Origin of the sequence: uncultured Tateyamaria sp. (genome assembly GCF_947503415.1) — a bacterium.
In the GTDB taxonomy this organism is placed as follows: domain Bacteria; phylum Pseudomonadota; class Alphaproteobacteria; order Rhodobacterales; family Rhodobacteraceae; genus Tateyamaria.
In genome coordinates this window covers 114,604-226,321 of record NZ_CANNDS010000004.1, presented here as the reverse complement: position 1 = coordinate 226,321, position 111,718 = coordinate 114,604, and the positions used below count along the sequence as shown (strand labels likewise).

The 111,718-nt window shown below is 60.6% G+C and carries 115 protein-coding genes, 2 tRNA genes and 1 pseudogene (2 of these 118 running past the window's edge); 69 read left to right on the top strand and 49 right to left on the bottom strand.

What is annotated here, in order from left to right; genetic code table 11:
* On the bottom strand, positions 1–460 hold the 5' portion of the coding sequence (locus Q1A32_RS20030; protein WP_299657312.1) for a tryptophan 2,3-dioxygenase. It extends 365 nt beyond the left edge of the window; the window shows 460 of its 825 coding nt (coding positions 1–460); it begins with the start codon at positions 458–460; its stop codon lies off the left edge, out of view.
* Between the two features lie 66 nt (positions 461–526).
* A tRNA-Ser gene (locus tag Q1A32_RS20025) sits at positions 527–616 on the bottom strand.
* A gap of 215 nt (positions 617–831) precedes the next feature.
* Between Q1A32_RS20025 and Q1A32_RS20020 the strand changes: the two genes are divergently transcribed.
* The 7 genes from Q1A32_RS20020 (at position 832) to Q1A32_RS19990 (ending at position 7,360) form a co-directional block, all read left to right on the top strand.
* Complete coding sequence (locus Q1A32_RS20020; protein ID WP_299657311.1) at positions 832–1,752, top strand: SPOR domain-containing protein; 921 nt, start codon at positions 832–834, stop codon at positions 1,750–1,752.
* Between the two features lie 17 nt (positions 1,753–1,769).
* Positions 1,770–2,936 carry a D-alanyl-D-alanine carboxypeptidase family protein gene (locus tag Q1A32_RS20015; protein WP_299657309.1) on the top strand — a complete coding sequence of 389 codons (1,167 nt, stop codon included), beginning with the start codon at positions 1,770–1,772 and terminating at the stop codon, positions 2,934–2,936.
* Positions 2,933–3,568 (top strand): dTMP kinase, encoded by a 636-nt coding sequence (gene tmk / locus Q1A32_RS20010; protein WP_299657307.1) that lies wholly within the window; start codon positions 2,933–2,935, stop codon positions 3,566–3,568. Before Q1A32_RS20015 ends, tmk begins: the two co-directional genes overlap by 4 nt.
* A 73-nt stretch (positions 3,569–3,641) precedes the next feature.
* The gene (locus Q1A32_RS20005) at positions 3,642–4,760 is read left to right on the top strand and encodes a DNA polymerase III subunit delta' (RefSeq protein WP_299657305.1); all 1,119 of its coding nucleotides are present in this window, start codon (positions 3,642–3,644) and stop codon (positions 4,758–4,760) included.
* On the top strand, positions 4,757–5,557 hold the full coding sequence (locus Q1A32_RS20000) for a TatD family hydrolase (protein WP_299657303.1): 801 nt from the start codon (positions 4,757–4,759) through the stop codon (positions 5,555–5,557). The genes Q1A32_RS20005 and Q1A32_RS20000 overlap by 4 nt, the downstream gene beginning before the upstream one ends.
* On the top strand, positions 5,554–6,357 hold the full coding sequence (locus Q1A32_RS19995; protein WP_299657301.1) for an MBL fold metallo-hydrolase: 804 nt from the start codon (positions 5,554–5,556) through the stop codon (positions 6,355–6,357). Before Q1A32_RS20000 ends, Q1A32_RS19995 begins: the two co-directional genes overlap by 4 nt.
* A 73-nt stretch (positions 6,358–6,430) precedes the next feature.
* Positions 6,431–7,360 carry an AEC family transporter gene (locus Q1A32_RS19990; protein ID WP_299657299.1) on the top strand — a complete coding sequence of 310 codons (930 nt, stop codon included), beginning with the start codon at positions 6,431–6,433 and terminating at the stop codon, positions 7,358–7,360.
* On the opposite strand, the gene Q1A32_RS19985 is transcribed toward Q1A32_RS19990, so the two are convergent.
* Positions 7,317–8,225, bottom strand: a complete 909-nt coding sequence (locus Q1A32_RS19985; protein WP_299657297.1) for a YihY/virulence factor BrkB family protein — start codon at positions 8,223–8,225, stop codon at positions 7,317–7,319. The genes Q1A32_RS19990 and Q1A32_RS19985 overlap by 44 nt on opposite strands.
* 190 nt (positions 8,226–8,415) lie before the next feature.
* Positions 8,416–8,500: transfer RNA gene (locus Q1A32_RS19980), tRNA-Leu, on the bottom strand.
* A gap of 127 nt (positions 8,501–8,627) precedes the next feature.
* Here Q1A32_RS19980 and Q1A32_RS19975 point away from each other — a divergent pair.
* Positions 8,628–9,131, top strand: coding sequence for a Hint domain-containing protein (locus tag Q1A32_RS19975; protein ID WP_299657295.1), 504 nt, complete (start codon positions 8,628–8,630; stop codon positions 9,129–9,131).
* Here Q1A32_RS19975 and Q1A32_RS24065 read toward each other — a convergent pair.
* Positions 9,128–9,940: pseudogene (locus tag Q1A32_RS24065) on the bottom strand (NAD(P)H-hydrate dehydratase); the annotation flags it as partial. The gene Q1A32_RS19975 and the pseudogene Q1A32_RS24065 sit on opposite strands and share 4 nt — an antisense overlap.
* Before the next feature lie 160 nt (positions 9,941–10,100).
* Complete coding sequence (locus Q1A32_RS24060) at positions 10,101–10,802, bottom strand: NAD(P)H-hydrate epimerase (RefSeq protein WP_366141246.1); 702 nt, start codon at positions 10,800–10,802, stop codon at positions 10,101–10,103.
* A gap of 173 nt (positions 10,803–10,975) precedes the next feature.
* Here Q1A32_RS24060 and Q1A32_RS19965 point away from each other — a divergent pair, with 173 nt between their 5' ends.
* The 5 genes from Q1A32_RS19965 (at position 10,976) to Q1A32_RS19945 (ending at position 15,238) form a co-directional block, all read left to right on the top strand.
* Positions 10,976–11,314 (top strand): P-II family nitrogen regulator, encoded by a 339-nt coding sequence (locus Q1A32_RS19965; RefSeq protein ID WP_299614140.1) that lies wholly within the window; start codon positions 10,976–10,978, stop codon positions 11,312–11,314.
* A gap of 32 nt (positions 11,315–11,346) precedes the next feature.
* A complete protein-coding gene (gene glnA, locus Q1A32_RS19960; RefSeq protein WP_299657293.1) occupies positions 11,347–12,750 on the top strand; it encodes a type I glutamate--ammonia ligase in 1,404 nt (467 codons plus the stop codon).
* Between the two features lie 120 nt (positions 12,751–12,870).
* Positions 12,871–13,404 (top strand): hypothetical protein, encoded by a 534-nt coding sequence (locus Q1A32_RS19955; protein ID WP_299657291.1) that lies wholly within the window; start codon positions 12,871–12,873, stop codon positions 13,402–13,404.
* 425 nt (positions 13,405–13,829) lie between these two features.
* Positions 13,830–14,588, top strand: coding sequence for a lytic transglycosylase domain-containing protein (locus tag Q1A32_RS19950; RefSeq protein WP_299657628.1), 759 nt, complete (start codon positions 13,830–13,832; stop codon positions 14,586–14,588).
* 206 nt (positions 14,589–14,794) lie between these two features.
* The gene (locus Q1A32_RS19945) at positions 14,795–15,238 is read left to right on the top strand and encodes a glyoxalase superfamily protein (RefSeq protein WP_299657289.1); all 444 of its coding nucleotides are present in this window, start codon (positions 14,795–14,797) and stop codon (positions 15,236–15,238) included.
* A 6-nt stretch (positions 15,239–15,244) separates the two neighbouring features.
* Here Q1A32_RS19945 and Q1A32_RS19940 read toward each other — a convergent pair whose 3' ends face one another.
* Both Q1A32_RS19940 and Q1A32_RS19935 read right to left on the bottom strand, forming a co-directional pair.
* Positions 15,245–16,006 carry a DUF3445 domain-containing protein gene (locus tag Q1A32_RS19940; protein WP_299657287.1) on the bottom strand — a complete coding sequence of 254 codons (762 nt, stop codon included), beginning with the start codon at positions 16,004–16,006 and terminating at the stop codon, positions 15,245–15,247.
* A 24-nt stretch (positions 16,007–16,030) separates the two neighbouring features.
* Positions 16,031–17,134 carry a S41 family peptidase gene (locus Q1A32_RS19935; RefSeq protein WP_299657285.1) on the bottom strand — a complete coding sequence of 368 codons (1,104 nt, stop codon included), beginning with the start codon at positions 17,132–17,134 and terminating at the stop codon, positions 16,031–16,033.
* Positions 17,135–17,258: 124 nt separating this feature from the next.
* Between Q1A32_RS19935 and dddP the strand changes: the two genes are divergently transcribed.
* Positions 17,259–18,602, top strand: a complete 1,344-nt coding sequence (gene dddP / locus Q1A32_RS19930; RefSeq protein ID WP_299657283.1) for a dimethylsulfonioproprionate lyase DddP — start codon at positions 17,259–17,261, stop codon at positions 18,600–18,602.
* Between the two features lie 434 nt (positions 18,603–19,036).
* Here the strand turns inward: dddP and Q1A32_RS19925 are convergent, their stop codons facing one another.
* Positions 19,037–19,702, bottom strand: coding sequence for a GntR family transcriptional regulator (locus tag Q1A32_RS19925; protein WP_299657281.1), 666 nt, complete (start codon positions 19,700–19,702; stop codon positions 19,037–19,039).
* Positions 19,703–19,756: 54 nt separating this feature from the next.
* Complete coding sequence (locus tag Q1A32_RS19920) at positions 19,757–20,143, bottom strand: YciI family protein (protein WP_299657279.1); 387 nt, start codon at positions 20,141–20,143, stop codon at positions 19,757–19,759.
* Between the two features lie 82 nt (positions 20,144–20,225).
* Here Q1A32_RS19920 and Q1A32_RS19915 point away from each other — a divergent pair, with 82 nt between their 5' ends.
* The 10 genes from Q1A32_RS19915 to Q1A32_RS19870 all read left to right on the top strand — a co-directional run bounded on the left by Q1A32_RS19915 (position 20,226) and on the right by Q1A32_RS19870 (position 30,855).
* Positions 20,226–21,110 carry a fumarylacetoacetate hydrolase family protein gene (locus Q1A32_RS19915; RefSeq protein ID WP_299657277.1) on the top strand — a complete coding sequence of 295 codons (885 nt, stop codon included), beginning with the start codon at positions 20,226–20,228 and terminating at the stop codon, positions 21,108–21,110.
* The gene (locus Q1A32_RS19910; protein ID WP_299657275.1) at positions 21,107–21,772 is read left to right on the top strand and encodes a malonic semialdehyde reductase; all 666 of its coding nucleotides are present in this window, start codon (positions 21,107–21,109) and stop codon (positions 21,770–21,772) included. Before Q1A32_RS19915 ends, Q1A32_RS19910 begins: the two co-directional genes overlap by 4 nt.
* A 10-nt stretch (positions 21,773–21,782) precedes the next feature.
* Entirely contained in the window at positions 21,783–22,241 is a 459-nt protein-coding gene (locus Q1A32_RS19905; protein ID WP_299657272.1) for an OsmC family protein, read from the top strand.
* A gap of 47 nt (positions 22,242–22,288) precedes the next feature.
* On the top strand, positions 22,289–23,362 hold the full coding sequence (locus Q1A32_RS19900) for a C4-dicarboxylate TRAP transporter substrate-binding protein (RefSeq protein ID WP_299657269.1): 1,074 nt from the start codon (positions 22,289–22,291) through the stop codon (positions 23,360–23,362).
* Positions 23,363–23,398: 36 nt separating this feature from the next.
* Entirely contained in the window at positions 23,399–23,950 is a 552-nt protein-coding gene (locus Q1A32_RS19895) for a TRAP transporter small permease subunit (RefSeq protein WP_299657266.1), read from the top strand.
* Positions 23,947–25,251 carry a TRAP transporter large permease gene (locus Q1A32_RS19890; protein WP_299657263.1) on the top strand — a complete coding sequence of 435 codons (1,305 nt, stop codon included), beginning with the start codon at positions 23,947–23,949 and terminating at the stop codon, positions 25,249–25,251. The genes Q1A32_RS19895 and Q1A32_RS19890 overlap by 4 nt, the downstream gene beginning before the upstream one ends.
* A gap of 11 nt (positions 25,252–25,262) precedes the next feature.
* The gene (locus Q1A32_RS19885) at positions 25,263–26,132 is read left to right on the top strand and encodes a dioxygenase (RefSeq protein ID WP_299657260.1); all 870 of its coding nucleotides are present in this window, start codon (positions 25,263–25,265) and stop codon (positions 26,130–26,132) included.
* 232 nt (positions 26,133–26,364) lie between these two features.
* On the top strand, positions 26,365–28,317 hold the full coding sequence (locus Q1A32_RS19880; protein WP_299657257.1) for a LodA/GoxA family CTQ-dependent oxidase: 1,953 nt from the start codon (positions 26,365–26,367) through the stop codon (positions 28,315–28,317).
* The gene (locus tag Q1A32_RS19875; protein WP_299657254.1) at positions 28,317–29,393 is read left to right on the top strand and encodes an NAD(P)/FAD-dependent oxidoreductase; all 1,077 of its coding nucleotides are present in this window, start codon (positions 28,317–28,319) and stop codon (positions 29,391–29,393) included. The genes Q1A32_RS19880 and Q1A32_RS19875 overlap by 1 nt, the downstream gene beginning before the upstream one ends.
* A 226-nt stretch (positions 29,394–29,619) precedes the next feature.
* Positions 29,620–30,855 (top strand): bifunctional alpha/beta hydrolase/OsmC family protein, encoded by a 1,236-nt coding sequence (locus tag Q1A32_RS19870; RefSeq protein WP_299657251.1) that lies wholly within the window; start codon positions 29,620–29,622, stop codon positions 30,853–30,855.
* A 93-nt stretch (positions 30,856–30,948) separates the two neighbouring features.
* Here the strand turns inward: Q1A32_RS19870 and Q1A32_RS19865 are convergent, their stop codons facing one another.
* Complete coding sequence (locus tag Q1A32_RS19865; protein ID WP_299657248.1) at positions 30,949–31,548, bottom strand: biotin transporter BioY; 600 nt, start codon at positions 31,546–31,548, stop codon at positions 30,949–30,951.
* A 147-nt stretch (positions 31,549–31,695) separates the two neighbouring features.
* Between Q1A32_RS19865 and Q1A32_RS19860 the strand changes: the two genes are divergently transcribed.
* Positions 31,696–31,953: a DUF6455 family protein gene (locus Q1A32_RS19860; RefSeq protein WP_299657245.1), complete on the top strand. Its 258-nt coding sequence runs from the start codon at positions 31,696–31,698 to the stop codon at positions 31,951–31,953.
* Here Q1A32_RS19860 and Q1A32_RS19855 read toward each other — a convergent pair.
* Entirely contained in the window at positions 31,931–32,344 is a 414-nt protein-coding gene (locus tag Q1A32_RS19855) for a DUF6314 family protein (protein WP_299657242.1), read from the bottom strand. The two genes, Q1A32_RS19860 and Q1A32_RS19855, sit on opposite strands and share 23 nt — an antisense overlap.
* Positions 32,334–32,666: a hypothetical protein gene (locus Q1A32_RS19850; RefSeq protein ID WP_299657239.1), complete on the bottom strand. Its 333-nt coding sequence runs from the start codon at positions 32,664–32,666 to the stop codon at positions 32,334–32,336. Before Q1A32_RS19850 ends, Q1A32_RS19855 begins: the two co-directional genes overlap by 11 nt.
* Positions 32,667–32,747: 81 nt before the next feature.
* Here Q1A32_RS19850 and purB point away from each other — a divergent pair, with 81 nt between their 5' ends.
* The 6 genes from purB to Q1A32_RS19820 all read left to right on the top strand — a co-directional run bounded on the left by purB (position 32,748) and on the right by Q1A32_RS19820 (position 38,198).
* Positions 32,748–34,055: an adenylosuccinate lyase gene (purB, locus tag Q1A32_RS19845; protein WP_299657236.1), complete on the top strand. Its 1,308-nt coding sequence runs from the start codon at positions 32,748–32,750 to the stop codon at positions 34,053–34,055.
* Between the two features lie 149 nt (positions 34,056–34,204).
* Entirely contained in the window at positions 34,205–34,369 is a 165-nt protein-coding gene (locus Q1A32_RS19840) for a hypothetical protein (RefSeq protein ID WP_299657233.1), read from the top strand.
* A gap of 77 nt (positions 34,370–34,446) precedes the next feature.
* A complete protein-coding gene (locus Q1A32_RS19835; RefSeq protein WP_299657230.1) occupies positions 34,447–35,052 on the top strand; it encodes a hypothetical protein in 606 nt (201 codons plus the stop codon).
* Between the two features lie 72 nt (positions 35,053–35,124).
* Positions 35,125–36,198: a flagellar motor switch protein FliG gene (locus Q1A32_RS19830; protein WP_299657226.1), complete on the top strand. Its 1,074-nt coding sequence runs from the start codon at positions 35,125–35,127 to the stop codon at positions 36,196–36,198.
* 196 nt (positions 36,199–36,394) lie between these two features.
* A complete protein-coding gene (locus Q1A32_RS19825) occupies positions 36,395–37,258 on the top strand; it encodes a DMT family transporter (RefSeq protein ID WP_299657223.1) in 864 nt (287 codons plus the stop codon).
* A gap of 46 nt (positions 37,259–37,304) precedes the next feature.
* Positions 37,305–38,198 (top strand): lysophospholipid acyltransferase family protein, encoded by an 894-nt coding sequence (locus Q1A32_RS19820; protein ID WP_299657626.1) that lies wholly within the window; start codon positions 37,305–37,307, stop codon positions 38,196–38,198.
* On the opposite strand, the gene Q1A32_RS19815 is transcribed toward Q1A32_RS19820, so the two are convergent.
* A complete protein-coding gene (locus Q1A32_RS19815; protein WP_299614090.1) occupies positions 38,191–38,883 on the bottom strand; it encodes a thioredoxin family protein in 693 nt (230 codons plus the stop codon). The genes Q1A32_RS19820 and Q1A32_RS19815 overlap by 8 nt on opposite strands.
* A gap of 255 nt (positions 38,884–39,138) precedes the next feature.
* Between Q1A32_RS19815 and acnA the strand changes: the two genes are divergently transcribed.
* Both acnA and Q1A32_RS19805 read left to right on the top strand, forming a co-directional pair.
* Positions 39,139–41,826 (top strand): aconitate hydratase AcnA, encoded by a 2,688-nt coding sequence (gene acnA, locus Q1A32_RS19810; protein ID WP_299657220.1) that lies wholly within the window; start codon positions 39,139–39,141, stop codon positions 41,824–41,826.
* A 371-nt stretch (positions 41,827–42,197) separates the two neighbouring features.
* Complete coding sequence (locus Q1A32_RS19805) at positions 42,198–42,875, top strand: VPLPA-CTERM sorting domain-containing protein (RefSeq protein ID WP_299657217.1); 678 nt, start codon at positions 42,198–42,200, stop codon at positions 42,873–42,875.
* 64 nt (positions 42,876–42,939) lie between these two features.
* Here Q1A32_RS19805 and Q1A32_RS19800 read toward each other — a convergent pair whose 3' ends face one another.
* From Q1A32_RS19800 to yajC, 10 genes are all read right to left on the bottom strand, one after another.
* Entirely contained in the window at positions 42,940–43,479 is a 540-nt protein-coding gene (locus tag Q1A32_RS19800) for a DsbE family thiol:disulfide interchange protein (RefSeq protein WP_299657214.1), read from the bottom strand.
* A complete protein-coding gene (gene ccmD, locus Q1A32_RS19795; RefSeq protein WP_299657211.1) occupies positions 43,472–43,627 on the bottom strand; it encodes a heme exporter protein CcmD in 156 nt (51 codons plus the stop codon). Before ccmD ends, Q1A32_RS19800 begins: the two co-directional genes overlap by 8 nt.
* Positions 43,620–44,351, bottom strand: coding sequence for a heme ABC transporter permease (locus tag Q1A32_RS19790; RefSeq protein WP_299657208.1), 732 nt, complete (start codon positions 44,349–44,351; stop codon positions 43,620–43,622). The genes ccmD and Q1A32_RS19790 overlap by 8 nt, the downstream gene beginning before the upstream one ends.
* A 47-nt stretch (positions 44,352–44,398) precedes the next feature.
* Positions 44,399–45,055, bottom strand: a complete 657-nt coding sequence (ccmB, locus tag Q1A32_RS19785; RefSeq protein ID WP_299657205.1) for a heme exporter protein CcmB — start codon at positions 45,053–45,055, stop codon at positions 44,399–44,401.
* Complete coding sequence (gene ccmA, locus Q1A32_RS19780) at positions 45,052–45,666, bottom strand: heme ABC exporter ATP-binding protein CcmA (protein WP_299657202.1); 615 nt, start codon at positions 45,664–45,666, stop codon at positions 45,052–45,054. Before ccmA ends, ccmB begins: the two co-directional genes overlap by 4 nt.
* A gap of 114 nt (positions 45,667–45,780) precedes the next feature.
* Positions 45,781–46,134 (bottom strand): Mth938-like domain-containing protein, encoded by a 354-nt coding sequence (locus Q1A32_RS19775; RefSeq protein ID WP_299657199.1) that lies wholly within the window; start codon positions 46,132–46,134, stop codon positions 45,781–45,783.
* On the bottom strand, positions 46,121–46,894 hold the full coding sequence (locus Q1A32_RS19770) for a TSUP family transporter (protein WP_299657196.1): 774 nt from the start codon (positions 46,892–46,894) through the stop codon (positions 46,121–46,123). The genes Q1A32_RS19775 and Q1A32_RS19770 overlap by 14 nt, the downstream gene beginning before the upstream one ends.
* A gap of 70 nt (positions 46,895–46,964) precedes the next feature.
* Complete coding sequence (secF, locus tag Q1A32_RS19765; protein ID WP_299657193.1) at positions 46,965–47,933, bottom strand: protein translocase subunit SecF; 969 nt, start codon at positions 47,931–47,933, stop codon at positions 46,965–46,967.
* 1 nt (position 47,934) lies between these two features.
* Complete coding sequence (gene secD / locus Q1A32_RS19760; protein ID WP_299657190.1) at positions 47,935–49,599, bottom strand: protein translocase subunit SecD; 1,665 nt, start codon at positions 49,597–49,599, stop codon at positions 47,935–47,937.
* The gene (gene yajC, locus Q1A32_RS19755; RefSeq protein WP_299657187.1) at positions 49,599–49,877 is read right to left on the bottom strand and encodes a preprotein translocase subunit YajC; all 279 of its coding nucleotides are present in this window, start codon (positions 49,875–49,877) and stop codon (positions 49,599–49,601) included. Before yajC ends, secD begins: the two co-directional genes overlap by 1 nt.
* 152 nt (positions 49,878–50,029) lie before the next feature.
* On the opposite strand from yajC, the gene Q1A32_RS19750 reads away from it, so the two are divergent.
* Entirely contained in the window at positions 50,030–50,809 is a 780-nt protein-coding gene (locus tag Q1A32_RS19750) for a serine protease (protein WP_299657184.1), read from the top strand.
* A gap of 152 nt (positions 50,810–50,961) precedes the next feature.
* Positions 50,962–52,254, top strand: coding sequence for a serine--tRNA ligase (gene serS, locus Q1A32_RS19745; protein ID WP_299657181.1), 1,293 nt, complete (start codon positions 50,962–50,964; stop codon positions 52,252–52,254).
* Here the strand turns inward: serS and Q1A32_RS19740 are convergent.
* The gene (locus Q1A32_RS19740) at positions 52,251–53,327 is read right to left on the bottom strand and encodes a DUF2235 domain-containing protein (RefSeq protein ID WP_299657178.1); all 1,077 of its coding nucleotides are present in this window, start codon (positions 53,325–53,327) and stop codon (positions 52,251–52,253) included. The two genes, serS and Q1A32_RS19740, sit on opposite strands and share 4 nt — an antisense overlap.
* Positions 53,328–53,417: 90 nt before the next feature.
* Here Q1A32_RS19740 and Q1A32_RS19735 point away from each other — a divergent pair, with 90 nt between their 5' ends.
* On the top strand, positions 53,418–54,113 hold the full coding sequence (locus Q1A32_RS19735) for a hypothetical protein (RefSeq protein WP_299657176.1): 696 nt from the start codon (positions 53,418–53,420) through the stop codon (positions 54,111–54,113).
* A gap of 72 nt (positions 54,114–54,185) precedes the next feature.
* On the opposite strand, the gene der is transcribed toward Q1A32_RS19735, so the two are convergent.
* The 6 genes from der to Q1A32_RS19705 form a co-directional block, all read right to left on the bottom strand.
* Positions 54,186–55,658, bottom strand: coding sequence for a ribosome biogenesis GTPase Der (gene der, locus Q1A32_RS19730; protein ID WP_299657173.1), 1,473 nt, complete (start codon positions 55,656–55,658; stop codon positions 54,186–54,188).
* A 322-nt stretch (positions 55,659–55,980) separates the two neighbouring features.
* Positions 55,981–56,250, bottom strand: coding sequence for a DUF1330 domain-containing protein (locus Q1A32_RS19725; RefSeq protein WP_299657170.1), 270 nt, complete (start codon positions 56,248–56,250; stop codon positions 55,981–55,983).
* 78 nt (positions 56,251–56,328) lie between these two features.
* Positions 56,329–56,484: a hypothetical protein gene (locus Q1A32_RS19720; protein ID WP_299657167.1), complete on the bottom strand. Its 156-nt coding sequence runs from the start codon at positions 56,482–56,484 to the stop codon at positions 56,329–56,331.
* A 131-nt stretch (positions 56,485–56,615) separates the two neighbouring features.
* Positions 56,616–57,233: a hypothetical protein gene (locus Q1A32_RS19715; protein WP_299657164.1), complete on the bottom strand. Its 618-nt coding sequence runs from the start codon at positions 57,231–57,233 to the stop codon at positions 56,616–56,618.
* A gap of 406 nt (positions 57,234–57,639) precedes the next feature.
* Complete coding sequence (locus Q1A32_RS19710) at positions 57,640–58,020, bottom strand: VOC family protein (RefSeq protein WP_299657161.1); 381 nt, start codon at positions 58,018–58,020, stop codon at positions 57,640–57,642.
* 46 nt (positions 58,021–58,066) lie between these two features.
* Entirely contained in the window at positions 58,067–58,471 is a 405-nt protein-coding gene (locus tag Q1A32_RS19705) for a nuclear transport factor 2 family protein (RefSeq protein ID WP_299657156.1), read from the bottom strand.
* A gap of 98 nt (positions 58,472–58,569) precedes the next feature.
* Here Q1A32_RS19705 and ftrA point away from each other — a divergent pair, with 98 nt between their 5' ends.
* The 7 genes from ftrA to Q1A32_RS19670 all read left to right on the top strand — a co-directional run bounded on the left by ftrA (position 58,570) and on the right by Q1A32_RS19670 (position 68,115).
* Positions 58,570–59,547: a transcriptional regulator FtrA gene (ftrA, locus tag Q1A32_RS19700; protein ID WP_299657153.1), complete on the top strand. Its 978-nt coding sequence runs from the start codon at positions 58,570–58,572 to the stop codon at positions 59,545–59,547.
* A 706-nt stretch (positions 59,548–60,253) separates the two neighbouring features.
* On the top strand, positions 60,254–62,353 hold the full coding sequence (locus Q1A32_RS19695; RefSeq protein ID WP_299657150.1) for a hydantoinase/oxoprolinase family protein: 2,100 nt from the start codon (positions 60,254–60,256) through the stop codon (positions 62,351–62,353).
* On the top strand, positions 62,350–63,999 hold the full coding sequence (locus Q1A32_RS19690; RefSeq protein ID WP_299657147.1) for a hydantoinase B/oxoprolinase family protein: 1,650 nt from the start codon (positions 62,350–62,352) through the stop codon (positions 63,997–63,999). The genes Q1A32_RS19695 and Q1A32_RS19690 overlap by 4 nt, the downstream gene beginning before the upstream one ends.
* Positions 63,996–65,078, top strand: a complete 1,083-nt coding sequence (locus Q1A32_RS19685; RefSeq protein WP_299657144.1) for a histidinol-phosphate transaminase — start codon at positions 63,996–63,998, stop codon at positions 65,076–65,078. Before Q1A32_RS19690 ends, Q1A32_RS19685 begins: the two co-directional genes overlap by 4 nt.
* On the top strand, positions 65,075–65,824 hold the full coding sequence (locus Q1A32_RS19680; RefSeq protein WP_299657141.1) for an Asp/Glu racemase: 750 nt from the start codon (positions 65,075–65,077) through the stop codon (positions 65,822–65,824). The genes Q1A32_RS19685 and Q1A32_RS19680 overlap by 4 nt, the downstream gene beginning before the upstream one ends.
* Complete coding sequence (locus Q1A32_RS19675; RefSeq protein ID WP_299657138.1) at positions 65,814–67,154, top strand: MmgE/PrpD family protein; 1,341 nt, start codon at positions 65,814–65,816, stop codon at positions 67,152–67,154. Before Q1A32_RS19680 ends, Q1A32_RS19675 begins: the two co-directional genes overlap by 11 nt.
* Positions 67,147–68,115, top strand: a complete 969-nt coding sequence (locus Q1A32_RS19670) for a D-2-hydroxyacid dehydrogenase (RefSeq protein ID WP_299657136.1) — start codon at positions 67,147–67,149, stop codon at positions 68,113–68,115. The genes Q1A32_RS19675 and Q1A32_RS19670 overlap by 8 nt, the downstream gene beginning before the upstream one ends.
* Positions 68,116–68,178: 63 nt before the next feature.
* On the opposite strand, the gene Q1A32_RS19665 is transcribed toward Q1A32_RS19670, so the two are convergent.
* Entirely contained in the window at positions 68,179–69,042 is an 864-nt protein-coding gene (locus tag Q1A32_RS19665; protein WP_299657133.1) for a LysR family transcriptional regulator, read from the bottom strand.
* Positions 69,043–69,060: 18 nt separating this feature from the next.
* Here Q1A32_RS19665 and Q1A32_RS19660 point away from each other — a divergent pair, with 18 nt between their 5' ends.
* Positions 69,061–70,008 (top strand): DMT family transporter, encoded by a 948-nt coding sequence (locus Q1A32_RS19660; RefSeq protein WP_366141245.1) that lies wholly within the window; start codon positions 69,061–69,063, stop codon positions 70,006–70,008.
* Between the two features lie 398 nt (positions 70,009–70,406).
* Here the strand turns inward: Q1A32_RS19660 and Q1A32_RS19655 are convergent, their stop codons facing one another.
* On the bottom strand, positions 70,407–71,765 hold the full coding sequence (locus Q1A32_RS19655) for a PQQ-like beta-propeller repeat protein (RefSeq protein WP_299657127.1): 1,359 nt from the start codon (positions 71,763–71,765) through the stop codon (positions 70,407–70,409).
* Positions 71,766–71,795: 30 nt separating this feature from the next.
* On the bottom strand, positions 71,796–72,467 hold the full coding sequence (locus Q1A32_RS19650; protein WP_299657124.1) for a tetratricopeptide repeat protein: 672 nt from the start codon (positions 72,465–72,467) through the stop codon (positions 71,796–71,798).
* A gap of 247 nt (positions 72,468–72,714) precedes the next feature.
* Between Q1A32_RS19650 and Q1A32_RS19645 the strand changes: the two genes are divergently transcribed.
* A complete protein-coding gene (locus Q1A32_RS19645) occupies positions 72,715–74,016 on the top strand; it encodes an efflux RND transporter periplasmic adaptor subunit (protein WP_299657121.1) in 1,302 nt (433 codons plus the stop codon).
* On the top strand, positions 74,013–77,903 hold the full coding sequence (locus tag Q1A32_RS19640) for an efflux RND transporter permease subunit (protein ID WP_299657118.1): 3,891 nt from the start codon (positions 74,013–74,015) through the stop codon (positions 77,901–77,903). Before Q1A32_RS19645 ends, Q1A32_RS19640 begins: the two co-directional genes overlap by 4 nt.
* Before the next feature lie 52 nt (positions 77,904–77,955).
* Here Q1A32_RS19640 and Q1A32_RS19635 read toward each other — a convergent pair whose 3' ends face one another.
* From Q1A32_RS19635 to Q1A32_RS19625, 3 genes are all read right to left on the bottom strand, one after another.
* Positions 77,956–78,954 carry a nitrate- and nitrite sensing domain-containing protein gene (locus Q1A32_RS19635; RefSeq protein WP_299657115.1) on the bottom strand — a complete coding sequence of 333 codons (999 nt, stop codon included), beginning with the start codon at positions 78,952–78,954 and terminating at the stop codon, positions 77,956–77,958.
* 111 nt (positions 78,955–79,065) lie between these two features.
* Positions 79,066–80,925: an ABC transporter ATP-binding protein/permease gene (locus tag Q1A32_RS19630; RefSeq protein ID WP_299657112.1), complete on the bottom strand. Its 1,860-nt coding sequence runs from the start codon at positions 80,923–80,925 to the stop codon at positions 79,066–79,068.
* Positions 80,926–80,999: 74 nt separating this feature from the next.
* Positions 81,000–82,349, bottom strand: coding sequence for a LysM peptidoglycan-binding domain-containing protein (locus tag Q1A32_RS19625; RefSeq protein WP_299657109.1), 1,350 nt, complete (start codon positions 82,347–82,349; stop codon positions 81,000–81,002).
* Positions 82,350–82,475: 126 nt separating this feature from the next.
* Here Q1A32_RS19625 and Q1A32_RS19620 point away from each other — a divergent pair, with 126 nt between their 5' ends.
* Entirely contained in the window at positions 82,476–83,027 is a 552-nt protein-coding gene (locus Q1A32_RS19620; RefSeq protein ID WP_299657106.1) for a TIGR00730 family Rossman fold protein, read from the top strand.
* A 57-nt stretch (positions 83,028–83,084) separates the two neighbouring features.
* Here Q1A32_RS19620 and Q1A32_RS19615 read toward each other — a convergent pair whose 3' ends face one another.
* From Q1A32_RS19615 to Q1A32_RS19590, 6 genes are all read right to left on the bottom strand, one after another.
* Complete coding sequence (locus tag Q1A32_RS19615) at positions 83,085–83,684, bottom strand: superoxide dismutase (RefSeq protein ID WP_299657103.1); 600 nt, start codon at positions 83,682–83,684, stop codon at positions 83,085–83,087.
* 89 nt (positions 83,685–83,773) lie between these two features.
* Positions 83,774–84,178 carry a hypothetical protein gene (locus Q1A32_RS19610; RefSeq protein ID WP_299657101.1) on the bottom strand — a complete coding sequence of 135 codons (405 nt, stop codon included), beginning with the start codon at positions 84,176–84,178 and terminating at the stop codon, positions 83,774–83,776.
* A gap of 77 nt (positions 84,179–84,255) precedes the next feature.
* Positions 84,256–84,825: a sarcosine oxidase subunit gamma gene (locus tag Q1A32_RS19605; RefSeq protein ID WP_299657098.1), complete on the bottom strand. Its 570-nt coding sequence runs from the start codon at positions 84,823–84,825 to the stop codon at positions 84,256–84,258.
* Positions 84,818–87,832 (bottom strand): sarcosine oxidase subunit alpha family protein, encoded by a 3,015-nt coding sequence (locus Q1A32_RS19600; protein WP_299657095.1) that lies wholly within the window; start codon positions 87,830–87,832, stop codon positions 84,818–84,820. The genes Q1A32_RS19605 and Q1A32_RS19600 overlap by 8 nt, the downstream gene beginning before the upstream one ends.
* Positions 87,833–87,899: 67 nt before the next feature.
* On the bottom strand, positions 87,900–88,229 hold the full coding sequence (locus Q1A32_RS19595; RefSeq protein ID WP_299657092.1) for a sarcosine oxidase subunit delta: 330 nt from the start codon (positions 88,227–88,229) through the stop codon (positions 87,900–87,902).
* 99 nt (positions 88,230–88,328) lie between these two features.
* Entirely contained in the window at positions 88,329–88,538 is a 210-nt protein-coding gene (locus tag Q1A32_RS19590; protein WP_299657089.1) for a hypothetical protein, read from the bottom strand.
* Positions 88,539–88,738: 200 nt separating this feature from the next.
* On the opposite strand from Q1A32_RS19590, the gene Q1A32_RS19585 reads away from it, so the two are divergent.
* The gene (locus tag Q1A32_RS19585; RefSeq protein WP_299657086.1) at positions 88,739–88,924 is read left to right on the top strand and encodes a hypothetical protein; all 186 of its coding nucleotides are present in this window, start codon (positions 88,739–88,741) and stop codon (positions 88,922–88,924) included.
* Positions 88,925–88,926: 2 nt separating this feature from the next.
* Here Q1A32_RS19585 and Q1A32_RS19580 read toward each other — a convergent pair whose 3' ends face one another.
* The gene (locus Q1A32_RS19580) at positions 88,927–90,171 is read right to left on the bottom strand and encodes a sarcosine oxidase subunit beta family protein (protein WP_299657083.1); all 1,245 of its coding nucleotides are present in this window, start codon (positions 90,169–90,171) and stop codon (positions 88,927–88,929) included.
* 207 nt (positions 90,172–90,378) lie between these two features.
* Here Q1A32_RS19580 and ccmI point away from each other — a divergent pair, with 207 nt between their 5' ends.
* The 3 genes from ccmI to Q1A32_RS19565 are packed head-to-tail and all read left to right on the top strand — an operon-like array spanning position 90,379 to position 92,308.
* Positions 90,379–91,596, top strand: a complete 1,218-nt coding sequence (gene ccmI / locus Q1A32_RS19575; RefSeq protein ID WP_299657080.1) for a c-type cytochrome biogenesis protein CcmI — start codon at positions 90,379–90,381, stop codon at positions 91,594–91,596.
* Positions 91,593–92,069 (top strand): Holliday junction resolvase RuvX, encoded by a 477-nt coding sequence (ruvX, locus tag Q1A32_RS19570; RefSeq protein ID WP_299657077.1) that lies wholly within the window; start codon positions 91,593–91,595, stop codon positions 92,067–92,069. The genes ccmI and ruvX overlap by 4 nt, the downstream gene beginning before the upstream one ends.
* Positions 92,066–92,308: a DUF1289 domain-containing protein gene (locus Q1A32_RS19565; RefSeq protein WP_299614012.1), complete on the top strand. Its 243-nt coding sequence runs from the start codon at positions 92,066–92,068 to the stop codon at positions 92,306–92,308. The genes ruvX and Q1A32_RS19565 overlap by 4 nt, the downstream gene beginning before the upstream one ends.
* On the opposite strand, the gene Q1A32_RS19560 is transcribed toward Q1A32_RS19565, so the two are convergent.
* The 3 genes from Q1A32_RS19560 to dusA are packed head-to-tail and all read right to left on the bottom strand — an operon-like array spanning position 92,305 to position 94,889.
* A complete protein-coding gene (locus tag Q1A32_RS19560) occupies positions 92,305–93,039 on the bottom strand; it encodes a hypothetical protein (RefSeq protein ID WP_299657074.1) in 735 nt (244 codons plus the stop codon). The genes Q1A32_RS19565 and Q1A32_RS19560 overlap by 4 nt on opposite strands.
* A complete protein-coding gene (locus tag Q1A32_RS19555) occupies positions 93,036–93,857 on the bottom strand; it encodes a sulfite exporter TauE/SafE family protein (RefSeq protein WP_299657071.1) in 822 nt (273 codons plus the stop codon). The genes Q1A32_RS19560 and Q1A32_RS19555 overlap by 4 nt, the downstream gene beginning before the upstream one ends.
* Positions 93,858–93,887: 30 nt before the next feature.
* Positions 93,888–94,889 (bottom strand): tRNA dihydrouridine(20/20a) synthase DusA, encoded by a 1,002-nt coding sequence (dusA, locus tag Q1A32_RS19550; RefSeq protein ID WP_299657068.1) that lies wholly within the window; start codon positions 94,887–94,889, stop codon positions 93,888–93,890.
* 113 nt (positions 94,890–95,002) lie between these two features.
* Here dusA and Q1A32_RS19545 point away from each other — a divergent pair, with 113 nt between their 5' ends.
* From Q1A32_RS19545 to Q1A32_RS19515, 7 genes are all read left to right on the top strand, one after another.
* Positions 95,003–96,091, top strand: coding sequence for a site-specific integrase (locus tag Q1A32_RS19545; protein WP_299657065.1), 1,089 nt, complete (start codon positions 95,003–95,005; stop codon positions 96,089–96,091).
* A gap of 89 nt (positions 96,092–96,180) precedes the next feature.
* Positions 96,181–97,374 carry a DUF932 domain-containing protein gene (locus Q1A32_RS19540; protein ID WP_299657062.1) on the top strand — a complete coding sequence of 398 codons (1,194 nt, stop codon included), beginning with the start codon at positions 96,181–96,183 and terminating at the stop codon, positions 97,372–97,374.
* A gap of 218 nt (positions 97,375–97,592) precedes the next feature.
* Entirely contained in the window at positions 97,593–99,221 is a 1,629-nt protein-coding gene (locus Q1A32_RS19535) for a hypothetical protein (protein WP_299657059.1), read from the top strand.
* A gap of 104 nt (positions 99,222–99,325) precedes the next feature.
* A complete protein-coding gene (locus tag Q1A32_RS19530; RefSeq protein ID WP_299657056.1) occupies positions 99,326–101,455 on the top strand; it encodes a ParB N-terminal domain-containing protein in 2,130 nt (709 codons plus the stop codon).
* 99 nt (positions 101,456–101,554) lie between these two features.
* The gene (locus Q1A32_RS19525; protein WP_299657053.1) at positions 101,555–102,598 is read left to right on the top strand and encodes a toprim domain-containing protein; all 1,044 of its coding nucleotides are present in this window, start codon (positions 101,555–101,557) and stop codon (positions 102,596–102,598) included.
* Between the two features lie 251 nt (positions 102,599–102,849).
* On the top strand, positions 102,850–103,776 hold the full coding sequence (locus Q1A32_RS19520; protein ID WP_299657050.1) for a DUF2493 domain-containing protein: 927 nt from the start codon (positions 102,850–102,852) through the stop codon (positions 103,774–103,776).
* Positions 103,777–103,894: 118 nt separating this feature from the next.
* Complete coding sequence (locus Q1A32_RS19515; RefSeq protein ID WP_299657048.1) at positions 103,895–104,347, top strand: hypothetical protein; 453 nt, start codon at positions 103,895–103,897, stop codon at positions 104,345–104,347.
* Positions 104,348–104,439: 92 nt separating this feature from the next.
* Here the strand turns inward: Q1A32_RS19515 and Q1A32_RS19510 are convergent, their stop codons facing one another.
* A complete protein-coding gene (locus Q1A32_RS19510; RefSeq protein ID WP_299657045.1) occupies positions 104,440–104,622 on the bottom strand; it encodes a hypothetical protein in 183 nt (60 codons plus the stop codon).
* A gap of 382 nt (positions 104,623–105,004) precedes the next feature.
* On the opposite strand from Q1A32_RS19510, the gene Q1A32_RS19505 reads away from it, so the two are divergent.
* From Q1A32_RS19505 to Q1A32_RS19490, 4 genes are all read left to right on the top strand, one after another.
* Positions 105,005–105,343 carry a DUF736 domain-containing protein gene (locus Q1A32_RS19505; RefSeq protein WP_021100681.1) on the top strand — a complete coding sequence of 113 codons (339 nt, stop codon included), beginning with the start codon at positions 105,005–105,007 and terminating at the stop codon, positions 105,341–105,343.
* Between the two features lie 373 nt (positions 105,344–105,716).
* A complete protein-coding gene (locus tag Q1A32_RS19500; RefSeq protein WP_299657042.1) occupies positions 105,717–106,508 on the top strand; it encodes a helix-turn-helix domain-containing protein in 792 nt (263 codons plus the stop codon).
* Positions 106,483–108,027, top strand: a complete 1,545-nt coding sequence (locus tag Q1A32_RS19495) for a hypothetical protein (RefSeq protein ID WP_299657039.1) — start codon at positions 106,483–106,485, stop codon at positions 108,025–108,027. Before Q1A32_RS19500 ends, Q1A32_RS19495 begins: the two co-directional genes overlap by 26 nt.
* On the top strand, positions 108,027–108,584 hold the full coding sequence (locus Q1A32_RS19490; RefSeq protein ID WP_299657036.1) for an AAA family ATPase: 558 nt from the start codon (positions 108,027–108,029) through the stop codon (positions 108,582–108,584). The genes Q1A32_RS19495 and Q1A32_RS19490 overlap by 1 nt, the downstream gene beginning before the upstream one ends.
* 95 nt (positions 108,585–108,679) lie before the next feature.
* Here Q1A32_RS19490 and Q1A32_RS19485 read toward each other — a convergent pair whose 3' ends face one another.
* The gene (locus Q1A32_RS19485; RefSeq protein WP_299657033.1) at positions 108,680–108,898 is read right to left on the bottom strand and encodes a helix-turn-helix domain-containing protein; all 219 of its coding nucleotides are present in this window, start codon (positions 108,896–108,898) and stop codon (positions 108,680–108,682) included.
* 140 nt (positions 108,899–109,038) lie between these two features.
* On the opposite strand from Q1A32_RS19485, the gene Q1A32_RS19480 reads away from it, so the two are divergent.
* The 7 genes from Q1A32_RS19480 to Q1A32_RS19450 form a co-directional block, all read left to right on the top strand.
* Positions 109,039–109,311, top strand: a complete 273-nt coding sequence (locus tag Q1A32_RS19480; RefSeq protein ID WP_299657030.1) for a DUF2285 domain-containing protein — start codon at positions 109,039–109,041, stop codon at positions 109,309–109,311.
* 131 nt (positions 109,312–109,442) lie between these two features.
* Entirely contained in the window at positions 109,443–109,613 is a 171-nt protein-coding gene (locus Q1A32_RS19475; protein WP_299657027.1) for a DUF6499 domain-containing protein, read from the top strand.
* Positions 109,614–109,686: 73 nt separating this feature from the next.
* Positions 109,687–110,187, top strand: a complete 501-nt coding sequence (locus tag Q1A32_RS19470) for a DUF2285 domain-containing protein (protein ID WP_299657024.1) — start codon at positions 109,687–109,689, stop codon at positions 110,185–110,187.
* 176 nt (positions 110,188–110,363) lie between these two features.
* On the top strand, positions 110,364–110,645 hold the full coding sequence (locus tag Q1A32_RS19465) for an AlpA family transcriptional regulator (RefSeq protein ID WP_299657021.1): 282 nt from the start codon (positions 110,364–110,366) through the stop codon (positions 110,643–110,645).
* Positions 110,646–110,649: 4 nt separating this feature from the next.
* Positions 110,650–111,108, top strand: a complete 459-nt coding sequence (locus Q1A32_RS19460; RefSeq protein WP_299657018.1) for a DUF2840 domain-containing protein — start codon at positions 110,650–110,652, stop codon at positions 111,106–111,108.
* Complete coding sequence (locus tag Q1A32_RS19455) at positions 111,105–111,632, top strand: S26 family signal peptidase (protein ID WP_299657015.1); 528 nt, start codon at positions 111,105–111,107, stop codon at positions 111,630–111,632. The genes Q1A32_RS19460 and Q1A32_RS19455 overlap by 4 nt, the downstream gene beginning before the upstream one ends.
* A protein-coding gene (locus Q1A32_RS19450; protein WP_299657012.1) for a lytic transglycosylase domain-containing protein crosses the window boundary here: on the top strand, positions 111,619–111,718 show its beginning. It continues 605 nt past the right edge of the window; the window shows 100 of its 705 coding nt (coding positions 1–100); its start codon is at positions 111,619–111,621; the stop codon falls past the right edge of the window. The genes Q1A32_RS19455 and Q1A32_RS19450 overlap by 14 nt, the downstream gene beginning before the upstream one ends.

The window sequence follows — 111,718 nt, the reverse complement described above, 5'->3', positions numbered from 1 at the left end:
ACAGGATGCCATACGCCTCCGCCCGGTGCTCATGCACTTTCGAAACGGCCAGTTGCCGGTTGCCCAGAACGTATTCGATCAGCCGGTATTGATGCGACTGAAAGCCTGACGAATTGCCCAGGCTTGGCCGGAAGGTCGTGTATTCGCTGGGTGTCATCGTGCGCAGCACATCCCACGCCCCGTTCAATTGTTCAAAGATGCGGGCCACGCGGGTCAGCATCTTGAAGGCGGGGGCCAGATCGCCGGACGCGATGGCATCGCGGGCGGAATTCAACTCGTGGATCGCCAAGCGCATCCACAGCTCCGACGTCTGATGCTGGATGATGAACAACATCTCGTCATGCGCGTCCGACAGCGGATGTTGCGACGACAGCAAGGCATCAAGGCCGAGATAGTCGCTATAGGACATGTCGCCCTTGAAATCGAGCTTGGCGCCGTGGTGTTCGTGTTCCGTGGTCATGGCCGACCTCCCCGATCCGATAATGGACGTGCGGACACCGATGTCCATATCCGGTCGTGGGATGGGTGGCGGAGACTGTGGGATTCGAACCCACGGGACGCTCTCACGCCCAACGGTTTTCAAGACCGCCGCATTCGACCACTCTGCCAAATCTCCGGTGCGCCTGCTTTAGGGGGGCCTGCGCGATTCGGCAAATGCCTACAGATACGGGGAAAATATGCCGATAAACGAATCACACGCTTTTCAGATTGCATGGTTCACGCTATTGTTGCGGCAGAACTCCGCACAAGCGGGGCAATAATCGTGTCGGACGCGGCACCAAGACGGCCCGAAAACGGGCATACAGGCAACAGCAGGCAAGGACTTGGTCCATGAGCAGATCTTCTTCCCATTTCACATTTCGCAGCACCACCGCCGCCCTTTTCGCCCTTGGCCTGTTGGCCGGATGTGACGAAACCGGCCAGTTCGTCGCAATGGATGCTTTCAAGAAACCCAATACCTCCGTCGAAGGCACAGCAGAACCAGGCGCGCCGATCAAAACGGTCGAACGAGATGTGGAAGCACCCGATGTGTTCTCCGCCACCGAAGCCGGTCTGTGGGACGGTCGCCCATCCTTGGGTGGTGTTTGGGTCGCGCACCCAGATGTGACGGAGCCGGAACGGGTGATTATCCGCAACACCGAAAATGATCAGTTCGTCGTCGGGGCCCTCTTCCGCCGCGAACGGGACATTCCCGGACCACGCCTGCAGATCAGCTCTGACGCCGCCGAAGCGCTGGGCATGCTGGCCGGAGCGCCAGCGCAATTGAATGTGACGGCACTGCGCAAGGAAGAGGTGGCAGTTGAGCCCGAGCAACTTCCCGTAGAAGCCGAGGGTGTTGCAGCGCCGGCTGATGTCACCGCGACCACGCTGGATCCAATCGAGAGCGCGGCCGCCGTGCTCGAGGCACCGGTGCCCGATCCAATCCCAGCCGCCGCAACTGCAACACCAAGCATTCAACCAGCCGCAACGCCTGAGCCGACACCTGCCGCCGTAACGACGCGGCCCACGACGTCGAAGCTGGACAGACCGTTCATCCAGATCGGTATCTTTTCGATCGAAGCCAACGCCGACCGCACCGCAAAGCAGATGCGCAATGCCGGTGTCATTCCAACTGTGAAATCCTTCGAACGCGATGGGAAGCCGTTCTGGCGCGTCGTTGTCGGCCCTGCCGCAACGTCCTCGGAACGCAGCCAGCTGCTGAAAACCATCAAAGGCGAAGGTTTCACGGACGCATACGCCGTCACCAATTGACCAGGAGCATACCGACCGTGATCCGCCCCTTTGCTGCCGCCGCCTTGCTGATCGCAACCACCGCCCTGCCCGTCACCGCGTTTGAAACGCGGGCGAGCGCGGCTTACGTGATTGATCATACGACCGGTACGGTTCTGCTGAACAAGAATGCAGACGATCCGCTACCGCCGGCATCCATGTCGAAACTGATGACGCTCTACATGGCGTTTGAAGCGATTGAACGTGGCCAGCTGTCGATGACAGATGAACTTGTCACGTCGGCCCATGCGTCCAGCTTTGGCGGATCGACCCTGTTCCTGCAGCAAAATGAGCGCGTGACCGTCGAGGATTTGATCCGCGGCATCATCGTGTTGTCTGGCAACGACGCCTGCGTGGTGATTGCCGAAGCACTCAGCCCCGACGGGACCGAGGCGGGCTTTGCCCGGTTGATGACCCGCCGGGCGCAGGAAATGGGCATGACCAATTCGACCTTTGCCAATTCCAGCGGCTGGCCTGCCGCGGGGCACCGCATGTCGATGCGCGACCTTGGCCTGCTGTCGCAACGGCTGATCACTGACTATCCCGAATACTACCCGATGTTTTCTGAAACCGAATTTCTGTTTGACGAGAACGAAAGCTCCAACCGCTTCAACCGGAACCCCCTGCTGACACTGGGTATCGGCGCGGACGGTCTTAAGACGGGCCACACGCAAGAAGCGGGTTACGGTCTGACAGGGTCGGCCAAACAGGGCGACCGGCGTGTGATCTTTGTGATCTCGGGCCTTGATACGGTGGGCGCACGCGCACAGGAATCCGAAGCCATCGTGAACTGGGCCTTCCGTCAATTCGCTGAACGCACCGTCGTAGCGGGCGGAGAACGCGTCGCGACTGCCCGCGTCTGGGAAGGGGCCGAACCCGAAGTGGGTCTGGTGCCCGAAGAAGACATCACTGTTCTGCTGCCCATTCTTGCAGGCAAGACGGTAGATGCCGAAGTGGTCTATACAGGTCCGATCCAGGCCCCGATCGCCGCTGGCACGCCGCTGGCCGAACTTGTGATCCAGCCCGAGGGCTTGCCCGAAAAGCGTATCCCGCTGGTGGCCGAGGCCGATATCGCTCACGGCGGCTTTCTGGCCAAGATTTCCACCGCTGCCCTGTCCCTGATCGACCGCTTTACCGAAGGTTCCACGACCGAAGGTGGCGTGTGACAGCCAAAGGGCACTTCATCACGTTCGAAGGTATCGACGGCTCGGGCAAATCCACGCAAGCGCGGATGCTTGCGGAGCATTTGCGCGGGCTGGGGCATGACGTGATCCTGACCCGGGAACCGGGCGGCAGCCCGGGCGCCGAGGAAATCCGCGCGCTTGTTCTTCAAGGTGATCCTGACCGCTGGTCGGCGGAGACGGAGCTCTTGCTATTCACCGCGGCGCGGCGGGATCACATGGAGCGGCTCATTCAACCCGCCATCGACAAAGGTCAGATTGTGATTTGCGATCGTTTCGCCGACAGCACCCGCATGTATCAAGGCCTGAGCCGTGGGGACCTGCGCGGCAAGGTGGACATGCTGCACAAGCTTATGATTGGTCGTGAACCGGACCTGACGATCCTGATCGACATGGACCCCGCTCAAGGCCTCGCCCGTGCCAAAGGGCGGCAAGGAATTGAAGAACGGTTCGAAGACTTCGGCACCGAATTGCAGGAAAAGATGCGGGCGGGTTTCCTGGCTCTCGCGCAGGAGTTCAGCGACCGCTTCCACATCATCGACGGCGCCCGCGCAGTGGAAACGGTCGCGCATGACGTCCAATCCTCCGTGCAGGCATATCTGTCTTCTTCGGACTGAAAATACCACGGGGGGATGTGCGGATGCGCCGGGGGGCTGGCCCCCCTCCCCGCTCCGGTGCTAGAGCAGCCCCATGGCCGATGAGACCCAAGACCCAACCCGCGTCCCTGGCGCACCACATCCTCGCGAAACCGAGACGCTGATTGGTCAGGACACGGCACAGCAGTCTTTCCTAGACGCTTTCGACACAGGCCGTCTGCATCACGCGTGGCTGCTGACCGGTCCGCGCGGTGTGGGCAAGGCCACATTGGCATGGCGTATCGCCCGTTTTCTCTTGGCCACCCCCGACCCTGATCCCAACGACATGTTTGGCGCACCGGTGCCAACGACACTCGATGTTTCCCCCGATCACCCTGTTGCGCGCCGTATCGCGGCAGGCGCCGATCCGGGCCTCAAGTCGGTGCACCGAACCGAGAACGAAAAGACCAAGCGCCTGCGCGATCAGATCACCATCGACGATGTCCGTGCGCTTGGATCGTTCTTTCAACTCAGCGCCACGGATGGCGGACGACGTGTGGTGATCATCGACGCCGCCGATGAGATGAACGTGAACGCGGCTAACGCCCTTCTGAAAATGTTGGAGGAGCCGCCAGCCCGCACAACTCTTTTGCTGATCTGCCACCAGCCAAGCCGCTTGCTGCCAACCATCCGTTCCCGCTGCCGGACGTTGCGCCTGGGAACCCTGAGCGCCACGCAAATGGAACAAGCCATGGCGCAGGCCGGCATCGATCCGGGCCCCGATACCGCAGCGCTTTCCGAACTCAGCGCCGGGTCCGTGGGTGATGCATTGCGGCTGTCGCTGCTTGACGGGCTGAAAATGTACCGGGACGTCATTCACCTGCTTGGAACACTGCCCAATCTCGACCGGGCGCGCGCCCTTGCGCTGGCCGAAGCCTCGGCAGGTCGCGGCGCAGAAGAAAAACTCGACCTGCTCTATACGCTGATCGATGTCGCGCTAAGCCGCCTTGCGCGCACCGGAGCCCTGGGCCATCCACCACAGGTCGAAGCGGCACCTGATGAAGCTGCAATACTAACCCGATTGGCGCCACATGCCGTCCAAGCGCGCGCATGGGCCAACACGGCCCAGACGGCTTTGGCGCGCGCGCGACATGGCCGTGCCGTCAACCTTGACCCTGCCGCGCTGGTTCTAGATACGCTATTCAAGCTTTCCGAGACGGCCCCCGCCCGATGACTCCAGAAATCACCGACAGCCATTGCCACCTCGACTTTCCGGATTTCGAGGGCCAGCTTCCCGACATCATCCAGAATGCCAAAGACGCAGGCGTGACCCGCATGGTCACAATCTGCACCAAGCTGCGGTTGGAGCCGCAGGTACGGGCCATTGCGGAGGCCCACGCGCCCGTGTTCTACGCCGCAGGCACGCATCCGATGAGTGCCGCCGACGAGCCGATGGCATCCACCGACGAACTCATCGCACTGGCGCAACACCCGAAGTTCGTGGGCATCGGGGAAACCGGGCTCGACTATCACTACACGTCCGACTCCGCCGATATTCAAAAACGGTCACTGCGCATCCACATTGACGCTGCACGCCAGACCGCGCTGCCACTGATCATCCACGCGCGTGCGGCCGATGATGATATGGCCCGCATCCTGACAGAGGAATACAGTCAAGGCGCTTACACCTGCGTCATGCACTGCTTTTCCTCGTCAAAGGAACTGGCGCACGCAGCGCTTGATCTGGGCTTTTACCTGTCGATGTCGGGCATCACCGCGTTCCCCAAAAGCCAGGACTTGCGAGACATCTTTGCATCGGCACCGTTGGACCGCATTCTGGTTGAAACCGACGCCCCCTACCTTGCGCCGCCACCGCATCGCGGCAAGCGCAACGAACCTGCCTATACGGCCCACACGGCGCGCAAAGGGGCAGACACGATGGGCGTTGACTACGCGGAATTCGCCGCACGCACCCAAAAGAACTTTGACCGCTTGTTCTCCAAGGCGGCGGCCTACACAGTGCCCGAATGAGCGATACGCTGACATTCACGATCTTGGGCTGTGGCTCATCCGGTGGCGTGCCACGGCTGGGCGGTCACTGGGGGGCGTGTGACCCGGAAAACCCCAAGAACAGACGTCAGCGATGTTCCTTGCTTGTCGAGCGAACCAGCGACGCTGGCACCACAACTGTCCTGATCGATACGTCGCCTGACCTGCGCAACCAGTTGCTGGACACGGGCACCGGCCGACTTGATGGCGTGATCTATACCCATGCGCACGCTGATCATGTCCACGGCATCGACGACCTGCGCATGATCGTGTTCAACATGCGCGAAAGGCTGCAGGTCTGGGCGGATGGCAACACGCAAGACGATCTGATCAGCCGCTTTGGATATGCTTTCGTGCAACCGAAGGGGTCACCCTACCCACCCATCCTCGATCTGAACACGATCGATGGGGACACCGTGATTGATGGCCCCGGCGGACCAATCACTTTCACGCCGTTCGAAGTGGAACATGGCAGCATAGATGCTTTGGGCTTCCGCATTGCCAACGTGGTCTATCTTCCGGATGTGGCAACGATTCCGGACGCCGCATGGGCGCATCTGCACGATCTCGACATATGGATCGTGGATGCTTTGCGACGCGACCCGCATCCGACGCACAGCCACCTCGCCAATACGCTCGACTGGATCGCAAAGGTCCAGCCGAAACGCGCCATTCTGACGAACATGCATATCGACCTCGATTACGACACCGTGCTGGCCGAAACCGCCGCTCATATCGAACCCGCCTATGACGGGCTTAGCGTGACAGTATCGCTGCCCTGATCCGTCTTCATTTTGCCAGATAAACCGCCGCCGGAGGCTCCCGTCCTCTGACACCGCCCGCAGAGGCCCGATCATGCAAGCCCTCCTCGACGTCATTCTGCCCGTCTTTCTGGTGATCGGGTTCGGCTATGTCGCTGTCTGGCGCGGCTTTTTCACCGCTCAGGGCGTGGACGCCCTGATGAAATTCTCGCAGAATTTCGCAATCCCGTGCCTGCTTTTTTCAGCCATCGCCAATCTCGACCTGACCACCAGCCTCGACACCCGCCTGCTGATCAGTTTCTACGCGGGCGCAGCCAGTGGGTTCGCTCTTGGAACGCTTGGCGCCTACTACATCTTCAAACGCGGCATCGAAGACAGCATTGCCATCGGCTTTTGCTGCCTGTTCTCGAACTCGGTGCTGCTTGGGCTTGCCATCAACGAACGCGCTTACGGTCCCGAAGCCCTTGCCGGGGCCTATGCCATCATCGCGTTCCACTCCCCTTTTTGCTACGGCGTCGGCATCACCGCGATGGAGATTGCGCGCAATCGCGGCGGTTCTCCTCTGACAATGATCCGCGGCGTGGCGCGCGCCATGTTCCGCAATGTGCTGGTGCTGGCCATCATCGCAGGGTTCATCGTCAATCTCGGAGGCATCACCTTGCCGGGCGTCCTGCGTGACGGTCTTGATTTGGTCATACGCGCGGCCCTACCGACGGCCTTGTTTGCCCTTGGTGGCGTGTTGATGCATTACAAGCCCGAAGGGGACGCGCGCGTGATCGCAATGATCTGCTTTATCTCGCTGCTCATCCACCCTGCGGTTACATTCACGTTTGGCACTGCTCTGTCTGTTCCATCCGACACGTTCAAGACCACCGTATTGACTGCAGCCATGGCGCCGGGCGTGAATGGATACATTTTCGCGAACATGTACGGGCGCGCCAAACGCGTTGCTGCCACGTCTGTTCTTGTGGCGACGGCGCTCACGATCCTGACGGCATGGATGTGGTTGATGGCTCTGGGATAGACAGCTTTGCCCGTCGTGCCCGGGCAAGCTCGGCGTTCAGCGCGCCCCCCAAAAGAACAAGATACGCACTGATGAATAGCCACATGAGCATCACGATCACAGCACCGATAGAGCCGTAAATCTCGTTGTAGTTTCCAAAATTCTGCAAGTAGAGCGAAAACCCCGTCGATGCCGCCACCCAGAACACAACGGCAAACGTGGCACCGGGCGAAATCAGGCGTGGGCGCTGCCCGGCAAGGTTTGGACCCAAACGATAGATCACGGCAAACCCAGCCAAAAGAACACCGATACCAACGACCCAGCGCGCAACCTCCACCCCGAAATTGGCCCATGGCCCCAGAGGCAGGAACGCAAGAATGACCGGAACGACAACGATGCAGGCCATGGCCGTCAAGACAACGCCAATCAGGCTGAACGTCAGCACGAACGCCCGCAGATAATGGGACAGGCCGCTCCGATTGGGGGCATCGTAAATCGCGTTAAGGCCCTGCATCAACGCAGCCACCCCCGCGCGCGCCGACCAAAGCGCAAATCCGAACGACAACAAGGACGCCCAGCCCAGAGTCAGCCCGTCAGTTGTTGCCAGCTTTACCAGCTGCCCGGCCAGCAGCGCATAAACGTCTGCCGGAATGAGCGCCTGAAATTCCTGTATCTGTTCAAGGGCAAGCGCCGGATCACCGACAATTCCCCAAAGCGCAATCGTGGCAGCGATACCCGGAAACACGGCGAGGATCGCATAGAATGCAACGCCAGCCGCAATCAGCCCCAGATGCTTTTCATCGTTGAGCCGTATGACATGCATGATCGCACGCCACCACAGCGCAGGGTCCTTTGGTGGTTTGGATGACGTTGGTGCGTGGTCCATCAGTTACCAAACCTATGAAAGGCTCAAAGGTTTCTCAATGCAAAGGTGAATGTCGTGCCGAAGACCGGGTACCCCAGAAAGCGACGCGATAACAAGTCCATGGACGGCGCGACCGGATCGCATCTTTTGGACGGGAGAATTGCGAACCAGAACGATTGCAAGGCGCCAACGGCGGCAGCCCGGTATCTCGTGGTGCGGGCGGGGAGACTCGAACTCCCACACCTTGCGGCGCCAGAACCTAAATCTGGTGCGTCTACCAATTCCGCCACGCCCGCAACGCCGCATCCCTTAGCAAAGCACATGCTGGGAAGCGAGACGTAATTGAAGAAAAATCACGCGACATTAAAGGCGTGTTCAGCTATTGTGATCCTAACCTAGAGGCAGGTTACAGAAAGAGACGCCATGAAGCCGAATACGGTCGGGCGCGAAATCGGCGGGCGGATGCCCCCTTTGCGCATTGATATTGCTCATGTCGGACTTGTGTCCGGCACCCTTTTGCTGACAGCAGACGGTGAAATTCCGGTCGAGTATCTCTCGCCCGGGGATCGCATCATAACCCGGAACGCAGGTTCGGTTCGACTGACTGCGATCCAGTCCTATCGCACGACGGACGAGGCGGTTAAGATCGCGGCCGGGTCCTTGGGCGACACCAAGCCTTCGCACCATGTGATCATTCCAGCCGCCCAGATGGTGCTTGTTCGCGATTGGCGTGCTCAGGCGCTCCGTGGTGCAGCACAGGCCGTCATGCCCGCAGGCTGCCTGATTGACGACGAATTCATCATATCATTGGGTTCGCGCGAGATGACGCTGGTACGCTTGGGGTTCGAGGCCCCGCACGTGGTCTACGCTGATGGTTTGGAATTGTCGGTCCCTGCGATGACCATGACCGGGGCGCAGGCGGCTTAGGCCTCCAGCCCCCGCAAAACCTGCGGCAAGAGTTCAGGCAAGTCCTCGGCAATCAAACCGGGGCCGAAAACGCGCGCGCACTCGACATGCAACCAGACCGCCGTCTCGCAGGCCGCCATCGGATCAAACTCACGCGCCAGAAGCCCGGTGATGAACCCCGCAAGAACGTCCCCCGCGCCTGCTGTGGCCAGCCACGGCGCTTCGCGGCCATAAGCTGCCGCGTGGACAGAACAGCGCCCATCCGGATGGGCGATCACAGTGTCCGGTCCTTTGAAGAGTACGACCGCACCACACCGTGCCGCCGCCTCTCGGGTCGCATCGACCTTGGAATAGGCAGGCCCTTGGTCCGGGATCGCGTTCAGCTTTTCGGCAATGTCAGGAAACAGCCGCGCAAACTCGCCCCCATGGGGCGTCAGCACACAGCGCTCATGCAACATGTCGCACAACTCCGCTGGATCATCCGCATAAGCGCTCAACGCGTCCGCATCGAGCACCACGTGGGGTGCGCGCTTGATGCGCACCGCCACCGGCACCAACGCGCGGGCCCGTTCGAACCCCAGACCGGGACCCAGGCACAGGGCGTTGATCCGCTCATCCTCCAGCACTGCGTTCAGCGCGCCGGCATCCCCCACACGCGACAGCATGAGGGCGGTGATCTGCGACGCCACCTCCATCTGCGCTGCGGGCGGCACGGCAAGCGTGACCAGGCCCGCCCCGATCCGCAGCGCCCCGCGCGCGACCAGACGGGCAGCGCCTGTACGCCCGGCACCACCTGACAGGATCAAGGCGTGACCGTGGTCGAACTTGTGGCCCGTTACCTTTGCCAAAGACGTGGGCGCTTCAACAACCCGCACCGCGTCCGAACTTAGGATCGCGCCCGACCCGAGGGTGGGCGCATCGCGCCCGCCTTGGGGGGCGGGTCGGGCGCGATCCGGGGCTGACACCCCGGAGGGCCGGTTGGTTGATGTGCTAGCCATGCAAGCCAATGTCTTTTGCGACGACTTTTCCGCATATGTCGGGATCACTGACATGCATCTTTTTTTCAGCATGAAATGTGACTGTTAAGTCAGCGACAAAAATTTCGTTTCCGGTCCCAAGTCTACCACTTTCATTTAGCCCGCTTGGAACATCTATCGAGACAAGGTGCGGCCAACCCCATTCCTTGTCCCAGAGATTCAGGTTTGGCTCAATGCATCCCAGTATGGGCTCGAGAGCGGCTAGTGATCGGCTTAGGCCGATGCCAAAGAGGGCATCAATCAAGACCTCGGTTTTGCTTTGAGCAAATGTGGCTGTTTGAAAAACAACGCCGTCTTGCTCAGCTAGACGCGGAAAACCCAAGAAATACACACTTCCCAATGTGAGCCACTGAGTGAAGTTTGACTTTGCATCCGGCGGCAAGGCCTGTTGATCTCCATAAAAGAAAACCTCAACATTCCACCCGCGCTCCTTAAGCAACCGCGCCACGACAAACCCGTCGCCGCCATTGTTCCCAGGCCCGCACAGCACTACGGCACGGTGCGCGCCCTCGCCCAATTCCGGCCATTCCTCCAAAACAGCCTCGACCACGCCCGCACCCGCGCGTTCCATCAACTCAAGGCCCGTCACCTGCCCCGACTCAATCGCGGCCTGTTCGATGGCGCGCATCTGGGCGGCGGTCAGCAGCTCGGTCATATGCATTTCCTCAAAGTTTTTATTTCGCCTATTTTTTGTGCGCATCGATTACTTTTACAGCGCGCCCTTCACAATACCGTTGCATCACATACAAACTCTACCTCATCCCATGGACGCCCCAAACCAAGAAGTGGTCCATCCCAACCAAGGCGCGACAAAGGGAGGCAAGCCCCATGAAAAAGATCGAAGCAATCATCAAGCCCTTCAAGCTTGATGAAGTCAAAGAGGCTCTGCAAGAGGTCGGCGTACAAGGGTTGTCTGTCATCGAGGTCAAAGGCTTCGGTCGCCAAAAGGGCCACACGGAACTTTACCGCGGCGCCGAATATGTGGTCGACTTCCTGCCCAAGGTGAAGGTCGAGGTCGTCCTGGATGACGATCAGGTCGATGCTGCCATCCAAGCCATCGTCGATGCCGCCAAGACCGAAAAGATCGGCGACGGCAAAATCTTTGTCACACCCATCGAACAGACAATTCGCATCCGGACCGGCGAGACCGGCTCGGACGCACTGTAATTCAATTCCAAGACAGGAAGGACCCATAGGAAATGGCCAACCCCGTTCTCGACATGATCAAGGAAGAAGGCGCCGAGTACGTCGACATCCGTTTCACAGACCCGCGTGGCAAGCTGCAGCACGTGACCGTCATGGCCGACCAGGTCGACGAAGACTTCCTCGAAGAAGGCTTTATGTTTGACGGCTCGTCCATCGCGGGCTGGAAGTCCATCGAAGCGTCGGACATGAAACTGATGCCCGACCAGGCCAGCGCCTATGTCGATCCTTTCTATGCGGAAAAGACGATCTGTGTGCACTGCTCGATCGTTGAGCCCGACACAGGCGAAGCCTATGAGCGTGACCCGCGCGGCACGGCCGAGAAAGCCGAAGCCTACCTGAAGTCCACAGGTATCGGCGACGCAGCTTATATGGGTCCAGAAGCGGAATTCTTCCTCTTTGACGATGTGCGTTATTCCAACAGCATCAACAAGGTATCCTACGAAGTGGACGCAACAGACGCGTCGTGGAACACAGACACCGAGTACGAGATGGGCAACATGGGCCACCGTCCCGGCGTCAAGGGCGGCTACTTCCCTGTGAACCCCACGGACGAAAGCCAGGACCTGCGCTCCGAAATGCTGAGCACCATGAAGCGCTTGGGCATGAAGGTCGACAAGCACCACCACGAAGTGGCGTCGTGCCAGCACGAGCTGGGCCTGATCTTTGACAGCCTGACCAAGCAAGCGGACGAACTGCAGAAGTACAAGTACGTCATTCACAACGTTGCCGCCGCCTACGGCAAATCGGCCACGTTCATGCCCAAGCCAATCGCGGGCGACAACGGTACTGGCATGCACGTGAACATGTCGATCTGGAAAGATGGCAAGCCGCTCTTTGCGGGTGACAAATATGCTGACCTCAGCGACGAAGCGTTGTTCTTCATCGGCGGCATCCTGAAGCACGCCAAGGCACTGAACGCCTTCACCAACCCATCGACCAACAGCTACAAGCGTCTGATCCCCGGCTTTGAAGCCCCCGTGCTGCGCGCCTACTCGGCCCGTAACCGCTCGGGCTGTGTCCGGATCCCATGGACCGAGTCGCCCAAAGCCAAGCGCGTCGAGGCCCGCTTCCCCGACCCAAGTGCCAACCCCTATCTGTGCTTCGCAGCGCTGCTGATGGCTGGCCTTGACGGCATCCAGAACAAGATCCATCCGGGCGAGCCGTCGGACAAGGACCTGTACGATCTGCCACCAGAAGAGCTGGCTGGTATCCCGACGGTCTGTGGTTCGCTGCGCGAAGCAATGGGTGAACTGGAAGCCGACATGGACTTCCTTCTGGCCGGTGACGTGTTCACCAAGGACCAGATCGAAGGCTACATCGCGCTGAAGATGGAAGAGATCGAAACATACGAACACACGCCCCACCCGGTCGAGTTCGGCATGTATTACAGCTGCTGATCCTTCAGACAGACGACATTCAAGGGCGCCCGTTTCGGGCGCCCTTTTCGTTTGTCCCAAAAGAGCCTGAATAATTTCCCATGTCTGCCGCAGTGCTGATGCTTCTTATCGAAGAACACGATGGCCGGGGATCACCGAATAGCGGTCTCGCAATCAACTCGTTACTTCGGGGAAAAGAGACACATGTCACAGGATTTTAAAGATCGGCTGGCTCGGCTGGAGGCAAAGAAGGCTGCCGCGGCACCACCTCCCTCTTCAGGCCCATCTGGTCACAAGCGTCCCGACAGAAACCCGCGAGGTGGCGGACTGAAACTGATCCTGCTGGGTGTTGCGGTCCTTGTTGGTCTGCCGACTGCGGCCTTTTTCGGGACCATGACGTACACCAAGAACAAACATGTCATCGACAATGTGATCTTTGGCGCAAAGGCGATGGCCGTCGCGTATGCGCCCGCCACCAATGACCCGGAACGGCGCGCAGCACGCCGCGAGAATGAAAGCGTCATGCTCCGGTTCAACATGGGCACGCTCTCCGAAGAAGAAGGGAGATACTGGGCCAGCGACGAGGGTCAGCGACGGATGGTCGAAAATCAGAAAAAAGCCATGAATATCGAAGGACTGGAAGCACTGGCTGAAAAGCACTTCGTGAAAGACTGACACCGCTGCGCCGTCTCGCGCAACGCACAACTGACCGCCCTCGAACGCTTGGTGTTCGCTGATGCGACGGGACGGCCCGCCTTCGCATGAATTTTCATCGCACCATCGGTTCCGAAAAGGCTAAATGGAAAAGGTCATATATTCCTGACTTGCATCAAATTGCGCCATCCACGATCATACCTGTATTTTAAACCAGTGTTGTTTTTGGGTGCTCGTTATGTCCGCTACACAATTTTGCTTTCGCATTTGCATCGCCGCTTCCGTCATTATGGGCCTGCATCTCATTCTCACCCACATGGCGTGAGACCATCAAAAAAGAACTTGGGCTTGCGTGGGTCAACACGTTATCCTGAAACGGTATGGTATTCGGGAGGCTGGAAATGCGCATGACTATTTGGGCGCGCGGTGCGTGCGCTGCGGTTGGTATGACCCTGGCGCAAGGCGCTTTGGCGCAGTGTGGGAATACATCCGCGGGCTTTGACACATGGAAATCATCCTTTGCCGCTGACGCCCAGCGGGCTGGCGTTCAGTCCCCCGGCTTGCAGGCCCTGGCAAATGCGCAATACGCGACGCGCACCATTGCCGCAGACCGCAACCAAAAGTCGTTTCGGTACTCTCTCGACAAATTCATGCAGATCCGCGGTGCTGATACGATTGTCGCACAAGGACGCAAGCGCAAGGCGCGTAACCCTGACTTTTATGCAGCGCTTGAACGCCAATATGGCGTCCCGTCAGGTGTGTTGATTGCCATCCACGGGATGGAGACTGCATTTGGCGGCTTCATGGGCGACAGCTCGGTTGTATCGGCCATCGTGACGCTGACATATGACTGCCGCCGCTCGGATTTCTTTAAACCGCATGCCATCGGGGCTCTGAAACTGGTGGACCAAGGGTCGATCACCGGTAGCACCAAAGGTGCTAAACATGGCGAACTGGGACACACACAGTTCCTGCCCGGCAACGCGCTGACTTATGGAATAGATGCCAATGGCGATGGCCGTGTGGACCTTTACAACCAGACGGATGCCCTTGCCTCCACGGCCAACTTCTTGCGGCAAAAAGGGTGGAAACCGGGAAGTGGGTATCAGCAGGGGCAACCGAACTTCGCTGTGATCAAACAGTGGAACGCGGCAACCGTCTACCAGCAGGCCATAGCGATCATGGGCGCACGGATCGACGGATAGCGTCCGTACGGGACAAACGGGATATTGGCCGCCGCTTGAAAAGCCTTGCCAATGCGGCCACGTCCGCCTAAAGCGCCATCAGGGTTCAGGCCCCTGCCCTCCGCACTGTGGTGAAGTCCTGACAGTCCGACCCTATTCAAGGTCGCAGGCACGGCAATGCGGAGCCCCGAACGCCCACATCACGCGACCGAAGATTGGAGACGGATATGGATATCCCCCTTCCTTCCCGCGCAGCCCTCAAGGTGCAGGCCAAGCGGTTGCGCGCAACTTTGAACGCGGCAGGCACGGCTTGCACACACGCGCAGGCGCTTGAGGCGGTCGCCCACCAGTGGGGTGCAAGAGACTGGAACACTTTGAGCGCGCGCGCTCAGGACGACCCGCATCAGGGCTATCGCCCCGGGCAACGTGTGTCTGGTCGCTATCTCGGCCATCGGTTCGCGGGCATGGTCAAATCGGCGCGCCTCATGCCCGGTGGACATCACGCGCTTACGCTCAGGTTCGATGACGCCATTGATGTTGTGACATCCTCGCACTTTTCGGCTTGGCGCAAGCAGGTGAATTGTGTGGTGGACCGCACAGGTCGCACCTTGCGGGTCACGTCGAATGGACAACCCCATGTGGTCATACATGATGCATGGGCTGGCGGGTGACAGCGTCTAGCGCAGCGCGGGGACGTCACCGCGCGCCAAAACAAATGTGTGAATGGCGAAAACCACCGCACGGGTCTGCGGCAGGCGCAAAAGCGTCTGCCGTTCGGTCCGGTAATATGGTCCTTTGGACAGTCCGGCACCAACCCGCCGGGGCTCCGATTGCGAGCGCGGTTGGAACAATTCGGGATTTTCGTACCAAAGCTGATTAAACCGCCAGAGCGGCCGTCCCACCTGTATCCCGTCGAAAAGCCGCTGCACCCGGCGCGCAACGTCTGCGGTGTACTCGCCCACCGGAACATGAATGTCGATCAACGGTCGCCCGGCCTTTTCCGACAAGCGCCATGAGGCCGGTAAGCACAGAACTGCGCCTGTCAAGACGTGTTCTACCCCGCGCTTCTCCATCAGAACAAAATCGTTCTGGCACAAGTGCCCAAGCGTGTTCAGGGGGGTGTCACGTGCCAATCTGACCAGCCGACCGTCCGGGCAAGTTACCGTATGGGGTCCGACCTCGAAGCCCAGGTCAGGCAAGGTGTTCAACACCGTGTCCAGCAACTCCAAAGCTGCGGGTCGGGCAGCTCGGTCCAGATAAAGCACATCGTACGGTTGCTTTTCCAACAATGCCTGCCGTCGCACCATCTGCGCGGCATAGGCGTCATCCACGCGAAGCCATGGGCCAGCTTCGGGCTGTATCCCGGGCAAGGCGCGGGTCAGGCGCATATCATCCGGCAAATGCCGCTGCAGGATTAAAGTCATGCCGCGTTTTGCCATGCTCTGATCCGACGGAAAAGAACCTCACCCCTTCAATACGAATGCACGGGCCACATCTTCTTGTTCTGCTTCCAAAACACGCTGAACCGGTAGGACACCAGCAGCCACCAAATGGGCTTCAATCTCCGGCGGTGTTGTGGCATCTGCTACGCCCGTTTGCCAATCGTGCCATGCGCTGGAGTATCGAAGTTTGGCACCGCTATCCGGCAATTGCAGCAGATCCCCCTCCGCCCAGAATGCCAGGTCGTCCCCCATGTCCGAGCCGATCAGCGCAGCGCGCTGTCCCAAATGGGACGCGATCAGCGCGGCAACGACCAAAGCCGCAGAGAACGTGTATCCATTCACAAGCACCGCGCACCGTATCCATTGGCCTGCATCCCGAAGCATGTGCACGAGCGGCAGTGCTGTGAGAAAACTACCCCCCGGATTCCCGCGCAAATCAACAATCACGCCGGATGGGTTCGATTGCAAAGTCCTCACAACCTGAGTGATATCGTAGGTGGTCAGCGTCTTCAGATCCGCCAAACGAACACGCCAAAATGCGCTCTCGCGCACGACCAAGGGCTGCGGATAAGCATCCGCGCCGGGCAGCAAGGCCCCCGTCTCATTCTCTGAAAAGTATCGACTGGCTGAAGTGATTTCCTTTGAAGACACCACAACCTGCGTTCCATCTGCCAACGCATAATCATAGTCCGGCCCGATCACGCCAGCTTCGGCCAAGGCGGCGGGCCAAGCCAGCATCAAGCCACTCAGCACCAATCGCCGCACAGCGGGACCGGACAACGACGCACGCCACACAGACATGATGTGCGCGATGCCGGTGCCATTCACCGTCAACACCCTGACGGCGACATCCTCGCGCACCACGCACAAGTCATTGTCCCGCAGCACAAATCGCAACGGCAGTACCGATATGGCAGCGTTTGGAATGAGCCGACTGTGCGCATTGCCAGCAACGGCCATCGTCCGCATGGCAGCCAACAGAAACGCCTCCAAATCGTTCTGCTTGGCGCGCGTCTTCATCTCATGAACAGCGTCGGATAAAACCTTCGGCGGTACATTGGCGAAGGCTGGGTCTCGGTACCGCACCACCTCCTCAATCAATGCTGCATCATGACCAAATCCCATGGCACCACCTTGACCAAGCGGCCCACCAAAACGCAACCCGTCGAAAAAACGCCGCGCGCACGTCGGAAACGGGCAATTCTGCTGAAAAATTACGCGGCAACCTGACCTAAGGGAAGGAAGCACGATGAACCAGCACTACCGCGACACCCGCAAGATCGACCCCAACAGCGGGGCGACCTTGGGCGATGGCACGCCAAATGATGCAAACCGGATCGAAATCGGCCCCACCCATCTGGCATTCACAGAATGGAAGTCCGCAGGTCTCACGCTTCCGAACCTTGCCAACATGCGTGAATATCGCTGGCGCCGCCTGACACAGCATATCGTCGATCGCGACTATGCCGGTCTGCTCATGTTTGACCCGCTCAACATCCGCTATGCGACCGACTCGACCAATATGCAGCTTTGGAACACGCACAACCCCTTCAGGGCCGTATTGATCTGCGCCGATGCTCACATGGTCATCTGGGACTACAAGAACGCCCCGTTCCTGTCGTCGTTCAACCCGCTGGTCAAAGAGGTGCGCGGTGGCGCGTCGCTGTTCTACTTCGCAGCCGGGGACAAGATCGACATCAAGGCAGACGCCTTCGCAAACGAAGTGCGGGAGCTTCTGGCAGAACATGCACCCTCAAACGCCCGCCTGGCGGTGGACAAGATCATGCTGCACGGCGCGCATGCCCTCCAAGCACAAGGCTTTGACATCAAAGACGGCGAGGAAGTCACTGAAAAGGCACGGAGTATCAAAGGCACTGATGAGATTTTGGCGATGCGCTGTGCTGTCGACGCGTGCGAAAAGTCAGTCCAGGCGATGGAGGATTTCGCCCGCGCCAATGTGGGTGACCGTCACACCTGCGAAGATGACATCTGGGCCGTGATGCACGCAGAAAACATTCGGCGCGGCGGTGAGTGGATCGAAACCCGCCTGCTCAGCTCAGGCCCACGTACCAACCCGTGGTTCCAGGAATGCGGTCCGCGGGTGTGCCAACAAAACGAGATCATCTCATTCGACACCGACTTGATCGGCAGCTACGGCATCTGCGTGGATATCTCGCGCAGCTGGTGGATTGGCGATCAGAAACCGCGGCCCGATATGATCTACGCCATGCAGCATGCGCATGAACACATCATGCAAAACATGGACATGATCAAACCGGGTGTGACGATCCCCGAATTGACCGCAAATACCCACGTTCTAGACGACAAATTCCAGGCACAGAAATACGGTTGTCTGATGCACGGCGTCGGACTGTGTGATGAGTGGCCGCTGGTCGCCTATCCGGACAAGGCCGTGCCCGGATCATTCGACTACGCGCTGGAACCCGGCATGGTCCTGTGTGTCGAGGCCGCCGTTGGTGAAGTCGGAGGCGATTTCACCATCAAGCTCGAAGATCAGGTGCTGGTCACCGAAGACGGATTCGAGAACCTGATAAGCTACGAATATGATCCTGCGCTCATGGGATTGATCTGAGCCCCTAGATAGCCTCTCAATGAATTGTTTTTCAGCGTTTTTTTCGAAAGTCAGGCTGGGCAAAACGCATAACGATCTTGCAAACTATGTCCATCGCTCTGCACGACAAAGCGTCCATCACCACGGATTTGAGTGGATGCTTGAAGCGGCGCGCTTTGCGTCGAACGTAGGCTTCGCTTTCCCCAAAACCGGCATCTTTGCCAACGCTTACCAAGGCCGAAACGACGCTCTGCCCAAAGCCGCAGGCAAGATCCAAGGACGGCGTTCTTATCTCCAGCCGGGATGTCATTGATCGTTTGGAACGACCTGTCGTACTGGGCGTATTCAGAGCGACCACAACGCCATTCGCCGGGGGTTTTGGCATACCGGTTCGGAATGTCGGCGACGCCTAATGCGCCAGGACACCGCCCTAGTGTGACCAATTGCGCTACCCGCTAATCGTCCATTTGGCGGCTTAGGTATTCCCCGGTGCGACGGTAATGGCTGATCAGCAAAGCCGTGGCGACATCTGCATCATGATCCAGTGCGGCTTCCAGAATTTCCTGATGCTCCGCCGCGATACTGCGTTTTTCATAGTTCGGCTCGCCTGCCGCCAGATTCCGATAGCGGATATTCAGATCGTAAAGTTGCGAACAATAGCGTTCCAGCATGGGCATGTGCGCGTTGTCCAACAGCGCCATATGAAAGGCTTTGTGCGCGACCTCGAAATCGGCAGCCCCCCGTTGCTTGGCTTTTTTCATATGGTGATGGCGCAGGACCAGCTGTTCTTCCCATGCCGCATCGGCATGCGCGATCGATGCGCGAAGGGCCATCTCTTCCAAAGTGCACCGCAGCGTGAGTATCTCTTCGAAGTTTGCCTTGCCTACGGGCGCCGCTCTAAATCCGCGCTGATCAATCCGCTCCACCAGCATGTCGGACGTGAGCAAGCTGAGCGCCTCGCGCACGGGGCTGGCGCCGGTAATCAGCAAGGCGCGCAATTGTTCGATCTTGAGCTTTTGGCCCGGCGGCAGCTCACCGGTCAGGATCATCTGGCGCAATTTCAGATACGAGCTGCGCGTCGCTGAGGTTTCCTTGTTCCCTGTCTCTTGCAAGATATTCATGTCGCGTGCCCCTGACGCAGGTGCGCCTATCTGCGCCGTGGTAAATATATGTCACTACCTGAACGTCACATCGCCCGTGGACAACCCCACTTGCAGCGAAATTGATCCCTCGTTGATCATCCAGCGCCGAAGCACGAAACTACGCGCGCCGCTTTTGTGCATCGGGTCGCCTTCCGCCAGCGCTTGAGCGTCCTCCAGGCTGTCGGCGCGCAGAACGAGCATGCCCATCCCCTGCATGTGCTCGCCCGTTTCATCGGACATGGGACCTGCAAAAGCCAGTTTGCCGCTCCGCTCCAACCCGGCGATGTAATCGAGGTGATCGGGCAGCACCGCCTTGATCTCTTCTGGTGATTTGGCGGGTGTGCTGTGTGCCACATACACCTCAAAGGCCAACGCGCCCCTGCTTTTGGCTTCCGCCTTGTAGTCCGCCCAAGCAACCATGCCACACTCCAAAAATATCGATATTTATTGACAGTTGCTAATATTGTAGGCAGAAATTCCGTGAACTGACAAGGATGGCATTATGAAATTTCTGGTGGGCGAAGTGCCGGGCGGCACGGCCGTCTTTGCCGTAAATGGAGATACAGCGGTGAATCTGACTGCGTTGAACCCAGCGGTCGGATCGGACCTGATGGGGGTGATATCGGCACCTGATCTGCTGACCCGGATCGCAGGCGACATAGCAGACGCACCCGCTGTGCAGGTGTCGTCAATTACACCTGCGTTGCCCGTGGCGACCCCCGGTACGATCATCTGCCTTGGCCTAAATTACGTGGAGCACATCAAGGAGGGCGGCTACGACATCCCCGACTACCCTGCCCTGTTCATGCGCGGCAGAAACTCGATCATGGCTGCGGGTCAGCCGATGGTGCGCCCCACATGTTCCGAGCAATTGGATTACGAGGCTGAACTGATGTTGATCGTCGGCAAGGGCGGTCGCCACATCTCGGAAGCCGACGCGCTGGATCATGTCTTTGGCTACACTGTTTTCAACGACGGGTCGGTGCGCAATTATCAACGCAAGACACACCAGTGGACGCCGGGCAAGAATTTTGATGCCACCGGTGCCATTGGCCCCTTCACCGTCACGCAGGATGAAGTTCCCGAAGGTGCATCCGGCCTGAAAATTGAAAGCCGCGTGGGGGATGAGATCCTGCAAAGCTCCAATACCTCGAACATGATCTGGGGTGTGCGTCAGGTCATCGCCACCATTTCCGAATACACGACGCTGGAACCGGGTGATCTGATCGCTCTGGGCACGCCGCCGGGCGTGGGTCACGCAAAAAAGCCCAACCCACGGTGGTTGAGACCCGGAGAAACGATCGAGATCGAGATTGAGGGGATCGGCATCTGCGCAAGCCCCGTCATCGACGAAAAGGACATGAGCACAAAGGTAGCTGCCGCATGAACGCCCCCACCGGAGAAGAACTGGACGCCCTGCGCGCCACGGCTCAGGCGGATCACCGTGCGTTGCGAGGCCGCCTCGCACGCCTGTCCGACGACGCAATCGATCTGATCTTGCGGGGCGCGCGCTCGCATTACGCGTGGACCGATGCGCCCGTGTCCGATGACCTTCTGCACGAGATTTACGAGATCACCATCAACGGCGCGACCAGCATGAACACGCTGCCTGCACGCTTCGTGTTCGTCAAAACCGAAGAGGGCAAAGCGCGCCTTGCGAAGTCACTGAAGCCCGCCAACGTGGCGAAGATGATGGGCGCGCCAGTGACTGCGATCATCGCGCATGACCTCGAATTCTGGAAAGAGCTGCCATTCACCTTCCCGCACGAAGACCGCCGCCATTTCTTTGAGGGCAAGGACCAGTTCATCGCCGAAACCGCCTTTCGTAACGGCACGTTGCAGGGTGCGTATTTCATGATCGCGGCCCGCGCCGTGGGGCTGGATGTCGGGGCCATGTCCGGTTTCTCGAACGCCGATGTCGATCAGGAGTTCTTTGCCGGCACATCGCTGAGATCGAATTTCCTGTGCAACATCGGCTACGCGGACGAAACGGCGCTGTTCCAGAAACTGCCTCGCTTCGGGTTCGACGAAGCCTGCGCATTCGCCTGAGGAGAGAGACATGGCCGTCAAGATGAAAACCGTCGTGACCTACCGCGCCACAGCGCAGTGTCCCACGCACGCAAGAACCGAAATTCCGGTGCGCGACTTGAATGTCGTGATTGATGAACCGGTGGAACGCGGCGGCACCAACATGGGCCCCTCGCCGACCGAAGCCGCCATGACCGCGCTGATCGCATGCACCAACGTGATCGGCCACAAGAACGCGCACCGACTGGGCATCGATCTGGGCACGATCGTCATTGACGCCAACTGCAAATTCGACCGCCGCGGCGTCTTGATGGAAGAGGAGATCGATGTCCCCTTTCCCGAGATCACCTTGACCGTGAACTGCAACGGCCCTGCCAGTCAGGCCGAATTGACCCGCGTGGGCGAGGAGACAGCCAAATACTGCGCCATCGCCAAGCTGTTTGATGCCGCTGGCACCGACCTGACGGTGAACTGGGTCAAGGCGAACTGAACATGTCAAAAGGGCCGCACAGGCCCCCACTTTCTGGGAGGAGACACATGAAACGCTGGACCAAAAAAGGCCTGATCGGTGCCGCATTCGCCACCGCAATGGCCTTGCCCGCAATGGCAGAGACCACAATCAACGCGGTTGTCATTGACGGCTATCCTGACCGCGCGCTGTGGGTGAAGGAGTTCACGAATTTCTTCATCCCCGAAGTCGACAAGCGTCTGGCCGAGGCTGGCGAATACAAGATGAACTGGCAGGAAAACTATGGCGGCTCCATCGTCAAGCCAAAGGGCGTTTTGGAAGGTGTTCAGCTGGGTTTAGGCGATATCGGGATTGTGACGACCATCTTCCATTCGTCGAAACTTCCCAGCCAGGGAATTTCCGGATCGACGCCGTTCGTGGCCTCCGACGCCCGTGCCGTGGCACAGGCAGTGGACGAGATTGCGCGCGAATTTCCAGCCATGAACAACGAGTTTGCCGCGCAGAACCAAGTCTATCTGGCCACCGGCGTTGTGCTGGACACGTATCAGGTGTTCTGCACCGACGAAGTATCTTCCGTGGCCGACCTTGAGGGCAAGAAGATCGCCGGTGCGGGTCTGAACCTGCGCTATCTTGAGGGCATCAAGGACGCCGCGGGTGTGCGTGGTGGCCTGACCGACTTCTACAACATGCTGCAAACGGGCCTCGTGGATTGCGGGATGCTGTGGCCCGAGGCCGCCAAGACCTTTAAAATCGCTGAAGTGGCCCCCTATATGCTCAAGGCTGATCTGGGTGCTGTGAATTCCAAGACGATCACGGTGAATGCGGATTACTGGGCGGGTCTGCCCGATCCGGTCAAGGACGTGCTGCAAGAGGTGGCCATCGCCTATCGTGACCATGTCGCAGGGATTGCGATGGACCGGGCCGAAGCGTCGCGCGACGCCTATGTGACTGATGGTGGCACCATTGTCGACGTGTCGGCCGAGGACCGCGCGGCCTGGGCCAATGCGATGCCGAATGTGGCACAGGAATGGGCGGCAAACCTGAACGACCGGGGCGAAGCGGGCACCGACATGCTGTCCGCCTATCTGGGCAAGCTCCAAAGCGCCGGATTCACGCCGGTACGTGACTGGACTGCCAAGTAACAGCACCTGCGACCCGCAACCAAAAGGGGCCAATCCATGCTCAAGTCCGCAGTGGCTGGCCTGTCGCGGGTCGCCAACACCCTCGCCATCGCCACCAACGCAATGGGCACGCTTGTCGTATTGGCGCTGGTGATCTTGCTGAACGCGGATGTCATTGCACGCGGTGTGTTCTCCTCCCCCATCCGTGGCACCTACGAGATGGTGCAGTTTTCGGTCGTCTTGATCGTGTTCCTGCAATTGGCGGACGTGGTGCGGGTGGACCGGCTGACGCGGTCGGATGGGTTCCTCAACCTCATGCACAGCCGCCGTCCCGGCCTGACAGCCAACATCCGGCGGATCATCAATGCGATCTCGGCAATCTTCATGGCGCTGATTGCCTACGTCACCTTCCCCGAGTTCCTGCACATGTGGGACACCAACGATTACTTCGGCGTGCCGGGCCTGTTCACCCTTCCCTGGTGGCCCGTGAAACTGGTGATTACCGTCGGCTCCGCACTGGCCTGCCTGATCTTTGTGCTGAAAGTCGTGACAGCGCAGGATCGTCCCCAGTTGATCCGTACACCTGAACACGACGAGCCCCCCACATGACCCCGATTGAGATTGGCCTGATCTCGGTCATCGCGATTGTGTTTCTGATCTATTCCGGCGTCTACATCCCCGTGGCGCTTGGCATGGTGTCGTTCGTATCCATCTGGCTGATGCGCGACAACTTCACCCTTGCGCTGAACCTGCTGAAAGTCGCCGTCGGTGACAGCGCGATGGAGTACAGCTTTGCCACCATCCCGCTGTTCACGTTCATGGGGTTGATCGTGTCCAAGGCGGGCTTGGGCAGGGATATATACGAGGTCATGACCATGCGCTTTCGCAAGGTCAAAGGCGGGATCGGCATGGCAACGGTCGGAGCCAATGCCGTCTTTGCCGCCGTGACCGGATCCTCCATCGCGTCGGCGTCAGTCTTTACCAAAGTGTCCGTGCCTCAGATGATGGCGCAGGACTACAACCCGCGCTTTGCCGTGGGCGTGGTCGCTGGCAGTTCGGTCCTGGGCATGATCATCCCGCCCTCTGCCATGTTGATCATCTATTCTTTCGTGGCCGAGCAATCGGTGGGCGACATGTTCCTGGCCGGGGTCATCCCGGGCATCCTGCTGGCCATTGCCTATGTCGGAGCCATCTGGTTCATGGGGCGCTTCACACCGGGCTTTGTCGGAGGCCGCGTGGTGCAGGACACCGAATGGATGTCCGGGCGCGAGATCGCGTCCAAGACCCTCCCCACACTGTTTCTGATTATGGTCGTACTTGGCGGCATCTACACCGGCTGGCTGACGGCAGTCGAGGCTGGGGCCGCTGGCGCTCTTGTGGCCCTGATCATCGCCCTTGTCCGCAAGTCGATGTCACCACGCGCATTCTGGGACGCTTTGCTTGAGACCGGACACATCACCGCCGCCATCCTGTTCCTGATCACGGCTGCGTCGATCTACAGCCGTATGCTGGGCCTTGCCGGTCTGCCGAACCAGTTACAAGACCTGCTGGCGGGCAATGCCGCATCCTTCTGGACAATCATGCTGCTTTACGTGCTGTTGATGCTGTTTCTGGGCACTTTGCTGGACACCGCGTCGATCATCCTGATCGTTGTGCCGCTGTTCCTGCCACTGGTCGAAGCGCTGGACATGTCGCTGATCTGGTTCGGGATCATCACCGTTGTGGGGGCGGAGATCGGGCTACTTACGCCCCCTCTTGGCATATCCTGTTTCGTCATCAAATCCACGATCAACGACGACCGCATCTCTCTCAAGGATGTGTTCATGGGCGCCCTGCCCTTTGCCTTTGTGATGCTGATCGTGCTGTTTATCCTTATCGAGTTCCCGATCCTCAGCCTTGCCCTGACCTAAGGAGATCGCAGATGCGCACCGTGACCAAAGACAACATCACCGACGTTTTCATGAACTATCTGGCCGAGGACACCGATCCGCGCATGCGCGAGATCATGGGCGCGTTGGTCAAGCATCTGCACGATTTCGCGCGCGAAACAAATCTGACCCATGACGAATGGCGGGCGGGCATCGCGTTTCTGGAAGGGTGCGCGGCGATTGAATCCGAAGACCGGCACGAATTCATTCTGGCATCTGACGTGCTGGGACTGTCGTCACTGGTCGACATGCTGCATTCGCGGCCAGAAGCGACAAGTTCTTCTGTGCTTGGTCCGTTCCACGTATCGGGCGCACCACCGCTCGCCGTGGGCGGCGATATGAAGCGAGACTATGGTGGCCCACTTCTGCTGGCGCAGGGCGTCATAAAGGACACCGACCGCAACCCGATTCCAGGGGCCGAACTGGACATCTGGCAGACAGCCCCCAACGGGCTTTATGCCAGCCAAGACGCCGATCAAGACACGTATTCCTTCCATGCCTTGATGACCGTTGGCGATGACGGGCGCTATGCCTTCACCACAGTGAAGCCTGTTGAATATACGGTGCCGTCCGATGGACCTGTGGGGGATATCCTGCGCGCCTGTGGTCGGCATCCGTGGCGCCCCTCGCACCTGCATTACATCGTGAAAGCGCCCGGGTACCGGTCGCTGGTGACCGAAATTTTCCCCGACGACGATCCCTATCTGGACGAGGACACGGTGTTTGGCGTGCGCAGCGATCTGGTGATGACCTATGTGGAACGCCCCGCAGCCGAGTTTCCTGCAGGCATGGCCCTATCGGGGACGGTGACCGAGCCGTTCCTGCATGTTGAATTTGACGTCACACTCTCGCGCGACAGCTAAATCAAGGCCCATTCTGGGACCGTGCAAGTCTGACGCCGCAAGCAGGCAACCGGCGGCTTCAGTATTCTCGCGACCAATGCGCATTACGCATACGCACCCGGGGCTTTCCTGCAAACGAGTGTTTTGACGGATTCAACTTCTCGCATAACGTGAAGTCATCTAACGATTCTGCAGCCACGCTGCCGCATTTTTTTCGCGTCATTCACACCAAAGCATTTCCGGAGGACCCCATATGAACGCCAACGATATTGAAAGCATTTCCATACACCCCGCAATTGGCGTGGCACGCGTCGGCAATGCCGAAGACGGTTATTTTCTTGCGCCCGAAGTGATTGGTGCAACGCCAAACGACACCGACGGGTTTCGTGACGAACATGGGCGCATGAAGCGTCAGGTCGCGCGGTTTCGCATCTACGCGACACTGAAATCAGGTGAGGTGCGCGAGGTCACCGCCTCCGACGCTGATATCAACTGGAGGGTCGAGATCGCGAATCTCAAGGCCGGGTGGTACGACTTTCAGCACGCAATGGACCTGCCGCCGGATCAGGTCTTTGAACCGCCGAAACGCAACGCGACCTTCAACGGTGACGACCGCGCCCGCCTGAGCATTCGGCCAACCGCACGTCATGTCAGTGGTCCGAACCAAGTGTCCGCGCCATTTGACGATGGAACGTTTTTCGACAAGCCGGTGTATCTGGGCGAACTCAGAACGGACGCAAGCGGGCGGCTTTTGTTCTTTGGTGGTCGCGGCACGTCAGAACCGCTGGTGCCGGGCACCAAACCCGTGACATTTGCCAACAACGATGGATGGCACGACGACACCAGCGACGGACCCGTGCGGGCGACGGTGACCATCGACGGCACCGCAATGGAAGCGACCCCCGCGCATGTCATTGTCGCGCCACCAAATTTCGGACCCGGCTTGTTTGGCGTTGTGACCATGGACGACGTGGTGCGCGACCTGTTTTTCCACGAAGGCATTCTGGAACGACCTGAAGGCACAAGCTTCAGCCGCGACATCTGGCCGATCTTTGACCGGATGACCGGCCATCAATGGGTGTGCGACGGCATCCTGTTGCTTGCGGGACAAGGCACACCGTTGGACGCGCGCGATCCGGACATCATCGCGCAGATGAACGACGCAACCGAAGAGGGCAGCACCTACCGTCAAGCCGTGTTCAACCTGTTCCGCGACAGCAATACCCAAGCATTGAAACCCGCCGCATTGCCCCCGTTCTACGGCGACACCTACGGCGACCGTTACCTCGACGGCCCCAAAAAGGGCGAGTTGGTAAATCCGGCGCGCGAAGATCTCTTCCTGACCAGAACGCAATATCAACACTTGCAGAACTGGGCAGATGGGCATTTCGAGCCCGATTGGGACGGCGTCCCCACTGTCCCGAACTTCGAAGACATCTGTATGGCAGATCAACCTCGGGAATTGGATCGCGCAGCATTGCACGAATGCTTGGGCGGCCCGTTCCACCCCGGGATCGAGCTGACATGGCCCATGCGATTGGCCTCAATGTGGGACCCCAAGGTGCCATACCGGTTGCGCCCACTGCCCGAAGGAGACGCGGTGCGCCAGGACTATGGCGACGTTCTGACCCGCGAACAGGCCTTGGCATGGGACGGCCCGTGGGGACCAACCGGACCCGGCAGCCTGACCCGCTGGATGGGCGTGCCCTGGCAAACGGACGAGGCATCATGCAACTCGGGCCTTGTCTACACGCCCAGCCTCTATCTCAGTTCGCCCAGCTTCTGGGGCGCGCGCGTGCCCAATCAGGTGGTGCCGATCGAATCCTACAACATCGCGACAACGCCCGATCTGGCGCCCCTGCAAGTTCAGCGTCATTTCAGCAACCGCCGTTTCTGGCTGCGTGATTTGCAAGGCAAGGGCTATGCGGAGCGGATCGACAACATGGTTCACAAGTGGTGGATGACCGGACTGGTCGAAGCGCACACGCCGCCCGAAGGATCCGGCTTGCCTGATCCCTGTTTCGTCGAAACGGGACGGTCGCCCAGCTTCACCAAAGGCGATCCCAGCCTGAAACTGGCCAAGGATGTGGTGGCGCTGCAGGGGAAGGAGCACGAGGTCGCGGCTATGGCCGTGCGGTCCGAACCCGAACCCGAGGACATTCTGGAAGAGCAAAGCTTCGAGCGGCTGGGCCGCGGCGAAGTGTAATGTTCGATGTCTTGATTGCAGGAGGTGGACCCGCCGGGCTTGCCGCCGCGACCGCTCTGGCACAGCGGGGCGTTTCCGTTGCGGTGGTGGACCCTGCCGGTGGGCTTGCCGCACCCCGTGCGGAGTTGCTTGCGCAGGGTGCTGAGCCGATTGTGCACAGGTTGGGTCTGGAACACGCGTTGGCGCGCGCGGTTAAGATCGACGCGGTGGAAAGCCATTGGGGTGCCGCGGGCTTGCAGTCTCATGGTGCGCATCCTGGGCTTGGGCTGCACGGGTGGGGCATCAACCGCAAACACTTCTCCATCGCGATGGTCCATCGAGTGTGCGACCTTGGCGTTCGCATCATCGAAGCGCGCATAACAAACGCCCAAAAGGCAGCGCGCGGGTGGCTTGTGAAAACAGGTACCGGGTCAGATACGGCAACCCTGCACGCACGCTACGTGATCGATGCCACCGGCCGCCCAGCGCATATCGCGCGGCGGCAGTCCGCAACAGTGTTGCACGGCCCTGATTTGGTGGCCGTTTTGTGGCGAACACCTCGTCCCAAAACCAATGTCATGCAGGCCGAGGCTGTCGCAGAGGGCTGGTGGTACAGCGTCCCGCTTCAGGCTGGCGGAACAGTTGCGTTCGTCACCAGTTCCGGCACCGCAAAGCAAGTGAGCGGATCGCCCTCCGCCTTTCTTGCGCGGGCGCGCGACACATTGAACCTGATCGACGTGCGGCATGCCACGGGCCCCACCCGCTTGATGGATTGCCGAAGCGCCGTACTGGATCAAGCGTCTGGATCTGGATGGCATGCGACAGGCGATGCAGCGGCTGCATTCGACCCCATTTCGTCCCAGGGCCTGTTCAATGCGTTGTCAGGTGGTTTCTTTGCTGGCCACGCCGCTGCAGACGCGCTGGCAGGTGACAAGGAAGCACCAAAGGTGTTCGAAGCACTCGCTTCGCGCACCGCCGAACGCACGCACTCCACGACCCACTTGCAATACGCCGCCTTGCCCTTTGACACTGCGTTCTGGCAGCACCGGGCGCGCGGCGGGCTGGACAAGCTGGCAAACACAGCCGTTCCTGCTTGATTAGATTATGTCGCATTTGAAAGCTGATGACGTTCAGCTCTCCTCCGACATCGCCCACTGTGAAGGAACCGATAGCCCTTTCCAGAACCATCTGAGGCAGCACAACAACTCCAAACATATTCATGTGACAGAGTATGCTACAACCAACACCTCTGCGTGAGATGTATGACACCCCCCTTCTCACTTGCGCCGCACCGCCCCATTCTCCCATCCAAGGAGACGATACATGCCCACCGAACGCATCACATTCCCCGGTCACGCCGGAACCCTCGACGCCCGCCTCGACATGCCCGAAGGCCCCCATCTGGCCACGGCTGTCTTTGCCCACTGCTTTACCTGCGGCAAAGATATTCCGGCGGCCCGTCGCGTTGCCGCCCGCCTGACGACGATGGGCATCGCAGTGCTGCGCTTCGACTTTACCGGACTGGGTCACAGCGAGGGCGAGTTTGCCAACACATCATTCACCTCGAATGTGCAGGACCTTGTGAAGGCGGTTGAGTATCTCGAAGATCGCGACCTGTCCCCGTCGCTCATGATAGGCCATTCATTGGGCGGTGCTGCTGTCCTCAAGGCCACTGCACAGCTCGATCAGATCAAGGCCGTTGCAACAATCGGCGCGCCCTTTGACCCCGAACATGTCACCCATAACTTCTCCGATGCGCTGCCCGAGATCATCGAGAAAGGCGAGGCCGAAGTAAATCTGGGCGGGCGCCCGTTCCGCATCGGCAAAGGCTTTGTCGAAGATGTCACCGACGAAGCGCTGCAGCCTGCCATTGCCCGTCTGAACGCCGCTCTTTTGGTTTTGCACGCTCCCCGAGACACGATTGTCAGCGTAGACAACGCAAGCGAGATTTTTCTGGCCGCCAAACATCCCAAAAGCTTTGTCACTCTTGATGATGCCGACCACCTTGTGACCAAGGGTGAGCATGCGGAATACGCCGCCGATATCATCGCCACATGGGCCAAAAAGTACCTGCACCTGAAACCACCCGCCCCACCCATCGGCGCGCCCGAAGGCATCGTGCGCAGTTCCGAAGCGGACCCAAACGGCTTCCTGCAGGACATCACTCACGGCACGCGCCACCACATTCTGGCGGATGAGCCGCGCGCCTATGGTGGCACCAACCAGGGCCTGTCGCCTTACGGTTTGCTGTCCGCGGGCCTTGCCGCTTGCACGTCCATGACGATCCGCATGTATGCGCGCCGCAAGGAGTGGATGCTGGATCACGTCCACGTCGATGTGAGCCATAACAAGGTGCATGCACAGGACGCAGGGACCCAGTCAGGCGACAAGATCGACGAATGGAAACGGCGGATTACACTGACCGGGCATCTGGATGACGACCAGCGTCAACGCCTGCTTGAGATCGCCGATAAATGCCCTGTTCACAGGACCTTGGAACGCACATCTAAAGTCGTGACTGAACTGGCACCTCTCGGCGCTGTGCTCGAAACCACCTGATCCGGGACGGGCTCAGGCCAGCAACACGACCCAGAATGAAACGAGGCGCGGTCCCGTCAGGGTCCGCGCCTCTCATTTGGATCAGGATGTGGATCAGCCGCGCGCGCGGCCCACCAACTTCCAGGCTGCGGGCAGGATCAGTGCCGCCAACGCCAGCTTCAGCACATCGCCGATCAGGAACGGTGTCAGACCCCATTGCAGGATCGGCTGGTCCCAACCGTAAAGCTGACCCAGCCACGCAAGGCCAGGCAAGTAAATCAGCGCATTGCCGATCAGCATCGCCAGCGCCATCCAGACCACCGACCGGTCCCAGCCGCGCTGTGCCAATGCGCCCAGCGCCACAGTGGCCAGTACATAGCCCACCAGATAACCGCCCGTGCCGCCCATCATATAGGTCACGCCATACGCCTCGGCCGACGAGCTTGCAAAGACGTCAAAGCCCAGCGCGCCAATGATCATGTAGCCCAGGATTGTCACCAGCCCCAGACGCGCGCCATAGGCGGCCCCAATGGTCAGAACGGCAAACGTGCCCATGGTGATTGGCACAGGCCACATGGGCACCTTGATCTTTGCTGCAACTGCAAGAAGCGCGATGCCCAGCACCACCAGCACAGCTTGCTTGATGCGCAGGGCCGTGCCCTCTGTCGCGCCAAGCGTGTCGCTCAGCACCTTGTTATTCCACGTCGTTTCCATGAGGCCTCACCTGTCGGGACAAAAAGAAGTGGGGATGTTGTGCCAACCACGACATCTTTCTGCAAGCGCAAAGGGATTGATGCAGGTCAATGCAGTGATCGGACCGGCCTGCGACCATCTCCGTCAACGAGTACAAGGAGAACACCGATGGGATTGGCTGATCGAATGGCCCCAAGTGCGGATCTGATGACCGGTATGATGGACCGGCTTGGCAAGACCGTTGTCGGCGCAGACGAGGCACCCACACCTGCGCGCGCACGAATGATCCGCAACATGGTGTTTCGATGCACCGCCTGCCCGGAACCCGCCGCCTGCGCCGCGTTGCAACGCACTGTCCTGCATCTGGATGCCCCCCCGCTGTTTTGTCCGAACACGGAAGCGCTCAAGGGTCTGCCCGACGCGTAAAGGTGCTGATCATCTGATAGTCTTTGCGCGGTCCGCGCACATCCCATGACACAGTGAAATCCGGCCACTCGCCAAAGTCATATGTCCCGACATATGTGTCAGGATCGCAAAAATGAGGTGTACGCCCACCGAACGCCGGTACCTTGTGAAAGAACCGGCCGTCATCGAAGTAGACCGATAGATCACGTGTCCATCGATACCGCCGTTCCGCCTGCATCGGGGGCGCACCCTCCATGTGAAGTGTACCCGTCTCGATATAGTCCAGACCATCCGCAGTGGGCGTCCACTCCGCCTTGCCCATGAACTGAGCCGCCGATCCTTGCCGCGGCACTATTGCCCGCTCAATCACCCATAGTCCGGCGAAATCCGCCAGCGTCCGTTCAGTCGGCATAGGTTGCTTCCGTGATATCGCCGCCGTCCCCCACGAACCGCAGGGCCTCGCCCTTCCGATCCATTCCATAGCACGCCCACAGGTCGTTGGGGGGCCACTGGCTGCAATACTGATCATCTTCGATGCGCCAATAGCCCCAGCTTTCGCGTCCCTTGTGGATGTAGAGTGTGCGACCAGACACGCGAAAATCCTGCGTCGTGTCCGGGTAAACCAGTGTCCGCCCCGTCAACGCCGCGCGAATCTCGCCCCCGGTCATCGGCACCCATTCCTCGGCCATTGCAGGGGATGCGCACAGCACAAGCAGCAGGGCAAAGCGTCTCATGTCGGGGCCTTCATCTTGTCGTTCTTCGGGCCGCAGTCTAAGGACGCGGCAACATATCCGACAGTCACAAAAAGGTGCCCTATGATCCCACGCTATTCCCGCCCCGACATGGTTGCGATCTGGGACCCGGCCACCAAGTTCCGCATCTGGTACGAGATCGAGGCCCATGCCTGCGACGCCATGGCCGATCTGGGCGTGATCCCCCGCGAAAACGCCGAAGCCGTGTGGAAAGCCAAGGATGTCGAATTCGACGTCGCCCGCATTGACGAGATCGAAGCCGTCACCAAGCACGACGTCATCGCCTTCCTCACGCACCTTGCCGAACATGTCGGCAGCGACGAGGCGCGTTTTGTCCATCAAGGCATGACATCGTCGGACGTGCTCGACACCTGTTTCAATGTCCAGCTCACGCGCGCCGCCGACATCCTGATCGCGGATATCGAAGCACTGCTCGCCGCCCTGAAACGCCGCGCCTATGAACACAAGGACACGCCGCGCATTGGTCGCAGCCACGGCATTCATGCCGAACCCACCACCATGGGCCTCACCTTCGCCCGCTTTTATGCCGAGATGGACCGCAACCTGTCCCGCATGCGCGACGCCCGCGCCGAAATTGCCACCGGTGCCATCAGTGGTGCTGTCGGGACTTTCGCAAATATCGACCCCGCGGTCGAAGAACATGTCTGCGATCAGCTGGGCCTTGTCCCGGAACCCATCAGCACGCAGGTGATCCCCCGCGACCGCCACGCTGCGTTCTTTGCCACCCTCGGTGTGATCGCGTCGTCGATCGAAAACGTGGCCATCGAAATCCGCCACATGCAGCGCACCGAAGTGCTGGAAGGGGCCGAGTTCTTCTCGATGGGCCAAAAGGGCTCAAGCGCGATGCCGCACAAGAAAAACCCCGTGCTGACAGAGAACCTCACCGGTCTTGCCCGCATGGTCCGCGCCGCCGTGATCCCTGCCATGGAAAACGTGGCGCTCTGGCACGAACGGGACATCAGTCATTCGTCCGTTGAACGCATGATCGGCCCCGATGCCACCATCACGCTCGACTTTGCGCTCGCGCGCCTGACGAGCGTTGTCGACAAGATGCTGATCTTCCCTGAAAACATGCTCGACAACATGAACAAATTCCCCGGCCTGATGATGAGCCAGCGGGTGTTGCTGGCCCTGACCCAAGCGGGCGTGAGCCGCGAAGACGCCTATACACTTGTGCAACGCAATGCGCTGAAAGTGTGGGAACACCGAACGGACTTCAAAGAAGAGCTTCTTGCAGATCCAGAGGTGACCGCCGCCCTCAGCCCGGAAGAGATCGAGGAAAAGTTCGACCTTGGCTACCACACCAAGCATGTCGACACGATCTTTGCCCGGGTGTTCGCCGAAGATTGACGTGCGGGGCGGAGGACACCTCCGCCTTACTATGCTTGACGAACGAACAGGCAGTAAGGCGCATCTTGATGCGCCAAGTACGTTTTCCTTTTGCAGATTGGCGCAGGTGCCCTACCCTTACGGCACGCAAAAGCAAAAGGAGACGACCGATGAAGACCAAGACCGTCATGGTGGCACTGGCCCTCACCCTCGCCCCTACCCTCACACTGGCCATGGGATGCAACTATGGCGCCAAAGACAAGCAGGCCATGTCATGTGCTGCGGGGACAACCTATGACGCCAACAGCAACAGCTGTGTGTCCACCACCGGGTAATGTTCACGAACTCGTGATCGCATAAAGCGCGGTGGCACCGGGTTGTCCTGACATCGAACGCAACACGGAGAGCTGAGATGCTGCGAACCCTGATCCTGACCACGGCTATTGCCTTGCCCTTGACCCTGCCAACCGGCGGGTTCGCAGCGGGCAGCGATGACAACGCCAAGCCCAAGAAGACCGAAACGACGCAGAACTGTCTGCAAGCCCGCCAATGGGACCCGGACAAAAATGCATATGTCCGGTTTTCACAGCCCGTGAACGGTGTGTGGGATGCGGACATCAGGAAGTGCGTGCGGCCCGACAAGACATCCTATCTGGATGCGGATGAGCTTTACAAAGCCGTGCGCGAATTGGCGTATGCGGGCCGTTACCAGGATGCGATCACCGTGCTTGATCAAATGCCTGATCAGGCCGAGGATCGCGTGCTGACATATCGCGGCTTCACCGCCCGCAAGATGGGGCAATTGGAGCTGGCGAATGTCTATTACCAGCAAGCCATTGATACGAACCCCGACAACATCCTGGCACGATCCTATATGGGCCAGGGAAAAGTGGTCGAGGGCGACAAAGTTGCCGCATTGACGCAACTGCGCGAGATCCAGAAGCGCGACGGAGCCGGCACATGGGCCGAGACAAGCCTGCGGGAAGCCATCGAAAGCGGCATCACCTTCAACTATTGATCCATTGGTCCCGGTTGAGGGATTCTCAACCTTTGCCTGCCAAGACGGTGACATATCGTTTTGAGGCAGGACATGACCGAACTGGTTCCCTTCTCCGCCGCCCCTGCCCCCGTGCAGTCAGGCGGCGGATTTTCGTCGATCCGCAGTGCCGCGGGCCTGTCCCGCAGGGCCAAAGCCGCCATTGTGGTGCGGCTGTTGTTGAACGACGGTGCGGACATCCCGCTTGAAGAACTGCCAGATGAGCTGCAGGCGCATCTGACGAAGGCCATGGGCTCCATGCGCATGGTCGACCGCGACACATTGCAATCCGTCGCTGCGGAATTTGCTGAAGAAATTGAACGCATCGGCCTCAGCCTGCCGGGCAGCATGGCTGGCGCACTGGACGTGCTGGATGGCAAGATCAGCGCGCAAACCGCCGCTCGCTTGCGCAAGGAAGCCGGCGTTAAACGCGGCGGGGATCCGTGGCAACGCATTCGCGATATGGGGCCAGGCACATTGCTTCCCGTGCTCGAAGAAGAAAGCGTCGAGATTGCCGCTGTCATGCTCTCCAAACTTGATGTCAGCAAGGCCGCAGAGCTTCTGGGCCGTCTGCCTGGGCCCCGCGCACGCTCCATTACATACGCGGTGTCCCAAACCGGGGCAGTCACACCGGAGGCCGTCGAACGGATTGGCCTGTCGCTTGCCAGTCAGATGGAAGCACAACCAATTGCGGCATTTGACAATGGCCCTGTCGAACGGGTTGGCGCAATTCTGAACTCCTCGACCTCCACCACCCGCGACGAGATGCTGGCAGGCCTAGAAGAAGAAGACGAAGGATTCGCCACAGCCGTGCGCAAGGCGATCTTCACCTTCGCAAACATTCCAACCCGTGTCGCGCCCCGCGATGTGCCGCGTATCCTGCGTATGGTCGAACAAGAGGACCTGATTGTCGCATTTTCCGGCGCACCCGCAATGGGTCTGGAGAGCTCGGTCGAGTTCATCCTGGAAAACATGTCCGCCCGCATGGCCGATCAATTGCGCGAAGAGGTGCAAGAGGCCGGGACGCCAAAAACGTCCGAAACAGACGACGCCATGAGCAACATCATCAGAGCCATTCGGGACATGGAAGCGACAGGTGAACTGATGCTGCTCACCGAGGGAGAGTAACACACGCAAGAGTGTGTCGGGATCGATGGCTGCACCCTTTCAAACCCTCGATACCTGACCCCGTTTGTCAGCCCGTCGAATTCCTTCGAACCCTCGCAACCGCTTCGCCACTGTTCCCAGTTCACACAAACCGCTGTCATCAATCCTGGTGGCGGTGTCCCTCGACACCCGCTACGGCACCGCGTAAGCGCCTCCAATGACATCAACTGCCTCCGCCCCGTCCCGTGCCATCTTGCTGGCGGTTGCTGCAATCTTCTGCTTTGGCTTGATGGACGTAACGGTCAAGGCTGTGTCACCGATCACCGGTACGCTGCCAGCACTCTGGGCCCGATATGCAGGCCAGATGCTCATTGTACTTGTTCTGGTCGCGCCGCGGTTGAAGTCCGTGGCGCACAGCAAATACCCGAAATTGCAGATCGCCCGCTCCATCCTGTTGATGCTCGCGACATTCTTTTTCTTTCAAGCCCTCGGTCGCATCGGCCTTGCCGAAGCCACCGCCGTCATGTCGCTGAACCCCGTTCTTATCACCCTCGGCGGTGCTCTGTTCCTGGGTGAAGCTCTTGGTCCGCGCCGCATCGGCGCAATTCTCGTGGCGCTTTGCGGCGCGATGATCGTGATCCAACCCGGCACCGATGTCTTTCAACCAGCAGCACTATTGCCACTGATTGCGGCATTTTGCTTTGCCAGCTACACGCTTATCACCCGCCGGGTTGGCCCGGATGAAGACGTCTGGACCTCGCTTTTCTACACCGGACTGGTCGGGTCGGTGATCCTCAGCGGCGTCGTACCGTTCTATATGCCACCACTGAGCGTGCAGGCGATCGGGCTTCTTGCCTTGATCGGTCTCTTCGGCACGATAGGTCAATTGATGTTGATCCGCGCCTTGTCGCAGGCAGAGGCAGGATTGCTCGCGCCGTTCAACTACACGGGCCTCATCTTTGCCGTGCTTTGGGGTCTGGTGCTGTTTGATGAACGACCCGACGCGGCGACCCTGATCGGCGCGCTTGTGATCGCCGGGGCCGGGATTTATGTCTGGCATCGGGAAACACGGGCTGGGTGACAGCCCAAACGAAACACGGACATCCATGCGATACGATCCCGAAGACATGCCTTGGCGCGTCAAGCTGACATATCTCGCCACGAATGCCTTTGCCCGGGCATCTATCGGCGCGGCGCTGGCGCTGCCCTATCATTTGCGGGTGCCCTTCATGGGCTGGGTCATGTCGCGCATTGTCGGGCCCGTCGCCGGATTCCAGCGGCGCGCAAAGGAACATGTGGCGTTCATCCTGCCGCACCTATCCGACGCGGAGCACCAAACCATTGCGCGCGACAGCATGAACAACACGGGCCGCACCCTCATCGAGAATTACTCGACACGCGCGCTGCTGGCCCGACAAAAAGATGCGCAGATCGATGGTCCCGGCTATGAGGCGCTGAAAGAAACTGCCGAAACCGGGCAGCCTGTCATTCTGGTCACCGGTCATTTCGGGAACTATGAAGCGGTGCGCGCCGCGCTTGTGGGGCGCGGATTCGATGTCGGCGGGCTTTATCGCGATATGGCCAACCCGTATTTCAACGCGCATTACGTCCGCACGATGCAGGCGTTCGGCGGCCCGGTCTTTCCGCAAGGACGCAAAGGCACGTCCGGCTTCGTTCGGCATCTCAAGGCCGGGGGACAACTGGTCTTACTGTTTGACCAGCACGTAAAACGCGCGCCGGTGCTTGAGTTTCTGGGTCAGCCTGCGCACACGGCCATTTCTGCCGCTGAACTCGCGCTTCGGTACAACGCATTGCTGATCCCCTTCTACGGCATTCGGCAAGATGACGGGCTGTCGTTTCAATGCGTGATGGAAGCCCCGATCCCACATAGCGACCCGGAAACCATGACGCAGGCCATGAATGACAGCATTGGCGCGCGTATCCTGTCACATCCCGATCAGTGGCTGTGGGTTGCGCGCCGCTGGCGTGCCGATAAACGCAAAGCCAAGGCGGCTATCTGAGTTGAGCTGCCGCCACGATAGGCCCGCTCAGACCCTTTTGCACCATCACCACCAACGGCTTATCACCCGGCGCATCTGCGTTGATGCTCAGATCGGTGACACCATCCCATTCCTGCAGAATTTTCCAGTCCTCGGTGACATTGGCATAGGTGATCGTGTGGCCCGCATTCTCTCCTCGGGTGATGCGTGAGGTGCGTTCCGGAGTATAACGCAGCATTTGCACCACTAGCGGCCCGTTGGCCTGACTGCTTTGCGCCACGATCCGTACACTGTCACCGCTTCGCGTGAGGTCCAGTGTGACGGGCGTCGTCTCGGCCGAATAATCAGAAATCAGCTTGGCCAGTTCCATGGGCCGTGCGCCGACGATATCAGCGCGCCCGTTGATGATCATTTGAGGTGTGTAGACAGATCGGCGACCCGCTTCGACGGCGTAGCCGCGCTGACGCTCGGCATGGGCCGGGTCCGCGAACTCGTCTTTCCAGCCGATGTAGTCCCAGTAGTCGACATGCAAAGCCAGTGCGATAACGTCATCCCGCTTGACCAGCTCATGCATCAATTCATCTGCCGGTGGGCAGGATGAACACCCCTGTGATGTGAACAATTCCACCACCACCGGGGATTGCGCCACCGCAGGTGTGACGAGGCTTGCGATTGCCGCGAAGGCAACGGGGATCAAACGGGACATCAAGACGGCGCACTACCTGTATGGTTTGGAGTTTTGCGAGTTACTCCGCTTAATTATGAAAGACTTTCGCAAACCGCCAATCAAGGTTTGTTGAGCGTATGTGACAGCCCGATCACGTGAATGCGCACGGAAACTGTATGCAAAGGTATACAAAATCGTCGCAGAGCCCCCAATTGCGGTTGATCGTAACCGGGAAATTAGGGCATGACGCTCACAATTCGTTGCCCCATCCGCTTCAGGAAAGGAAAATCACCCATGCCCATTACAGTTGGTCAAGATACCGCCAAGGCGCGCAAGACGCTGACCGTCGGCGGCCAGTCCATCGATTACTATTCCATCCCCGCCGCGACCGAAGCCGGTCTTGGGGATTTTGCCAACCTGCCCGCCGCCCTGAAGGTGGTTCTGGAGAACATGCTCCGCTTCGAGGATGGCAAGACCGTCAGCACTGACGACATCAAGGCGTTCGCCGAATGGGGGGCCAAAGGTGGCAAGAACCCTCGCGAGATCGCCTATCGCCCGGCCCGCGTGCTGATGCAGGACTTCACCGGCGTGCCTGCCGTTGTGGACCTTGCCGCCATGCGCGATGGCCTTGTGGCACTGGGTGGCGACCCGGAAAAGATCAACCCGCTGAACCCCGTTGATCTGGTCATCGACCACTCCGTCATGATCGACGAATTCGGCAACCCGCGCGCCTTCCAGATGAACGTGGACCGCGAATACGAACGCAACATGGAACGCTACACCTTCCTCAAGTGGGGCCAGTCTGCGTTTAACAACTTCCGCGTGGTACCCCCCGGCACCGGCATCTGCCACCAGGTGAACCTTGAATACCTGGCGCAAACTGTCTGGACCGACCATGACCAGAACGGCGCCGAGGTTGCCTACCCCGACACACTTGTGGGCACCGACAGCCACACCACCATGGTCAACGGCGCTGCCGTTCTGGGCTGGGGCGTCGGCGGGATCGAGGCTGAGGCGGCCATGTTGGGTCAGCCCATCTCGATGCTGATCCCCGAAGTTGTCGGGTTCGAGCTGACAGGCTCCATGATGGAAGGCACCACAGGCACCGACCTCGTTCTGAAAGTGGTCGAAATGCTGCGCGCCAAAGGTGTGGTCAGCAAGTTCGTCGAATTCTACGGCGAGGGCCTGAACCGCCTGCCGCTGGCCGACCGCGCCACAATCGCCAACATGGCCCCCGAATACGGTGCCACCTGTGGCTTCTTCCCCATCGACGACGAAACCCTGCGCTACCTGCGCAACACAGGCCGGGACGAAGACCGCATCGCGCTGGTCGAAGCCTACGCCAAGGAAAACGGCTTCTGGCGCGGCGATGACTACGCGCCGATCTACACCGACACGCTGCACCTCGACATGGGCACCATCGTGCCTGCCATTTCCGGCCCCAAACGCCCGCAGGACTACGTGGCGCTGACGGACGGCCAAAAAGCCTTCCGCAAGGAAATGGAAGAGACGTTCAAGCGCCCCATGGGCAAGGAAGTCCCCGTCGAAGGCGAAGACTACACCATGGAATCGGGCAAGGTCGTGATCGCCTCGATCACCTCCTGCACCAACACCTCAAACCCCTACGTGATGATCGGCGCGGGCCTCGTGGCACGCAAGGCCGCCGCTCTGGGTCTCGACCGCAAACCATGGGTCAAGACATCGCTCGCACCGGGTTCGCAGGTCGTGTCGGCCTATCTCGAAGCCGCGGGCCTGCAAGAAGACCTCGACAAGATCGGCTTCAACCTCGTGGGCTATGGCTGCACCACCTGCATCGGCAACTCCGGCCCCATTCAGGAGGAAATCAGCAAAGCCATCGCAGACGGCGATCTGGTCGCAACGTCGGTCCTGTCCGGCAACCGCAACTTCGAGGGTCGTATCAGCCCCGACGTGCGCGCCAACTACCTCGCTTCGCCGCCCCTCGTGGTGGCCTACGCGCTGGCCGGCACGCTCGACATCAACCTTGCCGAGGACGCGATTGGTCAGGACAAGGACGGCAACGACGTCTTCCTGAAAGACATCTGGCCCACCAGCCAGGAAGTCGCGGAACTGGTCGAAGCGACCGTGACGCGCGAAGCCTTCCAGGAGAAATACGCCGAAGTCTTCACCGGTGACGAGAAATGGCAGAGCGTGAAAACGACCGACCAGAAGACCTATGACTGGCCGCCCACCTCCACATACGTCCAGAACCCGCCCTACTTCCAGGGCATGTCGCCCGAACCGGGCGTGATCACCAACATCGAAGGGGCCAAGGTTCTGGCCCTGCTTGGTGACATGATCACAACCGACCACATCAGCCCCGCCGGTGCCTTCAAGGAAAGCACACCCGCCGGTCGCTACCTGACCGAACGTCAGGTCGCCCCGCGCGAGTTCAACTCCTACGGCTCCCGTCGTGGCAATCACGAGATCATGATGCGCGGCACGTTTGCCAACATCCGCATCAAAAACGAGATGCTGGACGGTGTCGAAGGCGGCTACACCAAGGGCCCCGATGGCGAACAAACGTCGATCTTCGACGCGGCCATGGCGCACCAAGAGGCCGGCACACCGCTGGTGATCTTCGGTGGTGAGCAATACGGCGCAGGCTCGTCCCGTGACTGGGCGGCCAAAGGCACGGCCCTGCTGGGCGTCAAGGCCGTCATCGCGGAGTCGTTCGAACGCATCCACCGCTCGAACCTCGTGGGCATGGGCGTCATCCCGTTCGAATTCACAAACGGCGACACCCGCAAATCGTTGGGGCTCACAGGCGACGAAACCGTCTCTATCTCCGGTCTCGACACGATCCAGCCCCTGCAAGAGGTGCCCTGCACCATCACAATGGGCGACGGATCGGTGAAAGAGATCATGCTGAAATGCCGGATCGATACCGCGATCGAGATCGAATACATCGAACACGGCGGCGTGCTGCACTACGTGCTGCGCAACCTGGCCTCCGCAGCCTGATTGATCGGGGCGCGGTCTTTAAACCGCGCCCCGTTTCTGTGCCTCGATGAGCAGGCACAAGTGCAGCCGCTAAATCTCCAGAAACTGCGAAATTCACAGCTGTGTCAGGCACTTCACGCAACGCAGACTGCCGATTAAAGCGACCTCACACCAAGCTAAAATCCCAATTACCCGGCCCTGACGCACGGTCATGGCTGGCCCAGACGCGACGCAACGACATGCGATTAATCCTGGGCAAACGCGTTCGACCAATCCGCGCATCTCACAGTTGTGAATTGCTTACGGCTATAATTCATTGAGAATTTTCCGGAATCTTTTTACTAATTATTAGATATTGGAAAAATTGGTACGTAATTGAACTGGGGATAATTATGAAAACGATTTTGACTGCGGCCCTTTTCTGCGTGGGTCTTGGAAGTGCCGCAACAGCGGCCACCATCAATTTCAACGACTTCGACGAAGGCGACATTCTGGGGCTGGATGCAGATCTGGGCGGTGGTGTGATTGCTGATATCGCGGCAATCGGAGGCGTCGCCGAAGCCGTTGTGTTCGACACCGACAGTGGGACGGTCAGCACCGGAAACGATCCGGACCTGACATCGCCATTCACCAATGCCGAGGACAGCAACGATCGTCGCGCATTTGGAAATGCACTGATCGTGCAGGAGAATGCGACCGGCGGGCCCGATGATGTTGTCGGAGGCTCCCTGATCTTCAGCTTTGACTCGCTGTGGTCTTTCGCCTCCGTGTTCCTGCTGGACGCCGAAGTGGGCACAAGTGCAACGCTGTTCAACGGCACGGACGAAGTGGCCTCATTCACGTTGGACAGAACCAACGAGTCCGAAACAGGTGGCAATCCGAACAACAATGAATTCACTTTGCTGGGCTTTGCCGACGCAGTCGGTGACACGCTTCGAATTGACTTCGCAGGGTCCGGTGCGCTGGGCGAATTCGAAGTCAGCGCTGTTCCGCTGCCTGCTGGCTTCCCATTGTTGATCGCTGGCCTCGGGGCCTTCGCCTGGATGCGTCGCCGTCAGCAAGCCGCGTAATTCCGCTCAAAGGCACCAATATCAAATCACCGCGACATCGTTCGCGGTGCTTATTCATGTCGGCTTACTGGCTTTGTGCGGCTTCCAGCGCAGGCAAAAACCGGTTCTCGTAGTCCGACCCGACCAGCGGCCCCTGAAAGCGGAACAGAACGGTTCCGTCCGCATCCAGAATGAAGGTCTCGGGCGGTGCCGTAACCCCCCAGTCAATCGCCGACCGCGCCGCCGGATCAAAGGCCACCGCGACAAACGGATTGCCATCGTTATCCAGGTATTGCGATGCGGGCCCTTCGGTATCGCGGAAGTTCACGCCCACAATCGGAATGCCCTCCGCCGCCATCTCCAACAGCTTTGGATGCTCCGCCCGGCACGGCGGGCACCACGACGCCCAGAAGTTGACCAGCGTCACCTCGCCCCGTGCCAGATCACCCTCGGCAACCGGCGTGTAGTCTGCCAGTTGCGCGTCGGTCAAAGGTGGCGCAGGCGCGCCAATCCGGGTCGAGGGCAACTCGTTCGGGTTGTCCCGAAACATGCCAATGGCAGCCAGCGCCACAAACCCGGCAAAGATGCCAATGGGGGCCAACATCAGGGGCGACACCTTAGCCATCCCGCCCACTCCTGCGTTCCACGTTTTCCATCTCAGCCCGCACCTTGCGGCCCCGCCACAGGCTCAGGCCCACGATGGCCACCAAAAGCACGATGGACACGGCATAGGCCGACAGAACAGCATCCGCGTATTTCCCAAGATCAGGCAAGTTTCGCCTCCCGCGCCATCAACGCCCGCGTCCGGCGCACCCGAATTTCCGTGCCCGTCCGGTACAGAACCAAAGCCAGAAACAGCAGCACAAAGCCCCCGATGCACACCAGCAGCGGGAAGTAGAATACATCTGCCACGTTCTCTTCCTTGTCCAGGGACAGCGACGCCCCCTGATGCAGCCCCTGATTCCAGAACAGCACCGCATAGCGGCTCAGCACGGCAAACACCGTGCCCACCAGACACAGGATCGAGGTCAGGTCAGCCGCCGTATCCGGATCCTCAATCGCCTCCCACAAGGCCACGTAACCGAGGTAAAACAAAAACAGGATCAGGAACGAGGTCAGCCGCGGATCCCACGCCCACCACGTCCCCCACATCGGCTGCCCCCAGATCGCGCCCGTCACCAGCGCAATCAAAGTCATCACAATGCCCACAGGGGCCGCGGCCTTGGCCGCCAGCGCCGACACATGGTGCCGCCGCACGATCCAAATCAACGAGGCGACCAGCATCATGAACCACGCATTGATCGCCATCAGGGCCGCAGGCACATGCAGGTAAATGATCTTCACGGTCGACCCTTGCCGAAAATCGTCCGGGGTAAAGAAGAACCCCCAGATCAGCCCGACCACCAGACAGACAGCCGACGACACCCACAGCCACGGCATCACCCGCTCGCTGAGCGCCAAAAACTTGACCGGATTGGCATATTCCCAAAGTGACATGACGCTTACCTATGCGCTCGCGCGCCCCTTCTCAATCGACATCCACGTTATCGCAGGTTCACCCGCAGCACGAGGCCTGCGGCAAAAGGCATCGCTGCCAATACGGCCAGCGTGATGCCCGCCAACAACAGCAGTGGCGTGGCAGGATCAAGCCCCTGCGCCGCCCGCCGCGCCGCCTCCGCCCCAAAGATCAACGTCGGCACATAAAGCGGCAGCACCAGCAGCGACAACAGCAGCCCACCGCGCTTGATCCCCACCGTCAAAGCAGCACCAAAAGCCCCAATCATCGACAGCGCAGGCGTGCCCAACGCAAGGCTCAGCACCAGCACCCCGTACCCGCCGGGGGCAAGGTTCAACAACACCCCCAACACGGGCGCTGCCAACACCAAAGGCAGGCCGGTCGTCACCCAATGCGCCGCCGCTTTCACAGCCAGAATGCCTTCCAATGGCAAGGGAGAGGTCGCCAGCAAATCCAGCGCCCCATCCTCCCAATCCACAGCCAGCAACCGGTCCAGCGACAAGAGGCACGCCAACAACGCCCCCAGCCACAGCACCCCGGGTGCAATCTGGGTCAACAATGCGGACTGAGGCCCCACACTGAACGGCACCAACACCACAACAATCAGGAAAAACGCCAAGCCCAGACCAAAGCCGCCCCCCGCCCGCAAAGCCAAGGCCAGATCACGAAAAAACAGCGCCCTCACAGAAACGCCTCATCAGCCGACGCCATCTCGGTCGCGGCTGCGCGGTAGCCGGATACATCCAGCACATCGGCCTCGATCCCCAACTCGATATGCGTCGCCATCAACGCCGCCCCACCCCGCGCCAAATGCGCGCGCACCGCATCGGCAAACAAAGCAACCGACGCCGCATCCAAAGACACCGTCGGCTCATCCAGAACCCAGACATCCCGCCCCGTCACCATCAACCGGGCCAGCCCCAACCGGCGCTTCTGTCCCGCAGACAATTGCCCCGCGCGACGATCCACCAACCCCTCCAGATCAAAGGCGGCCAAAGCAGGCGCAATGTCAGACTGCCCAAACACAGACGCCCAGAACTGCAAATTCTCCGAAACCGTTAAGGCCGCCTTCAACCCGTCCGCATGCGCGGCATATGCGATGCGGTCCTCCGCCCCCGCCACAGACCCCGCCATCGGCGCCTGCAACCCGGCCACAGTCCTGAGCAGCGTCGTCTTGCCCGACCCGTTCGGCCCCCGCAGCACCAACGCCCGCCCCGCCCCAAGGGCAAAGGACACGCCGGCAAGCACCGGCACACCGCCACGGCCCACGGCCAGATCAGTAACCTTCAATTCCATGACACATGGCTAACGGATTGAGCCGCCTGCCAAAAGCCCCCGATCCAACTTCATCTTGCCAAAGAAACTCCGGGGGACGCGCAAAGCGCGGGGGGCTGGCCCCCTTCCGCACGCTCAAACAGGCAAAGCCGCCAGCGCAATGCGCCGCCCTTCGCTCAAAAGCACGTTATAGGTGCGCGCCGCAGACGGGGACGACATCACTTCAATGCCCAATCCCGCCTCCTCAAGGCGTGCGCGCAGATCGGCCGGCATATGCGCAATCTCGGCCCCCGTGCCCAGAAACAGCACGTCGATCTGTCCTGCCAGCGCCAAAAGCGCATCGGCATCATCATACCCACCCCAGGCGCCCGTGCCCGTGGGACCCGTCAGCAAGGCTCCTTCAACCACCTCACCACCAATGCGGAAAAATCCCGGACCATAGCCCTCAACAGGCATCGCATCGGTATAGGTGATCTCATTGAGGCGCATGACCCATCTCCCAAATCGGCAGACCCAGAATAGCGGATGCCGCGATGACGATATAGGCCACAGTGCGAAAAAGTCGCTCGGCCTGCGGATCAAACAGCCACGCGCCCGCGACATTGGCGAGCATGTACAGCGGGACCAACACCAATCCGATGATCACAGCCTGCGCTTCCAGCAGATCAAAGACCACGAAGATGCCCAGCATCATCACGTCGATGCCCAGAAGATATAGCAGGAAATTGGCCCGGATCACCGCAATCGCCTTGGCCGACGCCATGTACAGCAGGATCACAGGCGGCCCCGGAATGCCTGCCAAACCGCCCAGAAACCCGCCAAATGTGCCCACACCGGCGATGGTACGCGGGCCCATCGACCCGGCATAGCGCCAGCCGGACACCAAGGCGGCCAACAACACCAGAATGGCAATGGACACACCCCAGCCAAACGCCTCCGGGTTCACGAACGACAAGGTCCAAAGCCCCACAGGCAGCCCCACGGCAACGCCAAACAACAGGTATTTCGCCTCCGCCAAATCCCCGTCGCGCAACGCCGCGCGCAGATTGGGCAACGGCCCCCACAATTCAACAACAACCAGAAACGCCAAGGCGGCAAAGGGCGACAGGACCGAACTCGCCGCCGCCATGATAATCATGCCCGACCCGAACCCGGCAAATCCGCGCACCAACCCGGCAGCGACGATGGCTGCCACCAGCCACCACAGGCCGGGCAAGGCCAGCGCGTCCACGATCCAACTCGGTATCATGGCCCACGCTCGCAGTGTTGGACCGGCCAAGCTAGGGCCAGTTGGCACACGGGATTAGACCAGTGCCACCTCAGGCGTCGATATTGGCAAACTGGTTGCCCGCATTGGCATCAGGCTTCGTCCAGTCCCGCTTGACCCCCAGCCACAGCAGGATGGTCGAGGCGACGAAGACGGAACTATACGTCCCCACAATCACACCCCAGATCATCGCAAAGACGAACCCACGGATCACATCCCCACCCAGTACATACAGCGAAATCAGCGCCAGCAATGTGGTGACAGAGGTCATGACGGTCCGGCTCAACGTCTCGTTGATGGAGATGTTCAGCACCTCGTTCAGCGGCTTTTTCTTGTACTTGCGCAGATTCTCCCGCACGCGGTCAAACACGACCACCGTGTCGTTCAGCGAATAGCCCACAATGGTCAGAAGGGCCGCGATGATGGCCAGATCGAACTTGATCTGAAGCTCTGAAAACACCCCAATGGTCAGGATCACGTCATGCACCAATGCGGCCACAGCCCCCAGTGCGAACTGCCACTCAAACCGCAACCAGATATAGATCAGAACCGCCCCGATGGCCAAAACCACGGCAATGGCCGCCGTCTGGATCAACTCGCCCGACACTTTTGGCCCAACGGATTCCACCGACAGGAACTTGATGTCCGGCACCGCCGCACTCAGCGCACCCTGCACCTCGCGAATGGTTTCGGGCGTCACCGCCTCTTGCCCTTCCTGCGCCTGAATGCGGATCATCGCCACGTTCTGATCGGCGTCAAAGGTGGGATCGAACACTTCGGTGATCGAGATATCGCCCAGCTCCAGCACCGCCATCGCATCCCGGTACACGCCGATGTCCACCGGCTGCGTGCTTTCGGTCCGAACCGTGGTGCCGCCCCGAAAGTCGATGCCAAAGTTCAGCCCCTGAATGGCAAAAGACGCAAAGCCCACCACCATCATCAGCGCCGAAATACCCAACCACAGCTTCCAGCGGCTGAAGAAATCGAAATTGGTGCCCTGTTTGACCAGCTTCAGTCGCATCTTACACCTCGATCGTTTTGGGGCGGCGGCGTTCAAACCACATCACCACCATCAGCCGCGTCACAAAGATCGCGGTAAAGACGGACGTCAGAATGCCCAGACCCAGCGTGATCGCAAAGCCGCGCACCGGGCCAGAGCCCATGGCAAACAGGATCACCGCCGTGATGAAAGTCGTGATATTGGCATCCAGAATGGCGCTCAGCGCCTTCTCATAGCCAAGCTCAATGGCCCGTGCGGGCCCCCGCGACGACTTCAGCTCTTCCCGTATCCGCTCAAACACCAGCACATTGGCGTCCACCGCCATACCGACGGTCAAGACGATCCCCGCAATCCCCGGCAAGGTCAGCGTCGCCCCGATCATACTCAGCAGGCCGAAGATCAGCCCAATGTTGATGATCAGTGCAATGTTGGCAAACAGCCCAAACAGACCATAACTCAGCCCCATGAACACCAGCACGGCAGCAAAAGCGACCATGGTCGCAACCTTGCCCGCATCAATGCTGTCCTGCCCCAGTTCCGGCCCAATGGTCCGTTCCTCAAGGAACGTCAGTTCCGCAGGCAAGGCCCCTGCCCGCAGCAGCACGGATAGGTTGGTGGACTCCTCCACATTGAAGTTGCCCGTAATAATCCCCGACCCGCCCGGAATATGGCTCTGGATCACCGGGGCACTGACCACCTCGTCATCCAGTACAATGGCAAACGGCGACCCGATGTTTTCAGCCGTGTAATCGCCGAAGCGCCGCGCACCGGTCGTGTTGAAGCGGAAGGACACGGCCGGGCTGCCGTTCTGATCAAAGCTCGGCTGCGCATCCACAAGATCCTCGCCCGTCACCACAGGCGCGCTCTCGATCACATAGAACAACCCCGGCTCGTCCAGCGACGGCACCAGCTTGTTGCCAATGCCGGGGGCCGCATTCTCGTCCGACGTGCGGTTCACAACCGGGTTAAAGGTCAACTGCGCGGTGGTCCCGATGATCTCTTTCAACTCAGCCGCCGACCCGATGCCCGGCACCTGGATCAGAATGCGCTGCGACCCCTGCCGCTGAATGGTCGGCTCCCGCGTGCCCACCTCGTCAATCCGGCGGCGCACAATCTCCAAGGACTGCTGCACGGTGCGTTCATCCGAGGCCAGCTTTTCCTCATCACTCAGGGACACAACAATCACATCCGTCCCATCGGCACGAACCACGATGTCATTGGCCCCCACCCCGGTCAGGGTCTGCACCGGCTGCGCCAAGGTGCGGACCACCTGCAAGGCACGCTGCATGCCCGCAGGCTCACCAATACGCACGCGCAACTCGTCAGGGGCGGATGGCTGCAACCGGATAGTGCCAATGGTCGCCCGCTCCGGGCGCAAAATATCGCGAATTTCAGGCCAACTCGCCTCCATGCGGCTGGCATAGACATCCTCGACCTGCACCTCGGCCAGCAAATGCGCACCCCCGCGCAAATCCAGCCCCAAGTTCACAAGACTGGACGGCATCCACTCCGGCCATTGCGACAGCATCGCCTGGTTCTCCGGCGTGTCCGCGCCCAACTCAATCGCCTGTGCGGCGTCATTGTGCTGCTCGACCCGAGTGTAAAACCCGTTCGGCAACGCCAGGATCAACCCAAGCGCACACAGCGCCCAGATCAGAACCCGTTTCCAGCTGTCGATCTGAAGCATTACTTCGCAGGCTCGGTCTTGTTCAGGACCTGCGCGATGGTCGACTTGACGACGCGGACCTTCACGCCCTCGGCCAGTTCAACCTCAACTTCGTTCTCTTCCTTGACCTTGCTGACCTTGCCGATCAGGCCCCCTTGGGTGACGATCTGATCCCCCCGGCGCAGAGCTTCCACCATGGCGGCATGCTCTTTGACCTTCTTCTGCTGAGGGCGAATGAGCAGGAAATACATGATCGCAAAGATCAGGATCAAAGGGATAAACTGGCCGATGGCTTCCATGGGAAACGTCCTTGTCTTGGGGGCGGATTCTGGCCCGCTGCAAAGTTTGGCAGAACCTATGGGCGGGGGCGGCCCTGTGCAAGGTGGAAAAGCGCTCATGCCGGGCGCTCGCACGCTTTCAAAGCCACCCCAGATATGGCACGCTGACGGCTATGGTCATTCATTGGTTTTGCATCCTCGCGCTTACCTGTCTGGCCATGTCAGCCTCGGCCGAAACGGCGGAACCGAACCTCACAGAAAATCCGGGCCTTCCCGCACTGGACGAAGCGGCGCATTCTGACTGGATTGCCGTCGGGCGCATGAACGGGGCCCAGTTTCGCACGCGCAGTGCCTGCACCGGAACCTTGATCGCGCCTGACACCGTGCTGACGGCCGCGCATTGCGTCACGGTGCAGAACGGCACCCCGCAACCCGCAGGCAACGTGCACTTCGTCGCCGGTTGGCTCAGGGGTGATTTTGTCTGGCACAGCACCGCCGCTGCCATCGACATCCATCCCGGCTACAGCGGCTCCACCGGCGCGCAGCGGGTCCTGCACGATGTGGCGGTGGTCACGCTCGCGGACAAAGCACCGGGGGACTTAGTCAAACCGCTACCCCTGATCCTCGATGCACCCACGCCTCCGCCCCGGTCCTTCGGCATCGTGGGCTATCAGGCCAGCCGATCCGCCATGCTGTCCGCACGGCTCGATTGCGCGCCGCTTGGTCAAAGCGGCACGATGATGTTTCTCGACTGCCCAGCCACCTCCGGCCTCTCGGGCAGCCCTTTCCTTGTTGCAACGGATCAGGGCTGGGCCGTCGCTGGCGTTGTCGTTGCAAGCACCGGCGGTGCAAATGCCCAAAGTTCAGTCGCGGTGTTGCCTGATGACTGGCTGCGATCACGGCTGTCCGCTGCAGTACAGGGACAGGCAAAACTGGACGCAGAGCGCCCCTAAACGTTAACAAATCCTTACCCCACCCTGACGGTGGGGGTGCACAGGGGGTGTACGGATGGTGCACGGGGGGTGACACCCTGTTTGCCCCCTTTTCCCACGCCCGCCGATAAGGCATACGACCCCCACCGAAACACGAAACCCAGAGGTCAGACATGCACGACATTCGCGCCATTCGCGAGAACCCCGCCGCCTTCGACGCCGCCCTTGCGCGCCGTGGGGACGCTGCGATGTCGTCGTCCCTGCTGGAGTTGGACGAAGCACGCCGCGCCAAGATCCTCGCCGCCGAAACCGCCCAGGCCGAACAGAACAAGGCGTCCAAGGAGGTGGGTGCTGCCAAGGGCCGTGGGGACGAGGATGAGTTCCAGCGCCTGCGCGCGCTTGTGTCTGAAAAGAAAGCAGAAATCGCGCAGATGCAGGAGGAGGCAAAAGCGCTCGACGCGCAATTGACCGACGCTTTGGCGCGCATTCCCAACCTGCCTGCGGACGACGTGCCCAATGGCGCAGACGAAGACGACAATGTCGAAGTGAAGCGCTGGGGCGATCCAAAAGCCTTTGATTTCACTCCGAAAGAGCATTTCGATCTGCCAGGCGTCGCAGCGAACATGGACTTTGAAACCGCCGCCAAAACCTCCGGCAGCCGCTTCGTCATGCTCAAGGGTTCGGTCGCCCGCATCCACCGTGCGCTGGCCCAGTTCATGATCGACACGCACGTCGATCAGAACGATTTACTGGAAGTTAACTCTCCTGTGCTAGTACGCGATGACGCGATGTACGGAACGGACAAGCTTCCGAAGTTCGGCGAAGAAAGCTACCGCACCGAAGAGGGCATGTGGCTGGTGCCGACATCCGAAGTGCCTTTGACCTACACCGTCGCTGGCGATGTGTTGGACGAAGCCGCCCTGCCCATCCGCATGACGGCGCACACCCTGTGTTTCCGCTCCGAAGCGGGCAGTGCGGGCCGTGACACATCCGGAATGCTGCGCCAGCACCAGTTCGAGAAGGTCGAGATGGTCTCGATCACCCATCCCGACGGCTCCGAAGATGAACAGAAGCGGATGCTGGACTGTGCCCAGGGCATCCTCGAAGCCCTTGAAATCCCTTACAGAACCGTCGTTCTGTGTACAGGTGACATGGGCTTTGGCGCGCGCCGCACCTTCGATATCGAAGCATGGTTGCCCGGTCAGGATACCTACCGCGAGATCAGCTCCGTCTCCACCACCGGCGACTTTCAGGCCCGCCGTATGAACGCCCGGTTTAAGCCCGCAGATGGCGGAAAACCGCAATTTGTTCATACACTTAACGGCTCTGGCCTCGCCGTGGGTCGCTGCCTGATTGCCGTGCTGGAAAACGGCCAACAGGCCGATGGATCGGTCACACTGCCGTCCGCGCTGGCGCCCTATCTGGGCGGCAAGACGACGCTGACGGCCAACGGCATCCTCGCCTAGATACGCAAGGACTTGGGGCGGTAATCGGACCGCCCCTGTCTACGTTCCTCAACGGATGGATGAATTTCCCAAGCTGCCACAGGGCCTTGGCGCCACTTCTTAAAAGGCGACCATTTGAAGACAAGGCGGGGCGCGTCAACCAGAGGGTCAGGATCACTGGGTGGAAATTTGACGCCCGGCTCAAGCGTCAACCGCCCAGCGCCCTGCACCACCCACTCCAGCGCAATCATGGACAGGGGCTGTTCCACACCCGAGCCCCCAAGCACGCTGTGATCACCCACGAACCAAAGCTGCTGATAGGCACGCAAAGGCCCGGTGTCGCCTTCATTCAGACCCTTCTCACCGTCCAGATTGTCCCATTTGGCCGGACTGTAGAACACCCGCCGTTCATCCAACGCCAGCGCATGCCGGGCAGATTGAACAAGGCTCGACAGCGCCATGTCATGGAACTTGTATTGTCGGTTCCACATGGATGCGACGGGCCCCAAAAGCGATGGCGGCACGCCACGCGCGCCGACCGTATCCCAGACACCAAGATACGAAATCGCCACCAGCTGCGACGTGTCGTTCCGCCATGCCAAGTCACTGACGGAAGTGGCAAATTTTGGCGACATCTCACGCCGCGCTTGCCGAATATGCGGCGCATCGGGGTGGTTGTGTTCGCCGCGTTTTCGATACAGTTCAAAGGCCGCATTGACCCCTTCGGTGCTGGTGTCGGTGATGATGCCGCACTTGCGGATCATGCCCGCGACCGACCGCGCCGTGAACGCGCCACGCGAAAATCCGAACAGGTAGATTTCATCGCCGGCCTGATACGCTTGCGCAAGGAACTGATAGGCCTGCTTGACCTTCGCATCGAGCCCCCAGCCAAACGCCCCGCCACCATATCGGTTGAAGAACTTCTTGATGGGCCCGTCAAAGCGATCATCCGTGCCGATGCCCGGGAAATACGCAGCCACCTGCCCCTTTGCAGGATCGTTGACCAGAGCGCGCTTCAATTTGTGCACGCTTGTCGGTTCTTGGATGTCAGGTGAGTTCCATGTTCCGTCGCAAAAAATCGCTATGCGTGTCATCTCTTTCCAAGTCCTTGAAATGCAGCCAAAAGCCTTACCTGAATATCCCGAGGTTACGCGCCCGGTCGCAATTGTAAACGGTGGAATACCATGCCTGCACTCGTCCTGATCCTTGCCCTGACATTTGCCCTGTCCCCTTTCTGGGTTCCCGGGTTCGGCGGCTTCGATGCCGATCAGTTTCCGATCCCGCAGGTAGATCCGCCGGTTCAGCCCGCGGGATATGCCTTTGTGATCTGGGGCGTGATCTATCTTTGGTTGATCGTGGGGGCCGGTTTTGGGGCACTCAGGCGATGGAATGCGCCGGACTGGGCAGAGATGCGGATGCCGCTGGCCCTGTCGTTGGCTGTGGGATCTGTGTGGCTGCCGGTGGCCGTGCGCAGCCCGGTTTGGGCGACCGTTTTGATCTGGGTCATGCTCGTGACCGCGCTGGTGGCCCTGTGGCGCAGTCCGCGGCTAGATGCGTGGGCTGCGGCGTGGCCTGTGGGGCTTTATGCGGGCTGGTTGAGTGCGGCGAGTTGTGTGGCCTTGGGGCTGTTGCTGGCGGGGTACGGGTTCACCAGCGAGCGGACGGCGGCTTGGATGATGGTGACGGCGGCGGTGGTGCTGGCATTGGTGATCCAGCGCGGGCTTGGGCGCGCGCCGACCTATGGGATCGCGGTGATCTGGGCGCTGATCGCGGTGGCCGTTCAGAACGGATTTGATCCGCGATCCGTGGGGGCACTGGCGCTGTTGGGGGCGGTTGTGATGATCCGTCCGACCGTTCGGGCATTTACCGCAAAACCCTGATGTCCCAGCGTGGGACACATGCATTTTCTTTATATTTCAATCACTTAAAATCATGAATAACGCGTTAACGCGCTATCCACGCCGCCCTTCGGTGTGTTTGCGCAGCTTGGATGGCCCCGCTTTCTTGCGCCCCTTGTAGGGGTTGGCATCGTTCTGGCCACGCATGAACAGACGGATCGGCGTGCCGGGCATATCAAAGTCCTGACGCAACCCGTTCACCAGATACCGGTTGTAGCTTGCGGGCACCTTGTCGGGGTGCGAGCACATCACCACGAAGCCCGGAGGCCGCGTCTTGGCCTGGGTCATGTAGCGCAGCTTGATCCGTTTGCCCTGCGGCGCGGGCGGCGGGTGCTGTTCGAGCATACCCGTCAGCCAGCGGTTCAACGCAGCGGTGGGCACCCGGCGGTTCCAGACGTCATAGGCGCGCATGATGGCATCATGCAGACGGTCCAGCCCCCGGCCCGTCTTGGCCGATACGGTTACAAGCGGCGCGCCTTTTAGCTGGGGCAAAAGGCGCTCAAAGCTCTCTTTCAGCTCTTTCAACTTGACCTGCTTGTCGTCTTCGATGTCCCATTTGTTGATGGCGACGACAACGGCGCGGCCCTCACGTTCGGCCAGATCGGCAATGCGCAAGTCCTGCTGTTCGAACGGAATGGCGGCATCCAGCAGAACCACTACCACCTCGGCGAATTTCACAGCGCGCAGACCATCACTGACCGACAGTTTTTCCAGCTTTTCCTGCACCTTGGCCCGCTTGCGCATGCCTGCGGTGTCAAAGATGCGCATGGGCGTGCCCACACCATCCGCCCCCGCCCAATCGGTGCGTAAGGAAATCGCATCACGGGTGATCCCGGCCTCGGGTCCTGTCAGCAAACGATCCTCGCCCACGATCTGATTGATCAGGGTGGACTTGCCCGCATTGGGACGGCCCACAACGGCGACCTGCAACGGCTTGGCATTCGTGGGCACGGGGACGTAATCGGGGTCGTCCTCATCCTCGTCCACAATCACGTCCGTTTCGGGCGCGTCCTGTGCGTTCTTTTCTTCGAGCATATCCGCAAGCGGCTGCAACTGGGCATAGAGGTCATTCAGCCCCTCGCCATGTTCGGCTGACATGCGGATGGGCTCGCCTAACCCAAGCGAGAACGCTTCGATCACCCCTGCGTCGGCGGCGGACCCTTCGCCCTTGTTGGCGGCCAGCAGCACGTGATCGGCGCGCTTGCGCAGGATGTCGGCGAACACCTCGTCCGTGGGCGTCACGCCGGTGCGCGCGTCGATCATGAACAGGCACACATCGGCCATGTCCACGGCACGTTCCGTCAGGCGGCGCATGCGCCCCTGAAGGCTGTCGTCTGTCGCCTCTTCCAGACCTGCCGTGTCGATCACGGTAAAGCGCAGGTCCGCCAGACGCCCTGCCCCTTCGCGCAGATCGCGCGTCACGCCCGGCTGGTCGTCGACCAGCGCAAGGCGCTTGCCCACAAGGCGATTGAACAGCGTCGACTTGCCCACATTGGGCCGTCCGACAATGGCGAGGGTCATGGTCATGAGGGTCGCATCCGAAAGATCAGATCGCGCACATAGACCATTCGGACGCTCACTTAAAGGGGCGGGTTCGGTGCTGGGCGTGGTTGGGGGTGTGTATAGAGCCCTGCGGCGGGATAGAGGCGAAGGTATGGGGGTTTGTCGCGGTCGGTTTGCTGGTTCGAGGCAGGTGTTTGTTCTGGAGAGTGTATGTCAGGGGCGCGGGACAAAGCGGGCTTTGGCTGCACGTTTGACCAAGGTCTGCTTATGAAAAGCAGCCATTTGACGATGTTTGTGCCACGGCTTGGCAACCCTAAAAGAACGCGAAGGCCATTCAGCGGCGCAATTACTTCAGCCTGTCCAGCAGGACGGCGTTGAAGGTCGATCCTGATTGGCGCACCTTGGTCCGTTCTTGAAAATCTTTCGAGTTCCAGACGCTCCGTGCATCTGCGCGGTCGGGAACCTCGAGGATGAAGGCCACATCTGGAAGAGGCTTGGTTCCTTCCAGACCTTCAGGATCCCCTCCTTTTGCAAGGAACTGTCCCTTGTGGTCTTCGACAACAGCGGGAATTTTCGCGAAATACCCGTCCATCCAATCCCGGTTGGGAATTTGCATTTCGGCCTATGAAGACCGCCTTCAATTGTGACCTCTCGTTTCTCAAGATGAGAGTGTCGCAGGGGGCTTTCAGTCACTCTACAGTTTGATCGCACTCATCCGAAAATAGGTCAGCGAGAAAAAGAAGCGCCCTTGCTGTGCAAGACTGATCTGTTCATCAAACCAAGCTGAAGCATCCAGCGCACTCATGTGTTCGTTTTCGACAGCATATCGCGACATCAGATGCATGAGCATGAACGCGATCCCGTCGGGTCGCAAAGTGGTGTCGCAAAAGGCGAATGGCTCCACTTCGGTGGCGGTGAACCCCGCGTCGCGCGCAAAGCGGGGCCAAAACGCGTTGGCGACCTTCGCTGGCCAGCCGAGCCTTATGCAAGTCCGACAAATGCGCCTTGTTTTTTCAATTCGTCGTCGATCCGATTGAAGGCCAATTTGGCGTCGGTGATGGATGCGTTTTTCTTCTTGGCGCAGAGCTTGACGAGTTTTTCGGTCTCCTTCCTGGCCCGCGACGGGCTTCCGATGCGGAGCCAGTTGAAGACTTCCTTCAGAATGGCCTTGCCGGAGCCCTTCAAAATCTTGATCTCGGCCGGCGTCGCGTTGAGGCATGCATAGATCTTGTCGAAATTGACCTTGCTCATGAACTGCGATTGCATGTCGGCATCGTATTCAGAGTAGAACCTTGTTTTGAAAAAGGCCTGCAATTCAGTCTCGAAGACGGCGTCATACTCATCAATCATCTTTTTGAGCAGCTTCGGGAACAGCTTGGGATTGGGCGCGCCAGCCACTTTTTCAATGGCTGCGGTGTATTTCTTGGGGATCGGGAACGCGACGCGTTGCTGGCCGCGGAAGATGGCCATGGCGTCCGTCAGTTCCGGTGGATTGAGCGTGAAGTCATAGATCCAGAGGAGTTTCTTCGAATTCAGATATTTTTTGAAATAGGTCTGCATCAACAGGTTTTTCTTCAGGATGATACGTTCTGACGCCATGGTGTTAAGGCTCCAATTCTGGCCGCAGGTTGCAATATGTCGTGCCTGTTGGTGCCTGGGCTGCGCGAAAAGGTTCATCGCTGACATCGCGGTGCCGAGGGGTGGGTCTGCGATGGTCCGGCGTTCCGCATCGAAGGGCCCTTGGTCTTGGCGGAATCCATTGAAGTCGAAACCGACTGGCGTGCTTTCGGCCTATATGGGGCATTCATCACTGGTGCCGCAGTGCGGCTTCACCAAACCGGCCATGCGCCGTGCGCGCAAAAACAAGAGCCTTTCGAACTCATGGCCCGCGGGGCAAACCGTACTCTTGCGTGGTGCGAGCGACCTGCAGTTTTGGATATGCGGCGATTGGTTTGCAAAGCGGGCAACCGTTGGGCTGCCCGCAGTGATATTGACGATCTGTGCGTTACTCCATCGAATTGAAGCCAATCATGTTTCCTTCGGTGTCCTGGCACAGCAGAACCCAGCCGAAATCGCCGATTGAGAATTTGGGCCTGACAATTGTGCCGCCAGCTTTGACCGCACGTTCTTGTTGGACGGCGCAATCTTCGACCATGAAGTACACGATTGTTCCGCCAACCCCCGGGCCCGCATGCGGAGCCTTGGTCAGCGCACCGCCCGCGCCGTAGACACTCATTTCGGCCGGAAAGCTCATCATCTGCGATTCACCGGTGGGATCACCCATTGGGTCGAGCTTGGAGCCGAGCATTGCTTCGTAAAAGGCCACGGCCCGGTCCAGATCGTCCACGTAGATGTCGAACCATCCGACAGCGTTCATTTTGGTCATTGTGTATTCCTTCGTGTCAATTTGCAGGGAGGTTTGAGAGGTGTGCTCAGGCGGCCGCGCCTTGCGTCATTTCGTCAGCGCTCAGAGTGCTTTCGAGGTGCCAGATCTTGGACACGATCTGCCAACCATCGGCCCCGAGAACAAAGCCAAGGTGATCAAGGAACACGGATTGATGCGCGCGTATCCGAATTTTGACGGTGGCACTGATCGGGGACAGAAAATCGATCATCAGAACCTCGGCCTTGCGCGGTTGACCTGTGCTGGCGGGCGAAACGCGCCCTGCGACGTCGCGGCTGAAGCTGTCAATCGGTTCGACAAACACGGTGCCATTGTCGGCATCGAACAAACTCGATTGCGGGTGGAAAACGGCATTCAGCTTGGCAGTGTCGCAATCATGGATCGCGTCGAAATACGTTTCGATTGCGGCGAGCAGGTCAGCCTGGATTGTCATCGTCATGTCTCCGTTTCAATGTGATGAAACAGGCTTGCCAGCTCTGAACAAAACGCGATACTGGCGCAATTGACAATGTACGGTCGGATTCTGCCAACGTGACAAAATTTGCCTCTTCCCCCCAAGATCACCCGCTGGTGTGCGCCATTGCCTATGATGGGTTGTGCACGTTCGAATTTGGCATTGCCGTCGAGCTTTTTGCCCTGCCCCGACCTGAATTCGACAATTGGTACACATTTGCGACCGTTAAGGCCGAACCGGGCCCCATTCGTGCTGTCGGTGGCATTACGTTGGACGCAGCAGACGACCTTGGCCTGTTGCAGGATGCCAGTCTGATCATCGTCCCCGGATGGCGCGGTGCAGATACGCCTGTTCCAGAAGAGTTATGCGAGGCCCTGCGTGCAGCTTACGCCCGTGGTGCGCGGGTTGCGTCCATCTGTTCCGGTGTCTTTGTCTTGGCAGCCGCGGGGCTGTTGAATGGCAAGGCCGCGACAACCCACTGGCGCTACACCGAAAAGCTCGCGGAGCAGTATCCAGACATCACCGTCGATCCTGATGTTTTGTTTGTTGAAGGCGAGCGGGTGTTCACCTCGGCGGGATCAGCGGCAGGGCTGGATTTGGGGCTGCATATCATCCGTCAGGATTTTGGTGCACAGGTTGCCGCATCCGTGGCGCGACGCTTGGTCCTGCCCGCCCAACGCGACGGTGGCCAGCGACAGTTTGTACCCCGCCCGGAACCAAAGGCCCGAACGGGATCTGGTTTGGCGGCGCTTCAGGATCGTATCCGAGCTTCCATAGACGAAGAATGGCCGATTGAGCGTATGGCCAGCACCGCCGCCACAAGCGGGCGCACATTGGCGCGGCGTTTTCATGAGGAAGTGGGCACAACCCCGCTGAACTGGTTAAAGGTGGAACGGGTGTCTCGCGCGGCGGAGTTGCTGGAAAACAGCACGATCCCGCTATCGGATGTCTGGGAAGTCTGCGGGTTCGGCTCAGCAGAAACCTTTCGCCGCGACTTTCGAAAGACGATGGGGGTTCCACCCGTCCGGTACCGCGAACGTCTGGGTGCGCCCTAAGATACTGGGGCGAAATGATCGCCCGAGGTGAGGCGCGGCTTTATGCCATTGGGAAATAACCTTATTCATCAGCCATCCGCGCGCCACGCGGCATCCTGCACTATGGGCGGAAATCGGACGCCTTGACCAACTGTGCAAGACCGGCCTTTGCCGCGCCGTGAAACTTGCCGCGCGGGCAAAAGCATAAGTCGCTGAATGGGTGTCGATCACCGTTTTCATCAAACCTCTGGGCTGCATGGATGTGTTTCGGTCCGGTTCATGGGTGACGTTTGGCCATGTCTTTGGGACTGATGAACTCTTGGTGCAATCCGACCCCAGCGTGCCTTGACGCAGTAGCGTTTGGTGCGGTCGTGCCACTCGGGTTTTCAGCGATCCCAAGGCACGGTCAGGTTGGGACGTGCAAGGCCTGCCCGGAGCCCATCTTGCAGGTGCGAGACGATGCCCAAAATCAGGACATAAGCCGATGCCCGGCGCAGGCGCGAAACCAATATTTATTGACAACGGGTCATCCGCTCAGGCAGCGTCATCGCATTGTGAGAGAGCAAAGGCGGCCGAATGGTGACGCGAGATGCTAGGGTGGATTTGGGGCGCCGGGCAACCGGTTGTGACCTTGTGGTCTGACCCGGAGCCAGTTGTTTGCCGTTTCGGCATTTGCAGCTTGGGCCTTCCCGGCACTTCCTGAACCTTCACTCTCCTGCAGACTTTCATGACTGATAACAGCGGCTTCCGTCTTGCGATTGATATCGGCGGCACGTTCACCGACACGGTTTTGGTGGACGGGCAAGGTCATATCCTTGCCACCACCAAGACCGCGACGACCCCCGAAAGCCCGGATATTGGGGCGGTTGAAGGGGCCAGACGGGTGCTGGCCATGGCCGATGCGAATTGGGACCAGATCGGCGGTTTCATCCATGGCACGACCTTGGCCACGAATGCCCTGATCGAGCGGCGCGGCGCGGTTGTGGCGACCGTCACGACAGACGGGTTTCGCGACATTCTGGAGATCGCGTATGAGCGTCGCTTCAGCCAGTATGACATCAATCTGGTCAAGCCCGATCTGATTGTGCCCCGGTCCCGGTCGTTCACCATCGGCGGTCGTATGGATGCGAGAGGGGCGGAAATTCATCCCCTTGATGAGGCCGCTGTTGATCGGCTGGCGGAGGAACTGGCGGCCAGTGGTGCCACGGCTGTCGCGATCTGTCTGTTGCACGCCTATGCAAACCCTGCGCATGAGCTGAAGCTGCGGGATGTGCTGCAGGCTGCGTTGCCCGATCTGGTGGTGTCGCTGTCCCACGAGGTCAGCCCCGAGGCCCGCGAGTTCGACCGGCTGTCGACCACGATTGCCAACGCCTACATCCAGCCGCAGATGGCCCAGTACCTGGCCGCGTTCGAGGCGCGGTTCACGAAAGAAGGGCTGGCCTGTCCGATCCTGATGATGACCGCGGGCGGCGGTATGACAACGGTTGAGACCGCCACCCGCCTGCCCATCCGGCTGGTGGAATCCGGCCCTGCGGGTGGCGCCATTCTGGCCGCGCGCATCGCCGCCGAGACGGGCGAGCGGGAGGTGCTGAGCTTTGATATGGGCGGGACGACGGCCAAGCTGTGCCTGATCGACGGGTATCGTCCGCAGACCGCGCGCAAGTTCGAAATCGCCCGTGCCGCACGGTTCATCAAGGGCTCTGGCATGCCCGTCCGCATACCGGTGATCGAGATGATTGAAATCGGTGCGGGTGGCGGGTCCATTGCCCAGGTGGACCGGCTGGGGCGTTTGCAGGTCGGGCCGGAAAGCGCGGGCTCGGAACCCGGGCCTGCGGCCTTTGCCAAGGGCGGGACCGATCCCACCGTGACGGATGCAGACGTGATGCAGGGTCTGATCGAGCCCAGCCGCTTTGCGGAAGGCAGGTTGGCCATCGACATAGGCGCGACCCAATTGGCGCTGGAGCGTGGCGTGGGGCAGGCTTTGGATGTGGATGCCGAACAGGCCGCTTTTGCGATCAGCGAGATCGTGGACGAGAACATGGCGAGTGCGGGTCGGATGCATGCCGTGGAATCCGGAAAGGACCTGAGCGCGCGGCTGATGATTGCGTTTGGTGGCAACGGACCCTTGCACGCGACCCGTGTGGCGCGGCGCGCCCGAGTGGACCGCATCCTGATCCCGCGTGATCCCGGCGTGGGGTCGGCGGTGGGCTTTCTGTTTGCACCGGTGTCCTTTGAGATTGTCCGGTCGCGCTATGAAACGCTCGACACGCTGGATGCGCAGGGGCTCAACGCCTTTTTCGACGCGATGATATCCGAGGCGCAATCCGTCGTGCGTGCCGGGGCGCCCGTGGGTGCGCTTGTGCAGCGGCGTCAGGGCTTCATGCGCTATCACGGCCAAGGCCACGAAATCGCAATCCCCCTGCCAGACCGCGCGTTGGAGGACAAAGATATCCCCGCGCTGCGCGACAGCTTTGAGGCGGAGTACAGCCGCCAGTTCAGCCGTGCGGTTCCGGGCATGAGTATCGAGATCCTGAACTGGGCGCTTGAGGTGTCGTCCGAGCCGCACGCATTGCAGCACCCCCCTGAGATTGCCGCGACACAGGCAGCACAGCCCGCCGGGCACCGGTCGATCCTGTGCGATGTCACAGGCGACTGGTGCGAGGCCGACATTTACGACCGCGCCGCACTCAGGCCCGGTGATCATTTGTCCGGTCCCGCGCTGATCACGGAGCCCCAGACCACCACATTCGTCAGTGCCGACTTCGCGGCCCACGTGGATGGTGGCGGAAACATCTGGCTGACCCGCACACCGGAGCGCGCGCAATGAACATCACCAACACCCGCCTGCAAGTCATGTGGAACCGGCTTCTGGCCGTGGTCGAGGAACAGGGTCAGGCCCTGATCCGCGCGGCCTTTTCGCCGATTGTGCGTGAATGCGGGGACATCTCGGCAGGCATTTTCGACCTACAGGGCCGTATGCTTGCCCAAGCCGTCACCGGCACGCCGGGGCATATAAACACCATGGCCGAAGCGGTCAAAACCCTGCGCGGGCGCTTTGTGGTGCAGGACATGAAACCCGGCGACATCTACATGACCAACGATCCGTGGATCGCCTCGGGCCATCTGAACGACTTCCTTTTGATGATGCCGGTGTTCTTCAAGGGCCATGTGGTTGGCTTCACCTCGTGCACCTCGCATCTGGTTGATCTGGGCGGTCTGGGCATGGGGCCGGAGGGCGCGGATATCTATGACGAGGGGCTGCTTATCCCCCCCTGCAAGCTGATGGATGCGGGCGTGCTGAACGCGCTGTTGATGGAGATCGTCAAGGCAAACTCGCGCGAGCCCATCGCCAATGAGGGTGACATATATGCGCTTATCGCCTGTTGCGAGACGGGGGCGGCGCGGGTTGCGGGCATGATGGATGAATTTGGCATCGACCATCTGGACGATCTGGCGACCTATATCATCGACACGTCCTACCGTGGCACCATTGAGGCCATTGCAGACCTGCCCAACGGGACCTGGCACAATGTTCTGAAGGTGGATGGCTATGAGCATGAGATCGAACTGCACGCGGCCCTGACCATTGCGGATGATCGGATTGCGCTGGATTTCAACGGCACGTCGGGCCTGTCGAACAAGGGCATCAATGTGCCGCTCAACTATGCCACCGCGTATTCGGTGTTCGCCCTGCGCTGCATCATCGGCCCTGACATTCCCAACAACGCGGGATCGCTTGCACCTTTCAGAGTGGACGGCCCGAAGGACTGCATCCTCAACGCGCAGCCCCACGCCCCGGTGGCCATGCGCCACACGTTGGGGCAGATGACCCCTGATCTGGTCTATGGCTGCCTGAGCCAGGTTCTGCCTGATCTGGTCCCGGCCGAGGGTGCGTCCTGCATGTATGACCTGCCGCTGCGCCATACGCCCGAGGCTGTGTCGCAGGGAGGCACGCAATTTGCACTGGAACTGGTGTTCAGCGGTGGCACCGGCGCGCGGCCCGGTCTGGATGGCCTGTCAGCAACCGCGTTTCCGTCAGGTGTTTGGGGATCGCAGGTGGAGACGACCGAGGCTGTGGCCCCGATCCTGATCACGCGGCGAGAGTTGAAACAAGACAGCGGCGGGCCCGGGCGGATGCGCGGCGGTTTGGGGCAGCATATTGAAGTGCAGTCCTCTCAAGACGAGGATTTCATGCTGTTTCTGTCGGTCGAACGGGTGCTGAACCCCGCGCGCGGACGTGGCGGCGGCAGTGCGGGCGCATGCGGGCGCATCCGGATCGGCCATGACGGGCCAGACCTGCCCGGCAAGGGTGAGGTCCGGGTGAAAGCGGGCGAAACGCTGGTGTTCGAGACCCCGGGTGGTGGCGGTTTCGGCGCGCCGCGAGAGCGGGAGCGTGACGACGTGCTGCGCGATCTTGAGGATGGGTTGATCAGTCCAGAGGCGGCGCGTGACATCTATGGGGTCAAGCCGTGATTGCCCCTGTCAAACATATCGCGGCGATGTCGCCCTATGCGCTGGCCAAGTTGGACGCCCCTGGCGGCAAGCGGCTAATCTCATTGTCGCAGAACGAAAGTCTGCGCCCGCCCAGCCCATGTGTGGCCGAAGCCGTCAGCAACACACTCGCCTCCGCGCATCTGTATCCAGACCCGAACTGGGGCGATGTGCGCACCGCTTTGTCAGGGCTGCACGGCATTCCCGCAGACCGTATTCTGTGCGGGAACGGATCAATGGAGCTGATTGCATGCCTGACACAGGTGTTTGCCGATGATCAGAATGCGGTTTTGGCCCCCGCGCACGCTTACCCGTTTTTCCGGACCGCCACACTGATGGCGCGGGCGCGCTACGACACTGCCCCGGAAAAGGGCGGATATGTCTGCGTTGATGCCCTTCTTGATGCGGTTCGGGCCGACACGCGCATTGTCTTTGTCGCCAATCCCGGCAATCCAACGGGCACCCGCATTCCGCGCGCCGACCTGCTTTGCCTGCGCGCAGGGCTGCGCGGTGACATCCTGTTGGTGATTGATGAAGCCTATGGCGAGTTCGCGGACGGCTTCAGGGAGCCGATGTTCGATCTGGTTGAGCGCGGCGATACGGTGATCCTGCGCACGCTGTCCAAAGCCTATGGGCTGGCCGGGCTACGGGTGGGCTGGGGTCTGTTTCCACCCCGCATCGCCAATGAGGTCCGCAAGGTGATGAACCCCAACAATGTATCGATCGTCGGACAGGCGGCGGCAGCGGCGGTGCTGCGAGATCAGCCCTATATGCTTGAGACCTGTGAGATGACTTGCCAGTTGCGCGATGGGTTCATCCAACGGCTGCGCGCGAGCGGGTTCGATGTGGCCGACAGCTTCACCAATTTCGCCCTGATCCGCTTTGGCGATGCCATGTCGGCGCAGCGGGCTGACGCCGCCCTTCGGGCCGAGGGTGTTGTTGTGCGTGCCCAAGCCGGCGTGGGATTGCCTGAGTGTTTGCGTGTCACCGTTGCGGCGGCGGAACACCTGAACCATGCAGCGGACAGTCTGGTAAGATGGGCAGAGGGGGAAAAGCCATGATGCACACCCGTGGTCGGGCGCGGTTTGGCGTTCTGGTGCCGTTCACCAATACCAATCTTGAGCCTGACATGGCGCTCTTGTGTCCTGAAGGCGTGTCGCTGCATGTGGCGCGGCTGGGTGGTTATGATCAGGACGAGATACCGGACGCCGCACAGATGCACGGGCTGGGTGCGGCTGATCTGGATGAGCCTTTGCGCCTTTTGCAGGGCGTGCGCCCGGACGTCATCCTGTATGGATGTACGTCGGCCACGCTGACGCACGGCCTTTACTTTGACCGCGCCCTTGCCGAACGGATCAAGGCGGAGAGCGGAGCCCGGACCGTGACGGCGGCGGGCGCGTTGGTGTACGCGTTGAAGGTCCTGAACGTGGACCGCATCGGCTTTGCCTCGCCCTATGTCGCCGCGATCAACGACTTGGCGACCCGGTTCCTGTCTGAGGCGGGCATTCAGACCGTGGCGCGGTCAGAAGTGGCGGGGGAACTGGACAATTACGGTCAGGGCGAACTGGACCCGGACGCTGTGTTTGAGCTGGGACTTGCCGCCGATCACGCGGACGCTCAGGCAGTGGTTTTGTCATGCACCGACATGCGCAGCGTGGAGGTCATTTCACGGTTGGAGCAGGCTTTGGGCAAGCCGGTGATCACCTCGAACCAAGCCATGATGTTTCAGGCCATGCAGCTGTGCGGCATCGAACTTGGCGTGTCGGAATACGGGCAGATCATGGAAGGGGTTGGCCATGGAGTTTGACCAGATAGCCGCGTTTGCCCTGTCGGATGGGGACTTTCCGGAAAGCGCGCTTGATATGGCGGCGACGCTGCTGATCGACACGGTGGGCGTGGCCGCAGGTGCGGCAGGTTTGGAGGTTGGCCGGATCGCGCGGGATCACGCATTTGCCTATCACGGGGCGGGCATGCCGGAGAACGCGGCCAGCATCATGTTCGACGGGCGGCGTGCGTCCATCCCGGGTGCCGCATTTGCTGCGGCCACACAGATCGACAACCTCGACGCGCATGACGGCTACAATCCGACCAAGGGGCATATCGGGTGTGCCGTGGTGCCTGCTTTGTTTGCCTTTGCCGAGAAAACGCCGGACCTGACCGCACGTGACGCCTTGATGGCGCTTGTCATGTCCTATGAGGTTGCTGCCCGTGCCGCGATCGCGCTGCACGCGTCCGTCAGCGATTATCACACGTCCGGCGCATGGAACGCACTGGGTGTCGCCGCACTGGGGTGCCGGTTGAGGGGTGCATCACCTGATCAGTTGCGCCATGCGTTTGGGATCGCCGAATATCACGGCCCACGCAGTCAGATGATGCGCGAGATTGCCAATCCGACCATGCTGCACGACGGCTCTGGCATGGGCGCATTGGTAGGGTCCATGGCCACGTTGCTGGCGATGGATGGGTTTGCCGGTGCGCCCGCGATCACTGTCGAGGACGCGCCACAGCACTGGGCCGATCTGGGCGCGGTCTGGACGGTCGAGAAGAACTACATCAAGCCCTATCCGATCTGCCGTTGGGCGCATGCGTCGCTGGATGCCTTTTCCGGTTTGATGCACGCGCATGGGTTTGGTGTAGATGACGTCGCGAAGATCGAAGTGAACACGTTCGCCGAGGCCGCAGCGCTGTTCACTGAAATGCCCAAGACCACATCACAGGCGCAGTACTCCCTGCGCTTTGCCCTTGCTGCGATGCTGGTGCATGGCCGGATTGGTCCTGCAGAGATCACAGGTGCTGCGTTGAACGACCCGAAGGTGGCCCATGCGTTGCCACGCATTTCAGTGCGCGAGACGGCCCGGCATTCCGACCGGTTCCCCGAAAGCAGATGGTCCGATGTCACGGTTGAGCTGTCGGACGGCACCCGAATTGCATCGGGCGACGTGCACGCACGCGGTGGGCCCGAGGCCCCGATGCAGATGCAGGAGGTGGAGGACAAGTTCCACATCATGGCCGCCCCCCTCTCCGAGCCGCGCCGGTCTGCCGTGTGGGCGATGCGCGAACGGCTTATGCAGCCGGGGGTGACATTCAGCGAATTGGCGCTTCTTGTTCGCGCACCTGTGGAGGACACTCATGCCTGACATTCCGCGCATCGTCCTGCACAACAATGACACCGCGCCGATGGCCCTGTGGCTGCGTGACGCGCATCCCCACGCAGAGTTTCGGGAGTGTCACAGCTATGACGCGCTGCCTGCGTTGATCGAAGATTTCCGACCTGAGGTGGTCTATTCCGTGCGCTTTGCTGGCACGCCCGGATTTCCCCGCGACGCGCTGTTTGGCCCCCGCGGCCCCCGTTGGATTGCCAATGGCGGGGCGGGCACGGATCACTATGGCATCTGGGACCCGGAGAAAACGACCGTCACAAATGCGGCCGGGGTGGCGGCCGGGATGATGGCGGAATACGTCTTTGGCGGGTTTTTGCATTTCACCCTCGATATCCCCGGTTTGAACACCGACAAGGCCGCGCGGGTCTGGACGCCCCGCATGGTCACGCCGCTTGCCGGAAAGACGCTGTTGATCGCGGGGCTGGGTCATACCGGGCAAGCGGTGGCGAAACGCGCCAAAGCCTTTGGCATGACCGTGCTCGGCACTCGGGCCAGCCCTCAGCCGATGGAGGATGTGGACGAGGTGCATGCCGCGGACGATCTGGGTGATCTGCTGCCACGCGCCGACTTCATCGCGGTTTCGACTCCGCTGACCCCTGCGACCCGTGGTCTGATCGGTGCGGGTGAAATCGCACGCATGAAACCCGGCGTGATCTTCGCCGATGTGTCACGCGGCGGTGTGGTGGATCAGACAGCCTTGCATGCCGCGCTGAAAGCTCGTCGCGTGGCCGCTGCCGTGCTGGACGTCTTCGAAATCGAGCCTTTGCCGCCAACAAGCCCCCTTTGGGCGTTGGAGAACGTGATCATCTCGCCGCATTGCTCATCCGTTTATGAGGACTGGGAGAGAGCCTCGTTCGATCTGTTCCTGAAAAACCTGGGCCACTGGATGCGCGGAGACGCGTTGGTCAATGTGGTTGATCCGAAGCGTGGGTATTGAGCGAGGGGCTCCCCTCGCCTCGCCCATGTCGCGCTGCATCCACGATTTCCTTCGAGGCCAAAGTTACACGGCCTTTTTAAGCCATCTTGCGAAGGTCTTGGCATTTGCATTCTGATGTTCGGACAGGTGCAAGGTGTAATATCCCAGCAAAACCTCCGGACTGTGTGGCAACGGGCACAAGCGACCCGATCTCACATCATCCTCAATGATGAACCTAGGGGCCAGCACCATGCCCATGCCGGAAATGGCCGCTCTAATCGCGACATCGTCCAGATCGAAGACGCCATCGAAACGCAGTACATCGTCGGGCGTCGTCGTTTCCCGCACCCAAGCCGCCCAATCCCAGTTGCTGCCGGTGGATTGCAACGCTGGGATGGCGGAGAGATCGGTTGGATCACTGATCTGCGATAGCAGCCTTGGAGCCAGATACGGACGGCATCTGTCCTCGATCAGGATATCCCCATCCGGCAAGGGATGAGGCACCGGGGTATAGGCAATACGCACATCCGCTGGCACGGTATCATCCAGACCGACACCGTCACGCGTGGCAATGTTGACCTGAATGTCAGGCCATCGGTTCCTGAAATCAGCCAAGGCAGGTATCACCCACCTGCTTGCCAATGTCGTCGGGACCTGAACGGTGATGGCTTTGCCGTCGCCCGATGCCAATTCGATGGCGCGGTGAAGGCTATGAATGCCGTGGCGCGCGTTTTGCAAAAAGGCTTTACCGGTTTCGGTCAGGTGCAATGCATTGCTGGAGCGGGTGAAAAGCTGCACACCCATCGTACCTTCCAAACTCGAAACCTGACGGCTGACCGCGCCTGCCGTCACGCCAAGGATGTCCGCCGCCTTCGTCAAGCTGCCATGTTCAGCAGCGACCACGAAGACCCGAATGGCATTGAGCGAGATCTGCGATGGGATTGGCATGAATAAACCTCATTCAGGATGAGAATTTCTCGTTTGTTTTCGGTCCATCGGCAAGCTCTATCGGCACGGACCATCACGCAGTTGGACCGGATGCCCCCTACCCAGAGTTACCTGCCCGCGATCCTTTGGGTGCTATTGAGCACTTTTATTTGGACGCTGATCTTTGCGGCCGGGAAGCTCGCCGACGGCGGCATTGGCGTGTTCCAACTCACTCTGTTTCGATACTTTGGGGCGATACTGACACTGCTTGCCCTTTTGCCGACCCAAGGAGAGGCCAGCGCGCATCGAAGCAGGCAACCTTTTGTTCATCTGGCCCGCGCTTTCAGTGGTTGCGGGGCTGCGGTGGCGATCACGTGGGCCTCTGCCAACATGCCCCTTGTTGACGCGACGGCCATCGGGATGAGCTATGGTGTGATCGCCATTCTGCTGGGAACGCTGGTTCTGAAGGAAACGGTCAGCGGCAGGCATTGGCTTGCCGTTCTGGTATCACTTGTCGGCGTCGGAACCATCATGCTCAGCAAGGGCGCATTTCAAAGTGGCGTTTCGGTTGTGCCTGCCCTTGTCGCTTTGGCGAGCGCCGCCCTTTTCGCGTTGGAGGGGCTTTTGATCAGCGTTCTGGGGCGCTCTGAACGGGCGTTCACGGTTATGATTTATGTGACGTTCTTCGGCTTTTGCTTGATGCTGCTGCCTGCCCTGATCACGTGGCAATCGGTCAGTCCAAAGACCACCGCTCTGTGTGTTTTGCTTGGTCCTTTGGGCGTCGTTGGACAATATTGCACCATTCGCGGTTATCGCTCGGCCCCGCTTTCGGTGGTGGCGCCCGTCGACTATTCGTGGCTCTTTTTCTCGGCCATTCTGGGCATTCTCGTTTTCGATGAGATGCCTGACACGGCGACATGGATCGGGTGCTTCGCGATTGTTGTTGGTGGCATTCTTTTGGCGCGGGCTGGCAGTGGGCGCTCGTGATCTTTCCGGCGGGTCCGCTGCGCAGTCTCTCAAGCAAGCAAGGTGCTGTGTCATGAGTGAACGGCGATTTTCGAGAATAGAAATGGTAGGCTCTGGAGTTGGCTATGAGGCGCGAGAACGGGGCGGCCTTGGATCGCCAGCCACACAGATGCGCTGCATTTCGAGCCTGCCGCAGGCCTGTTCGGAGCGTTCAGGGCAACTCATTGCTGCAGCTGAATTTGTCCCTTCACTTGCCCGTTGGATCCTAAAAACAACTGCGTTCGCTTTTGAACCCCTCGCCCGCTCGGTGCGTTTGAGATCGCGATCACTGGAATGTGCCGCCCGCGGCTCTCAGAACCGGACATCGGCAACGTCGCGCATGCCGGACAGTCCGTCAGCCTGCGCAGAGGGCCTAGCCGTTAGCGATAGGCCAACAATTGGCCTTTGCGGGACACCACATACAGGGTTTGACCAGCAACCACGGGGGCTGTCGATGCGCCACCGGGGATGTCCGTCAGTCCCGTCAAACCGCCAGAGACGGGATCAAAGCTGCGCAGTGCGTCGTCGGACGATGCAACCAGCAGCCGCCCCCCTGCCAGCACTGGGCCATGATGGGCGAACACTTCGGATTGGCGCTGTGGCCGCTCGCGCACGAAATTGGGCAGGCGTGTGCCCCAGATGCGGCTGCCATCTTCGCCGTTCAGGCGCACAAGTTCGTTCCGGTCCGAAACAAGGAACACGCTGCCACCGACCGGCAGCACCGTGTCGATCGCGCCTTCGCCACTGGTCCAGATCGGCGCGCCTGATCCCGCATTCACGGCAACGGTGCGGCCCGACTGGTTGCCGGCATATATCACGCCGTCCTTGGCAATCGGACGCCCTGTGACGTCATCCACCTTGGACAGGGCCCGGCCCTGACGTTCGCCCAGCACCGACGCATCCCAGCGGCGCAAGCCCCCCTGACGGAACACGGCCTGCAACTCGCCCGACCCGAACGAGAAGACGGCCAGCCCATCGGTGACGATGGGTGCGGGTCCCCCCAGCACGTTGGTGCGGGTTTCCGAACTGGTGACACGCCACGCGATACGCCCGGTGTCTTTTTCGATCGCCCAGCCGGTATCGTCCCCGGCCATGACGTAGACAAGCTCTTCAAAGGCGGTGGGACGCCCGACGCCGACGGCTTCAAGCTCTTGCGTCCAGATTGTGCCACCTGTTGCAGTGTCCAGCGCCGTGAGCGTGCCCAGACCGCTGGACACGAACAGGATGTCCCCATCAACGGCAAGGCCCCCGCCCGTTCCGTCGCCTTCGTCGGCACGCGCGGGCAGCGTATCGCGCTGCCAAAGCACCTGGCCCGAGGTCGACACGGCCGTCACCGTGGTTTCCGCGTCCAGCGTGAAGATACGGCCACCCGAGACAACGGGGTCCGCGACGATGCGGTGTTTGCGGCTGTCGCCCTTGCCGATATTGACCGACCAGATGGGCGTCAGCGATTGACCCAGCTGCGGGTGATCGGTGCGAAAGGCGGGTGTGCCAAAGCTTTGCGCCGCTTCGGTGTTGGCCACTTGCGGCGGCAGCGTAATGTCGCGCACCGCTTCGGTCACGGCCTCGGCCTCGGTTTCGGTGGTGTCGCTGGTCAGGATTGCGGAGACAGGCTCGCGCTTGCCGGGCAGGATGATCTCGCGTTCGGAGCACCCCGCAACCACAGCAAGTGCCACGGCGGCAAGGACGATCCGTCTTTGCGCCACTGGCATGGCATGTTTCTGTGCTGATCCACTCATGCCCAGATCCCCCATCGTCCGACCCATCTTTTATTCTCCGGCGGTCTCTGTGGCCTCTGGCGCGCCGCCTAGCGCCACCATTGCCTGTAGGGCACGGCGTTGCAAGCCCGGGGTCGCTTCGGCGTCATCAAGGATCATCTGGAACCGCGTGACCGCGGCGTCCGTGTCACCCGTTTCGATGTCGATGAGGGCCAGTTGTTCTTCGGCCAGCAGACGCAAGCGGACGCCCGGTACGGCCATGGCCTGAAACCCCTGGCGCCGGGTTTCGGCATCCTGCGTTTCGGACTGCAACATCAAGGACTTGAAGGTCGCGATCTGGCGATACATCAGCGGCACATCGGTCGATTGCGTGATGGGTTGCAGCGTCTCAATGGCCGCTTCGACCCGGCCCGCCTGCGATTGGGCACCCGCCGTCATGAAGGCCAGAACAGCGGCCCCTTCGGGTGTGTCGGCGGTCACCCCCGTCAGCGCATCGGCGCGCGCGTCATCCTCGTTTTCGGCCAAGGCACCGAGCATTGCGTCACCCAAGGCTTGCGCCTGCGCTTCCGCCTGAGCGTTGCGGTATTCGTTGAACCCCGCCGCCCCGACGATGCCGATGATCACGACAGCTGCAATCCAGCCATATCGCTTGAGGTAGCCATACAGGCGATCGCGGCGCACTTCTTCGGTGACTTCATCAATAAAGCTGTCGGTGTCGCTCACGCCCGCGCTCCCAATATACGTGGCGGATTTGCTCCGCCGTGCCTTTGTTTTCGGGGCTGTCTTACAGTGCTGCCGCGCCCAAGCCAAGAGCGGGCGTTTGCCCCTTTCCCTGCGGCAATTCGGCATCATTGCGATTGTGTCGCAAAAAAAGTAATCTGAACTGGTTAGTTTAGTCGTAAGACCTCTTATATCGCACCTGACGCGCCGTCATTTGGTGGGTCACAGGGTCTACAGGGAAGAACACGAGATGCGTATTGTTTCGTTGATCTTGGCCATTGCAGTTGGCGCAGGATTGTACTTTTGGGTCATTGAACGCGAGCAGACGCTGGCCTTTGTCAGCGGACAAAGCGGCGATGCCGAAACCGAAACGGCGGAAGCAGCGGATGACGCGGCCAATGTCGAAGAGCCGATCGATCCGTCAGAGACCGGCGGGTTGATCAAAGTTGTGGTGCGCAAGTCCGTGGCCCGCGAGATCGACAATGCCGTGGTTCTGCGCGGTCAGACCGAAGCCGCCCGTCAGGTCGAAGTGCGCGCCGAGACTTCCTCGACCGTGATTTCCCCGCCGTTGCGCAAGGGGTCGTTTGTCGAGGCAGGCGAACTGATGTGCCAGCTTGATCCCGGCACCCGGTCATCGGCTTTGGCCGAGGCCCGCGCCCGGCTGGCCGAAGCAATTGCCCGCAAGACCGAAGCCGAAAGCCGCGTGCCCGAATCCGAATCCCGCGTGATCGAGGCGCAGGCCCGCATTGACGAAGCCATGGTGAACCAGAACGCCGCCCGCCGTCTAAGCGAGGGCGGCTTTGCCGCAGAGACACGTGTAAAGAACGCCGAAGCCGCCGTGGCGGCCGCGAAAGCATCCTTTGAAGCGGCCAAGGCAGGTGTGATTGCCGCAACATCCGGCCTGCAAAGCGCAGATGCCAGCATCGAAAGTGCCGCAGCCTCGGTCGCGACCGCCGAAAAGGAATTGGAGCGCCTCGATATTCGCGCGCCATTCGCGGGCTTGCTGGAAAGCGATACAGCCGAGTTGGGCACCTTGCTGCAGCCCGGGTCGCTTTGTGCGACCGTCATTCAGTTGGACCCGGTCAAGCTGGTTGCCTTTGCACCGGAAACCGAGGTCGCCCGCGTCGAAGTGGGTGCGATGGCCGGTGCACGGTTGGCCGCTGGCGGGCAGGATGTGTCCGGCAAGGTCACCTTCCTGAGCCGTGCGGCGGATGAGACAACGCGCACCTTCCGCGTGGAGATTGAAGTACCCAATGCGGACCTGAAAATCCGCGACGGTCAAACGGCAGAGATTGCCATTTCCGCAGCAGGCGCCAAGGCGCATCTGTTGCCCTCGTCGGCCCTGACGCTGAACGAAACCGGTCTTCTGGGCCTTCGGACCGTGGATGATAACGGCGTTGTCGCCTTCAATCCCACAACTGTTATTCGGGACACGGCGCAGGGTATCTGGCTGACCGGCCTGGCGGATGAAGTGAATGTGATCGTGGTGGGTCAGGAGTTCGTGACCGCTGGCGTCACCGTCGCACCCACATTTCAGGAGCAAACCCAATGACCGGTATCGTCGACTGGGCCGCGTCTCGTGCGCGGATGGTTGTGGCCTTCATTCTGTTGTCGATCCTTGCGGGCGCACTGGCCTATATCGTGCTGCCCAAAGAGGGTGAGCCGGATATCGAGATCCCGACGCTTGTGATCTCGGTCCCCTTCCCCGGCATCTCGGCCGCCGATTCCGAGACGCTGATGGTTCAGCCGATGGAAACCGAACTGGCCGATCTTGATGGTCTCGACAAGATGACGACCACGGCGGCAGAAGGCTACGCCAATGTCGTGCTGGAGTTTGAGTTCGGCTGGGACAAAACCCAAGTGCTGGCCGATGTGCGCGACGCCATGGACAAGGCCGAGGCCGACTTTCCCGACGGGTTTGAACAATACACGGTCGACGAATTTAACTTTTCAGAATTCCCCATCATCATCGTAAACCTGACGGGTCCGGTGCCCGAACGCACAATTGCCCGCGTTGCCAAGGATTTGCAGGACGACATCGAAGGGTTGGACGCCGTTTTGGAAGCCAGCCTTGTTGGCAACCGCGACGAGATGGTCGAGGTCGTCATCGACCCCCTGCGCCTTGAAGCCTACAATGTCACAGCCGGTGAGTTGATCAACGTTGTCCAGAACAACAACCAGTTGATTGCAGCCGGTGAGGTCGAGACCGCGCAAGGTGCCTTTGCCGTCAAGATCCCATCCTCCTTCGACGAAGTGCGCGACATCTATGACCTGCCGGTCAAGACCAATGGCGACCGTGTGGTGACCCTTGGCGATCTGGCGCAGATCAACCTGACCTTCGAAGACCGCGAGTCCACCGCCCGTTTCAACGGCGAGGATACGGTTGCCTTGCAGGTGGTGAAGCGCAAGGGTTTCAACCTGATCGACACCGCCACCGAAGTGAAAGCACTGGTGGATGAGAAGGCTGGTGAGTGGCCCGATGGGTTGATCGCCGCCGTCGATGTGGGCACATCGAACGACCAAAGCCGCGAAGTGGCGTCCATGGTCGGGCAGTTGGAAGGGTCCGTCCTGACCGCCATCGCGCTGGTGATGATCGTATCCCTGGCCTTCCTTGGGCCCCGGGCTGCGGCGCTTGTGGGCTTCGCAATTCCAACCTCGTTCCTGCTGTGTTTCGTGTTGCTGGCCATCATGGGCATATCGGTGTCGAACATCGTGATGTTCGGTCTGATCCTCGCCGTCGGGATGTTGGTCGATGGCGCCATTGTGGTCGTCGAATACGCCGACAAGCGGCAGCAAGCCGGTGTCGGTCCCATGCAGTCTTACGTGGAGGCGGCCAAGCGCATGTTCTGGCCTGTCGTGTCGTCCACGGCGACGACGCTGTGTGCCTTCCTGCCGATGCTGTTCTGGCCCGGTGTGCCGGGTGAGTTCATGGGTATGCTGCCCGTCACCCTGATCTTTGTTCTGTCCGCCTCGCTGATCGTGGCGCTGGTGTATCTGCCGGTCATGGGGGGTGTGCTGGGCCGCTTCATTCATGTGCTGAGCAGTGCAAACGCACGTATCGCAAGCATGCCCTTGCTGGCCCATCTGGGGCTGTTCCTGATTGCTGGCCTTATGCTGATGGGCATTGCAGGTGTTCCCTTCCTTCTGGACCGTGCGAGCGGCGCGTTTGCCACGATGGACCAGCAGAATATCTGGGGCTCCGTACTGCCTGCATTCGTGGACGTCTTCATGTTTGGTCTGGGCATGCTGGTCCTTGCCGCATTTGCCTTTGTCGGGGCCATCATGGCGGTGCTGTCGGTGACCGCCATGTTCGTGCGCTTTGGCTGGGGTTTGGGTTGGGGCGTGCGCAAGATTTTTGGCACGCGGCGCGGCAAGGTGCGCGCGGGCTATCAACGCTCGGGCTTCGGCTATGTGATCCAGGGCATCGTCGGCAATCCGGTGATGCCTTTGGTGGTGCTCGGCTTTGTCTTTGTCTTTGTGGGCACAACGCTGATCTACTTCATCAACAACAACCGCGGGGTTGAGTTCTTTGTCGAGACAGAGCCCGAGCAGGCCATCGTTTACGTACTGGCGCGTGGGAACATGTCGCTGGAAGAGAAAGACGCGCTGCTGACGCAGGCCGAAGACATCGTGCTGTCCCATCCCGGCATCAAAAGCGCGTTTTCCTTTGCGGGCGAAGGCGGGCTGAACGCCAACACGGGCGGTGCGCAGTCGCCACGTGACACGATTGGGCAAATCCAGCTGGAGACGATCCCGTGGGAGGATCGCCCCAACGCGTCCGAGCCATGGTTCACCCTGCCGTTCATCAACTACACCGTCATGCGTGAGGTGAAGGCCGAAGACTTCGACGGCAACACCGTTCTGGACGAGCTGTCGACCGAGTTGGCGCAAATCCCCGGTATCCGGTCCGAAGTTCTGCCACTGGCGCAGGGTCCCGCCTCTGCCAAGCCGGTGCATTTGCGCATCAAGGGCGATGATTGGCAGGACCTGCTGACCGCTGCCGGACTGGCGCGTGCACAATTCGACAGCGTGCCGGGACTGACCCGCATCGAAGACACCCGCCCCCTGCCCGGCATTGACTGGCAGATCGACGTGGATGTCGAAAAAGCGGGGCGCTATGGCGCGGACGTGGCAACCGTGGGGGCCATGGTGCAATTGGTCACCCGTGGTCTGCTGCTGGACACGATGCGTGTCGACACCTCGGACGAGGAAATCGATATCCGCGTGCGCCTGCCCGAAAAGGACCGCGTGCTGTCCACCCTCGACACACTGAAGGTGCGGACCGCCGACGGTCTTGTGCCGCTGGCCAATTTCATCAGCCGCACCCCTGTGGCGGAGCTGGCGCAGATCAGCCGTGTGGATCAGAAACGCTATTTCGACGTGAAGGCGGACGTGCTGGATGGCTTGCAAAAGCTGGTGCGCACGGTGGATCAGGACGGCACCGAGGTTGAGCAGATCGTGGCCACGGTGCGCCCGTCTGGTGACGCAGCGGTAACGGTGGACGGACAAGGCTACGCCATCTTCGTGATGGAGCCGGAAGGACGCGCGCTGGATCTGCAAGCCGAGTTGAATTCCGGCGCGCTGCGTCTGATCCCCGTCAATGCGAACGAGCGGATTGCCGAGCTGACCAAGTGGGTTGAAACCGCCCCCTTCCCTGTCGGCATCGACAGCGAATGGACCGGTGACCAAGAGGATCAGGCCGAATCCGGGGCCTTCCTTGGGCAGGCCTTCCTTGGTGCGCTGGGGCTGATGTTCATCATCCTGCTGGCGCAGTTCAACTCCTTCTACAACGCCCTGCTTGTTCTGGGTGCCGTGATCCTGTCCACGGCGGGTGTGTTGATCGGGATGCTGGTCATGGGCCAGGCCTTTTCGATCATCATGACCGGTACGGGCATCGTGGCGCTTGCGGGCATCGTGGTGAACAACAACATCGTGCTGATCGATACCTATCAGGAGTATGAGAAATACATGCCCCGGATCGAGGCGATCATCCGCACCGCTCAGGACCGGATCCGGCCTGTGCTGCTGACAACGGTCACGACGATGGCGGGGCTTGCACCTATGATGTTTGGCCTGTCGCTGAACTTTGGCGATGGCGGCTATACCGTCGACAGCCCCACCGCGCTGTGGTGGAAACAGCTGGCCACGGCGGTGGTCTTTGGCCTTGGTATCGCGACAGTGCTGACATTGATGGTGACACCATCCCTGCTGGCGCTGCGGGTGTGGATCGTGACCTATGCGGAATGGACCAGCCAGTTGTTGGCCAAGCTGTCCATGGGCCGCGCCAGCCGGGCTGCGCGCGATTGGGCGCTGTCACGCGATTGCCGCACTGTCGGCAATCAGGAGCTGGTGTGGGACTTTGGCGATGAACCCAGCCACGGTGAACCGGTGCGCCCGCAAACACCGATCACGACTGCCCCCCTGAAAGCGGCAGAGTAAGGGAACACGTTTCGGAGCCGTGGGTGTTTGTTCACCCCGGCTCCGGATCAGATCACGACATTTCCTGTCGATGCTGCTGGAACCCGGTGCTGTTGCCGCGTCGGAATTGATACGCCAGCAAAAACATCGCAAACAGAACGCACAGCCCCCGCAAGATCAACGCATCCTTTGCACGCTCAGCCGCGGTTTCGGACACATGCGAGATCGCTGCATTCAGGCGATTTTCCTCGGCGCGCAAACGGTCCACCCACGCGCTGGATATTGCGAACCATTCTGCCGGGCTGACCGCGGGGGGTGTACCGCCATACCCCATGTCGATCAAATCGCGCCGTACTGCATCCATCTGTTCGAACTGCGTGGTCTTGATGGCTTTCAACGGGCGTGAGGCCGCTTCTGCCTTGAGGGACGCGAGGCTTAAAAACGTTTCTTCGCGGGCTGCGAGGGTGAGCACGCGTGCGTGCAACGCCTTGTCCATCGCGTGCGCTCCCAGCGCCATCGACCCTGCGGCACGCTGCAAACCGGCGGCTTCCTTGGCTTGCGCAATGGCCTGCCGGGTTTCGATCATCAACGGAAGCGCGTCCCGCGTCACACTGATGGATTGTACTTCCGTGGCACCAAGCAGGCCATTGACCAAACGAGTGTAACGCGACAGCACATCCGCGCCGCTGATCCGCAATGCATCGATCTGGGCACGCCACGCCGTGACATCAGACAGGTCTGCAAGCACCGGGTCCGGAACGAGCCGATCCCCGCCCCCGGCCCACTGGCCGAGGACCGACGCAAGAACCCGGTCCGTCAACGCCCGTTCACGCGCCATCTCCTGCCCCAGATAGCGACCATCGGAGGCCAGAAACCCAGATGAATATCCACGCTCGCGCTGCAACTGGTGGACGAGGTCATTCACCTCTTCCACGAAGCGGGCCCGCGACAGCACTTCGCTTGCCAGATCGCGGTCACGGATCAGGTGGTTGATCACCTCGCTGCCCAACAGGATTATCACAAGAAACAGCGGCAAAAGTGCCGCCTTTTGCGCATTTAAGATACCGCTCATGAACCCACGCCTTGATTTTGCCACATTTCCCTCGGGTTTTTGCACCGAGGTGTGAACAGAACCTTACTGCGCGGTGTTGGCAGCTATGGAAATCGCACCAATTTTAATGGCTTATGCCGAAGCCTCGTCCGCCTGTTGACGGAGCCACAACTGGGCATAGCGCCCGTCAGCGGCCAGCAATTCATCATGGGTGCCCGTCTCAACGATCACGCCCTGTTCCAGCACAATGATACGGTCCGCTTCGGCGATCGTGCTGAGCCGGTGCGCGATGGTCAGCACCGTGCGCCCCTGCCCTGCGGCGTGCAGCGCCTCTTTGATCTCTTGTTCCGTCTCTGTGTCAAGCGCGCTGGTGGCTTCGTCCAGCAGCAGGATGGGCGGGTTCTTGAGCAACGTCCGGGCAATGCCGACGCGCTGTTTTTCGCCCCCAGACAGCTTTAGGCCCCGTTCGCCCACGGCCGTATCGTAGCCTTCGGGCAGCGCCTGAATGAAGTCGTGGATTTGCGCGGCCCTCGCCGCCGCTTCGATATCGGCGTGGATGGCGTTGTCGCGCCCATAGGCGATGTTGTAGCGGATCGTGTCGTTGAACAGCACCGTGTCCTGCGGCACCACACCGATGGCCGCGTGCAGGCTTTCCTGTGTCACGTCGCGCACGTCCTGTCCGTCGATGCGCAAAGCCCCACCACCCACATCGTAGAACCGGAACAGAAGCCGCCCGATGGTCGACTTGCCCGACCCGGTTGAGCCCACGATGGCCACCTGTTGGCCCGGCTCGGCGGTGACGGACACACCCTTGAGGATGGGCCGCGCGGGATCATAGCCGAAATGCACGTCATCCAGTTCGATCTGCCCGCCCGTAACCTTGAGCGGCTTGGCGTCCGGGGCGTCTTTCACTTCGGCGGGTTGTTCCAGCAGGTCGAACATCTCGCCCATATCCACCAGCGCCTGCCGGATCTCGCGGTAAACAGTGCCAAGGAAGTTCAGCGGCATGGTGATCTGGATCATGTAGGCGTTCACCATGACGAAATCGCCCACCGTCAGGGTGCCGTTCTGCACGCCCACGGCGGCCATGATCATGACGCCCACAAGGCCGCCAGTTATGATAACCGATTGGCCGAAATTCAGGAATGCGAGCGAATAGCTGGTCTTGAGCGCTGCCGCCTCGTAGCCTTCCATCGCTTTGTCGTAGCGCCCCGCCTCGCGCGCCTCGGCCCCGAAATACTTGACCGTCTCGAAGTTCAGGAGGCTGTCGATGGCTTTTTGGTTGGCGTCGGTGTCCTGATCGTTCATCACCTTGCGCAGCTTCACGCGCCATTCGGTGACGGCAAAGGTGAACCAGACATAGAGCCCGATGGTGACGGCCACGACGACCAGGTACCAGACGTCAAAAAGGATCGTCAGGATCACCCCGATCATCAGCAGTTCCAGCACCAGCGGCCCGATGGAGAACAGCAGGAAGCGCAGCAGGAACTCGACCCCCTTCACGCCCCGTTCGATGATGCGGCTAAGCCCGCCCGTCTTGCGCGTGATGTGGTAGCGCATGGACAGGCGGTGGATGTGTTCGAAGGTTTCAAGCGCAAGCATGCGCAGGGCGCGTTGGGCCACGCGGGCAAAGATGGCGTCGCGCAGCTGTTGGAAGCCCACATTCATCAGGCGGGCCACACCATAGGCAATCGTCAACCCGATGGCGCCAAGGGCAAGTTGGGACACGCCCTCGCCCCCGAGCACATTGACGGCATCTCGGTAGATGATGGGGGTGTAGACCGACACGACCTTGGACAGGATCAGCGCCAGCATCGCCAGCACAACGCGCTGTTTCACCCACGGCTTGTCCGCGGGCCACAGGTAGGGTGCGACCTTGCGGATCGTGCGCAGACCAGAACTGCGTTCAGCCTCGGCCACGTTCTTGTTTGGGTCTGGGGCGTTTTGGGTCGGATCAGCGGGTGCTGCCGGTGCCGTCGTGTCAGCGGGCATGAAGATAGGGTTCCTGAATGTCAGGTCCCACTATCTAAGGCAGAGGTGCGGGACTTGCCAGCGCCCGGGGCCGGTTAATTCGGCAGGGCAAAGACCTGGCCCGGGAAAATCAGGTCCGGGTTGCGGATGCGGTCGCGGTTGGCTTCGAATACCTGCACAAACAGCGTCCCCTCACCGTAACGGTCGCGGGCGATGGCCCACAGCGTGTTGCCCGCTTGAACGGTGATCTGGGTTGCGGGGGCATCTTCGGTATCTGCCTGTGCCAGCACGTCCGGGTCTTCGCGACGGAAGGGCGTTTCGACGCGGCTTGTTACCTCTCCTTCGGCATTCAACTCGTCCACGCGCAGCGTGTAGGTACCGGTGTCGATCTGCGGCAACTCCCCGCGCCAATTGCCATCTGCGCTGACCTCGATGTCCGCGACAGGCGCGTTGTTGACATAGACGCGCACGGCGTCTGCCTCCGGTTGCGCACGGCCTGCCAGTTCCACGTCGCCCTGATCGGAATAGCTGATGGAATCGAGGGCAATGTTGTCCAACGCGTCGGGTGGGGTGTTGCTGAGGACTTCGACCCCGTCGGCGGTCGATCTCAGCACGGTCACATCGGTGGTGTCAGCTGGTGCTTCGGGTGCGTTGACAGTCTCGACTTCGGGGGGCGGTGTTGGTTGCGGCACGACCGGCGCTTGTGCGACCTCGGTACTGACGGTTGGTTCAGTCGCTGGCGCGTTGGCAACCGTCTCAGGTTCAGCAATATCACCCGCGGCTTCTGCAACTTGCGGCGTTTCGAGCGTTGAGAAGGTTGTCGCAGGTGCAGGCTCTGTGGGCGTTTCGACCGGCTCCAGGACGGTCGCGGCCACGTCGTTAGCGACGGGGTCTGGCGCACCCTCCTGCGCGTCCGCTGCCGCCACACCGACTGGCTTTTGGGCTTCGGGTTCCGGGGCGGGCTGGGCTTGTGGCGCAAGGATCACTTCGTCAACCGACGCAATCTCGTCCATACCTACGCGCTGGATCACTGTCAGCACCCGCGCCTTGGGGCTCTGTGGCAGTATGGTGATCGCAGCAAAACTGCCGCCGTCATCGGTCGTGGTTTCCGTGTTCTCCGCACCATCCAGCAGAACCGCGACTTTGCTGCCCGGCACAGCGCGGCCTGCAATTACAGTCAGGCCATCGGGTTCAACCCGCACCTCGTCGATCGAGGGCGGATCGAGGGGTAGCGCCTCTGGCTCGGTCGGTGCTTCCTGCTTCGGCTGAACTGCGGCAACCTCTGGCACGCTGGGCGCGTCGATCTCAGTCGGCTGTGCCACCGATGTCGGCTCAGATTGGTTTGCGTTGATGAAAAAACCTGCGCCCACAGCCGCCGCAATCACAACGACCGCTGTGCCTGCCAAGGCCCCGTTCGACCCGGCAAATGCCGCCCACTTGGACATGATGACCCTTTCCACCGCACCGGTTTGCCCGGTTTCGTTGCGCTTGCATAACAGGCGGGGCTATAGCGGTCAAAAGAACGGCGTCACACATTCATCACTTTCGCGCGCCCGTTACAGGAGCACCACATGTCCCCCCTTTCCGTTTGCGTCTATTGCGGGTCCCGCCCGGGCAAGTCTTCATCCTACACCACCGAAGCTGAGGCGTTGGGGCGCGGCATTGCAGAACGCAACTGGCGGCTGGTGTATGGCGCGGGCGATGTGGGGTTGATGGGATCGGTCGCGCGCGCAGCACAGGCCGGCGGTGGCGACACCTTTGGCGTGATCCCGAAGCATCTGGTGGAATGGGAAGTCGGCAAGGTCGACCTGACCCGCTACGTTGTGACCGAGACGATGCACGAGCGCAAAAAGGTCATGTTCATGAACTGCGATGCCGTTGTGGTCATGCCCGGAGGTGCTGGTTCATTGGACGAATTGTTCGAAGTGCTGACATGGCGGCAGCTGGGCCTGCATGAAAAGCCAGTCGTGTTGATGAACGTCGAAGGCTATTGGGACCCGCTGATTGCGCTTTTGGATCATGTGGTTGCCAGCGGTTTTGCGGATGCGTCGCTGTTGGATTACTTCGAAGTCGTTTCGAGCGCTGATCATGCTTTAACAGCACTGTCCAGGCCAATGACGTGAAAAGAAAAAGGGCCGATCGACGACCGGCCCTTTTCTGGAAGTCAATGCGCGACGCAATCACATCCGGCTTGCGACGTTTTCCCAGTTCACAAGATTGTCCAGGAAGTTGGTCAGGTAGGCCGGACGCTTGTTGCGGAAGTCGATGTAGTAGGAGTGTTCCCAGACATCGCAACCCAGCAGCGCCGTCTGACCAAAGCACAACGGGTTCACGCCGTTCTCGGTCTTGGTGACCTTCAGGCTGCCGTCCTTGTCCTTGACCAGCCACGCCCAGCCTGAGCCGAACTGGCCCGCGCCGGCGGCGGAAAATTCGTCCTTGAACTTGTCGACCGATCCAAAGCTTTCGGTCAGAGCCTTTTCCAGCTCGCCCGGCATGGCACTGTCGCCTGGGCCCATCATTTCCCAGAACTGGTTGTGGTTCCACAACTGGCTGATGTTGTTGAAGATCCCGTTCTGAGCCACGGCGTTCGCATCATAGGTGCCGACGATAATCTCTTCGAGAGACTTGTCCGCCCATTCCGTGCCCTCGATCGCCTTGTTACCGTTGGTGACATAGGCGTTGTGGTGCAGGTCGTGGTGGTATTCCAGCGTCTCTTTCGACATGCCGTTGGACGCAAGTGCGTCGTGGGCATAGGGAAGGTCGGGAAGTTCAAAAGCCATGGTGGGCCCCCTTTCAAGTATTGCAAGGTTGTGCCTGACAGATTGTGCGCGGGCGAGCAAGTTCAAGGCAAAAGCGGCCCGAACTTCGCTTATTGGTTCAATTTGCCCGGTTGGCACTGCCCACGTCCGTTTATGGAATTGAGCACCCCACGGATGGATCCGGAGATCGTGACTTGGGTGCGCGCCTCGTTCAGCACGGCGCGATAGCCAATCGTTGCCGGGCGCGGCCGTGCCGGAAGGTTGCTGACGCGCCAGGTCAGGACATACCTGCCATCGTTGCGCTGTCTGACGCGCAGTGGAATGGGCGCGCCTTTTGTCTCTTCGATGAAAACATCGAACACTTCGGGTGAACCGCCACCGTCCGGGAAACGGAACACGATCACGGGTGAGATGAACCCATCCCCCGTATCCTTGACGTTGCACACCAGATCGAGCGCCGAAACAGGGGCCCCTAGCCCCATCGCGACGGCACATGCCAAAAACAGTCTTTTCATTGTTATCCCCATACAAAACCGTACCTGACGCTCATGCGAGACAATGGGCACAAGTTCAACGGGAATTTGCGGCGCAATCAGAATATCTGAACGGCGCTGCCCGGTTGCGCGGCTGTTGTCAGCAGATCGAAAACGTATTGCGCCTGGCTGCGGAAACACACGATGCGGATTGTGTCGCTGTCATGCATCCAGAACGCCGCTGGCACCTGTGCCATGCGCGTGCGTCGGAACATGCCGGGTGTGAACTGATCGGGTGCCATATCGACCGGAACCAGCTTGGCCAGAACCTCGCGCGCATGGGGGCCCGACAGGTCGAACACAGCGCGTGCGTCGGAGACATCTACACACAGGCTGTGCAGGTCGCCCAAATGGGACTGCATCGTCTCGGTATTTGCTGCAACGTCGTCGTAGGGGCACAGCACCAACAACTCATCCGGCGACATCCAGCACAAGCCGCGATCGTCGGCAACGTGCGCCTGCCCCGCTCCGGGCATATCCACACCCGCGACTGTCGTGGCGGCTTTCTTTAGCTTGGCGTCGGACAAGGGTCCGCGCAGGGTGATCATGCCCTGCATCGGCGCTTCGGTCACTGCGGCGATCCCCTCCGCCCATGTGGCGCCATTCAGGGCACTGATAGCATTAGACATTCTGCTTCTCCCCATCCGGGTCATAGAAGACCGGGCTGACAATCTTGGCCTTGCAGGTCGTGCCATCCGTCCCCGGGAATTCGATCACTTCCCCCATCCGCTCCGGTCCGTGCAGGACCAGACCCATGGCGATGCCCTTTTTCAGGTTGGGCGAATGGTAGGACGAGGTCACGCGACCCTGCATGTTGCGCTGGCCATTTGCATTGGTGCCGTCGGCCACGGCATAGGCCCCATCGGGCAAGACCGATCCGTCCACTGTTTCCAAGCCAACCAGCTTCCAGCGTGCCGGGTCTGCCATGTGCGTGCGTTGTTGCGCGCGCTTGCCCAGATAATCGTCCTTCTTTTTCGAAAGCGCCCAGTTAAGGCCAAGGTCTTGCGGGATGACGGTGCCATCCGTTTCGTCCCCGATCATGATAAAGCCCTTTTCGGCGCGCAGGATGTGCAGCGCTTCGGTGCCGTAGGACATGACACCAAGGCTGTCGCCCACGGCCATCAACGCATCCCACAACGCTTGGCCCTCGGACGCCTTGACCGCGATTTCATAGCTCAACTCGCCCGAGAACGAGATGCGGTAGGCGCGCACGTCGAAGCCGCCCAGCGTGCCGTCCGTCCACTCCATGAAGCCAAGCGCCTCTGCCGACACGTCCATGCCGCCCAGTGCTTCCAGTGCCTTGCGGGCATTGGGGCCAACCACGGCGATCTGCGCGTATTGTTCGGTCACGTTGGCAACATAGACCTGCATGTCCCACCATTCGGTCTGGAGCCATTCCTCCATATGCTGGTGGATGCTCTCTGCCCCGCCGGTCGTGGTGTGACACAGGAACGTCTGGTCGTCGATCCGCGCAACAACGCCGTCGTCGATCAGAAATCCGTTCTCGCTGCACATCAGACCGTAGCGGCACTTGCCCGGTTTCAGCGTGCTCATCATGTTGGTGTAGAGCATGTCGAGGAACTTGCCCGCATCCGGCCCTTTGACAATCAGCTTGCCGAGGGTGGAGGCGTCGAGCAGGCCCAGGTTTTCGCGCACATTCTTCGTCTCACGCATGACCGCGTCGTAGACAGTCTCGCCATTGCGGACAAAGGCGTAGGGGCGTCGCCATTGGCCGACGGGCTCCCAATTCGCGCCGTTGGCATCGTGCCAATCGTGCAGCGGCGTGCGGCGGATTGGTTGGAACACCTTACCGCGCGCCTCACCGGCAATCGCCCCCATGGAGATTGGGGTATAGGGCGGGCGGAAAGTTGTGGTGCCCGTCTGCGGAATGGGTTGATTGAGCGCATCAGAAAGGATCGCGAGACCATTAATATTGCTCAACTTCCCCTGATCGGTTGCCATGCCGAGCGTGGTGTACCGCTTGGCATGTTCGACACTTTCGAAGCCTTCTTGTGCGGCCAACTGCACGTCCGACACTTTGACATCGTTTTGATAGTCCAGCCAAGCCTTGCCACGCAGCGCCTTGCCTGCGCCCTGCGGCATCAGCCACACGGGCGCCATGGGCGCTTCCTCGACACTATGTGCATCAGGTGCTGCGGCCTTCTTCGGTGTGTGGCCCGTGGCTTTGGCTGCCGCCCGCCCCATCGCATGCGCATCCCCCACCAATTCGGCCAAGCCGAAATGCCCGTTTGCGGACCCGGCGGGGCTGACGAACGCCGTGCCATCGGCGCCAAGCGGCGCTTTATCCACATCCGGGCGGAACATCGCAAAATCGTTGTCCCACAGCAGCTTGCCACCGCAATGCGACCAGAGGTGGACGACAGGGGACCAGCCGCCCGACATAGCGACGGTGTCACAGGCAATCTCTTCCAGCACCGCGCCTTCGCCCGCCTGCGAACACACGGCCACGCCGGTGACGCGTTTGCCGCCCAGAACCTTGGCGACGCCGTGGCCCATGAGCACCCGGATGCCCGCCGCCTTCGCTTCTGCCACAAGAGGACTGTCGACCGGCAAGACGCGTGCGTCCAGAATCGCCGGAACGTCGAGGCCCGCGGCTTTCAAAGCGCTTGCAGTGCGGTAAGCGTCGTCATTGTTGGTCACGATGACTGTGCGGTCACCGGGGCTGACACCATAGTTTACCACGTAGTCGCGCACGGCTGCGGCCAGCATGACGCCGGGAATATCGTTGCCCGCAAAGGACAGGGGGCGTTCGATCGCACCGGTTGCAGTGACCACGTGCCCCGCCCGGATGCGCCACAACCGGTGGCGTGGGCCATCGGCCTCGGGCGCGTGATCTGTCAAACGCTCGTATCCCAGCACATAACCGTGGTCGTAGACCCCTGCCCCCATGGTGCGCAGGCGCATCGTGACATTGCCCATGTCAGATAACTCAGACACGAGTTCATCCACGATCTTATCCACAGGCTTGCCATCCACCTCGCCGCCATCGACAGGCGCACGGCCACCCCAATGGGCGGTTTGTTCGAGGATGAGCACGCGGGCACCGGCCTGCGCCGCTGACCGCGCGGCGAGCAGACCCGCTATGCCTCCTCCGACGACAAGTACATCGCAGAAGGTGTGGAAGTGTTCATACGTGTCCGCATCCCGCCCTTTGGGTGCCTGGCCCAGACCAGCCGCCTGCCGGATGAAGGGTTCGTAGAGGTGTTTCCACAGCGGGCGCGGATGGATGAACATTTTGTAATAAAAGCCCGCAGGCATGAAGCGCGACAGCTTGGCGTTGATCGCGCCCACGTCAAACTCAAGGCTGGGCCAGTGGTTTTGCGAGGTCGCGAGAAGGCCCTCGAAGAGTTCCGTCGTCGTGGCGCGCTGGTTCGGCTCGAACTTGCCCTCGACGCCGAGGTTCACAAGCGCATTGGGTTCTTCTGGACCCGCCGCCACGATGCCGCGCGGGCGGTGGTATTTGAAGGACCGACCCACCAGCATTTGGTCGTTGGCAAGCAGAGCGGAGGCCAGCGTATCCCCTTCGAACCCGCGCATCTGCTGGCCGTTGAAGGTGAAGCGAACCGCCTTGTCCTTGTTCAGAAGGCGACCGCCTGTGGCAAGACGTGTGCTCATGTTCGGACCTCATCGCGGGCGGAGGCGTCGAAGCCTCCGGCGGTGGTATTTTCAGTCAGAAGAAACATCATGCGAAATCCCTCCACGTCCAGCCGGGACGCTTTTCGGAAATTGTGTCGCGGATCTCTTTCGGTGGTTCGGTCACCTGGGCCGAATAGGTGCCGAAAACTTCGAGCGTGGTCGTGCAGCGGGCAGCGTGGAACCACTTGCCGCAGCCATAAACGTGCCGCCAGCGTTCGAAATGCACGCCCTTGGGGTTTTCCCGCATAAACAGGTACGTCTCGAATTCCCCATCGGACGAGCCGGGTCCGAAGCGCTTCAGATGCGCCTCACCGCCTGCATGAAACTCGGTCTCTTCCCCGGTCACGCCGCAATTGGGACAGGTCAGGATCAGCATGGGCGCGCTCCGGTCTTTGGGGTAATCTTTGATCCGGGCACGCAAAAGGCGGGCGTCCGAAGACGCCCGCCTGATGCGGTCCGAATACTTGGGGAGGGATTATTCGGTTGGCACCGCCGTACCTGTGGATTCTGTTGTGGCTGGCGCAATTGCGTCTTGTGTTGGCGCCCCTTCACCGCCGCCCGAGCCGATTGAGCCCAGAAGTGCGAGAAGTGCCACAACGGCAACGATGACCGCGAATGAGATAAGCAGCCCGCGTCCCGAGACGCCGTCGCCACGATGGATGTTCGGGTTTGGATAGTCTGACATGGGTAAGCCTCCAATCTATGGGCCTCCATCTCAGCATGTTGTGGTTCAGGCGCAATCGGACGGCCGTGGTTGCGACAAAACGGGCCGAGGGCAGCCGGTTTGACCGCATGCAGGTGGCTGCGTCCCGCCGGTTTTGCGATTTCACGTGACGCGGGGGCGGCAGATATGCAAGTGTCAACCAAAGTTGACAGGAGATCACCATGGATCACACAACCGGCGCCATCCTGGTCTTTGGCGCAATCGCAGTGGGTGCCGTCATCATGTTTCTGCTGGAACAGCGTGCCGCGGCTAAACGGAAAGAGGCCCGTGGCGGGCGCGAGATTGACGTCGCCAACCTGATCGCCTTTGGCTCTGCCGCAGGCGAAGGGGAAAAAACGCATAAATAGCATCAGTGCGCCACCCCGGCGGCCACGCTTTCGTCGATGAACCGACCCTCGCGGAAGCGGTCCAAGCCAAATTCATCCGTCAGCGGTGACCGTCCCTTGGCCATCAGTTCGGCCATGGCCCAGCCGGAACCGGGGATCGCCTTGAACCCGCCGGTGCCCCAACCGCAGTTGATGAACATGCCGTCTACAGGCGTTTTCGACAGGATCGGCGACCGGTCCCCCGTCACATCCACGATCCCGCCCCATTGACGCAGCATCTTGAGGCGCGAAATCATGGGGAATGTCTCGACCAGTGCGCGCACTGTTTCCTCGATATGATGAAATGACCCGCGCTGGGTGTAGTTGTTGTAGCCGTCGGTGCCGCCGCCAATTACCATCTCGCCCTTGTCCGACTGGCTCATGTAACCGTGCACCGTGTTGGCCATGACGACCACATCCATGCAGGGTTTGATCGGCTCGGACACCAACGCTTGCAGGGCGACGGATTCGATGGGCAGACGGAAGCCTGCCATGTCGGCCACATGGCCTGAATGACCAGCCACAACCACGCCCAGCTTGTCGCAGTCGATGGCCCCTTTGGACGTGTCGACGCCCACGACCTTGTTGCCGTCGCGCCTGATGGCCGTGACTTCGCATTTCTGGATCACGTCCATGCCCATGTCGGAGCACGCACGCGCATAGCCCCAGGCGACTGCATCGTGGCGCGCCGTGCCGCCGCGCGCCTGCCAGAGGCCGCCCATGACCGGATAGCGGGGGCCATCAAGATGGATGATCGGCACCAGTTCCTTGACCTTTTCGGGGCCGATGAATTCGGTTTTCACGCCTTGCAGCGCATTGGCGTGCGCCGTGCGCTGGTAGCCGCGTACCTCGTGATGGGTCTGGGCCAGCATGATGACGCCGCGCGGGCTGAACATGACGTTGTAGTTCAGGTCCTGGCTCATCGTTTCGTAAAGGCTGCGCGCCTTTTCGTAGATCGCGGCCGACGGGTCCTGCAGGTAATTCGAGCGTATGATGGTTGTGTTGCGGCCCGTGTTGCCGCCGCCAAGCCAGCCTTTTTCAAGGATCGCCACATTGGTGATCCCGAAATTCTTGCCCAGATAGTAGGCCGTCGCCAGACCGTGCCCGCCTGCGCCCACGATGATCACATCGTATTTCTTCTTGGGCTCGGGCGCACGCCACGCGCGTTCCCACCCGGTGTGATAGCGAGCGGCCTCTCGGGCGATGGCAAAGGCAGAATAACGTTTCATGTGCAGCTGTCCGGACCTGTGGAATCGCAAGGCGAATAGGTGAGGTTGTAATCGCCTTTGCGGCCCGGACAAGTCGCTGCTTGGGCGGCGTTTTTTGACGGATTTGCGACACGCGATACAAGGCTGCGACATCAAGGGTGCGACAAGCGGTCTTTTGTGTGGCGCGCACAAGGGTTACATGGGCTTGAACGACACGATGTGGTGCGCATGTTATTCTGGATTATCACGGCTTTTTTGACGCTTGCGGTACTGGCGACACTGGCCCGCGCAATGCTGCGCGGATCGGCAGGCGATAGACCACCTGCGGCCTATGATCTGGATGTCTACCGGGATCAGCTGCGCGAGGTGGATCGCGATCTGGCCCGTGGCGTCGTGTCCGAAGCTGATGCCGAACGTGCGCGCACCGAAGTGTCGCGCCGCATTCTGGCCGCGGATGCCGCCTTGCAAAAACACCAACAGACCGCACGCGCGTCCGGTGGGATAATCACCCTCGGAGTGACCATCGGTGCCGTCATTGCCGGGTCCTACTACATCTACATGCAACTTGGCGCGCCCGGATATGGCGATCTGGCCCTCGCCAACCGCATCGAGGCGGCACAGATCCTGCGCGAAGAGCGCCCCGGTCAGGACAGTGCCGAAGCGAGCATTGACGGTCAGAATTCACCCCCGGATGTCGATCCAGACTATGTCGTGTTGGTTGAACGGTTGCGGCAGACCGTGATCGCGCGCCCCGATGATCTTCAAGGGCAGGAATTGCTCAGCCGGGCCGAAGGTCGGTTGGGCAACTACGTCGCAGCGCACGCGGCCAAGGCGCAGGCGATCGCGCTCAAGGGCGACGAAGCGACGGCAGAGGATTACTCGCAATACGCCGATCTGTTGATCTTGGCGGCTGGTGGCTACGTGTCGCCGGAGGCCGAGAACATGCTCGAAAGAACGCTTGCCATCGACCCGACCGACGGGCCGGCGCGGTATTACTATGGCTTGATGATGTCGCAGACCGGGCGACCCGACACTGCCTTGCGCATCTGGGACCAATTGCTGCGTGAAGGACCGGCAGACGCGCCATGGATCATCCCTGTTCAGGCTCAGATCGAAGAGATGGCCGTGCGCGCGGGCGTCAATTACGCAATCCCCGCCATCGGCACCGGGCGCGGACCGTCTGCGGACCAGATTGAAGCCGCCCAAGACCTCAGCCCCGCGGAACGCATGGAAATGATCCAAGGCATGGTCACCGGCCTGTCTGACCGTCTGGCAACCGAAGGCGGTCCGGTTGAAGACTGGGCGCAATTGATCTCGGCCCTCGGAGTGTTGGGTCAGATGGATCAAGCCCGCGCCATTCTGATCAACGCCCGCGAAGTGTTCGGCGACGACCCCGGCGCTGCCGATATCCTGAGCCGCACGGCAGACCGCGTCGGTCTGGAATGATCACGGATGACACGGCGGCGTTTCTGACCGCCCTGCCCCCAATGCAGGCCCTGATGGGGCTGGACCTTGGTGACAAGACCATCGGCGTGGCCGTGTCGGACACGTTCTGGTCTGTCGCGACCCCGCTTGAGACGGTGCGGCGCAAGAAATTCGGGGTGGATGCCGCGCGTCTTCAAACCATCCTCTCGGAACGCAATGTGGGCGGCCTTGTCCTTGGCCTGCCGCGCAACATGGATGGCTCCGAAGGGCCGCGCTGCCAATCGACCCGCGCCTTTGCGCGGAACTTCGAGCGTCTTTGGGACGGCCCCATCACCTTCTGGGACGAACGGCTGTCCACCGTGGCTGCAGAAAAAGCGCTGCTTGAGGCGGATACGACACGCAAACGTCGCGCCGAAGTCATTGATCACGTGGCGGCAGGCTATATCTTGCAGGGGCTGCTGGACCGGTTGGCCGTGATGAAGAGGCAGGCATGACAGACGTTCCCCGTTCCCTTGTGTGGAACCGCAACGAGATTGAAAGCCCCTGCGTGCAGATCTGCGTGATCCACCCCGAGACGCGGCTGTGCACCGGCTGTGCGCGCTCCATCGACGAAATCGGCGGCTGGAGCCGGATGAGCGTTGAAGAACGCCGCACGATCATGGCGGACCTGCCGAACCGCGACGCAGCGCCAAAGGGGCGTCGTGGCGGACGCGCTGCCCGGCTGAAGCGCTAAGCGCGCAGCCACTCTCCGGGATCGGGAAATTCAGGCCGGAAAAACGCGATCATGCGGCCACTATCCGTGGGACCGTTCCATGGTGTCGTGCCGTGCAAGGCAAAGCGGTGGATCAGGAAGGATTGCCCCGGGCGCGCGCGCAACGGCACAGCCTCGCAGGTTTCGAACACGTGCCTGCGCGCGGCGTGATAGGCGTCCGTCACATCCACATCGCGCGGGTCAGCAGCCCCAATCGCCTCGGACAGCGCAGCCTGCATGATCTGGTGACTGCCCCTCCACACGACAGTCGGCGCTGCGGCCACGTCATTCAGGGGCAGCCCCAGGATATAGGCGTGAGACTCACGCGGATACCGCCGCCGCTCCGCCCCTTCGGGCAACAGCCCATCCACATGCGCAGCCATGCGGTTCACACGATATCGGTGATTGGCGTCGCTCTGATCCGGGTCGCGAATGGGATAGCCCGGATAGATGATAGACACTTGTGCAGCATGCTGCGGTAGCGCGGGCACGTGGTCTTCCCAAGGCCCCTGCAAGGGCACACCATTCACCGATCCGTCCGGCGCATTGGGCAGCTCATCCACGCCGACAAACCAAGTATTCCCGTGGCGAAGGTTGCGGGCTTGAGCCTCCGGATCATCAGTGATCTTTTTGGACACGTGACGCGCGGCCTCCGCCCATTGCGCAGTACGCGGATCATGGGCGAAGACCACAAATCCGTCCGCGTCCATCATCCCAACAGCGCCTTGCGCAACATGTTCAGGGCGACCAGCACCAGAAAGATCGCGAACACGCGCTTGAGCGGACCAGGATCCATCGCATGGGCCAGCTTTACGCCCAAAGGTGCGGTGATCAGCGTCATCGCAATGATCGCGCCAAAGGCCACAAGGTTCACTGCTCCTACAGTCAACGGCGGCACAGGCCCATCCAGCGATACAAACAAAAAGCCAATGACCGACGGCACAGCAATTAACACACCAAAACCCGCAGCCGTCGCGACGGCGCGGTGGATCGGTACGGAAAAGAGGCTCATTAACGGCACACCAAAACTGCCGCCGCCAATGCCCATCAGCACCGACAAGAACCCCATGACCGGGGACACGGTCGCACGGCCAAAGCCTATCGGCATGACCGGTCCCAAACGCCAGCTTGTGCGGCCCAAGCCTATGTACAGCCCCACGAACAAAGCCAGTATGCCAAAGATCGCCTGCAAGGTCGTCGTGCGCAATTGTGCCACCAGCAACATGCCCAGCACAGCGCCAATCACGATCCCCGGCGCCCAGCTGCGCAGGATATCCCAATCGACTGCGCCCTTCTTGTTGTGGCTCATCACCGACCGAACAGAGGTCACGATGATCGTGGCCAGCGACGTCGCCAGACACATCTGCATCAGATCCGGCCCGTCATAACCAAGAGTTTGAAACGCGTAGAAAAAGGCGGGCACCAGAACGATGCCGCCACCGACGCCAAGAAGGCCCGCCAACACACCGGCAAATGCTCCAATCACGGCCAGAAAACCCAGCATCTGGATCAGTAGAAATGTGTCCGGCATGGCAGGCTCCGCAACTCAGGTCGCGCGGTGCTATACTGCTTTGGCTTCCGGGGCCAGAGCCGTGACTTGCGCAAGCGCCGCCTCGACCAACTCGGGGCCTGCATCGTCACGGGTCGCCCCTTCGCTCAGCATCCGTCGCCAGCTGCGTGCACCGGGGCGGCCCGCAAACAGACCCAGCATATGTCGCGTGATCTGGTGCAAGCGTCCGCCTTGGCTCAAATGGGCCTCAATATAGGGCAGCATGGCGTACACTGCGTCCTCGGCGGTTGTGTCGTGACCCTTGCCAAAAATGCGCCGATCCGCCTGCGCCAGAATATCTGCGGGCTGGTGATATGCCGCCCGCCCGATCATCACGCCATCAAGGCCACTGTCGAGCAGCGCCTCGGCATCCTCCAGCGTGGCGATGCCGCCATTGATCGAGATGTGCAGGTTGGGAAACAGTCCTTTCATCCGCTGCACCAGATCGTAGTCGAGCGGCGGAATATCCCTGTTTTCCTTGGGGCTCAGCCCCTTGAGCCACGCCTTGCGTGCGTGGATCGTCACCCGTTCACACCCCGCAGCCACGATGCGGGACAGGAATTCGGGCAGCACCTCTTCGGGGTCCTGATCATCCACACCGATGCGGCATTTGACGGTGACCGGCACGTCGACGGCGGCGCGCATGGCGGCAACGCACTGCGCCACCTTTCCCGGCTCGCGCATCAGGACAGCACCAAATGTGCCGGATTGCACCCGGTCCGACGGGCACCCGCAGTTCAGGTTGATCTCGTCATAGCCCACATCAGCACCCAGCCTTGCCGCCTGCGCCAACTCAATCGGCTCCGACCCACCAAGCTGCAAGGCGACGGGATGCTCCGCTGGATCATGGTCCAACAGGTGCAACGCCCCTCCGCGCACAAGTGCGGGGGCTGTCACCATCTCGGTGTACAACAGCGTCTCCGCACTCAGTTGACGATGCAGGTAACGGCAATGCCGGTCCGTCCAGTCCATCATCGGGGCACAGGATAATCTAGCGTGTTGATTTATTTGCATTTTTTGTGTATCTTCAAACTGTTGGCGGCGGATGCTGCTACGCTGGAATACGCCCCAATATCCCCGAATTTGCCCTTTTACGACGACTCATTGCACACACAGCGCACACGAAAATGGCCTCCATCACCAAGCTCCCCTCCGGTGCCTACCGGGTCCAGATCAGACGAAAGGGCCGCTACGCGAGCGAGACATTCCTCCGCCGCGACGACGCCCATCGTTGGGCCCGCCATGCGGAGACCCGGGTCGATCAAGGGCTGGCTCCGAACAAGTCGTCCGTTTCCCGCCTCCAGACCTTTGGCGACCTCATCGACCTTCATATAACCGATATGTGCGAGGTAGGGAAACCGCCGCGTCGCAGCAAGGCCGCAACGCTCAAGACGCTCAAGCGCGATCTGGGCAAGGAGAAGATCGGGCACCTCGATCGGCAGAAGCTGATCGACTACGGCAAGATGCGGGCGGATCAAGGTGCGGGCCCGGTCACTCTCGGGATCGACATCGGCGTGATCAAGATGATCATCACCCATGCGGCGGCTGTGCACGGCCTGGATATCTCTCCGGAACCCGTCGATCTGGCGCGCGTTGCGCTCAAGCGTCTCGGCCTCATCGGCAAAGGCACAGAGCGGGATCGTCGCCCTACCACGGACGAGCTGAACCGCCTCTTCCGTTGCTTCGATGACAACGAACGCCTGACCCTGCCGATGACACGGATCGTCAAGTTCGCGGTGGCCACGGCCATGCGGCTCGATGAGATCTGCCGCGTCGAATGGACCGATCTCGACGTCGATCGCCGCATGCTCATGATCCGCGACCGAAAAGACCCGCGCAACAAGGCCGGGAACGACCAGCGGATCCCGCTCTTCGCCGCCACGGGGTTCGATGCCTGGGCATTGGTCACCGAACAGGCCAAGAAACTCGGGCACGCAAGCGGCCGGATCTTTCCCTACAACTCGAAATCGGTCGGAACGGCCTTCCGGCGCGCCTGCGTCGAGGTCAGCGTGAAGGACCTGCATTTCCACGATCTGCGCCATGAAGGCACTAGCCGTCTGTTCGAGGCCGGATTCACAATCGAACAAGTCTCGCTTGTCACCGGCCATAAGGACTGGAAGATGCTGCGCCGCTACACCCATATCCGCCCGGAAACGCTGCACCGGCTCGCCGCGTCGCGCGGCCACTCCCCGCTGGGGGATCTCGCAGCGGAGTGACCCGAGAGTCAGAGGGGTGCCGTTCCGGCCCGTGACGGGTTTGGAGGTCGGGAGAGAGGCTCCCGGCCGCCCGTCGCGGAGGTTTTTCAATGAACACCGAAATCATCGATGCCGGGCGTGACATGAGCGGCGGCTACAAGGTGGATGCATCGCGCGGCACGAATGTGGACCGGGTGTCGTCCGAGTGGTTCTCGCGGCCGGATGACGAACGGTATCTGTCGCTCGACGATCTCTTTGCGTCCGTCAAGGGCCGGGCGGAGCGGAGCCGGACGCGCACGGTGGAGAGCGCGGCGATCCGGATCGACGCGGATCGCGACAACCCGGAGAAGCTCGGACTTGTCCTGCCGGGCGCGGATGAGCCCGTCGCGCCGACGCATTGGAGCTTCGGCCAGCTCTCGAGCCTTGTCGGTGCACCAGCGGCCTATCTGCGACAACTGCCCGCGCCGCTGGCGGGGATCAATCTGCAGTATGGGCTGACCAACCACCGGGCGGAGCAGATCAAGACGATGGAAGTTGCGGATGGCCGTACGGAACTCCGTGCCGTGACCGGCCCAGACTATGGCCGCATCTACGACCATGAACTGGTCTCCGCCGTGCAGCGGATCGCGGGCAACGGCACCGGCGACACGCGCTGGAAGGTGCCGGGCGTGCTCGACTGGTCGACCGGCATCTACAACCCGCACGTGGACGTCACGAAGGAGACGACGACGCTCTACGCCTCCGACCGCGACGTGTTCCTGTTCCTCGTCGATGACCTGAACCCCATCGAGGCGGGGCTGCTGCCCGATGGCTCACCCGACCTCTACTTCCGGGGGTTCTATTGCTGGAATTCGGAGGTGGGTGCCAAGACCCTCGGCATCGCCAGCTTCTACCTGCGCGCGGTCTGCCAGAACCGCAACCTCTGGGGCGTCGAGGACTTCCAGGAGATCACGATCCGGCACTCGAAATACGCCGCCTCCCGCTTCGCCCACGAGGCCGCTCCGGCGCTCAGCCGCTTCGCCGAGTCCTCGCCCGCGCCCTTCATCGACGGCATCCGCGCGGCGCGGGAGAAGATCGTCGCGCGGTCGGACGAGGAACGGCAGGACTTCCTCAGAAAGCGCGGGTTCTCGAAGGCGGAGACGGGGCGGATCGTCGAGACGGTCCTGGCCGAGGAAGGCCGCCCGCCCGAGACCGTCTTCGACTTCGTGCAGGGGATCACGGCAGTCGCCCGCTCGAAGCCGCAGCAGGATGCGCGGTTGGTGATGGAGGGGAAGGCGAAGGTGTTGTTGGAGAGGGTTCTCTAGTACCCACAAGAGCAAGCGGTTAGATGAAGTGCCGCTTGCCCTAATCTTTCGAAACGAAGACGTGAGGTTTAGCGCCGCTAAAGTTGCATGTTGGCGGAAAACTTCAGATAGTTCAGATTGATGCGATCGCTTTGGACGCCGAACCCAAGAGCTATCGAGCGTGAAGTCTCTGACGGTGTGAGAAAATAGGAATTTGAGTTTTGAATAATGATCAGCGGATGGCATTTGCCAATAAAATCAGGCTTTACTCAAGCATCATTACAATAATCGCGCTCGCAATCGTTCTATTGCTATCACTGCGAATTCTTGCGAATGCAATTGGCTACGCCTTTACGACCATTACAACTATGAACGGCGTCGACTTGACTGATTTTGCCAGCTTGCTGGGCGCTAGAATTTCCGCCCTTGCCGACGGCGATCAAGCTCAACTATCAGCATTTGCGGTGGGTTTGATATCGATATTTTCCCACCTCATGCTCGTATATTGCCTTGTCAAGTATTGGCTCAAACAGTTTGGCTTCGCAGTATCTGCGTTCTACGAGAGCGCCAAGCTCGCAATGATTCCGGACGAGCGAGAAGAAATCCGGTTCAGTCCCGAGGCAGCTGTGATCTCTGTTGGCCGTCAGTTGAATAGTAGAGATCCCTATGACTACTCTTTTGACCTTCCTCGAACCACGAGAATTTTGATTGGAAGCAAGTCTCCGCAAGTGCTCCCAATTTTTCGGCACTTCTTCGAACAGAGGCAGGGCCGTGTGATCGCACCATTGCGAGCGTTAAGGCAGCTTCTAGTCGCTCTGTTCGCTTTCGGCGTTGTTTCGCTGCTGCTCTATTGGGCGGATGGAACACCGCAAGTTGTTTCAAGTTACTGGAGCAGTGCGGCAGTCATCGCTTTGGCCTCGCTGACCGGCATAGCCATTGTTAGCGCTCTGAGTAGCTTCTTTGACAACACACTGCTCCGAGGGCTCTTGGCGAACAAGCTGCTTGGCGCCTCCGTCGTCGCGGAGAAATCCGCAGAACCAATTCCGCTCCGTGTTTCATCGCTTAGCCTTTCCAAGCACCTAGTCGACAAGTTGGACGATGAACCAGGATTTGGGAAAGCTCGTATTTTGGTAGACAATGATGAAGGTCGCTCGAAGTCGGTTCAGGATACGGGTGATTTCTCCGTCAATATCATTGCCGAAGGGGAATATACGGAGCAGTCCAATCCGATCGAAGGGCTCGGAAAGAACCGCCTCTTGGTTGGTGCCGCCCTTAGTGTTTTGGCGTCAATTCTACTCGCCCTGTTTTCGGTGCCTCAGGCTTTGTCAGGGCTTTGGAATGGTGAAGAGGTCTCAATCGGTCGTGTTATCGTTGCACCCGTCGTGATCGCAGCCGCCTATGCTGTAGCAGCAGCTTTCGCAAGAACGGGGGAAAGCCTGCAGGTTGATGGCTTGAGGATTTTAGCAACAGACTGGATCTCTTCTGAAATCACTTTCACTGAGTTTTACGGACAGGTCTCGGCAAGCACCGGGCGCAGACTTGACCAAGCAGGAATGATTGCGGAGGAAGAGAAAGGACAAGTTTGCCAAACGAACTATAGGGCGGCTAGCGCAACGGTTTCGTTCGTGGCGGATGCGCCTGGCGGTCAACGTGTCGCCTATTCATTTGAAGCGGGAGATCATAGCCAATTCCGTCTGCAAGCAATTTCTTCAGCGATTAGAAAGATTGCAAGCTATGGCCAACCATCTGTGACCAAGATCGAAAAACCAAACGGCAACCCCGAGCTACTGCTTGAGGTGGACAATGATTCCCCCGTTGACGACGAAGGGGACCTGCCGGACGAAAAAGATGAGCACGATTTGAACTGACCTTCGTCGCTGTCTCTTCAGAGTGAGAGGGGTGCCGGGTTTTCCGTGACGGGTTTGGAGGTCGGGAGAGAGGCTCCCGTCTGGCCCGTCGCGGAGATATCCCGATGACCAAGCAACAGAAGATCACCCTCAGCGCCTCGCGCGACATTCCCTTCAACAAGCTGATGCTCAGCCAGTCGAACGTGCGCCACGTCAAGGCGGGCGTGTCGATCGAGGAACTGGCGGAGGACATCGCGCGGCGGACGCTGCTCAGCTCCATCACCGTGCGGCCCGTGCTGGACGACGATGGCGCCGAGACCGGCATGTACACGATCCCCGCCGGCGGGCGGCGATTCCGGGCGCTCGAGCTGCTCGTCAAGCAGAAGCGCATGAACAAGACCGCGCTGGTCCCCTGCATCGTGCGCACCGATGGCCTCGCCGAGGAGGACAGCCTGGCCGAGAACGTCCAGCGCGCCCCGCTGCATCCGCTCGACCAGTTCCGCGCCTTCCAGGCGATGCGCGAGAAAGGCCGCACCGAGGAGGAGATCGCAGCGGCCTTCTTCGTCTCGGCCAGCGTGGTCAAGCAGCGGCTGAAGCTCGCCGCCGCAGCACCTTCGCTGCTCGACGCCTATGCCGAGGAGGAGATGACCCTCGACCAGCTTATGGCCTTTACGGTCAATCCCGACCATGCGCGGCAAGAGCAGGTCTGGGAGGCGCTGCAACGGCACTATTCCCGGCAGACCTACGAGATCCGCCGCATGCTGACCGAAGGTGCGGTGCGGGCCTCGGACAAGCGGGCGCAGTTCGTGGGGCTCGACGATTACGTCGAGGCCGGGGGCGAGATCCTGCGCGACCTGTTCCAGCAGGACGACGGCGGCTGGCTGCAGGATGCCGCCCTGCTCGACGTCATGGTGCGCGAGAAGCTCGCAGAGGAGGCCGAAGGGGTGCGCGCCGAGGGCTGGAAATGGGTCGAGGTAGATACCGAGTTCCCCTATGGCCACACCTTCGGGATGCGCCGGGTTCATGGCGAGGCGGTGCCGATGAGCGACGAGGAGACTGCCAGCTATCAGGCACTGAAGGCCGAATACGACGCGCTCGAGGCCGAGCATGCGGAAGCCGACGAACTGCCCGACGATGTCGATGCCCGATTGGGCGAGATCGAGGAGGCGATGGAGGCATTCGAGGCGCGCCCGATCCGATACGAGGCCGACGACCTCGCGCTGGCAGGAGCCTTCGTCAGCATCGACAGCTCCGGGCGGCTGCGCGTTGAGCGCGGCTACGTGCGGCCCGAAGATGATCAGGTCGAGGAGGTGGAGGACACCGGCGAGGTCGCACCAGAAACGGCGCCGGTCGAGGACGCTGATGACACCGTCGCGTCCACTACGGACGAGGAGGAAGAGGACGACGGCCTGAGACCGCTCTCCGACCGCCTCGTCATGGAACTGACGGCCCATCGGACCCTGGCGCTGCGCAACGCACTGGCCCAGGACCCGCAGGTCGCCTTCCTCGCGGCGCTGCACGCGATGGTCCTGCGGCTCTTCTATCGCTACGCTGTCGACAGCTGCGTCGAGATCGAACCGCGCAACGCGGGGTTCGGATCGCAGGTGCCGGGCCTCGGCGACACGGCCTACACGCAGGCCATCGACCAGCGCCACGAGACCTGGGCGCGCAACCTTCCGAAGGCATCCGAGGACCTCTGGGAGGCGCTGACCGAGTTCGACAGCTGCAGCTGCGAGGCGCTCTTCGCCCATTGCGTGGCGATGAGCGTCAATGCCGTCCAAGATCCCTACAATCGCCGGCCGCGCGCCATCGCGCATGCGGATGTGCTGGCCGGGACCATCGGGCTCGACATGGCCAAGGCGGGCTGGACGGCCACGGGTGACACCTACCTCGGCCGCGTGACCAAGGCGCGCATCCTGGAAGCCGTGCGCGAGGCGAAAGGTGAGGATGCCGCCGACCGGATCGCCGGGCTGAAGAAGACCGAGATGGTGACCGCCGCCGAGGACCAGCTCTCCGGCACCGGCTGGCTGCCCGAACCTCTGCGCACGCCGCCGCTGCCGGAAGAGGATGCCCCGGAGATCGAGCTGGTCGACGACGCAGACCGCTCCGACGATGACCCTTCGGAAGACGATCCCGACAGCAGCGAAGCGCAATCGGCGGAAGACGGCGGCGAACCGGCTATCGGAGATTCCGAGCCTACGGGGGAAGATGATCCCGTCGCCGGTGACGCCTTCGCCAAGACAGCCGCCGAGTGACCTACGAGCAGGTCGGAGCTCCTGTCCCCCGAGTTCCGGCAGCCGGGGTCCGCCAGAAATGGCGGGCCCCTTTTCTATCCACGACAGGAGGCACAAAGCATGCACAGCCCTGCCGCCGACGTCTCCCGCCGCCTTGCCGAGGATGCCGAGGCCGTCTGCCGTCACTACCTCACGAACGGGCGCAAACATGGCCGCTACTGGATCGTAGGCGATGTGCAGAATACGCCGGGCCGCAGCCTCTACGTTCGGCTGACCGGTCCGAACTCCGGCCTTGGTGCGGCTGGCAAGTGGACCGATTCCGCAACCGGGCAGCACGGAGACCTTCTGGACCTGATCGCCCTGAACATGGGGATCACCTCCCTGAGGGACACGCTGGAAGAAGCGCGCAGGTTTCTCAGCCTGCCGCAGACGGACAGGCACCGCGCCAACAATCCGCCAGCCTCTCGCGGCTCACCCGAGGCCGCGCGGCGGCTCTGGGCCATGGGCCAGCCGATGTCGGGCACCTTGGCGGAACGCTATCTCGCAGGGCGCGGCCTCACCGGGCTAGGCCATCTCGACAGTCTCCGTTTTCACCCGAACTGCTTCTACTGGCGCGAGGATCACGCGCTGACAGACCCGCCCGAGACCTGGCCCGCCCTGCTCGCCAAGGTGACGGACCTCGACGGACGGCTCACAGGCCTGCATCGCACCTGGCTCGATCCTGTCTCGGCAGAGAAGGCCCCAGTCAGTCCACCGCGCAAGGCCATGGGCAATCTCCTCGGCCATGGTGTCCGCGTGGGCGAGCCGAACGGCGTGCTGGCCGCGGGCGAAGGGCTGGAGACCATTCTCTCCCTGCATCTTGCGCTGCCGGAGTTGCCTGCGGTGGCGGCTCTGTCTGCCAATCATCTCGCAGCCCTACAACTGCCCGCCGACCTTCGCCGCCTTTACATCGCCGTTGATGCCGACCCGGCAGGCCTGTCCGCCGCGGACCAACTGGCGCATCGGGCCATTGGGGCCGGGATCGACGCCGTCCATCTCTCCCCCTGTCTTGGCGATTTCAATGACGATCTGCGGGCCAATGACCGCGACGCGTTGCACGCGCATCTGCGTCCGCAACTGGCGCCCGAAGATGCCGTGACCTTCCTCGACCACGCCATCGATTGATCGGAGTCGGCCCAGCCGGCCAGCGCCTCCGCGATCAGAGCCACGCCTTCCGGACTTCCGAGAGCGGGCAAAACGGAGCAGAGCCCGGACGGGCCCGCAACGGCAATGGCCGTCCTCCGCTGCGCTTCGGTTCCACCCCGTCGCGCGGGCGCGACGGGGACCCCTGAGAATGCAGACCCGCCCGGCCCCCGCTTTTCCGTTGCCCGGGAAGGCCGCGAGAGGCGCGGTCTTCGACAACCGGAGACGACATCATGACCGACACACATCTTCAGACCCGATCTTCTACCGCCGTCGTGCTCGAGGAACTTCAGCTCTACGGCTGGCGCCCCTTCACCAACGAGCCCGATCCCCGTCCCTTGCCGGAGCCCGACGCCATTCGCACCGCCATCGCCGACATTTTCGACGCGCTCGTCTCGACGCTGTCCGACACGCGGTTGGAACCCGACCTCGAAGATCTGCTCTGGTCCACTACGAACCTGTTTCACCGCATGGCGACGCGGACAGGCCGGGATCTCGACAGCAACGAACAGGCCCAAAAACGCGCACAGCGCGAACAGGACGGGTCCGAGGTCCGGTCGGTCGAACTTGAGACCCTGATCGCCGAGGGCCTCACGCTGATCGAGCGGCGCAATGCCTTTGAGGCCATGCGCGATCTCGCGGCCGAGTTGTTCGAGATCCATCTCGGCCAGACCTGGCATCCGCACACGGGCAGCCATGTGAGCCGCCGCACCCTGACCGCCTCTTTGATCGACAGCCGCGATCACTTGGCCGCAAAACGTAGGGTCGATCTGGAACCACTCCTGCCCCAAGGCATTGAGATCGCATTTAGCGGCGGACTCGACTTCAATGATCACACGGCCATCTGGGCAGCCCTCGACCGCGTCCATGCGAAACACGCTAACATGATCCTGCTTCATGGCGGCGCGCCGCGCGGGGCCGAACGGATCGCCGCCGCCTGGGCCGACAACCGCGGCGTGACGCAGATCGTCTTCAAACCCGACTGGGCGCGGCACGGCAAATCGGCCCCCTTCAAGCGCAACGACCAGTTGCTTGACACCCTGCCCATCGGGCTCATCGTCTTCCCGGGCTCGGGCATCACCGAAAATCTCGCCGACAAAGCCCGCGCGATGGGCATTCCCCTCTTCGACTTCCGGCCGAAAGCCGCCCCACCGGCATGACCGGATTTTCGCCGACGCCCGCCCCGGACCCTCCCGGGGTGGGCCGTTTTCTGCTATGATCTGCCCGTGCCAATGGAGGAGGTGGCGGCGCGATCCTTGTTCTCGAAAGGAGTGCCTCATGTTTTTCTCCACCCTATTCACTCTGTTCGGCCTTGGTGCCCTCTGCTGGATCCTGTTCAATCTGGCCGTCTATGCCCTACCCTTCGCCATCGGGCTGACGTCCGGCATGTATCTGTATGAAACGGGCCAAGGCGTTTTTCTGTCGATCATTGCGGGCCTCTTCATCGGCGGCTTCGTCGCGGCTCTGGGTGAATTCGCCTTTGACCGCATCCGTTGGGCTCCGCTCAAACTCGCCATCGGTCTGATCTACGCGGTGCCCGCCGGGATAGCGGGGTTTCACGCGGCAAAGGGTCTTGCCGAGTTTGGCAGCGCAAGCGACACCGCTATCACCTTCTTGTCTTGGCTGGGCGCGCTCATAATCGGCGGTACAGCTTGGGCGCGGGTGTCGGGCTTGTCCGAGGTCAACGCCATGTCAGACTCGCATCCACACAGGTCTTTCGATGAACACTGAACGCCCTGTGATGCTTGCGCCGGTGCGTGCCGTCCGCCACATCGTCAGTGTGCGCCGCAACCGATTGCTGCAAAAGGTCTCAATCCTCGCCGTCACCGCAGCGTTGCGGTTGGGCAGGACCGGCTGAGCAAAGCCAGATCACTGAGACCCACGTCATGGCGCATGGCCCCGGTCGCGCATGCACCTGGATCGGCGGCAGGCCGAACATCGCGGTAGACAAACACAGACACGGCGAGAGCGGGCAATCCCGGAGTAGCGAGGCACGTCCAGGACATGCACCATTTCCGCCTGCACGCCATAGCCTGTCTTTGCACGACGCATGCTGCCAGGATCTTGCGCGGCCCAAAGTTAGCCTGTCATTCCTTCTCCCATGGCTTGCGCCATGCGTCCCATGCGGGCCTCTCAGCGGCTGATCTGACCGGGATCGGCTGACGCCTCGACCGCCTTGGCCGCAACGGCCGGTCCGGACTTTCTTCCCCTGGCGCCCCCGAAAAATATCGGGTCCGCCATTCCTCGCGCGGCAAGAAAGACCGGCCTTGCCGTCCTCCGCTGGCGCTTCGGGCCACAGGGGCTGCGTCGGCGGATCGCCCCGGTCGTGACGATCGCCATCGAGGCCGCGAAGGGCGCGGGCTCGGACAAGCCAAAAGGAGACATGACATGGCCACCATCGGAACCTTCAAGAAAACCGGCAGCGAATACGTCGGAGAAATCGTCACCCTCAGCGTTCAGGCGAAAGCTGTCCGCATCGTCCCCGAGGACAGCACCCCCAACGACAACGCCCCCTCCCACCGTGTCTTCGTCGGCCGTGCCGAGATCGGCGCCGCTTGGTCCAAGCGCTCGACCGAGGGCCGCGACTACCTGAGCCTCAAGCTCGACGACCCGAGCTTCACCCAGCCGATCTACGCCAACCTCTTCGACGACACGGTAATCGAAGGCGGCGAAGAGACCTTCAGCCTCATCTGGTCGCGCCCCAACACCCGCCGCAACGGCGACTGACAGCAGACGACCCCGCCCGGGATCACCGGGCGGGGTGACCTTTGCTCCTCATGTACTGAACGCGAGCGACTCGCGATCATGCTTGAACGCAACGGGTCCGACCCTTTCGGGACATTGAGTCCAATGTCCTGATCTCTGCAGTGCGGCCCGCCAAACCGGCCTTTCGCTGCAGGCGCATAATCTGGGTCTGGACGGGAGGCCTGTCTCGCGGGACGAGCCAGCTCTAAAGACGTTAGTAGTCGACGGTGGCTCGCTGCCAATACCCTTTGGCATGAAACCTGTTACGGTGTCGTAACCATCCATGGTTATAGGTGTCACATTATTCTTGTGCACAACATTTAGTGGATGTTACTCTATTCAAAAAGGCAGCCTCGTGAAAAAACTTTCAGGAAAAATCATTGAAACTAGGCCGTTTTCTGCCGGGGATGTGGAGATTTCGCTTGGGCGCAGATTGCGGGAGCTGAGAGAGCTCGCGGGCATGACCCAGAGCCAGCTCGCCGGGCAGATTGGCGCCAGTCGCTCGGCCATCTCGCGGATCGAGAACCGTGATGATGTCAGCACCGTGATGCTCAAGAAGTTCGTCGCCGGATTGGGTGCGAAACTGCGGATCGACGCTAGTTTTGATGCCACCTCGCCGGTAATGCTGCGTGTGCTGGAAGCCTTCGATGTCGAGCACACCAATGATGACCAGTTGCTGTTCCCACTCTTTGAGGAGGCCCCCTTCAAGACTAGCCGTGATGTCGTCCTAAGCATTAAGCCTCAGTACTCGACGCCCATATTGGAAGGTGCGAAAACGGTGGAGTTGCGCCGTCGTTTTCCGGTCCAGGTTCCGAAGGGGACACTCGCCTATATCTATTCAACCAGTCCTACCCGCGCGCTAACAGGAACGGCACGCATCATGGGCGTAGAGAAAATTTCCCTGGGAGAAATGTGGGAGAGGTATTCTCCTGTCGCGTGCATTGAACGCGACGACTTTGACGCCTATTTTTCTGGGCTAGATGAAGGTGTTGTCATCCAGCTTGGAAATGTTCACCAGTTGCCACGTGCAATTGGATTGGACGAGTTGCGTGACCGATTTGAGTTCGCACCGCCACAGTCATTCGTTTACGCAAACCCATTGTTGCGAGAAGCTATAAAGCATGAGTCATCCTCGCTACCTCATTGATACAAATGTATTCATTGGCCTCGAAGATGATCGCGAAATAAACCCGAATTTCTCGCAGTTCCTGCAGCTCGCCTCAAAACACAGCGTAAAAGTCTTCGTGCATGAAGCCGCGAAAGATGACATCGCCCGGGATAAAGACGAAAGCCGTCGGCGAATCTCGCTCAGCAAGTTTGCGAAATTCGCCCCTCTGTCGAAGGTGCGCGGACTGACCGAAGCCAACCTCGCCGCGAAATTCGGTGAGCTGCGCAAGCCGAACGATGTCGTCGATGCAACGCTCCTGCACGCTCTCAGTTTGGATGTCGCTGACTTTCTCGTAACGGAAGATCGAAAGCTTCACGAGCGCGCGCGCAAACACGCACCGGAGCTGTCCGACCGCCTGCTTTTCGTGGCCGATGCGGCCTCGCTTCTGAAATCGACCTATGAGCCGGTCGATGTGCCAATCCGATATACCGAGGAAGTCGAGGCGCATACGATCCCTCCCGACGACCCGATATTTGAGAGCCTACGCGGAGACTACGATGGCTTTGACGCATGGTGGAAGAAATGCGTTGAACAGCTTCGAAAATGCTGGATTGTGACCCGACCGGGCGGTGACGGCATCGCCGGGATACTGATCCGAAAAGATGAAACCCGCGCGGATACCGACGCGACCCTCCCCGGCGACAAAGTGCTCAAGATTTGCACGTTCAAAGTCGGGCCCGAAAACCGGGGCATCAAGCTCGGAGAGTTGCTGCTCAAACAGGTGCTCTGGTTCGCACAGAGCAATGGCTATGACGTCGCCTATCTGACGACCTACCCAAAACAGGGTGCGCTTATCGAACTGCTCGAATATTACGGGTTTCAGCAAACGGTCGAGCGCGCCGACGGTGAGTTGGTCTACGAAAAAGCCTTTTCCTCAGACAAGCTGATCGTTCCTGAAGGCGAGGTGATTTTCGATGTTCAGCGGGCAAACTATCCGAGGTTCTCCGCCGAGCCGCTCGTGCGGGGATATGGCATTCCGATCCAAGAAGCCTATCATGACGAATTGTTCCCCGAACTGAAGGACGTCAGGCAGGCGGATATGTTTGAGCATGTCGGCCTGTCGGGTGGTCCCAGCCGCCCCGGCAACACAATCCGAAAAGTCTATCTCAGCCGCTCTGCCGCCAATTTGAACCAACCTGGGGCACTGCTCTTCTTCTACAAGGGCAAGTCAGACGGTCCTCCATCCCAGGCCATCACAGCAGTCGGTGTCTTTGAAAACATGGAGTTGGCGCAATCCACAAAGGAACTCATGCAGCTCGCGCAGAGACGGTCAGTCTATAGCGAGGTGCAACTCGAAAAATGGGAAGCGACGGCGGACAAGCCGGTCAAGGTCATCAACTTCCTGCTTGCTGGATATTTCGACGAACCTGTCAAACTGGCCGACCTTCAAGAATTCGGGGTGATGCAAGCCCACCCCAGCCAGGCGATATTTCAGATCAACCGCGGCCCTTTGGAAGCCCTCCTGCAACGGTTAAATCTGGGATTTGAGGTGCTGTAATGACAATCGCATTCGTTGGAATCTCTGGCGTCGGAAAATCGACTTTCCTGAAAACAGCTATGGACACGAGGCCGTTTCTGCACCTGGAGGCCAGCAAGCTAATCAAGGAAGAACTCGCGCTGGTTCAGCAGCAGGTTCAATCGTCAGAGGAGTTGCGAACTGGCGCGGTTTTGGACAACCAGGAACTCTTGGTCCGGGCTTTTCACCGAAACGTTTCTGGGCACGAAGGACTGGTCGTGCTCGACGGTCACACAGTAATGGATACCGGTTCCGGCCTTCAGAGAATTCCTGCCTCGGTCTTCGCCGAAATGAACGTGCGCTCGATCCTGTTCCTTCAAGACGACCCAGAGGTGATCCGTTCTCGGCGCACCGCCGACACAATTCGGGTCCGACCGGAAAGATCGACTCAAGAAATCAAAACCCATCAGCAAGAGGCAATGCTCGCCTCCGCAGACATCGCGCTTGAGCTGGGAATCCCGCTGCAAGTTGTGACACACACCTTGGCGACGCGGGCATTCTCCCGGCTTTTCTTGCCACCTATTTCAAGTGAAGCGTAGGTTTCCACACCAAACTCGTGCCTCCAAGCAGTCAAGCGCCTCCATCCAATCCGTCCTCCGATATCAGATAGGGATTCCGTGATCCTGTAACTCTATTAGGGTTCCGAGTGTTCTTCGATCAGCTTCGCTGGGGCCACCTCCAGATGCGCTGCGACCCGCTGTAGGGTCTGCAACGTGACATTCTGCTGACCTCGCTCCATCGAGCTGACATGCGCGCGGTCGACATCCATTACCGCCGCCAACGCGGCCTGTGTTAGCCCGCGCAATTGGCGGTAGTGCTTGAGATTCCTTGCAAAAACAACGCGGATGTCCATCCGCGAGTAAAGAACCTATCGCGTATTTTGGTGCGACGTATTATAGTACTCATCTGCAGTTCGACTGACCACAATCCGACCTTGCACATGCAATCTGATGTGCTGTTATGAGCCTTAACGCCCAACGGCGAGGGGGAATCATGTCTGCCACCGGCACCACGCCGATCGCTGATCTCGCACCAGAAAGCGATGAGCTGACCGATTACGACCACGCACATATGACGCTTTACCTGCGCCTGTTCGACGCCGCTGAAAGCGGTGCAAGCCTGCAGGAAGTCAGTGAGATTCTGTTCGGTATAGATGCCACCGAAGAACCAGAGCGTGCCAAAAAGATGTACGACAGCCACCTCGCCCGCGCCCGCTGGATGACGGAGCACGGCTATCGCAAGCTGCTCGAGGGCCGGAATGGCTGAACATCGCCCGATCCGTCTGAGATCGGCGAACACTCGCGCAGGTTGCGCAGAGCAACCGTTCCTGCCGTCGTTTTGACGTGTCCTCAAGCTATACTAATGGTACATCGAAACAGCTGACGCGGAGCTTCGCCATGACCAAGGATTGGCAAGACGAAACGGCGTACAAGCATTTCGACAGTCTCGACCTGTCCGGGCTAGCCTGGGAATGCTTGCGCCGCAATTCCGACTATCGCGCCAATTACCCGCAAATGCGGGATGGATTGACATCACCGGCCGCATGGGGGTTGCGATTTCCCGGTTGATCCGGACATCGACGCACCCAATGCACCTGTGTTCTGGACGCCTTCAATCGCCCCGGCAGCGGTCGGATATGCTGTGCCGGTCCCCGGCGGCCACACCACCGCGCCACGTATCGATAGAAATGATCTGACCATCATCGGAATGCAGGACGGTTTGATGTATGTGCGCCTCGCAACAGGCGCATTGCTTGTGCTGGATGCCAAAAGCCTGCAACGCCCGATTGGGATTCTGGTGCCGCTGGACGAACACTGGTCGGCACGCGTGGACGCACTCAAGGCGCTTCGCGCGCAGCTGTTGTACCGCAAACGATCCGCTCCGTCCCTGACGCCGCAGCAGCGACGGCGCATACAGCTTGCATTGCGCACGCTCGATGCACGCCGGGACCGTGCCAGCTACCAGACGATCGCGCGGCATTTGTTCGGCGCGGAGGCTGTATCGCGCGAGCATTGGAAGACCAGCTCCCTCAAGGCACAGATCACCCGACTGTCGGCCCATGGAACGCATCTGACCACCAAAGGCTGTCGCTTTCTCCTTCTCGGTCGTGGACCAACTGGGCGCTCAAAACCGCGCAAGTGATAACCGCAAGACCTCCATAAATCGAGCCTTCGCCAGACCCTGATCCTGTTGGCCTTTGGGGGTGACGTTTTCGTGCCGCGATCTTCGTCATCCCTCCCCATAGCAATCTTCCGTTTTGATGACCTCCGACAGCCCGCGACGCGCCGTCGCGCGGCCTAGCCACCGGAGATGCTCAAATGCCCGACCCCAACGAAGGACTTCCCCCACGCTACCTCAGAACCCCGGAAGCCGCCCGCTTTCTCGGCCTGTCTGGCCGTACGCTGGAAAAACACCGGACCTACGGGACCGGCCCGCGCTATTCGAAAATCGGCGGGCGTGTCGTCTACGCGGTCGACGATCTGCAGGCCTGGGTCACACGGGGCGAGAAGACCTCGACCTCGGACGAGACCGACGATCGCGTTCTGCCTGCCAAACGCCATGCCGCCGTTTCGCCAGCCTACCTGCGGCGGGGGCGCTGAGCCGATGCAGACACTTGTCCACCTCACCTGGATCGAAGGGCGTATCGAGCGCTGGATCCGTTTCGGTCGGAAGGCCGAGGAAACCATCCTGACGCGCACGGAAAAGCGCGTGGCCTTCGCCCCCGGCGCAATCTTCGCGCTCGTCCGCTGGTCGTCGAACGACTACGGCACCGTTGAAAGCCGGATCGACATTATGCGCGCCGTCGATGCAGGCGAGCCCTGCTCCACGGTGCCCTACGTAACGCCCGGTGGCGAGATTTTGCTGCGCCTCTCCGGCTGGCCCAAGGTCGAGGCTGCGCTTCGGTCCATCGACATCGTGGAAAGCTATGGCATCGCGCCCGAAGATGTCTGCCCCGACCATTGGCGGCACGTTCACAACCGCGTGACCGCTGCATTGGAGCCCCGGCCCTACACCCCTGCCCGGCATGCCGCCTGGCTCAAGCGTCGCATGGTGACGACATGAGCGCGGCGGCCCCTTCCCTCCTCGTGGCCGGTTTGTCCCTCGGTTTGCTCTCAGTCGCACAGATCGACCGCACACCGCGTCTGATCTGGAATGCCTCAGCAAGCGTGCCGGTCGGACTTTACGTTGTTCGAGCGTCGAACCCGCCATCGTTGGGCGATCTCGTTGCCGTGCGCCTGCCGGAAGACTTGTCATCCTGGGTGGTTGAGCGCGGCTATGTCGGTGTGGATACCTTGTTGTTGAAGCGCGTCGCGGCCGTCTCAGGCATGACCGTCTGTCGCGACGGCGTTGATATCGCCATCGACGGTACCGTTGTTGCCCAGGCAGCATCGGCTGACCGGCACGGTCGCCCACTTCCCCGTTGGACAGGATGCATCACGCTAGGGTCAGACGAGGTTTTCTTGCTCGTCGCAGGTGTCGCGGACAGCCTCGATGGACGGTATTTCGGGCCCTTTTCAGCGGACACGATCCTCGGACGCGCCATCCCTCTTTGGACATATGGGAGGGCGGAAGATGCGTCGTCTTGAACGCGGTCACAGCCGTCTGCACGCGGGCGTTACTACCGTGCTTGCACTGATCCTCTGCATGCCGATCACCGCGGCACCGTCCGCCG

Bases quoted from the DNA above. Each gene is read 5' to 3' on its own strand.
- der (WP_299657173.1), bottom strand. From the start codon at position 55,658: ATGACCATGACCCTCGCCATTGTCGGACGGCCCAATGTGGGCAAGTCG.
- Q1A32_RS19710 (WP_299657161.1), bottom strand. From the start codon at position 58,020: ATGACCAAAATGAACGCTGTCGGATGGTTCGACATCTACGTGGACGAT.
- Q1A32_RS19740 (WP_299657178.1), bottom strand. From the start codon at position 53,327: ATGACACGCATAGCGATTTTTTGCGACGGAACATGGAACTCACCTGAC.
- Q1A32_RS19590 (WP_299657089.1), bottom strand. From the start codon at position 88,538: ATGTCAGACTATCCAAACCCGAACATCCATCGTGGCGACGGCGTCTCG.
- Q1A32_RS19660 (WP_366141245.1), top strand. From the start codon at position 69,061: ATGAGAATTTCTCGTTTGTTTTCGGTCCATCGGCAAGCTCTATCGGCA.
- Q1A32_RS19825 (WP_299657223.1), top strand. From the start codon at position 36,395: ATGACATCAACTGCCTCCGCCCCGTCCCGTGCCATCTTGCTGGCGGTT.
- Q1A32_RS20020 (WP_299657311.1), top strand. From the start codon at position 832: ATGAGCAGATCTTCTTCCCATTTCACATTTCGCAGCACCACCGCCGCC.
- purB (WP_299657236.1), top strand. From the start codon at position 32,748: ATGATCCCACGCTATTCCCGCCCCGACATGGTTGCGATCTGGGACCCG.
- Q1A32_RS19610 (WP_299657101.1), bottom strand. From the start codon at position 84,178: ATGAAAAGACTGTTTTTGGCATGTGCCGTCGCGATGGGGCTAGGGGCC.
- Q1A32_RS19665 (WP_299657133.1), bottom strand. From the start codon at position 69,042: ATGCCAATCCCATCGCAGATCTCGCTCAATGCCATTCGGGTCTTCGTG.
- Q1A32_RS19855 (WP_299657242.1), bottom strand. From the start codon at position 32,344: ATGCCGACTGAACGGACGCTGGCGGATTTCGCCGGACTATGGGTGATT.
- Q1A32_RS19560 (WP_299657074.1), bottom strand. From the start codon at position 93,039: ATGATGGACGCGGACGGATTTGTGGTCTTCGCCCATGATCCGCGTACT.
- Q1A32_RS19465 (WP_299657021.1), top strand. From the start codon at position 110,364: ATGCCCGACCCCAACGAAGGACTTCCCCCACGCTACCTCAGAACCCCG.
- Q1A32_RS19565 (WP_299614012.1), top strand. From the start codon at position 92,066: ATGACAGACGTTCCCCGTTCCCTTGTGTGGAACCGCAACGAGATTGAA.
- Q1A32_RS19945 (WP_299657289.1), top strand. From the start codon at position 14,795: ATGGATATCCCCCTTCCTTCCCGCGCAGCCCTCAAGGTGCAGGCCAAG.
- Q1A32_RS19935 (WP_299657285.1), bottom strand. From the start codon at position 17,134: ATGGGATTTGGTCATGATGCAGCATTGATTGAGGAGGTGGTGCGGTAC.
- Q1A32_RS19885 (WP_299657260.1), top strand. From the start codon at position 25,263: ATGCGCACCGTGACCAAAGACAACATCACCGACGTTTTCATGAACTAT.
- Q1A32_RS19480 (WP_299657030.1), top strand. From the start codon at position 109,039: ATGTCTGCCACCGGCACCACGCCGATCGCTGATCTCGCACCAGAAAGC.
- Q1A32_RS19490 (WP_299657036.1), top strand. From the start codon at position 108,027: ATGACAATCGCATTCGTTGGAATCTCTGGCGTCGGAAAATCGACTTTC.
- Q1A32_RS20005 (WP_299657305.1), top strand. From the start codon at position 3,642: ATGGCCGATGAGACCCAAGACCCAACCCGCGTCCCTGGCGCACCACAT.
- Q1A32_RS19630 (WP_299657112.1), bottom strand. From the start codon at position 80,925: ATGCCCGCTGACACGACGGCACCGGCAGCACCCGCTGATCCGACCCAA.
- Q1A32_RS19690 (WP_299657147.1), top strand. From the start codon at position 62,350: ATGAACATCACCAACACCCGCCTGCAAGTCATGTGGAACCGGCTTCTG.
- Q1A32_RS19900 (WP_299657269.1), top strand. From the start codon at position 22,289: ATGAAACGCTGGACCAAAAAAGGCCTGATCGGTGCCGCATTCGCCACC.
- Q1A32_RS19605 (WP_299657098.1), bottom strand. From the start codon at position 84,825: ATGTCTAATGCTATCAGTGCCCTGAATGGCGCCACATGGGCGGAGGGG.
- Q1A32_RS19985 (WP_299657297.1), bottom strand. From the start codon at position 8,225: ATGGACCACGCACCAACGTCATCCAAACCACCAAAGGACCCTGCGCTG.
- dddP (WP_299657283.1), top strand. From the start codon at position 17,259: ATGAACCAGCACTACCGCGACACCCGCAAGATCGACCCCAACAGCGGG.
- Q1A32_RS19530 (WP_299657056.1), top strand. From the start codon at position 99,326: ATGACCAAGCAACAGAAGATCACCCTCAGCGCCTCGCGCGACATTCCC.
- Q1A32_RS19455 (WP_299657015.1), top strand. From the start codon at position 111,105: ATGAGCGCGGCGGCCCCTTCCCTCCTCGTGGCCGGTTTGTCCCTCGGT.
- Q1A32_RS19955 (WP_299657291.1), top strand. From the start codon at position 12,871: ATGGCCGGGGATCACCGAATAGCGGTCTCGCAATCAACTCGTTACTTC.
- Q1A32_RS19915 (WP_299657277.1), top strand. From the start codon at position 20,226: ATGAAATTTCTGGTGGGCGAAGTGCCGGGCGGCACGGCCGTCTTTGCC.
- Q1A32_RS19775 (WP_299657199.1), bottom strand. From the start codon at position 46,134: ATGCGCCTCAATGAGATCACCTATACCGATGCGATGCCTGTTGAGGGC.
- Q1A32_RS19790 (WP_299657208.1), bottom strand. From the start codon at position 44,351: ATGTCACTTTGGGAATATGCCAATCCGGTCAAGTTTTTGGCGCTCAGC.
- Q1A32_RS19925 (WP_299657281.1), bottom strand. From the start codon at position 19,702: ATGAATATCTTGCAAGAGACAGGGAACAAGGAAACCTCAGCGACGCGC.
- Q1A32_RS19520 (WP_299657050.1), top strand. From the start codon at position 102,850: ATGACCGACACACATCTTCAGACCCGATCTTCTACCGCCGTCGTGCTC.
- Q1A32_RS19990 (WP_299657299.1), top strand. From the start codon at position 6,431: ATGCAAGCCCTCCTCGACGTCATTCTGCCCGTCTTTCTGGTGATCGGG.
- Q1A32_RS19640 (WP_299657118.1), top strand. From the start codon at position 74,013: ATGACCGGTATCGTCGACTGGGCCGCGTCTCGTGCGCGGATGGTTGTG.
- Q1A32_RS19495 (WP_299657039.1), top strand. From the start codon at position 106,483: ATGAGTCATCCTCGCTACCTCATTGATACAAATGTATTCATTGGCCTC.
- Q1A32_RS19860 (WP_299657245.1), top strand. From the start codon at position 31,696: ATGGGATTGGCTGATCGAATGGCCCCAAGTGCGGATCTGATGACCGGT.
- Q1A32_RS19815 (WP_299614090.1), bottom strand. From the start codon at position 38,883: ATGTCCCGTTTGATCCCCGTTGCCTTCGCGGCAATCGCAAGCCTCGTC.
- Q1A32_RS19585 (WP_299657086.1), top strand. From the start codon at position 88,739: ATGGATCACACAACCGGCGCCATCCTGGTCTTTGGCGCAATCGCAGTG.
- Q1A32_RS19540 (WP_299657062.1), top strand. From the start codon at position 96,181: ATGAACACCGAAATCATCGATGCCGGGCGTGACATGAGCGGCGGCTAC.
- Q1A32_RS19895 (WP_299657266.1), top strand. From the start codon at position 23,399: ATGCTCAAGTCCGCAGTGGCTGGCCTGTCGCGGGTCGCCAACACCCTC.
- Q1A32_RS19805 (WP_299657217.1), top strand. From the start codon at position 42,198: ATGAAAACGATTTTGACTGCGGCCCTTTTCTGCGTGGGTCTTGGAAGT.
- Q1A32_RS19735 (WP_299657176.1), top strand. From the start codon at position 53,418: ATGCCTGCACTCGTCCTGATCCTTGCCCTGACATTTGCCCTGTCCCCT.
- Q1A32_RS19600 (WP_299657095.1), bottom strand. From the start codon at position 87,832: ATGAGCACACGTCTTGCCACAGGCGGTCGCCTTCTGAACAAGGACAAG.
- Q1A32_RS19670 (WP_299657136.1), top strand. From the start codon at position 67,147: ATGCCTGACATTCCGCGCATCGTCCTGCACAACAATGACACCGCGCCG.
- Q1A32_RS19595 (WP_299657092.1), bottom strand. From the start codon at position 88,229: ATGCTGATCCTGACCTGTCCCAATTGCGGCGTGACCGGGGAAGAGACC.
- Q1A32_RS19880 (WP_299657257.1), top strand. From the start codon at position 26,365: ATGAACGCCAACGATATTGAAAGCATTTCCATACACCCCGCAATTGGC.
- Q1A32_RS19830 (WP_299657226.1), top strand. From the start codon at position 35,125: ATGACCGAACTGGTTCCCTTCTCCGCCGCCCCTGCCCCCGTGCAGTCA.
- Q1A32_RS19850 (WP_299657239.1), bottom strand. From the start codon at position 32,666: ATGAGACGCTTTGCCCTGCTGCTTGTGCTGTGCGCATCCCCTGCAATG.
- Q1A32_RS19800 (WP_299657214.1), bottom strand. From the start codon at position 43,479: ATGGCTAAGGTGTCGCCCCTGATGTTGGCCCCCATTGGCATCTTTGCC.
- acnA (WP_299657220.1), top strand. From the start codon at position 39,139: ATGCCCATTACAGTTGGTCAAGATACCGCCAAGGCGCGCAAGACGCTG.
- Q1A32_RS19535 (WP_299657059.1), top strand. From the start codon at position 97,593: ATGGCATTTGCCAATAAAATCAGGCTTTACTCAAGCATCATTACAATA.
- Q1A32_RS19965 (WP_299614140.1), top strand. From the start codon at position 10,976: ATGAAAAAGATCGAAGCAATCATCAAGCCCTTCAAGCTTGATGAAGTC.
- Q1A32_RS19515 (WP_299657048.1), top strand. From the start codon at position 103,895: ATGTTTTTCTCCACCCTATTCACTCTGTTCGGCCTTGGTGCCCTCTGC.
- Q1A32_RS19485 (WP_299657033.1), bottom strand. From the start codon at position 108,898: ATGGACATCCGCGTTGTTTTTGCAAGGAATCTCAAGCACTACCGCCAA.
- Q1A32_RS19635 (WP_299657115.1), bottom strand. From the start codon at position 78,954: ATGAGCGGTATCTTAAATGCGCAAAAGGCGGCACTTTTGCCGCTGTTT.
- Q1A32_RS19995 (WP_299657301.1), top strand. From the start codon at position 5,554: ATGAGCGATACGCTGACATTCACGATCTTGGGCTGTGGCTCATCCGGT.
- Q1A32_RS19910 (WP_299657275.1), top strand. From the start codon at position 21,107: ATGAACGCCCCCACCGGAGAAGAACTGGACGCCCTGCGCGCCACGGCT.
- Q1A32_RS19890 (WP_299657263.1), top strand. From the start codon at position 23,947: ATGACCCCGATTGAGATTGGCCTGATCTCGGTCATCGCGATTGTGTTT.
- Q1A32_RS19555 (WP_299657071.1), bottom strand. From the start codon at position 93,857: ATGCCGGACACATTTCTACTGATCCAGATGCTGGGTTTTCTGGCCGTG.
- Q1A32_RS19750 (WP_299657184.1), top strand. From the start codon at position 50,030: ATGGTCATTCATTGGTTTTGCATCCTCGCGCTTACCTGTCTGGCCATG.
- Q1A32_RS19920 (WP_299657279.1), bottom strand. From the start codon at position 20,143: ATGGTTGCTTGGGCGGACTACAAGGCGGAAGCCAAAAGCAGGGGCGCG.
- secD (WP_299657190.1), bottom strand. From the start codon at position 49,599: ATGCTTCAGATCGACAGCTGGAAACGGGTTCTGATCTGGGCGCTGTGT.
- Q1A32_RS19625 (WP_299657109.1), bottom strand. From the start codon at position 82,349: ATGTCCAAGTGGGCGGCATTTGCCGGGTCGAACGGGGCCTTGGCAGGC.
- ccmI (WP_299657080.1), top strand. From the start codon at position 90,379: ATGTTATTCTGGATTATCACGGCTTTTTTGACGCTTGCGGTACTGGCG.
- Q1A32_RS19865 (WP_299657248.1), bottom strand. From the start codon at position 31,548: ATGGAAACGACGTGGAATAACAAGGTGCTGAGCGACACGCTTGGCGCG.
- Q1A32_RS19620 (WP_299657106.1), top strand. From the start codon at position 82,476: ATGTCCCCCCTTTCCGTTTGCGTCTATTGCGGGTCCCGCCCGGGCAAG.
- Q1A32_RS19615 (WP_299657103.1), bottom strand. From the start codon at position 83,684: ATGGCTTTTGAACTTCCCGACCTTCCCTATGCCCACGACGCACTTGCG.
- serS (WP_299657181.1), top strand. From the start codon at position 50,962: ATGCACGACATTCGCGCCATTCGCGAGAACCCCGCCGCCTTCGACGCC.
- Q1A32_RS19545 (WP_299657065.1), top strand. From the start codon at position 95,003: ATGGCCTCCATCACCAAGCTCCCCTCCGGTGCCTACCGGGTCCAGATC.
- Q1A32_RS19725 (WP_299657170.1), bottom strand. From the start codon at position 56,250: ATGCAAATTCCCAACCGGGATTGGATGGACGGGTATTTCGCGAAAATT.
- Q1A32_RS19580 (WP_299657083.1), bottom strand. From the start codon at position 90,171: ATGAAACGTTATTCTGCCTTTGCCATCGCCCGAGAGGCCGCTCGCTAT.
- Q1A32_RS19525 (WP_299657053.1), top strand. From the start codon at position 101,555: ATGCACAGCCCTGCCGCCGACGTCTCCCGCCGCCTTGCCGAGGATGCC.
- Q1A32_RS19940 (WP_299657287.1), bottom strand. From the start codon at position 16,006: ATGGCAAAACGCGGCATGACTTTAATCCTGCAGCGGCATTTGCCGGAT.
- Q1A32_RS19460 (WP_299657018.1), top strand. From the start codon at position 110,650: ATGCAGACACTTGTCCACCTCACCTGGATCGAAGGGCGTATCGAGCGC.
- yajC (WP_299657187.1), bottom strand. From the start codon at position 49,877: ATGGAAGCCATCGGCCAGTTTATCCCTTTGATCCTGATCTTTGCGATC.
- Q1A32_RS19975 (WP_299657295.1), top strand. From the start codon at position 8,628: ATGAAGCCGAATACGGTCGGGCGCGAAATCGGCGGGCGGATGCCCCCT.
- Q1A32_RS19770 (WP_299657196.1), bottom strand. From the start codon at position 46,894: ATGATACCGAGTTGGATCGTGGACGCGCTGGCCTTGCCCGGCCTGTGG.
- Q1A32_RS19840 (WP_299657233.1), top strand. From the start codon at position 34,205: ATGAAGACCAAGACCGTCATGGTGGCACTGGCCCTCACCCTCGCCCCT.
- secF (WP_299657193.1), bottom strand. From the start codon at position 47,933: ATGCGACTGAAGCTGGTCAAACAGGGCACCAATTTCGATTTCTTCAGC.
- Q1A32_RS24060 (WP_366141246.1), bottom strand. From the start codon at position 10,802: ATGACCGAGCTGCTGACCGCCGCCCAGATGCGCGCCATCGAACAGGCC.
- ruvX (WP_299657077.1), top strand. From the start codon at position 91,593: ATGATCACGGATGACACGGCGGCGTTTCTGACCGCCCTGCCCCCAATG.
- Q1A32_RS19510 (WP_299657045.1), bottom strand. From the start codon at position 104,622: ATGTCCTGGACGTGCCTCGCTACTCCGGGATTGCCCGCTCTCGCCGTG.
- Q1A32_RS19875 (WP_299657254.1), top strand. From the start codon at position 28,317: ATGTTCGATGTCTTGATTGCAGGAGGTGGACCCGCCGGGCTTGCCGCC.
- Q1A32_RS19835 (WP_299657230.1), top strand. From the start codon at position 34,447: ATGCTGCGAACCCTGATCCTGACCACGGCTATTGCCTTGCCCTTGACC.
- Q1A32_RS19715 (WP_299657164.1), bottom strand. From the start codon at position 57,233: ATGGCGTCAGAACGTATCATCCTGAAGAAAAACCTGTTGATGCAGACC.
- Q1A32_RS19950 (WP_299657628.1), top strand. From the start codon at position 13,830: ATGACCCTGGCGCAAGGCGCTTTGGCGCAGTGTGGGAATACATCCGCG.
- Q1A32_RS19870 (WP_299657251.1), top strand. From the start codon at position 29,620: ATGCCCACCGAACGCATCACATTCCCCGGTCACGCCGGAACCCTCGAC.
- Q1A32_RS19820 (WP_299657626.1), top strand. From the start codon at position 37,305: ATGCCTTGGCGCGTCAAGCTGACATATCTCGCCACGAATGCCTTTGCC.
- Q1A32_RS19655 (WP_299657127.1), bottom strand. From the start codon at position 71,765: ATGAGTGGATCAGCACAGAAACATGCCATGCCAGTGGCGCAAAGACGG.
- dusA (WP_299657068.1), bottom strand. From the start codon at position 94,889: ATGCAAATAAATCAACACGCTAGATTATCCTGTGCCCCGATGATGGAC.
- Q1A32_RS19675 (WP_299657138.1), top strand. From the start codon at position 65,814: ATGGAGTTTGACCAGATAGCCGCGTTTGCCCTGTCGGATGGGGACTTT.
- Q1A32_RS19695 (WP_299657150.1), top strand. From the start codon at position 60,254: ATGACTGATAACAGCGGCTTCCGTCTTGCGATTGATATCGGCGGCACG.
- Q1A32_RS20000 (WP_299657303.1), top strand. From the start codon at position 4,757: ATGACTCCAGAAATCACCGACAGCCATTGCCACCTCGACTTTCCGGAT.
- Q1A32_RS19475 (WP_299657027.1), top strand. From the start codon at position 109,443: ATGACCAAGGATTGGCAAGACGAAACGGCGTACAAGCATTTCGACAGT.
- Q1A32_RS19680 (WP_299657141.1), top strand. From the start codon at position 65,075: ATGATGCACACCCGTGGTCGGGCGCGGTTTGGCGTTCTGGTGCCGTTC.
- Q1A32_RS19505 (WP_021100681.1), top strand. From the start codon at position 105,005: ATGGCCACCATCGGAACCTTCAAGAAAACCGGCAGCGAATACGTCGGA.
- glnA (WP_299657293.1), top strand. From the start codon at position 11,347: ATGGCCAACCCCGTTCTCGACATGATCAAGGAAGAAGGCGCCGAGTAC.
- Q1A32_RS19645 (WP_299657121.1), top strand. From the start codon at position 72,715: ATGCGTATTGTTTCGTTGATCTTGGCCATTGCAGTTGGCGCAGGATTG.
- Q1A32_RS19705 (WP_299657156.1), bottom strand. From the start codon at position 58,471: ATGACAATCCAGGCTGACCTGCTCGCCGCAATCGAAACGTATTTCGAC.
- Q1A32_RS19905 (WP_299657272.1), top strand. From the start codon at position 21,783: ATGGCCGTCAAGATGAAAACCGTCGTGACCTACCGCGCCACAGCGCAG.
- Q1A32_RS19720 (WP_299657167.1), bottom strand. From the start codon at position 56,484: ATGCTCATGCATCTGATGTCGCGATATGCTGTCGAAAACGAACACATG.
- ccmA (WP_299657202.1), bottom strand. From the start codon at position 45,666: ATGGAATTGAAGGTTACTGATCTGGCCGTGGGCCGTGGCGGTGTGCCG.